The organism is Pseudomonas mendocina, assembly GCA_037482215.1.
Classification (GTDB): Bacteria; Pseudomonadota; Gammaproteobacteria; order Pseudomonadales; family Pseudomonadaceae; genus Aquipseudomonas; species Aquipseudomonas mendocina_E.
This window is the reverse complement of the sequence record CP148074.1, coordinates 1036443-1151785: the sequence shown is the minus strand read 5'-3', so window position 1 is coordinate 1151785 and position 115343 is coordinate 1036443. Positions and strand designations below refer to the sequence as shown.

At 54.6% G+C, this 115343-nt stretch carries 96 protein-coding genes, 3 pseudogenes and 1 other annotated feature (2 of these 100 cut by a window edge); of the genes and pseudogenes, 34 read left to right on the top strand and 65 right to left on the bottom strand.

The window, feature by feature from the left end; all coding sequences use genetic code 11:
• From WG219_05185 to WG219_05170, 4 genes are all read right to left on the bottom strand, one after another.
• On the bottom strand, positions 1-597 hold the beginning of the coding sequence (locus WG219_05185) for a restriction endonuclease subunit S (GenBank protein ID WXL26873.1). The gene continues 747 nt to the left of window position 1, outside the view; 597 of the gene's 1344 nt are visible here — the first part of the coding sequence; its start codon is at positions 595-597; the stop codon falls past the left edge of the window.
• Positions 594-2513 (bottom strand): class I SAM-dependent DNA methyltransferase, encoded by a 1920-nt coding sequence (locus WG219_05180; GenBank protein ID WXL26872.1) that lies wholly within the window; start codon positions 2511-2513, stop codon positions 594-596. The genes WG219_05185 and WG219_05180 overlap by 4 nt, the downstream gene beginning before the upstream one ends.
• Positions 2514-2640: 127 nt before the next feature.
• Positions 2641-2853 (bottom strand): hypothetical protein, encoded by a 213-nt coding sequence (locus WG219_05175; GenBank protein ID WXL26871.1) that lies wholly within the window; start codon positions 2851-2853, stop codon positions 2641-2643.
• A 33-nt stretch (positions 2854-2886) separates the two neighbouring features.
• Entirely contained in the window at positions 2887-3309 is a 423-nt protein-coding gene (locus WG219_05170) for a zinc ribbon domain-containing protein (protein WXL26870.1), read from the bottom strand.
• A gap of 138 nt (positions 3310-3447) precedes the next feature.
• On the opposite strand from WG219_05170, the gene WG219_05165 reads away from it, so the two are divergent.
• The 3 genes from WG219_05165 (at position 3448) to umuC (ending at position 6359) form a co-directional block, all read left to right on the top strand.
• Positions 3448-4323, top strand: a complete 876-nt coding sequence (locus tag WG219_05165) for a WYL domain-containing protein (GenBank protein WXL26869.1) — start codon at positions 3448-3450, stop codon at positions 4321-4323.
• Between the two features lie 331 nt (positions 4324-4654).
• The gene (locus tag WG219_05160; GenBank protein ID WXL26868.1) at positions 4655-5092 is read left to right on the top strand and encodes a S24 family peptidase; all 438 of its coding nucleotides are present in this window, start codon (positions 4655-4657) and stop codon (positions 5090-5092) included.
• The gene (gene umuC / locus WG219_05155; protein ID WXL26867.1) at positions 5085-6359 is read left to right on the top strand and encodes a translesion error-prone DNA polymerase V subunit UmuC; all 1275 of its coding nucleotides are present in this window, start codon (positions 5085-5087) and stop codon (positions 6357-6359) included. The genes WG219_05160 and umuC overlap by 8 nt, the downstream gene beginning before the upstream one ends.
• A gap of 13 nt (positions 6360-6372) precedes the next feature.
• Here umuC and WG219_05150 read toward each other — a convergent pair whose 3' ends face one another.
• Both WG219_05150 and WG219_05145 read right to left on the bottom strand, forming a co-directional pair.
• Positions 6373-7344 carry an inovirus-type Gp2 protein gene (locus tag WG219_05150; GenBank protein ID WXL26866.1) on the bottom strand — a complete coding sequence of 324 codons (972 nt, stop codon included), beginning with the start codon at positions 7342-7344 and terminating at the stop codon, positions 6373-6375.
• 337 nt (positions 7345-7681) lie between these two features.
• A complete protein-coding gene (locus WG219_05145; GenBank protein WXL26865.1) occupies positions 7682-7912 on the bottom strand; it encodes an AlpA family transcriptional regulator in 231 nt (76 codons plus the stop codon).
• A 554-nt stretch (positions 7913-8466) separates the two neighbouring features.
• Between WG219_05145 and WG219_05140 the strand changes: the two genes are divergently transcribed.
• Entirely contained in the window at positions 8467-9318 is an 852-nt protein-coding gene (locus tag WG219_05140; protein WXL26864.1) for a hypothetical protein, read from the top strand.
• Positions 9319-9536: 218 nt separating this feature from the next.
• On the opposite strand, the gene WG219_05135 is transcribed toward WG219_05140, so the two are convergent.
• The 13 genes from WG219_05135 to WG219_05075 all read right to left on the bottom strand — a co-directional run bounded on the left by WG219_05135 (position 9537) and on the right by WG219_05075 (position 18318).
• Positions 9537-10541, bottom strand: coding sequence for a tyrosine-type recombinase/integrase (locus WG219_05135; GenBank protein WXL26863.1), 1005 nt, complete (start codon positions 10539-10541; stop codon positions 9537-9539).
• Positions 10541-11818: a hypothetical protein gene (locus WG219_05130; GenBank protein ID WXL26862.1), complete on the bottom strand. Its 1278-nt coding sequence runs from the start codon at positions 11816-11818 to the stop codon at positions 10541-10543. The genes WG219_05135 and WG219_05130 overlap by 1 nt, the downstream gene beginning before the upstream one ends.
• A 69-nt stretch (positions 11819-11887) precedes the next feature.
• A complete protein-coding gene (locus WG219_05125) occupies positions 11888-13231 on the bottom strand; it encodes a secretin N-terminal domain-containing protein (GenBank protein WXL26861.1) in 1344 nt (447 codons plus the stop codon).
• 4 nt (positions 13232-13235) lie between these two features.
• Positions 13236-14342, bottom strand: a complete 1107-nt coding sequence (locus WG219_05120; GenBank protein ID WXL26860.1) for a zonular occludens toxin domain-containing protein — start codon at positions 14340-14342, stop codon at positions 13236-13238.
• Positions 14343-14350: 8 nt separating this feature from the next.
• On the bottom strand, positions 14351-14722 hold the full coding sequence (locus WG219_05115) for a hypothetical protein (GenBank protein ID WXL26859.1): 372 nt from the start codon (positions 14720-14722) through the stop codon (positions 14351-14353).
• Complete coding sequence (locus tag WG219_05110; protein ID WXL26858.1) at positions 14722-16296, bottom strand: hypothetical protein; 1575 nt, start codon at positions 16294-16296, stop codon at positions 14722-14724. Before WG219_05110 ends, WG219_05115 begins: the two co-directional genes overlap by 1 nt.
• A gap of 18 nt (positions 16297-16314) precedes the next feature.
• The gene (locus WG219_05105; protein ID WXL26857.1) at positions 16315-16617 is read right to left on the bottom strand and encodes a hypothetical protein; all 303 of its coding nucleotides are present in this window, start codon (positions 16615-16617) and stop codon (positions 16315-16317) included.
• A 10-nt stretch (positions 16618-16627) separates the two neighbouring features.
• Positions 16628-16753, bottom strand: a complete 126-nt coding sequence (locus WG219_05100) for a hypothetical protein (GenBank protein ID WXL26856.1) — start codon at positions 16751-16753, stop codon at positions 16628-16630.
• Between the two features lie 124 nt (positions 16754-16877).
• Positions 16878-17066, bottom strand: coding sequence for a hypothetical protein (locus WG219_05095; GenBank protein ID WXL26855.1), 189 nt, complete (start codon positions 17064-17066; stop codon positions 16878-16880).
• An 11-nt stretch (positions 17067-17077) separates the two neighbouring features.
• Positions 17078-17419: a hypothetical protein gene (locus tag WG219_05090; GenBank protein ID WXL26854.1), complete on the bottom strand. Its 342-nt coding sequence runs from the start codon at positions 17417-17419 to the stop codon at positions 17078-17080.
• Positions 17420-17588: 169 nt separating this feature from the next.
• Complete coding sequence (locus WG219_05085) at positions 17589-17807, bottom strand: hypothetical protein (GenBank protein ID WXL26853.1); 219 nt, start codon at positions 17805-17807, stop codon at positions 17589-17591.
• 4 nt (positions 17808-17811) lie between these two features.
• Positions 17812-18105 carry a DUF5447 family protein gene (locus WG219_05080; protein WXL26852.1) on the bottom strand — a complete coding sequence of 98 codons (294 nt, stop codon included), beginning with the start codon at positions 18103-18105 and terminating at the stop codon, positions 17812-17814.
• The gene (locus WG219_05075; protein WXL26851.1) at positions 18106-18318 is read right to left on the bottom strand and encodes a DNA-binding protein; all 213 of its coding nucleotides are present in this window, start codon (positions 18316-18318) and stop codon (positions 18106-18108) included.
• 113 nt (positions 18319-18431) lie between these two features.
• Between WG219_05075 and WG219_05070 the strand changes: the two genes are divergently transcribed.
• The 3 genes from WG219_05070 (at position 18432) to WG219_05060 (ending at position 20519) form a co-directional block, all read left to right on the top strand.
• On the top strand, positions 18432-18716 hold the full coding sequence (locus WG219_05070; protein WXL26850.1) for a DNA-binding protein: 285 nt from the start codon (positions 18432-18434) through the stop codon (positions 18714-18716).
• Positions 18717-18787: 71 nt separating this feature from the next.
• On the top strand, positions 18788-19528 hold the full coding sequence (locus WG219_05065; protein ID WXL26849.1) for a hypothetical protein: 741 nt from the start codon (positions 18788-18790) through the stop codon (positions 19526-19528).
• Positions 19529-19652: 124 nt separating this feature from the next.
• Positions 19653-20519, top strand: a complete 867-nt coding sequence (locus WG219_05060) for a DUF2971 domain-containing protein (protein ID WXL26848.1) — start codon at positions 19653-19655, stop codon at positions 20517-20519.
• 389 nt (positions 20520-20908) lie between these two features.
• On the opposite strand, the gene WG219_05055 is transcribed toward WG219_05060, so the two are convergent.
• Positions 20909-21688: an EAL domain-containing protein gene (locus tag WG219_05055; GenBank protein ID WXL26847.1), complete on the bottom strand. Its 780-nt coding sequence runs from the start codon at positions 21686-21688 to the stop codon at positions 20909-20911.
• 550 nt (positions 21689-22238) lie between these two features.
• On the opposite strand from WG219_05055, the gene WG219_05050 reads away from it, so the two are divergent.
• The gene (locus WG219_05050) at positions 22239-24068 is read left to right on the top strand and encodes a PAS domain S-box protein (GenBank protein ID WXL26846.1); all 1830 of its coding nucleotides are present in this window, start codon (positions 22239-22241) and stop codon (positions 24066-24068) included.
• Between the two features lie 107 nt (positions 24069-24175).
• Here the strand turns inward: WG219_05050 and WG219_05045 are convergent, their stop codons facing one another.
• The 12 genes from WG219_05045 to peaA all read right to left on the bottom strand — a co-directional run bounded on the left by WG219_05045 (position 24176) and on the right by peaA (position 39737).
• Positions 24176-24949 (bottom strand): enoyl-CoA hydratase-related protein, encoded by a 774-nt coding sequence (locus WG219_05045; protein ID WXL26845.1) that lies wholly within the window; start codon positions 24947-24949, stop codon positions 24176-24178.
• Between the two features lie 120 nt (positions 24950-25069).
• On the bottom strand, positions 25070-26197 hold the full coding sequence (locus tag WG219_05040) for an acyl-CoA dehydrogenase family protein (GenBank protein WXL26844.1): 1128 nt from the start codon (positions 26195-26197) through the stop codon (positions 25070-25072).
• 11 nt (positions 26198-26208) lie between these two features.
• Complete coding sequence (locus WG219_05035) at positions 26209-27396, bottom strand: acetyl-CoA C-acyltransferase (protein ID WXL26843.1); 1188 nt, start codon at positions 27394-27396, stop codon at positions 26209-26211.
• Between the two features lie 10 nt (positions 27397-27406).
• A complete protein-coding gene (locus WG219_05030; GenBank protein ID WXL26842.1) occupies positions 27407-28174 on the bottom strand; it encodes a 3-hydroxyacyl-CoA dehydrogenase in 768 nt (255 codons plus the stop codon).
• 19 nt (positions 28175-28193) lie between these two features.
• Positions 28194-29807 (bottom strand): acyl-CoA synthetase, encoded by a 1614-nt coding sequence (locus WG219_05025; GenBank protein WXL26841.1) that lies wholly within the window; start codon positions 29805-29807, stop codon positions 28194-28196.
• Between the two features lie 223 nt (positions 29808-30030).
• On the bottom strand, positions 30031-32169 hold the full coding sequence (locus WG219_05020; GenBank protein ID WXL26840.1) for a methyl-accepting chemotaxis protein: 2139 nt from the start codon (positions 32167-32169) through the stop codon (positions 30031-30033).
• An 81-nt stretch (positions 32170-32250) separates the two neighbouring features.
• Positions 32251-33270 (bottom strand): AraC family transcriptional regulator, encoded by a 1020-nt coding sequence (locus WG219_05015; GenBank protein WXL26839.1) that lies wholly within the window; start codon positions 33268-33270, stop codon positions 32251-32253.
• A 56-nt stretch (positions 33271-33326) separates the two neighbouring features.
• Positions 33327-35027, bottom strand: a complete 1701-nt coding sequence (locus WG219_05010; protein WXL26838.1) for an AMP-binding protein — start codon at positions 35025-35027, stop codon at positions 33327-33329.
• A 214-nt stretch (positions 35028-35241) separates the two neighbouring features.
• Positions 35242-36366 (bottom strand): quinohemoprotein amine dehydrogenase subunit beta, encoded by a 1125-nt coding sequence (gene peaD, locus WG219_05005; GenBank protein ID WXL26837.1) that lies wholly within the window; start codon positions 36364-36366, stop codon positions 35242-35244.
• 33 nt (positions 36367-36399) lie between these two features.
• Positions 36400-36723: a quinohemoprotein amine dehydrogenase subunit gamma gene (gene qhpC, locus WG219_05000; protein WXL26836.1), complete on the bottom strand. Its 324-nt coding sequence runs from the start codon at positions 36721-36723 to the stop codon at positions 36400-36402.
• 1 nt (position 36724) lies between these two features.
• Complete coding sequence (peaB, locus tag WG219_04995; protein ID WXL26835.1) at positions 36725-38155, bottom strand: quinohemoprotein amine dehydrogenase maturation protein; 1431 nt, start codon at positions 38153-38155, stop codon at positions 36725-36727.
• Between the two features lie 73 nt (positions 38156-38228).
• Positions 38229-39737 carry a quinohemoprotein amine dehydrogenase subunit alpha gene (gene peaA / locus WG219_04990; GenBank protein WXL27942.1) on the bottom strand — a complete coding sequence of 503 codons (1509 nt, stop codon included), beginning with the start codon at positions 39735-39737 and terminating at the stop codon, positions 38229-38231.
• Positions 39738-40199: 462 nt separating this feature from the next.
• Here peaA and WG219_04985 point away from each other — a divergent pair, with 462 nt between their 5' ends.
• Positions 40200-41693: an aldehyde dehydrogenase family protein gene (locus tag WG219_04985; GenBank protein ID WXL26834.1), complete on the top strand. Its 1494-nt coding sequence runs from the start codon at positions 40200-40202 to the stop codon at positions 41691-41693.
• Positions 41694-41726: 33 nt separating this feature from the next.
• Here the strand turns inward: WG219_04985 and WG219_04980 are convergent, their stop codons facing one another.
• The 5 genes from WG219_04980 to WG219_04960 all read right to left on the bottom strand — a co-directional run bounded on the left by WG219_04980 (position 41727) and on the right by WG219_04960 (position 50011).
• Entirely contained in the window at positions 41727-43028 is a 1302-nt protein-coding gene (locus tag WG219_04980) for a lycopene cyclase family protein (GenBank protein ID WXL26833.1), read from the bottom strand.
• Entirely contained in the window at positions 43025-43693 is a 669-nt protein-coding gene (locus WG219_04975) for a S8 family serine peptidase (GenBank protein ID WXL27941.1), read from the bottom strand. Before WG219_04975 ends, WG219_04980 begins: the two co-directional genes overlap by 4 nt.
• The gene (locus WG219_04970) at positions 43683-45407 is read right to left on the bottom strand and encodes an ABC transporter ATP-binding protein (protein ID WXL26832.1); all 1725 of its coding nucleotides are present in this window, start codon (positions 45405-45407) and stop codon (positions 43683-43685) included. The genes WG219_04975 and WG219_04970 overlap by 11 nt, the downstream gene beginning before the upstream one ends.
• 61 nt (positions 45408-45468) lie before the next feature.
• Positions 45469-47358 carry a sigma-54-dependent Fis family transcriptional regulator gene (locus tag WG219_04965; protein WXL26831.1) on the bottom strand — a complete coding sequence of 630 codons (1890 nt, stop codon included), beginning with the start codon at positions 47356-47358 and terminating at the stop codon, positions 45469-45471.
• A gap of 370 nt (positions 47359-47728) precedes the next feature.
• Complete coding sequence (locus tag WG219_04960; GenBank protein WXL27940.1) at positions 47729-50011, bottom strand: heavy metal translocating P-type ATPase; 2283 nt, start codon at positions 50009-50011, stop codon at positions 47729-47731.
• 258 nt (positions 50012-50269) lie between these two features.
• Between WG219_04960 and cadR the strand changes: the two genes are divergently transcribed.
• Positions 50270-50722 (top strand): Cd(II)/Pb(II)-responsive transcriptional regulator, encoded by a 453-nt coding sequence (cadR, locus tag WG219_04955; protein ID WXL26830.1) that lies wholly within the window; start codon positions 50270-50272, stop codon positions 50720-50722.
• A 32-nt stretch (positions 50723-50754) separates the two neighbouring features.
• Here cadR and WG219_04950 read toward each other — a convergent pair whose 3' ends face one another.
• Complete coding sequence (locus tag WG219_04950; protein WXL26829.1) at positions 50755-52710, bottom strand: PhoX family phosphatase; 1956 nt, start codon at positions 52708-52710, stop codon at positions 50755-50757.
• Between the two features lie 351 nt (positions 52711-53061).
• Between WG219_04950 and WG219_04945 the strand changes: the two genes are divergently transcribed.
• Both WG219_04945 and WG219_04940 read left to right on the top strand, forming a co-directional pair.
• Positions 53062-53229: a hypothetical protein gene (locus WG219_04945; protein WXL26828.1), complete on the top strand. Its 168-nt coding sequence runs from the start codon at positions 53062-53064 to the stop codon at positions 53227-53229.
• A 284-nt stretch (positions 53230-53513) separates the two neighbouring features.
• Complete coding sequence (locus WG219_04940) at positions 53514-54977, top strand: catalase (GenBank protein ID WXL26827.1); 1464 nt, start codon at positions 53514-53516, stop codon at positions 54975-54977.
• Between the two features lie 67 nt (positions 54978-55044).
• Here the strand turns inward: WG219_04940 and WG219_04935 are convergent, their stop codons facing one another.
• The 11 genes and pseudogenes from WG219_04935 to WG219_04885 form a co-directional block, all read right to left on the bottom strand.
• Entirely contained in the window at positions 55045-56058 is a 1014-nt protein-coding gene (locus WG219_04935) for a DUF4105 domain-containing protein (GenBank protein ID WXL26826.1), read from the bottom strand.
• A complete protein-coding gene (locus WG219_04930; GenBank protein ID WXL26825.1) occupies positions 56055-57917 on the bottom strand; it encodes an alpha/beta fold hydrolase in 1863 nt (620 codons plus the stop codon). The genes WG219_04935 and WG219_04930 overlap by 4 nt, the downstream gene beginning before the upstream one ends.
• A gap of 358 nt (positions 57918-58275) precedes the next feature.
• Positions 58276-59544, bottom strand: coding sequence for a TolC family outer membrane protein (locus WG219_04925; protein ID WXL27939.1), 1269 nt, complete (start codon positions 59542-59544; stop codon positions 58276-58278).
• Positions 59545-59627: 83 nt separating this feature from the next.
• A complete protein-coding gene (locus WG219_04920; protein ID WXL27938.1) occupies positions 59628-60884 on the bottom strand; it encodes an HlyD family type I secretion periplasmic adaptor subunit in 1257 nt (418 codons plus the stop codon).
• A gap of 79 nt (positions 60885-60963) precedes the next feature.
• Entirely contained in the window at positions 60964-62730 is a 1767-nt protein-coding gene (locus tag WG219_04915) for a type I secretion system permease/ATPase (protein ID WXL26824.1), read from the bottom strand.
• A gap of 71 nt (positions 62731-62801) precedes the next feature.
• Positions 62802-64058: a hypothetical protein gene (locus WG219_04910; GenBank protein ID WXL26823.1), complete on the bottom strand. Its 1257-nt coding sequence runs from the start codon at positions 64056-64058 to the stop codon at positions 62802-62804.
• Between the two features lie 443 nt (positions 64059-64501).
• A protein-coding gene (locus WG219_04905; GenBank protein WXL26822.1) for an IS3 family transposase occupies positions 64502-65724 on the bottom strand; the annotation gives its coding sequence in 2 pieces (ribosomal slippage) (positions 64502-65439 and positions 65439-65724; 1224 coding nt in all).
• Positions 65330-65446: a sequence feature (AL1L pseudoknot), on the bottom strand. Its footprint overlaps the gene before it by 117 nt.
• A gap of 238 nt (positions 65725-65962) precedes the next feature.
• Positions 65963-66843: pseudogene (locus WG219_04900) on the bottom strand (IS5 family transposase).
• A gap of 443 nt (positions 66844-67286) precedes the next feature.
• Positions 67287-68489 (bottom strand): 3-oxoadipyl-CoA thiolase, encoded by a 1203-nt coding sequence (gene pcaF / locus WG219_04895; GenBank protein ID WXL26821.1) that lies wholly within the window; start codon positions 68487-68489, stop codon positions 67287-67289.
• 72 nt (positions 68490-68561) lie between these two features.
• Positions 68562-69752, bottom strand: a complete 1191-nt coding sequence (locus WG219_04890) for a CaiB/BaiF CoA-transferase family protein (GenBank protein WXL26820.1) — start codon at positions 69750-69752, stop codon at positions 68562-68564.
• A gap of 23 nt (positions 69753-69775) precedes the next feature.
• A complete protein-coding gene (locus WG219_04885; GenBank protein ID WXL26819.1) occupies positions 69776-71506 on the bottom strand; it encodes an acyl-CoA dehydrogenase family protein in 1731 nt (576 codons plus the stop codon).
• A 113-nt stretch (positions 71507-71619) separates the two neighbouring features.
• Here WG219_04885 and WG219_04880 point away from each other — a divergent pair, with 113 nt between their 5' ends.
• The 4 genes from WG219_04880 to WG219_04865 all read left to right on the top strand — a co-directional run bounded on the left by WG219_04880 (position 71620) and on the right by WG219_04865 (position 77396).
• Positions 71620-72522, top strand: coding sequence for a LysR substrate-binding domain-containing protein (locus WG219_04880; GenBank protein ID WXL26818.1), 903 nt, complete (start codon positions 71620-71622; stop codon positions 72520-72522).
• Between the two features lie 209 nt (positions 72523-72731).
• A complete protein-coding gene (locus WG219_04875; GenBank protein WXL26817.1) occupies positions 72732-74132 on the top strand; it encodes an MFS transporter in 1401 nt (466 codons plus the stop codon).
• A 75-nt stretch (positions 74133-74207) separates the two neighbouring features.
• Positions 74208-76337: a 3-hydroxyacyl-CoA dehydrogenase NAD-binding domain-containing protein gene (locus tag WG219_04870; GenBank protein ID WXL26816.1), complete on the top strand. Its 2130-nt coding sequence runs from the start codon at positions 74208-74210 to the stop codon at positions 76335-76337.
• Between the two features lie 342 nt (positions 76338-76679).
• Positions 76680-77396 (top strand): ZirU family protein, encoded by a 717-nt coding sequence (locus WG219_04865; GenBank protein ID WXL26815.1) that lies wholly within the window; start codon positions 76680-76682, stop codon positions 77394-77396.
• A 580-nt stretch (positions 77397-77976) separates the two neighbouring features.
• Here WG219_04865 and WG219_04860 read toward each other — a convergent pair.
• Positions 77977-79088 (bottom strand): annotated as a pseudogene (locus WG219_04860) (IS3 family transposase).
• A gap of 392 nt (positions 79089-79480) precedes the next feature.
• Here WG219_04860 and WG219_04855 point away from each other — a divergent pair.
• The 3 genes from WG219_04855 to WG219_04845 all read left to right on the top strand — a co-directional run bounded on the left by WG219_04855 (position 79481) and on the right by WG219_04845 (position 85147).
• A complete protein-coding gene (locus WG219_04855; protein WXL26814.1) occupies positions 79481-80113 on the top strand; it encodes a response regulator transcription factor in 633 nt (210 codons plus the stop codon).
• Between the two features lie 43 nt (positions 80114-80156).
• Entirely contained in the window at positions 80157-83804 is a 3648-nt protein-coding gene (locus WG219_04850; protein ID WXL26813.1) for a transporter substrate-binding domain-containing protein, read from the top strand.
• A 95-nt stretch (positions 83805-83899) separates the two neighbouring features.
• Positions 83900-85147 carry an EAL domain-containing response regulator gene (locus WG219_04845; protein WXL26812.1) on the top strand — a complete coding sequence of 416 codons (1248 nt, stop codon included), beginning with the start codon at positions 83900-83902 and terminating at the stop codon, positions 85145-85147.
• A gap of 69 nt (positions 85148-85216) precedes the next feature.
• Here the strand turns inward: WG219_04845 and WG219_04840 are convergent, their stop codons facing one another.
• The 5 genes from WG219_04840 to oscA all read right to left on the bottom strand — a co-directional run bounded on the left by WG219_04840 (position 85217) and on the right by oscA (position 89396).
• Complete coding sequence (locus WG219_04840) at positions 85217-86206, bottom strand: sulfate ABC transporter ATP-binding protein (GenBank protein WXL26811.1); 990 nt, start codon at positions 86204-86206, stop codon at positions 85217-85219.
• Positions 86207-86208: 2 nt separating this feature from the next.
• Positions 86209-87081: a sulfate ABC transporter permease subunit CysW gene (gene cysW / locus WG219_04835; protein WXL26810.1), complete on the bottom strand. Its 873-nt coding sequence runs from the start codon at positions 87079-87081 to the stop codon at positions 86209-86211.
• A gap of 10 nt (positions 87082-87091) precedes the next feature.
• Positions 87092-87910, bottom strand: a complete 819-nt coding sequence (cysT, locus tag WG219_04830; GenBank protein WXL26809.1) for a sulfate ABC transporter permease subunit CysT — start codon at positions 87908-87910, stop codon at positions 87092-87094.
• A gap of 130 nt (positions 87911-88040) precedes the next feature.
• Positions 88041-89039 carry a sulfate ABC transporter substrate-binding protein gene (locus WG219_04825; GenBank protein WXL26808.1) on the bottom strand — a complete coding sequence of 333 codons (999 nt, stop codon included), beginning with the start codon at positions 89037-89039 and terminating at the stop codon, positions 88041-88043.
• A gap of 174 nt (positions 89040-89213) precedes the next feature.
• On the bottom strand, positions 89214-89396 hold the full coding sequence (gene oscA, locus WG219_04820) for a sulfur starvation response protein OscA (GenBank protein WXL26807.1): 183 nt from the start codon (positions 89394-89396) through the stop codon (positions 89214-89216).
• A 253-nt stretch (positions 89397-89649) separates the two neighbouring features.
• Here oscA and WG219_04815 point away from each other — a divergent pair, with 253 nt between their 5' ends.
• From WG219_04815 to cysW (WG219_04795), 5 genes are all read left to right on the top strand, one after another.
• Entirely contained in the window at positions 89650-90231 is a 582-nt protein-coding gene (locus WG219_04815) for an alpha/beta hydrolase (protein WXL26806.1), read from the top strand.
• A gap of 58 nt (positions 90232-90289) precedes the next feature.
• Entirely contained in the window at positions 90290-91237 is a 948-nt protein-coding gene (locus WG219_04810) for a sigma 54-interacting transcriptional regulator (protein ID WXL26805.1), read from the top strand.
• 162 nt (positions 91238-91399) lie between these two features.
• A complete protein-coding gene (gene cysP / locus WG219_04805) occupies positions 91400-92413 on the top strand; it encodes a thiosulfate ABC transporter substrate-binding protein CysP (GenBank protein WXL26804.1) in 1014 nt (337 codons plus the stop codon).
• Positions 92414-92528: 115 nt separating this feature from the next.
• Positions 92529-93377 (top strand): sulfate ABC transporter permease subunit CysT, encoded by an 849-nt coding sequence (gene cysT, locus WG219_04800; GenBank protein ID WXL26803.1) that lies wholly within the window; start codon positions 92529-92531, stop codon positions 93375-93377.
• Positions 93374-94201, top strand: coding sequence for a sulfate ABC transporter permease subunit CysW (gene cysW / locus WG219_04795; protein ID WXL26802.1), 828 nt, complete (start codon positions 93374-93376; stop codon positions 94199-94201). Before cysT (WG219_04800) ends, cysW (WG219_04795) begins: the two co-directional genes overlap by 4 nt.
• A gap of 33 nt (positions 94202-94234) precedes the next feature.
• On the opposite strand, the pseudogene WG219_04790 reads toward cysW (WG219_04795), so the two are convergent.
• Both WG219_04790 and WG219_04785 read right to left on the bottom strand, forming a co-directional pair.
• Positions 94235-94967, bottom strand: a pseudogene (locus tag WG219_04790) (acyl-CoA dehydrogenase family protein).
• A 21-nt stretch (positions 94968-94988) separates the two neighbouring features.
• Positions 94989-95261, bottom strand: coding sequence for a hypothetical protein (locus WG219_04785; protein ID WXL26801.1), 273 nt, complete (start codon positions 95259-95261; stop codon positions 94989-94991).
• Between the two features lie 383 nt (positions 95262-95644).
• On the opposite strand from WG219_04785, the gene WG219_04780 reads away from it, so the two are divergent.
• From WG219_04780 to WG219_04745, 8 genes are all read left to right on the top strand, one after another.
• Positions 95645-96949 (top strand): OprD family porin, encoded by a 1305-nt coding sequence (locus WG219_04780; GenBank protein ID WXL27937.1) that lies wholly within the window; start codon positions 95645-95647, stop codon positions 96947-96949.
• Between the two features lie 302 nt (positions 96950-97251).
• Complete coding sequence (locus WG219_04775; protein WXL26800.1) at positions 97252-97890, top strand: peroxiredoxin; 639 nt, start codon at positions 97252-97254, stop codon at positions 97888-97890.
• 9 nt (positions 97891-97899) lie between these two features.
• Entirely contained in the window at positions 97900-98493 is a 594-nt protein-coding gene (ssuE, locus tag WG219_04770) for an NADPH-dependent FMN reductase (protein WXL26799.1), read from the top strand.
• A gap of 89 nt (positions 98494-98582) precedes the next feature.
• Positions 98583-99548, top strand: coding sequence for a sulfonate ABC transporter substrate-binding protein (locus WG219_04765; protein WXL26798.1), 966 nt, complete (start codon positions 98583-98585; stop codon positions 99546-99548).
• Positions 99549-99609: 61 nt separating this feature from the next.
• A complete protein-coding gene (gene ssuD, locus WG219_04760; protein WXL26797.1) occupies positions 99610-100758 on the top strand; it encodes an FMNH2-dependent alkanesulfonate monooxygenase in 1149 nt (382 codons plus the stop codon).
• Between the two features lie 22 nt (positions 100759-100780).
• Positions 100781-101575: an aliphatic sulfonate ABC transporter permease SsuC gene (gene ssuC, locus WG219_04755; protein WXL26796.1), complete on the top strand. Its 795-nt coding sequence runs from the start codon at positions 100781-100783 to the stop codon at positions 101573-101575.
• Complete coding sequence (gene ssuB, locus WG219_04750) at positions 101572-102372, top strand: aliphatic sulfonates ABC transporter ATP-binding protein (GenBank protein ID WXL26795.1); 801 nt, start codon at positions 101572-101574, stop codon at positions 102370-102372. Before ssuC ends, ssuB begins: the two co-directional genes overlap by 4 nt.
• Before the next feature lie 49 nt (positions 102373-102421).
• Positions 102422-102637 (top strand): TOBE domain-containing protein, encoded by a 216-nt coding sequence (locus WG219_04745; protein WXL26794.1) that lies wholly within the window; start codon positions 102422-102424, stop codon positions 102635-102637.
• Positions 102638-102967: 330 nt separating this feature from the next.
• Here WG219_04745 and putA read toward each other — a convergent pair whose 3' ends face one another.
• From putA to WG219_04705, 8 genes are all read right to left on the bottom strand, one after another.
• Positions 102968-106912, bottom strand: coding sequence for a trifunctional transcriptional regulator/proline dehydrogenase/L-glutamate gamma-semialdehyde dehydrogenase (gene putA / locus WG219_04740; GenBank protein WXL26793.1), 3945 nt, complete (start codon positions 106910-106912; stop codon positions 102968-102970).
• Positions 106913-107310: 398 nt separating this feature from the next.
• Positions 107311-108369: a chemotaxis response regulator protein-glutamate methylesterase gene (locus WG219_04735; protein WXL26792.1), complete on the bottom strand. Its 1059-nt coding sequence runs from the start codon at positions 108367-108369 to the stop codon at positions 107311-107313.
• The gene (locus WG219_04730; protein ID WXL26791.1) at positions 108369-108869 is read right to left on the bottom strand and encodes a chemotaxis protein CheD; all 501 of its coding nucleotides are present in this window, start codon (positions 108867-108869) and stop codon (positions 108369-108371) included. The genes WG219_04735 and WG219_04730 overlap by 1 nt, the downstream gene beginning before the upstream one ends.
• Complete coding sequence (locus tag WG219_04725) at positions 108866-109708, bottom strand: protein-glutamate O-methyltransferase CheR (protein ID WXL26790.1); 843 nt, start codon at positions 109706-109708, stop codon at positions 108866-108868. Before WG219_04725 ends, WG219_04730 begins: the two co-directional genes overlap by 4 nt.
• Positions 109709-109714: 6 nt before the next feature.
• On the bottom strand, positions 109715-110227 hold the full coding sequence (locus WG219_04720; GenBank protein ID WXL26789.1) for a chemotaxis protein CheW: 513 nt from the start codon (positions 110225-110227) through the stop codon (positions 109715-109717).
• A 10-nt stretch (positions 110228-110237) separates the two neighbouring features.
• Complete coding sequence (locus WG219_04715) at positions 110238-111872, bottom strand: methyl-accepting chemotaxis protein (protein ID WXL26788.1); 1635 nt, start codon at positions 111870-111872, stop codon at positions 110238-110240.
• 23 nt (positions 111873-111895) lie between these two features.
• Positions 111896-113992: a chemotaxis protein CheA gene (locus WG219_04710; GenBank protein WXL26787.1), complete on the bottom strand. Its 2097-nt coding sequence runs from the start codon at positions 113990-113992 to the stop codon at positions 111896-111898.
• Positions 113989-114303, bottom strand: a complete 315-nt coding sequence (locus WG219_04705; GenBank protein WXL26786.1) for an STAS domain-containing protein — start codon at positions 114301-114303, stop codon at positions 113989-113991. Before WG219_04705 ends, WG219_04710 begins: the two co-directional genes overlap by 4 nt.
• A 215-nt stretch (positions 114304-114518) precedes the next feature.
• Between WG219_04705 and WG219_04700 the strand changes: the two genes are divergently transcribed.
• Positions 114519-115004 carry an LEA type 2 family protein gene (locus WG219_04700; protein WXL26785.1) on the top strand — a complete coding sequence of 162 codons (486 nt, stop codon included), beginning with the start codon at positions 114519-114521 and terminating at the stop codon, positions 115002-115004.
• An 84-nt stretch (positions 115005-115088) separates the two neighbouring features.
• Positions 115089-115343: the 5' portion of a zinc ribbon domain-containing protein YjdM gene (locus WG219_04695; protein ID WXL26784.1), read on the top strand. The gene runs 87 nt beyond the window's last position; 255 of the gene's 342 nt are visible here — the first part of the coding sequence; it begins with the start codon at positions 115089-115091; the stop codon falls past the right edge of the window.

Genomic DNA, 115343 nt, shown 5'->3' with positions numbered 1-115343 from the left:
CTTTTCAATCAGTGAGTCGATGCGGGCGGTTTCGCGGTCTAGGTTGCTGGCGATTACACGCTGCTCACCGAGTTCAGGAAGCGATACCGGAAAATTGCGCGTGAACTCATCCGGAACTCGCTTCAGGCCACCCGCTCCGGTCATTGCACCGGCACCGAAGGCACGAAAACTAGAGCCTTGAACGATGTAGTTGATGTAGCGGGCATCTGCTACCGCTGGATTCGGACGAAGCACAGTCAACTCGGTGGTGCCAAACCCTGCTGCGCACTGCAGCCCCCGCATCAGAGCCCCCTTCCCATTCTCAAAGCAGGGCGTGACTTTAGCGAAGGCCACATCACCATCCTCAAAATAGGAATAGCCACTTCTCACTTCGACTACCGGACGATTCTGCTCGAGGTTGAGCGAACCATCCTCGCCAATAGCCTCCATCGGCAAGAAGGAAACCTCTTGATCTGGATCTTCCAACAAGTCGCGACGAACAGGAGGGTTCAAGGTGGCGGAATAGCGCATGCGTACCACGCTCCAATGCTCCGGCACCCGCCCCAACCACTCCACCCCGGAGTCCTTGTAGGCCGGATAGGGCTTGTAATGGCTCATGCCGTTACCTCGCCCAACAGCGCGGCAATCTCGACCTCTACAGCCTTGAGATCGGCATCGATCTCGGCCAGTGGGCGCGGCGGTTGGTAGACGTAGAAGTAGCGGTTGAAGTTGATCTCGTAGCCGACGATGCCGACCTGGCCATCCTTCGCGTCCGTCTTGCCGGTGTCGATCCAGGCATCCGGCACATGGGGCAGCACTTCGCGGGCGAAGTAGTCGTCGATGCTTTGGTTAAGCGGTACGTTCTCGAACTCGCGCAGATCGGCGTCGGCCTGTTGGTTGCCCTTGTCGTCCAGCACCGGCTGGGCGCTGGCATCGCGCTCACCGAAGCAGGCCAGCGCGGACTTAAGCGCGCCCTTGCCAAGCTTCTTAATGCCGGCGGCCTTGAGGAAGGCCGGCAGGTTGTCGAACTCGCCCTGCACGCCAGCAAAGGCCTCGGCCTGATCGGCACCCTTGGTGTCGCGGTACGTAGCGAGCTTGTCCGGAGTGACCGAAAAACGCAGACGCAGCGGGCGCTCGACGGTGATGCGGCGGTAGCCGAAGTCGGTGGTGGAAAAAATCTTCGAGTTCGGGCCTTCCTCGAAGGCCTCGTGCAGCTTGGCGATCTCGGCAATCTGTTCGTCCGAGAGGTACTTGCGCTTGCTGCCAAGGCTCTTGCGCATGAGCGCGTGCATGGCGCTGGCATCGATCAGCTGCACCCTGCCCTTGCGCAGCGCGTCCTTGTGGTTGGACAGCACCCAGATATAGGTACCGATACCGGTGTTATAGAACAGGTCGGTGGGCAGGGCGATGATCGCCTCCAACCAGTCGTTCTCCAGAATCCAGCGGCGGATCTCAGACTCGCCGGATCCGGCGCCGCCGTTGAACAGCGGCGAGCCGGACAGCACGATACCGATGCGGCTGCCGCCCAGCTCAACCGGCTTGCGCTTGGACAGCAGGTGCATGAGGAACAGCAGCGAGCCATCACCCACACGCGGCAGGCCAGCACCGAAGCGGCCAGCGAAGCCCTGCTGACTGTGCTCGGCTTGTACCTGCTTCTGCACGTTCTCCCACTTCACCCCGAACGGCGGGTTGGCCAGGCAGTAGTCGAACTGCTCATGGGGTAGATGATCGTCAGACAGGGTGTTGCCGAGTTTGATGTTGCGGGTGTCGTAGCCCTGGATCAGTTTGTCGGCCACAGAGATGGCGTAGGTCTCCGGGTTCAGCTCCTGGGCGTAGGGCACCAGGCGGGCATTGGGGTTCCACTCGTAGACCTGCTCGATGGCCGATGACAGAAATCCGCCCGTGCCGGCGGCGCAGTCGTACACGGTGCGCACCACGCCCTCGCCATTGAGCGCCTGATGATCCGGCGCGAACACCAGGGTGGTGGCCAGGCGCACCACATCGCGCGGGGTAAAGTACTGCCCGGCATCGTCGTTGGAGGACTCGGCAAACTTGCGGATCAGGTGTTCAAAGACCAAGCCCATTTCATGGTTGCTGATCTTGTCCGGATGCAGATCGACTGCTGCAAACTTCTGCGCCACCAGATAGAGCAGGTTGGCCTTTTCCAGCTTCTCCAGCCAACGGTCAAAGGCGAAGTGCTCGAACACCTGGCGGGCGTTGGCGGAGAACTTGGCGATGTAGTCTTCAATGTTGGCGCGGGTGCTGGTGGAGCCGACCGAGCCGAGGGAGAACTGCGAGACGTTGTAGAAGGTGGCGCCGGCTGTGGTCGGCAGGATGAGATCCATATCCACGCCACTGGCCTTCATCGCCTCATACTGGCTGCGCACCTTGTCACGGGTGGGCTCCAGCACACACTCCAGACGACGCAGCACGGTGAACGGCAGGATAATGCGGCCGTACTCGGAGGGTTTGAAGGCTCCGAGCAACAGGTCCGCGATGTTCCAGATAAAGGGGGCCAGGGTTTGCTGGTTCACGCGCACGTTCCTTCCAAAAAGCAGGGAAGGCCATCCCTGCGAAATATATGTGATCAATGCCACACCTTAACCGGTTGGATAACTTCGGGCCAGTATCGGTAAACGGCTAAGGTGCTGATTTTCCAACTTAGTTGGCTGGGGTGCAGTCCTTGGACATGGGCGTCTTGGCCACATCACCTCCCCCAATGCAGATCAGACTGACGCGCATGCCACTCTGCAGCCCTGCGGCGTAGTTGGCATAGGCATCATCAAGCTTGAATTGCGGCTCCATGAACTGATTTACCCCGCCCCGCAGAGTGACGTAGGGGTTGCCGAACAGATCGGTATTGATAGAGTCCACCACGCCAGTGACCTTGAAGGTCTTGCCTTTGAACTACTGGTCCGCCGCGACCGTATTGCGGTCATAGACATGGGCCAGTTGCTGAGCGCTCACTTCTAGCAGTGGCTCAACAGGAGCAACCACTTTCGCCGGTTGGCTCTGACTGGTTGAGCCTGGAGCAGGCTTGCTCGAAGGGCGATCCCCCGAGGCCATCGCAACCAACATAACCGCCAACCAGGCAAAGCCGATTACCCGACTGGTGGTGCTATGCCCTTGCCGCAGCAGGAACCAAACAAAGATGACCGGAAACAGAAAAATACCGACGCCCAGCCAGAAACCGACATTGCGGCTAATGGCTTGGGCGGGCTGTATTTGAACGGCGACAGTCTGCTTAGCAATAGGCGCACCACAATGCGGGCAGGCAGCCGCCTGGTCGCTGGCCATGCGATCGCACTCGCTGCAGTTGATCAATGCCATTTCACTACTCCTTGATTGCACTTCCTGAGCCAGCCTGGATTGGCCGGCTTGTTTGTCAGGATCAAGATATGTAGCGTGGCTTGACGCATCTAGAGTGTGCGTTCGTACAGGTAAAGTTTTCGAGCAAGTGAGGCTGGGATGAAACGCAAACAGGAAATAGAGTCCGTGCGCTGGGATCTGGCGCTGCGCTATCGCCTGATCGAAACGGTGGTGTGGTGGGAAGGACGTTTAACCACTGGGCATCTGATGCAGAGCTTCGGTATCAGCCGCCAGCAGGCGTCGAAGGACATCAATTCCTACATCACCGACTACGCGCCGAAGAACCTGGAATACGACAAGCATTTGAAGGGGTATGTGCCGAGCCTGCACTTCAAACCGCTGTTTATCGATGACAGCGCCAGCGCCTACCTGCACCTGCTCAACGAGAGTCACGACCGTGCACCGTATGTTGAAGGGCTGGCATTGGCCTATGCGCACACTGAGGTACTGGATGTGCCGGATCGCTCAGTGCGCCCGGAGGTGCTGCGCCCACTGCTCAAGGCCTGCCGCGATGGGCTGCGACTGGAGTGCGAGTATGTGTCCTTCACGACGCCGGACGGCGAAACCCGCCTGATCGCGCCGCATACGCTGATCTACACCGGTATGCGCTGGCACGTTCGCGCCTATTGTGAGAAGAATCGAGATTACCGGGACTTTGTGCTCAGCCGCTTTCGTGGTGAGCCCGAGTTAATGGACGACGAAACCGAAAACACCCGTGAGCAGGATCCGGGCTGGAACAGTCAGGTACAGGTCATCATTGAACCGGATTCTCGCCTTAAGCCGGAGCAGCGCGCGATTATCGAAGCCGACTACGGCATGCGTGACGGACAGCTGGTGATCGAGACCCGAGGTGCTCTTGTGCAGTATGTGCTGCAGCGCTATCAGATCGATCCGACCAAGGTGCACGCTAAAGCTACGGCGCAGCAGATCGTCGTAACCAACCTGGATGAGCTGCAGCCCTGGCTGTACCACTGACTAACGACAGGCACGTCTGGCTTTGAATCGATGCGGCCAGGCGAGGCTATCTCTAGTCAGTAGTACCTCCGTAGGCCAGCTTGGCCAGCCCAAGCAGTGCAGGCAGCATCAGCGCCAACGGCAAAAGATCGTTAAGGGTGGGTAGCAAGTTCATAGGAGATCCTCCTGGTCGGTTTCCACCAACCTAGCGAGAACAGCCCGACAGGGCGATCTGTCTACTTTTCGCCTGTAAACAATCCGTGCATACCCCAGACACCGGCGACGAACGCGCCTTGTCTGGATAGCGGAGCGATGACTACTGTATATAAATACAGTTATTGGGCAGCCCGTTATGAGCACCGCACTTATCCTCGGCCCACTGCAGAGCAGCAGCGCACTCCTTCCCCTCTTTGATGCACGCGTTCCGGCTGGCTTTCCCAGCCCGGCGCTTGATCACATGGAGCACAAGCTTTCGCTTGATACCCTGTTGGATCTGCAAGCACCGCACACCTATGTGGTTACCGTGAGCGGTGACAGCATGACAGGGGCAGGCATCTTTGACGGTGACCATCTGATCGTCAGCCGCGCCATCCCAGCAAAACCGGGCCATGTGGTCGTTGCCTGCTTAAACGGCGATGTCCTGGTAAAGCGCCTGGCACAGGAACAGGGCCAGTTCATCCTGCAGTCGGAGAACCCGGCCTACTCTCCGCGTTACATCCTGGAGAACGATGAGCTGACGATCTGGGGCGTCGTCACTCATAGCTTGCGGAATCACCTCACCCATGGCTGAGCCGGTATACGCACTGGTCGACTGCAACAGCTTCTACGCCAGTTGCGAGCGAGTGTTCCGCCCTGACTTGTTGCGCACGCCCATCGTGGTGCTCAGCAACAACGACGGCTGTGTTATTGCTCGCTCTGCCGATGCTAAGCCGTTCGTGAAAATGGGCGCCCTCTTCCACGAGATCAGGGGCGACCTCAAGCGCCACGGTGTCGTCGCCTTCAGCAGCAACTACGCCCTCTATGGCGATATGAGCGAGCGTGTGATGACGATCCTGGAGGGCTGCTTTCCAGGCATCGAGGTCTACAGCATCGACGAAGCCTTTGCCGATATGACCGGTCTACCCGAACCACTGGAGTCGATAGGCCGTCAGGTGCAGGCAGAGATTAAGCAGAAGACTGGTATCCCGGTCGGCATAGGCATCGCCACCACCAAGACACTGGCCAAGCTCGCCAATAACGCCGCCAAGCGCTGGCAGAAGCAAACTGGTGGCGTCGTAGACATCCGCGATCCGGTTCGGCGCGACAAGCTGCTCAAGGCCATGCCAGTAGAGGAAGTCTGGGGCGTTGGTCCCCGGATGCGTGCTCACCTGGAAGGCATGCAAATCAAGACAGCTTGGGACTTGGCACAGATGGATGCCTGGACACTGCGCAAGCGATTCAATGTCGTGGTGGAGAAAACTGTGCGCGAACTGCGCGGGGTAGCGTGCCTGGAGATCGAGAACGAAATCGAAGCCAAGCAAGAGATCTGCAGTAGCCGCTCATTCGGCAAGCGCCTGCGAGAGTTAGCGCCTATCCAAGAGGCCGTCACCAGCTATGCGACGCGCGCTGCTGAAAAGCTCCGCAAGCAGGAGTCGCTCTGCAGACAGGTGCGGGTCAGTCTGCGCACCGGGATGTTCAACCCAACCGAGGCTAAATACGCCAACGGCGTTCTCTGCCAACTGCCCTACCCGACCGATGACAGCAGGCTGATCATCCAGGCAGTTCAAACTGGGCTCAAGCAGGTCTTCAGAGAGGGTTTCAGCTACGCCAAGGCCCAAGTGCTCCTCTTGGATCTGTGTCGTAAGAATGAGTACACCCCTGATCTGTTCGCCCCTGAACAGCCCGTGAAAACCGAGCGACTGATGAGCACTCTGGACGCGATCAACAATCGCTGGGGGCGCGGCACACTGCAGCCAGGACGCATAGCTAAACCAGCCGAGTGGGCTATGCGCAGAGAATTGCTCTCCCCCGCCTATACCACTCGCTGGTCTGAGTTAATGGTCGCAAAGGCCAAGTAGCCTTCGCATTCACTTATCTGCGACGAACACGGTTCAGAGTACCCTTACGCAGGCAGCGTGCCCCTGCAGGCTTCAAGCGCAGGTGCTGATCGTCCTTGACCAAGTACCGCATTGCCTCGTGGGTATTAGGCCGCTTCGACTGATCGCCCCTATGGATCTGGCCTATGCCTAGCTTGTCACCGTACTGTTCCTTGTCATGGTTGCAGCTGTGGGCATAGCCCTGACGACGAGTGATCTCCTCCCACAGCTTGCCGATCCCAGTTGCCTTACAGACATCCCGGCACACTATGTTGCCATTGAAGAAGTAGGCTGCATGGATGTGGTAACCCCTACCGTCATTTCGATCCCCCTGCTCCACGGCGTAGATGTAGCCGATAAGGTGCTTGAAGATCGGATGGCGGTGGTGCTTGGTAATCAGGGCATCCAAGTGATCGAACACTTGCTCGATACGCAGCCTGGTTTGGGACTCAGACCAGTAGTACAGGTTCAACCTGATGATCGTCGTACGCGAGTATCGGCTCATCATCGCATCCGTGTACTCGGTGATGTCCCTATCCTGCTGCTTGGCCAACTCCTGTCGGTCCCACTTCCTACGCCGATACCACTGCTCTCGTGTCAGCTCACGTATACGTTCGGTGAGTACGTTCATGCTCTGTTGATGACTGAGCCAGTACGTACCCGTCTCGCTCATGCAGACAGGACCATTGGGTGAGCGCTGAAGGCCAATGTCGTCACAGGCTTCCCGGAACGCTAACAGGTGCTCGCTGTAGTCGCATGGCACACGATCATCGAATAGGTTGCACATCTGCTGCACGTGGGTGAAGTGACGGGACAGTCTGGTCTGCTCGACACGCTCATAGCCAGACCGTTTGTACGTGATCCGGAATGCAGGTGTATCGCTGTGCTCGATAGCTTGGACGAGCGATTCGATCTGCAGGGCTATATCGGACTGGGAGAGGTGGGTGTTGTGCTTGCGGTTGTTCATAGCTGAGTACCTGGTTGGTTGTTGGTGCATACCAGGTACGTGGTCTGTTTCTTTTTACTGGTCTTCTTTCCCTCTGGTGGTAGTCAGTGGTGATGGGTAGTGATGGTTGCTATTGGATAGATAGAGTAGATAGTTAATCGCTATATCGCTATATCAATAGATGCAGCCCTGAGCGATACAGACCTTCCCGTTCAGGCCGGGCAATGGGGAGCAACATTGCCAAGCCTGTCGAGAGATTTACCGCACCGAGCTTCGGGAGAGTTAGCTGAGATCAGAGAAGCCTCAGCAGCGGCATAAGCGCCATGACCAGCCGTAGCCGGTCATGGCGCTGCTGGTTCTAGCTGGCCATGCTCAGGTGACCGATAGGGCGCGCAGTAGCTCCCTCGGCCTGGTCACGTTCCTCGATCCTGGCCAGGATCCAGTCGTGCACCTCGCTATCGACCCAACCGACGCAGCGGTCGCCCAGCGAGACCGGTTTCGGGAAGGTTCCTTCTCCGATGTATTTGTAGATGGTTGATCGGGCAAGACCGGTCGAGTCGATAACTTCTTTCAGACGGATGATCCTCATGAACGGGGCTCCTCGTATTCGTTCAGAGGATTGGCAGAGCCGGTAAAAAAACACTGAAGGACTGATTCGCAGCCCCAGAGCACCTACAAGCTTTCAACGTACAGCTCTCTGACACCCGAAGCCAGGCAAGAGCTCCAGCCCAGCCTCGTGACTATCCCGCCAGCATTCAGAAACCGCCTCGGCTCACACATGCCCTGTAGGTATCCGGTGTGAGTTCTATATAGCCGTTTTTCCGTCAGGCCAATCTAGCGTCCCATCCTCCTGATCATCTTGTCGACTACCTGAGCGTGGCTAGCGAACCGCGCTTTCAGGATGGTGTCCCGCAGCGCACCATTACACCGCACTACATTAGATTCGAATTGAAAGAATGAGGAAACTGCATAAAACCAGCTGAAACCGAGTAAATACGGGATCAAAAAGAAAATTCTATTCATAGAATCACCATAGATATTGAATAGATGACAAACAGAATTCATATAGAACGTAGTTAGAATATCTGTAGAATCAAGAGAGAATCTGCACCAAGACCGACCTTAGACCTGGATTGAAATGACGTGAAAACTGACAATCGTGCACGCAGCAAGGATGCGGACAGGCTGAGCGAGCTGCTCCTAGAACCTCATCGAAACCATCGCCACGACATCTGGCTGTGGCTGTACCTCGACTACTACAGAGAGGCCAGGCTTGATCTCAAAACCTGCAACGGCCTCACCATGCGTGACGAGATAGCCAGATCCCTGAAGGACCAGAAGCTATTCCAGTCCCGTATCCCTCAAGAGAAAGACCGGCTCCTGCTTCCAAAGGAAAAACTGGAATGGATCACAGAGGATGAACGGCAGTATCGGTGGCTGCTCCGCGAGATCGAGCATATGACTGGCCTGCGCTTGCCTCGCGGGCTAGTCCACCTCACAGGCAGGGACCGCCTCATCGCCATGATCGACCTTTGGGATGTCGATCTTGCTGAGAAGGCATCCGAGGTCGAACTCCTTCACCGGGCCTGGCTCAGGCACAAAGCAAAGGACAGTGAGTTCGAGTGGTTTGCCGATAATAAAGACGGCGAGAAGCGATGTGCCTGCGCCTGGGAGTGGCTCCAGAAGAATTACCTGACGCCATTTTCAAGACAGCCTCCTATCAGCAACCACCAAGAGCTGCTGATGTTCTTCGACCAGGAAGATATAGGCCGCAACGAACGGACGGCCATGATTCGAGAGATCAAGAGGCGATGGAGTCGCAAGCAATTCGACGAGCGCGCCGCCGATAAAAAGCAGGTCAACGTCATGCTCTCGAAAACGGTGATCGCCCAGCTCGATGCGCTAGCTAAAGCGCATGGCATGAAACGCGCTCAAGTCATTGAGAATCTGGTGAGGATGGAAGCTGAAGCCGGCGTATATCTCACCGATGCTTGAATGACGCCCCGCCGACAGAGACAGCAAGATCAACCTCCAGGAAGCACTACAGCATCCTGAGTTCAAATCCGGCAATCCGGTATTCCAAAAGGTATTCCAAGAAAGAATTAAACCGGTATTTTCTTATATATTTCAATAGGATAAAAAATCAATTCAGATTACCCCGGCTCCACCAATATAAAGCCTTGATTTTCAAGGCTTTTTTATTTTTTGAAACGTCAAAGTGTCGAAAAAGTGTCGAAAACGGCAAGCGGCCCGAGGCGGATAGCATCCGCGAGATGATCAGGAGATAGGTGCGCATAGCGCATCGTCATAACCAAGCTGGAATGGCCAAGGATTTTCTGCAAAGTCAGGATATTCCCGCCGTTTTGCATAAAGTGACTGGCAAACGTATGCCTTAAGGCGTGTGTAGCCTGACCTTTGGGCAGATCAATCGACGTACGTTCCAGAGCACGCCTAAAAGAAGTGATACAGCCAGTGAATTGGCCGTGACGCTTCCAGTGTTTTCGCAATAAATCCTCAAGGTCTGGCCTGATCGGCACAGCACGCACCTTGCCACTTTTAGTACCGCTAAAAGTCACAACGCCGGATCGTAAAGAGGCAGGACGCAACCGCTCAGCCTCAGACCACCGCGCCCCCGTAGCAAGGCATATCAGCGTAACCGGCTCAGTGTGTGGGTTATCACAGCCCTGGCGGATTGAATCCAGCAATTCAGTGACCTGTTCAGCAGTGAGCCAAGAGAGTTCACGTTCCTGCAAACGTAAAGGCCGAACCAAAGCCAAAGGATTGTCGTAATCAATATGACCAAGTGACCGCAATTCGTTGTAGACGGAACGCAAATAGCCCAGCTCATTATTAAGCGTCTTTCCAGACGTACCAGACTGGAGACGAACCCGTCGATTATGAGCGTAGACCTCAGGGTCAAGCTTGGCAGCAACAGGGTTACGCAGTGACTTGCAAAGCGCATCGAGCTTGGCCCGACGACGCGCACCATCACGCAACGAATAACCATGAAGCTCAAACCACGAAGCAATCAAAGCAGATAACCGGCGAGTATCAGGAGGCTTTGGCGACCATTCTGGCGTATCGACAAGCTTAGTACGGCAAGTTGATTCAAACCGAAGCGCCTCAGCCTTAGTCTTAAAGATTTTGCGAAAGCGAGACCCCTTTATAGGCTCCACATCCACTTTCCAGCGACCATCTGGCTGTTGCTGAATCGCCATCAGACAGCCCTACCCCAGCGGACATGCCGCTCCTCAAGCAAGGCCTTAACATGCTTGTAAAGGTCATATTCAGACATGCCTTTGGCGGCATAGTGATCACGAATAACGCCCCAGCAGTCCCATTCCTTAAGTGTCGAAAACGCCTTCTTTACGCCCACCCGCTCACGAGCTAGCAGGCTTACGAAGTTTCCCAAGAACAGCTCCACGTTTTTGCCAGAGAAGCCCCGAGACGTTTTGTAATAGCGCTTGTATTCAGTTTCACCCAGCAGCGAATCAACGGGCAGATCGACACGAACATCATCACGGATCAGAGTCCAGATCGGCTCAAAGTAGCCGGGACGGGAAAGCAATTTGAACTGACGCAGACCGTAACGCCAAAGGCCATCTAAATGCCCGGCAAAAGCACCAAAAGAACGTGTGTCGATAGTAGAGCCGGTTTGCAGATCGAAGGAGCCGCTGGCGAATTGCTGGATAACTGAGTGGTGATAGCGCAACTCAACACGCCAGACGTCTTGAGCGGAATTGTAGTTATCAGGATCGTTTTCATCGAAGCTATCACGACGACGCCAAACGCTTTCCCAAAAGTCCAATTTGTCGGTAGCCCTGGCCTGTTCTGTTTTGTTGTAGATACAGAGCTGAACCCCATTCGCAGAGCCAAACATAGACGTTTCACCCCGCCCGTAAACACTGGATTTAGTGGCCCATGAAATTTCATTAATCCCAGAAATCTCACGGTGAGCACGCGCCTTACAGTGCATGCGTGCGACAAGATCAGCAGGAGGCGTCCAGCCTTGAAGATCAAGCGCCAAATGGACAGCACACTGGTTCAGCTCAACATTGGTGAGTAGTTCGCTTGCGTAGAAATCCAAACGAGCTTGCAAGCGCTCAGGCGAAAGCGTGTCGATAGCATGAGGCGAAACCTCAATTTTCAAGTGTGGGCCGATGCTATCCAGCTTGGAGTTGAAGTTTTTGACCAGAAGAATGATGCCTAGATCGGCATTTTGCAGTTTGTATTGATAGCCAGAGTCACGACCAACACGGCCTGAATGCCAGCGTTGACCAGCAAAGTCGACCAAAGCCCCCGGTGTCTCAAAAAGCCCCATCACCTCAGGCTTGATCAAGCCACGATACAACTGGCGCACCGTATCAACGCCACAACGCAACAAACGAACATCAGACAGATCAGTAATTTTTGCAGTGCTGTTATCAAAAAAGAGCCGACCTGTTTTTGATTCATTGAAAAGCTGATCTACACGAACGTGATCTTTAACTTTCATCTGCAAATTTCCCAAATAGTGCCGAATTGAACCGTTTTAATTCTGTTTTTCTGACGTGTTACAGGGACGTCAGAGGGCGTTCTTGCCGCGCAGGGCGAGGCCTCGCGCTGCGCGTGAATCCTCGCCCTGCTGCAAGAACGACAAATCCACCCAAGGTTTCGTGTCATCTGGCACGAGCACTGAATCCTCAAGGGAGTGAATACGGGCCGTTAGCAGCACAACGAGGTTTGTGGTGCGGACACGCTCAGACTCAGAGCGAAACACCCTGCCTAGGTATGGAATATCGGAAAGAATGGGTACCGCCGACACGGACTTGTCCTTCTGCTGGGAGCGCAAACCACCCAGCAACACCCCCTGCCCATCCTTTAACTGAACACGCGTTAGAACCCGGCGTGTGTTGGTGATGATGTCAGCCGCTGTTTTATCGTCAGAGACACTAGAGGCCGACTGGCTAACCTGTAATTCGATAGCATCCGCAGGCGTGATAAAAGGCGTGACCTCAAGGCTTACCCCAACATCCTGACGAACGATTGTCTGGAAAGGATCAGAGGCAGGAGTAGAGCCGCTGGTGGTCTGGCCAGTGATAAAGGGGACGTTCTGGCCGACAACGATAGAGGCCGACTCACGGTTAAGCGTCAGGAGCTGGGGCGTAGAAAGTAGCCGACTGTTACCACTGGTTTTGATGGCCTGCAGAAATGCCGAAATGGTCGGGCCATTAAAGGTGAGGCTAAACCCAAGGTCGGAACGGTCACTAGGCCGAACAGTCATCCCGCCCAAGTTCACCCGATCAGAATCAGCCCCGACATTGAGCCCCATGGCAGTGAAGTCATCATCAGACAGTTCAGCAATAACTGCAGTAATTTCGACCTGACGCCTTGGCTTATCAATTTCCTGCAGGACTTGGCGGATTGCATCCAACTGCTGAGAAGTGCCCGTAACAATCACGGCATTGCTGGTAGGTGATGGCGTGACCATCAGTTGGCTTGAGGTTGATTCAGTGTTTGAAGCACGGGAGTTGAGAACATCACGAACAGACTGTTCAGCAAAATCAGATTGAAGGTGCTGTAGCTGAAAAACACGGGTGATCAGCTCAGGAGACTCAGGGATAGCTTGGGAGCTAATCCGAATAGCGCTATCAGTTAGCGAGAAATGAAAACCGGCAGACTGAACAGCATTTTCGAGCAGTTGCTCAAGCTCCTGAGGGCCGTTGTAAGTGGCGAAGATCGACACCGGAGCCGAGCGGATATCCGAGCCCACAACTACCGACTTATTCAGCTGAACAGCAGCCCACTCCACGAAGTCTTGCAACGTCGCATCGTACAGCTCAACACGCTCAGCAGATTGCACAGAAGCGGCCAATAGCCCGAGCAGTAAAGGAGCCGCCCGCAGGCAGCCGGGAACGCGAACAGACATAAGATCACCTGTAGATAGAGTGATAGTCAGAACCCCGAACAAGCAGGGCTTCACGAGGGCCGCGATCCTTCACCAGTACGTCACGCCCTAACAAATCATCCGATTTGATACGACGCCCATCGGGATCAACGAAAATGTAAAAGTTCTGCCCTGCCAGCTCGCCATAAGTGGCAATCCGGTAGCCCTCAAACTCAGTGGCAAGCTTTTTAAGGTCCTGATCAGCTGGAGAGCTGGCCACAGTAGAAAAAACCGGTTGATACGAGTAATGACGGGATGCAGCAATGCCACAAAAAACAGGCAAGCTGATAGCCAAAGCCACCAGCGCCCCGGCAAAAAAACCATTAATCACACCAAACCGTTTGAAGAAGATTTTTGTAGTGCGCATATAAAACCCCGCGTTGCGCTGGGCAGCAGGAATCACACGACGCCAGTAACCCGGAGGCAGCATCGAGTAAGAGCCTTTGTCATAACCCTTGTCGTATTCCTGCGTGGTGTCGTAGAAGCTGTAAAAGTCATGACCGCGATAAAACCAATCATCGACTTTGGGTGAATTGAATTTGGCGCCGTACTTAACGATGGCCTGATGCATTTTCGGCAAGCGGCCTTTGAAGATGCCCAGAGAGAGAACACGCAGCAGCGGGCCAACAGGAAACGGCAGCTTTATGCGATCCAGGCGGTTGATATAAACAACGTGTTCAGCAATGGACTCACGAATCTGCTTATCAATGACGTTGACGTTCTGGACGCACAACCACAAATCCCAACGGCGCTTACGCAGGAACAGAAAGAACTTGAGCAGGTCAGTACGGCCACCGCTATTCCAGTCACGCGAGTTAAGCCAGACGCCCGCCTCATCGAGAAAGATGCCGCCGAACATCTCTTCGTCGTATTTCTCGCAGCCCATTCCTAAACCGATAAGGTCATCAGCGGAGGGCAAATCAGGAAGACGCACAAGGCGGGAATGCCGGTTATCCGCCTTGCAGAGCTTTTCCATTTTCACGTCGATATTGACGGCAACCCGGCGGCGCTTTTTCAGGTAATCAAGAATCCGCATGACAACCAGCAGCGTCTTACCGGCACCGAGTTTGCCGGTCACGATATAAACGGCCATAGCAGAACTCAGGTATGGATTAGTTTTTCGGAGAGCCTTGTCACCCAATAAAAGGCCAGTGACTTGAGCTTGAGAAAGACCAGCAGCGAGACGCAGAACGACAAGTTACCGGGCAACATCATCCGCCCCACCAGCACAAGGTCAGGTGAAACCAGCGAAGCAATGCGCGACACCACGTAATCAATGCCGGAAGAAAACACAGCGATGGCAGCAGCAATCGCAGCGAAGATAAGGAGGAATATCCCTATCTTACGAAGCAAAGAGGCAATGGCCTGAACAACAGGGCCAACAATGGGCATGATGAAGCCCAAAAGGAACTTAGCGATCCATGCAAAAGCAGTCGGAAACAGCTTTTTAAAGAAGTTAAGTATCCAGCCCATTAGTAACCACTCCTTGCATGCTTAGCGTCTTCCTGACGCAGCCCTGAGTAAGCGATACGCCAAGCACCGATAGCCGTCAGGCACCAGATGACCCATTCAAGAATTGGTTTATAGGGAGCCAAGGCACAAACAGGCAGGCGTAAATTGGCTGAATAGCCCGCAAGCGAAAACGGAATCACGTAATCAGCGCAAGCAACAGGCTGCGGAATGATGGTGTGCAAGAAATCCAGCCCAACAGCTGAACCATCCGCACCGAACCATTGAGCAACTTGGTTCGGGATCTGATTCAGAACGTCTTCTATTTCTTCATTACGTTCTTCATCGGCAAGCTCAACGCTATCAGTCAAGGCATCAGCGATAGCCTCACCTACAGCAGCACCTTCAGCCTCAGCATCAGCAGGCGTGCCATCTGAGTCACCGGAATCATCCTCACCCTCACCATTCAGAACGTCGAGAATGTCACCAAGCAGATCATTAGATTCATCGACCTTCTCACCCAAACCACGTAGTTCATCATTGGTTTGGCTAAGGTCAGTAGGAGGCCCACCACCACCGGCATAATTGGTGTCATCACCAGTGCCTGGAGCCTTAGGATCGTTCTTATCATTACCGTCAGCATTGCCGCCGTTATACGGATGATCAGATGAAGACGGAGGAATTAAGGTAGGAGCTTTAGAGCCGGGAGGATTACCAGTTTCAATGCACTCCAGCTTTCCGTTAGAGAATAAGCACTGACGAGATGATGACTTAGGAAAGCAAACGAAGCTGCCATTCACCTCGCCACAGTTATCACCAGTCTTATAGCACCAAGGAGTACCTTTATAGATATCGCAACCAGCGTTATCAGGTGAAAGACACAGTTCACTGCCGCCGAAATTGAAGCACTTATCCTCACCATTAGTATCAGCTTCGACTTCGACATAAGAGCCTTCTGAAAGATCACTCTCAGAAGCCTCACCCTCAGGCAAACAAGTACCGTCCCCGTAATAGCGAACCGCACATAAAGCAGTACCGGAACCATCGAAGTTCGGTTTGCAGCGAGTATTGCCATCCGGCGCAGTGATATAGCGAGCACCGTCAATAGAAACAACGCTAGGCGTGGTATACAAATTTCCAGCCGCCCGGCCAGAGACACCCGCAACAATAAATTTGCCGTTATGAGAGGAACAGTCTTTTGGTGGCTCAGGTGCTACGCATTCGCCTTTAGAAGCGTCATAAGTTGCGCCGGCAGGGCATGAATCACCAGAACGTGAAACGGATAGAGCATTGCCATTGTAAGGAACTACATACTCAGGAGTAGGTGAACCACAGGTAGTGCCCCCCGAATAACAAATTTCAATATTGCAGTAAAGAGAGGTTGTAGTACCACCAACAGGGGTAAAAGAACCTGCAAACCTGACGCTGGCATTTGGCTGAAATTGGCGTGAAGCCAAAGAAGTACACGCAGCGGAAGCACTTGAAAACCGCGTAGAAGAACCTGTATGAGTCCAATAATAATCAACAGCAAACCCAAACTGCCCCCACCCCAACAGGGTGAGGGCAAGCAATAAGCGAAGGCCAATAGCCGCGCGCATCTATCAGCCTCCCTACCCTTAAGCCCCAGCGGCGCCGAAGACGGAGCGAGCCAGTTTGAACAGGGCCAGAGTGCCGCGAATCACACCGAACAGAATCGCACCAGCCGCCACCAAAGTACCGAAGGCTGTAGCCAGATCAGTGAAAACATCCAGCAGTTCCTGAGGAACCGTGATTGCCGCGTTAGCAGCACCGGCAGTCATACCGGCAGCACCAACAGTGATCACAGCAGCAGTTTTGCCGCCCAGTGCTTTACCGACACTGGCAACGTTCTGAACAGCACGTGCGCCACGAATGGCGACTTCTTTTGCAGATTGATACATGAGAAATACCTCAGCTAGTTGAAGCGTCTATCAATTCCTTCCAGCCAAGCCGGAAGCCGCCCCAGGCGACGCCTAGACCCAGTGCGCCAAGCATCAGCCCAGCCATAACGAGGTATTGCCCCCAAGTGAAAGCCATATCCGTTACCTCTGATGCCCGTGAATCAAACCAAGGGCCATCAGCGTTAATGCCCCTTGAATGAATTGCAGCGCCCAAAGGTCGCCAAGGGTGACGTTTGCTAAATAGGCCTCAATCCCCATGACTAACCCTCGGTTGAACTGCCCTGCTGCTTATCCGCCTCGACACGAATCGGAGCGCAGTCAGGGCATAAGCAAAAATCGGGAGCCATGCGGAAGTCGCTGATACGTTCCTGCTCCTCTTGAGAGAAGTTATGCAGCTGCCCCATCAGACACATGCAGCTGTCACAGAACACACGATCAACGATCAGCATGGCCGTCACCCTTAGGGCTTAACTGGATCAGCCGAGGCCTTGGAAACCGGAGCCGTAGAGGTCGCAGGCTTTGGATTCACGGCTTCAATGTGCAGAGCGAGGTTTTTGCCCTTGTTCTGACCACCACGCGCGACCTCGAAAGTGATACGAACCATCTGGAGCGGATCGAATTGCGAGCCGGCAAAAAAGACTTCATCTGCAACATCATCAGCGATGGGCATGCCGATAACTGACAGGCCGTGTTCAGTTTTACCGTCGGCTTCATCACCGTAGAAAATCTTGGCGTACTTAGCGCCTTCTACTTGGGTCATCTGAGTGCCGATAAACGCAACTTCCATAGTGGAACGAGCCATTTTTGATACCTCACTTAATTGCGCCTTATTGCGCGGTTTTGCCTTTACGCAGGCCGAGCGATCCCGTCAGGTGAACTCACACGTTCACGCTGCTGGTTGTTTCGGCTTACGCGGTTAAATCCGGTTAATGCGTTGAATCTGAGTTAAAACACCAAGGGCCCTGCCCTTGTTATCCCGTTTCGCCACCGCCACCCGCGACTGGCGGAACAAGCGGCGCTGTATCAGTTGCATCAGCGGGGCCAGTCACGGATGCCGGAGGCGAGAGTCTTTCGATAACATCACGCACGGTCTCAAAGGAACCGGGCAAAAACGGCGCACACAATGAATAAGTAATCGTTAAGAAAAAGAAGAAAAGAAACGCGTTGATAGCGAAAGATGGAATTCTCATGCTGTCACCCCACCAAATCGAATGGTTCGTGAATCGGTACAAAAGGCACCGGTTTGCCGATGTTCTGGATGCAGTACCAGTAACGAGGGGGCCGGGAGCTTGGCGTGTGGCTGGGGCACTTGAAGGCCGGAGTTATTTGCCAACGGCAGTTGACCAAGAGCGCCGATGACGGGCGACATTGGTCGCACTGTACGGACGGTGTTTGAACCAGCTTGGCCGCTTCGATCTTTACCCAGCACACCGAGCAGGTGCAGTCCGGCTGATGGGGTTGGCGCAGGTACTGATTCAGGCTTTTCATTCATTCCACCCACTCCCGCTCAGCAAGGTACTGACGCCAAAGAACGCAATTGACCATGCGGCGTTTACCGACACGAAGTGAAGGCAGAACGGATTTTTTGACCCATCCACGAGCAGTGCCGACAGTAACGCCATTGCGTTCGGCCCAAACCTCAGGCAACTCAACATCTGCCAGAGGGGCGACTTGGGGCTGATCTTGGTTTTCTATTTCCATTGTCTGGTTCATTCCGGCACTATTTAGGGTCATTAGGCGCAAGCTGAATTTGCGTAATATTTACTCCTGCGTAAATCTTACTCTGTATTTGCACGGAGTAAAGGTTACGCATAATGAATTTTTTGAATATGGATGAAGTGCGCAATAGAGCGCTTGCATTGATTCGCGAAGTTGGCCCTAAACGCCTGAGTGAAGAAGGCGGGAAAAACTATGAGCGATGGAGAAACATCAGTAGCGGGAAGATACGCATCAGTACTGAGGAGGTAGGAATCCTTGCCCAAGTATTTCCCGAATATGCACTGTGGTTGATCAGCGGAAAAATTGAGCCCGAGAATGGGCATAGAAGCCCTGAATACGACGCAGCAAATTCAAACTTGCCCAAACCAAGCGCGGGATAGCTATAACCAAAGAAGTCGCGTTGAAGTGGTACGCCCAGGCGAAAAAAGGCAAAGAATAATAAGGAAACAGCATGAGAACGGACTGGGATGATGCCCCCGCCTACATAAGAAGAAAGCGCCGGTCACCTCTGAAAACCATTCTGATCATAGGTATAGCTTCAGCTATAGCTTGGGCACTCGCACTTAAATATGGAAACCCCATACAGATCGACCTAAACCATCTCAAACAAGCCATCCGTATAAACGGACAGCCTCTTTTTGGCTCCCCATCCCCCGCCATCCCGCCACAACCGATTCAATCAGAGCCGCGCCAACTAACAGAAGAACAAATTCGCGAAGCTATCAGACAAGCCGAAATGCGACGACTTGAAAAGATTGAAGAAATCGAAAGGCAGCGCGCACAGAGCGGGAACAGAATTAACGACTTCAATGATGGTAACTACAGGCCAAAGCAGCCTGTAAACATCTACACACCGCCACCCAGCCAAACCATAGCGCAGCAGCGCCCCCAGCAAAGACGCAACGAGCCAGTGCAGGAACGCACACTCCAAACGATCAAAAGCTGGGATGGCAGCACGGCATACCGTGCACAGTGGATATCAGTAAATAACTACATCGACAGCTCAAGCGTCTGCGCAAACTACCGGCGCGGGTCTATTGAATACCGAGAATGCAGAAAAGGCGCAAAGCAGCACTACCACGAAGAGTGCAGACGATGGCGCAAACAGTACGATCTTGATCGGCAGGACTACAGCGAGCGAATGAAACTACGCTATTGTTCAGCAGCAAACACCTTTAGCCCGATGGGATAAGCGTTATAAAAGATGGCAGTTCAAAGAGCTACCAAATGCCATGCAGATTTCCCATCAAACAGAACTTAAGAGTTCACAAATACAATTTAAAAAACTCTACTTATATTAGACAGGAGGCTATTTAATGGAACTTCACCACTATACAGATGTTAATGGCCTGGTCGGCATCATTCAGAATAAAAAGCTATGGGCTACAGACATACGTTTTTTAAATGACTCTCAAGAAATGAATGCCGGGATCAATCACATTAAAAAAATCTGTGCTCAACATGCGACAAGCAACCCCAGCGACAATGAAGTTAAAAAAGCCACTAGAGGACTTTACAACGTCATACCAGACTTCATCCAAAACAACCTAACAAAAAGGAACAACTATATCGTCTCCTTCTCGAGAGCCAGAGATAACCTACGACAATGGATGTCTTACTGCCCCAAGAATGCAGGCTACTCAATAGAATTTCACGTAGAAAAAATACTCATAGACGGTGTATTGGAAAAAGAAAAAAAAGTAGTAGCCCGACTAGAAGATGTCAGCTACAACGAAGATAAAATCAGCACAATATTAGAACTTAAAGATTTTCTTAAAGAAATTGAAAAACACTCAAATTCCATAGCAATAAATATAAGTCAACCACTAGCAAAGAAACATCAGCCAATAATGAGCGACCTTACAGATGCCATGCATAGATTAGCTAACGACCTATTTTTCCATACCTGCGCAGTAAAGCCTAAAGAGTTTCACGACGAACAGGAAACAAGACTTATAATTCAATCAGCACTAGCAAAAGACCACATCACTAAATTCAGAACCAAATCCGGAATAATAGTCCCTTATTTTGAATACCCTATAGACCCTGAATCTATAAAAGGAATTACGATTGGGCCAAACTTAAACATGAAACTAGCTCGAGAAGGCCTAGAAGATTTTCTAGAAAAGCACTCTATCGAATGTGAAGTTAATGAAAGTGAATGCTCATTAAGGGTTTTCTGAAAAACTTATTCAGCCAATGAATGAAAAAGATGCGCACAGGGAGTGTCACCAGCACTTTAACTATTTTTTGCGCTTCAGAAGTAATGAGTTAAAGCTGCACAAGTGTCGAAAAAGTGTCGAAATCACTGCCCCTAAACAGTACCGAACTGATCCAGTTAAAAAGCTGAAAACACCGTAACATGCTGAATAGAGCCGAATTGACACCCTTTGAAAACTGGTTCAAATCCCCCCGGCCAAATGCAACACAAAAGCCCTGGCCATGAAAATGACCAGGGCTTTTGTGTTTAAGCGCTATCGACCCGATACCAAATCGTCTAGCTGACTCTAGTACACACCAAACTGCCTCTCCCTGTGGTGTGTGCAGACTTGCATGCTTTGTTAAAGCGACACTAGCAAAGTTGCAACGTCCCAATCTGTGGTTTGGCGAATAAGTAGCCTTGCATATAGCGGATACCGAGCTCTCGTAGTGCATCACGCTCACCGGCGTGCTCAATACCTTCGGCAACTATGCGAATGCCCAGCCGATCGGCGACGAGGACGATGCCGGAGACGATGGCTTGGCGCACTGAATCCTGATGTAGATTACGTGTCAGGGCCATGTCGAGTTTTATTACGTGGGGTTGAAAGTTAGCGAGCAAGTTCAAGCCCGAATAGCCAGCACCAAAATCATCAATTGCGGTGGTGAAACCCTGTCGGCTGTATTCTTTAAATATATTCTTAAGGTGTTCGGTATCATGTATCTGCTCACCTTCAGTGACTTCAAACATAATCCGCTCTAGGGGAAATTGATATTTCCTGGCTGCCTCTAGCGTTGCTCTGATACAGGTTTCCGGCCTGTAAACTGCATTAGGTAAAAAGTTAATACTCAACAGGCAGTCTGGTATGTTTTGCAAGCCTAAACGCGATGCCTGCTCTATCGCTTTAACTCTGCACGCCTGATCAAACCGATAGCGATTGGTGTCATTGACCCTGCCCAAAATATCACCAGCGCTTTCACCATTTATTCCACGTACTAGCGCTTCATAGGCGTATGGACGATTATCGACAACGTCGACAATCGGCTGGAATGCCATGGTGAAATCAAAACCTAAGCCTTCAATATTTCGGCACTCGGAGCAACCCACTTTGGGCGCTTCCTTATTCGAATGGCTTTGTTTTGCGATTAACATGATCTCTCCAACACGCAGGCCACTTAAAAATCATTCTTTATAGTCACTTCGAGGTTCATGCCTCGAAACCGCACTCAGGTCAGCGGAAACTAGCCCACCAGCCACACAGTAAAAATCTATACAATCAGAAAACTTTGTAGCATGTCCCCTGAAGCTCACACCTGTGCGTTCACCTAGAAACAGCCCACGCCCACTCTGTCCCAAAAGCGAGCCACGCATGGGATAGCGTGGCCCAAGCACGCAGTGATTGCGACATCTAACCAGCACCAGCCCTTTCCTGTCCTAGTGAATTCCGATCACGAGAACCTTGGGCAGCGACATGGTAGCGCAGGCAAAGCAATACTGTACAAGAAAATTGTATTGTACAAGTATTTGGTTTCTGATTCATAATGCAAGCACCTTGCTCCATCGGGGACACAGCCCAATAGCAGCGTTGCTAGCCGACTGGCTGGCGGTCGGTCTCATCGACTAAGCGTTGCGACACTGCGGCTGTCTGCCATCGCAGTTCAGCTGATTTGGGCACGGATCGTTCCTCTGCCAGTGACCACAATTGATTCAACTCAAAGAACTCGAAGCACACGACTTAGGGCTAGCCGAGCATTGCCTTGAAACAAGCTCGATTATTGGAAATATCATTATGTTGTTGAAGAAGTCCCAGATTGCGATCAAGTCTTTACAGCAGAGCACTATTGCCATAGTGACAATCGACAACAATAACAATGTTATTGGCTATAACACCGCTGCGCAGAAACTTTGGGGATATACGTCCGAAGAAGTCATGGGGAAAAATGTCAAACTTCTCGTACCTGTCCAGCACCGTGCCCAGCACGACCAATACATAAACAGGCACCGAACAGAAGGCACTGACAGGACTGTAGGCTCAGCCATTGAATTAGAGATTGAACGAAAAGATGGTTCCACCACTTGGATCAACTTAACACTTTCTAAAATCAATGTTGGCAGACATATCTACTACACCGCGTTTGCCCGTGACTGCAGTATTGAGCGTGAAGAGCGCACATTGATTGAGCAGGTTCTTCATCAATCCAACGATGCAGTCATCACGATTGATGAAAGTAACAACATTATTTTCTGCAACACTGCTGCTGTAGAGCTTTGGGGTTACAACAGCCAAGAACTCATCGGCAAGAATGTTCGGATGCTGGTAAGCCCTGAGCATCGCAATAATCATGACACTTACGTAAATCGCAATCGGCAGACAGGCATCAACCACATCATCGGAAAGCCCGTGGAGCTCCCTGTTTACTGCAAAGATGGGGGACTCAAGTGGGGGCTTTTCACCCTGACGCGGGTCACTACGGGCAACAAGGTGTTGTTTACTGCGTTCGTGAAGGATGTCACCGAAGAGGTGTGCCGCAGAGAGGAAGTTGCAATGCTTTCTCTCGTGGCCAATGAAACCAGTAACGCGGTGGTTATTACTGACAATAAGGGGGCCATTGAGTACGTAAACCGTGGGTTCACTCAAATGACCGGCTACTCGCTAGAGGACATTAAAGGTCAAATCCCAGGGCGGCTGCTCCAGGGAGATGGTACGGACTCGGCCACAGTTGCCCGTATCCGCGACTGTTTGGCTCGTGCAGAACCCTTTTACGAAGAGATCCTGAACTACAACCGAAGTGGCAAGCCTTACTGGGTCGCGATGTCGATCAACCCTGTGTTTGATGAGGCGGGCCGAGTGAATAAATTCATATCGGTGCAGGCAGATATCACCGCGACTAAGCAGCAGGCAAAAGACTCACTGGATCGCCTCGATCTGATTAACGAAACCCTGCTGCTGGTTGAATGGAACAGTGACGGCAGCCTCGCTCATTACAATGAAGTGCTAGCGACGCGCGCAGGGTCGCCCAATCAGGTTTTAGCGATTGGCCGGGAGCTGTGGCAACAGGTTGCAGCACACCAATCAACCCGAGTTAACGGGCAGGCCAAAAGGCTGTTGGTGGAGTTTTCAGACCAGGATGGCAATAAGCACGCGTTTGATGCTCGCATCAGCCATTTGATGGATTTCGAAGGTCGTATAACCCGGCATGTGATGATTGGTGTCGATATCACTGACCGCCAGGCAGCCATCAAAGAAACGCAAATCGCGATGGATGAGCTGCTTCGTGTCGGCCAACAGATCGGCAATATTATTGGCAGTATTTCCGGGATATCTAGCCAGACCAACTTGCTTGCCCTGAATGCGGCAATTGAAGCGGCCAGAGCTGGTGATGCGGGCCGGGGCTTTGCAGTGGTTGCATCCGAAGTGCGCAACTTGGCCAGTGACTCATCCGATGCAGCGGCTCAAATAAGCCAGCTTGTTGATGCGACGCGGGAGCGAATCGATCAACTGGCGCACTCACTCAATCGCATTATTGAGTGAGTGCGCTACCAGCCAGACACCTGCAAGCGTATGACGCGGGGAGCAGATTGGCCGGGGTAATCCCCATGGCCTCTCCCCCCGTGACAGAACTAGCCTCAGCTTCGCACTCACTTACGCCCAAAGTCAGGCTTACGTTTTTCAATAAAGGCGCCCATGCCTTCCTTTTGATCTGGGGTAGCGAAGATCGCCTGGAACATTCTGCGCTCGAAGCGTAGCCCTTCGCCTAAGGCCCCCTCGTCCACGCGGTTAACGCATTCTTTGAGCATCATCACTGCGGTGCGTGACTGAGCGGCAATGGCTTGCGCACTTTGCAGCGCCGACTCAAGCAGCGCCTCAGTGGCCACGACACGGGCCACAACCCCTGTGCGGTCTGCTTCTTGGGCATTCATGGTGCGACCGCTGAGCAACATATCCATGGCTTTGGCGCGCCCAACCAGGCGCGTCAGGCGCTGGATGCCCCCGGCCCCTGGGATCACGCCCAATTTAACTTCCGGCAGGCCGAAATTGGCATTCTCCGCTGCGATGATGAAATCGCACATCAACGCCAGCTCAAATCCGCCACCCAATGCGTGACCGGCTACTGCTGCAATAATGGGTTTGCGGCGCTGTGCGACTTTGTCCCAGCGTCCGAGGAAGTCATCCAGGTAGGTGTCCGGGTACTGCAAGCCGGCCATTTCCTTAACATCGGCACCGGCTGCGAAGGCCTTGGTCGAGCCAGTGATCACTACACATCCGATGGATGCATCGCGCTCAAAGCCATCAAGCACCGTATTCAGCTCATCAATCAACTCAGAGTTGATGGCGTTTAAGGCGCTAGGACGATTAAGGGTGACCAGGCCGACCGCGGCGACCTGCTCCACCAGCAGAGTCTGGTAAGTCATGGAGGCTACCTTCTTGGTTCTGACGAGGCCAACGCCTCGTTATCGAGATAAAAAAACTCCCTTACAAACGCCTCAGGTGTCGCTTGTAAGGGAGAAAAGAAAACTCAGGGGGATGAGTAATCAGAGACTGCGTGCAATGACCATCCGCTGCACGTCGCTGGTGCCTTCATAGATCTGGCAAACGCGCACGTCGCGGTAGATACGCTCAACCGGGAAGTCTTTGAGATAGCCATAACCGCCCAAGGTTTGGATGGCGGCTGAACAGACTTTCTCGGCCATTTCTGAAGCGAATAGCTTGGCCATGGACGCTTCGGTCAGGCAGGGCATGCCTGCTTCACGCAAACTGGCGGCGTGGTGCACCATTTGCCGGGCGACAGCAATCTGGGTGGCCATGTCGGCCAGGCGGAACGCGACAGCCTGGTGCTCAATGATCGGCTTGCCGAAGGTCTTGCGCTCGTGGGCATAGTCACGGGCGGCTTCAAACGCTGCGCGGGCCATACCAACGGACTGTGCGGCAATCCCAATGCGTCCGCCTTCCAGATTAGACAGCGCGATGCGGTAGCCCTCACCTTCTTCGCCAAGGCGCAAGGACGCGGGAATCCGCACATCATCCAGCTGAATTTGGCAGGTGTCGGAGGCATGCTGGCCGAGTTTTTCTTCCACACGCACCACCGAGTAACCGGGGGTATCGGTTGGAACGATGAAGGCACTGATCCCCTTTTTACCGGCTTGCGGATCGGTCACGGCAAAGACAATGACCATCCCGGCGTGGCTGCCAGAGGTGATGAACTGCTTGGCGCCGTTGAGGATGTAATGATCGCCATCCCGGCGCGCCCGGGTGCGCAGATCACTGGCGTCAGAACCTGCTTGCGGCTCGGTAAGGGCAAACGCACCGATCATCTCACCGCTGGCCAGCGGCACGAGGAAACGCTGCTTCTGTTCCGTGGTACCGAACTTGAGGATAGGCATGCAGCCCACTGAGTTATGCACACTCATGATCGTCGAGCAGGCACCGTCGCCTGCTGCAATCTCTTCCAGCGCCATGGCGTAGGCCAGGTGGCCAGTGGCAGCACCGCCCCACTCTTCCGGCACCAGCATGCCGAGAAACCCCAACTGGGCCATCTCGCGAATGGCCTCAGCCGGGAAGCGATGTTCCCGATCCCAGCTCTCGGCAAAAGGCTTCAGTCGCTCTTGAGCAAACTGGCGCGCCATATCGCGGATCTGAATTTCGTCTTCTGAAGGGATCATCACCAGCTCCTTTAGCGAATCAGTTCGAGGGCAACAGCTGTGGCCTCACCACCACCGATGCACAGCGACGCCACACCACGCTTCAGCCCATGCTGGTCCAGCGCATTGAGCAGCGTTACCAGCACGCGGGCGCCTGAAGCACCAATCGGGTGGCCCAGTGCACAGGCACCACCGTGGATGTTGAGCTTATCGTGAGGGATGTCCAGATCGCGCATGGCAACCATGGGCACGACCGCAAACGCTTCGTTGACCTCAAACAGGTCGACGTCGCTCAGGTTCCAGCCCGTGCGCGCCATCAGGCGTTGAATCGAACCCACGGGAGCGGTGGTGAACAGGTTCGGCGCATGGGCAAAGGAGGCATGGCCAGCTACGGCGGCCAGTGGTTTGAGACCGCGTTTTTCAGCTTCTTCAAGACGCATCAACAGCAAAGAGGCTGCGCCATCGGAAATAGAGCTGGCATTCGCAGCAGTGACAGTGCCGCCCTCACGGAAAGCAGGCTTGAGGGTCGGAATCTTATCCAGACGCGCCTTAGGCGGCTGCTCGTCCTGGCTCACGGTGATCAGCTCACGACCGGATTTAGCCTGCACCGGCACGATCTCAGCCGTGAAGCGACCTTCAGCCATGGCTTTCTGCGCACGGGTCAGGGACTCGACAGCAAAGGCGTCCTGCTGCTCGCGGGTGAAACCGTAGGTTTGTGCGCAATCTTCAGCAAAGGTGCCCATGAGACGGCCTTTATCGTAGGCATCTTCCAGCCCATCGAGGAACATATGATCCAGCACTTTGCCGTGGCCCATGCGGTAACCAGGACGCGCACGATCCAGCAGGTAAGGCGCGTTGGACATGCTTTCCATACCGCCCGCCAGAACCACATCGGCACTGCCTGAACGCAACAGGTCATGGGCCAGCATCACGGCTTTCATGCCCGAGCCGCACATCTTGTTCACGGTGGAGCACACCACACTCTGCGGCAGACCTGCACCCAACGCAGACTGGCGGGCCGGCGCTTGACCTTGCCCCGCTTGGAGTACGCAACCCATGATGACTTCATCAATGGCGTCGCCAGCAATGCCAGCGCGTTCCAGTACGGCACGGTTGGCAGCAGCACCCAGTTGCGCAGCGGTCATGTCTTTAAAGTCACCTTGGAAACCGCCCATGGCAGTTCGTGCGGCACTGACGATAACGATGGTGTTCTTGTCCATGGCTCTCTCCTTACTTAGCAGCCATTCGGATAGCGCCGTCGAGACGGATCACTTCACCGTTAAGCATGGTGTTCTCAACAATATGGCGTACCAGCGAGGCGTATTCAGCCGGGCGTCCCAGGCGTGGAGGGAATGGCACAGCAGCCCCCAACGAGTCGCGTACTTCCTGTGGCATGCCCGCCATCATCGGCGTCTCGAAGATGCCTGGAGCGATACACATGACACGGATGCCAGTGCGCGCCAGTTCACGGGCGATCGGCAGCGTCATACCGACCACGCCGCTTTTTGAAGCGGAGTAGGCAGCCTGACCAATCTGGCCATCAAAGGCCGCCACTGAAGCGGTATTGATGATCACGCCCCGCTCGCCTTCAGCATTCGGCTCACCCTGAGACATGGCCTCCGCAGCCAAGCGCAGCATGTTGAAGCTACCAATCAGGTTGATGTTGATGGTGCGGGCAAAACTGTCCAGACCATGTACGCCATTACGGCCGATAACTTTCTCAGCAGGTGCAACACCGGCGCAATTGACCAGCCCATGCAGGCCGCCGAACACCTCGACGGCAGTGTTTACAGCAGCACGGGCTTCATCTTCACGGGTGATATCAGCCTTAACGAAGCGTGCATTGGCGCCAAGCTCTTCGGCGCGGGCAGCACCGGCCTCAGCATTGATATCCACCAACACCACTTTGCCACCCTGCGCCAGCAGCTCACGGGCAGTGGCCAGACCAAGACCCGAACTGCCGCCGGTTACCAGGAATACTGAGTTTTCTATACGCACGATGTTTCTTCCTTACCAATCAGTTAGCAGCCTGAGCCTTTGCGATCTCCTGATTACGCAGGAGGAAGCGCTGGATCTTGCCACTCGGTGTTTTAGGCAGTTCCGCGACGAATTCAATCTCGCGCGGGTAGGCATGGGCAGACAGTCTTTTGCGCACAAACTGCTGAAGTTCTTCAGCCAGCGCTGCATCAGCGGCGTGCCCTGCATGCAGGACAACAAACGCTTTGACCAGCTCGGTACGCTCAGGATCAGGTTTACCAATCACTGCGGACTCAATCACTGCCGGGTGCTCAATCAGGGCGCTTTCAACATCAAACGGGCCTACGCGATAGCCTGAGGTGGTGATCACATCATCCGCGCGGCCTACAAAGCTGATACTGCCATCTTCGTTCAGCTCCACCGTGTCGCCACTCAGGTAGTAGTTACCCTGGAAGGCTTTGGTGGCCATGCCCTGATAGCCTGGGAACCAGAACAGCGGAGACTGGGACATATCCACAGACAGGATGCCGGGGCGGCCCGCTGGCAATTCATTCAGTTGCTCATCCAGCACCACCACACGATGCCCAGGCATGGCAAAGCCAGCAGCGCCGAGGCGAACCGGATGCGCGAGTGCGTGGTGGTTGCACAGCACCATGCCCAGCTCAGTTTGGCCGTAGTGGTCATGGATGGTGCAGCCCAGTTTCTCAGCAAACCAACGAATCACTTCCGGCGTCAGAGGTTCACCCGCACTGCTGACAGCACGCAGGCAACCTTTGATAGAGGCTTCAACCTCATTTCTAGCAGCCAATAACAAACGATAAGCCGTAGGCGAGCCTGCCAGGTTGTTGATGCCGTATTCGCGGATGATGCGGCAGGTGCTTTCCACGGTGAAACCACCCTCGTAGAAAGTAGTCGCATGACCCATGGCCAACGGCCCGGTGACCGCGTAGTAGAGGCCATACGCCCAACCCGGATCAGCCAGGTTCCAGAATTTATCCTCTGGGCGCAAATCCACCGCATCACGCATGTAGCTGACGAACGCAGTAATGGCTTTCAACGGCACAGCCAGCGGCTTGGCCAGCCCAGTGGTGCCGGAGGTGAACATCAACATGAACGGATCGGAAGCCTTGCGCATGACTGGCTCAAAGCTCTCAGACTGAGCCTCCAGCGCGTCCCAAAAGTCATAACCAACGGTCAGCACCGGCGGTACGCCTTGAACTTCATCAAACTTAGGCCGGTTAACAACGTCAGTGACGACCAGTTTTGAACCAGCGGTCTGCACACGGTGTTCAATGGCTTTGGGGCCAAATGCAGTGAACAGCGGCTGGTAAACAGCCCCTGCACGCCAGGTTCCTAGAATAGTGATTAGCAACTCAGGCGTGCGCGGCAACATACCCGACACACAATCACCTGGGCCTACACCTTGCGCCTTCAGCCAGTTAGCAAAGCGTGCCGATGCGGCCTTCAGTTGAGCAAAAGTCCAGGTCGCCCGATCCCCCTTGGCACCTTCCCAAATCAGCGCAACACGGTCTGTATCGGCATAGCGGTCACAGCACTCAACGCAGGCGTTGATGGCATCGAGATTGCCAGCCAGCGTATTAGATACAGCACTGGCGTAGTCGAACTCTTTGGCAGCGGAAAAGTAATCACGCATGGGTATGGCCTCCCATCTTGTTTTTGTTGGATAGCCACGATAGTCGCGCTGTAGAGGCTGGCCGACAATGTCGAAAGCCATCAACCTCTGTGAGCGGATTTGACAAAGAAGCTGTACATGGCAGCCCCTGAGGCGTGTTCAGGTGCCATAAAGCACAAAACCCATCGCACTCCTGCGATGGGTTTTGCTTAAATCAAGCAACAGCCCCCAGCGGGGCACTGCATCACACGCGGAACTGATCCATCAGACCCTGCTGGTGGTTAGCCAGACGGTTCAGTGCCTGACTGACCTGTGCCGACTCCTGGGCCTGGCCTGAGAGGCTTTCAGTGACATCGCGTATTGCAGACACATTGCGGTTGATCTCTTCAGCCACCGAGCTTTGCTCCTCGGCAGCCGAAGCAATCTGCAAGTTCATATCCGTGATAACGGTAACCGCCTCGCCAATGCGCTGAAGGGCCGCAACGGCTTGCTCAACTTGCTCCACACTGCCTTGAGCCTGACGGTGGCTGCTGTGCATGGAGCCGACCACTTCGCGCGTGCCGTGCTGCAAGCCCTCAATCACCTGGCGGATTTCCTCTACCGAGTCTTGAGTACGCTTGGCAAGGTTACGGACTTCATCTGCCACGACTGCGAAGCCACGCCCGGCCTCACCTGCACGGGCAGCCTCAATGGCGGCGTTAAGTGCCAACAGGTTGGTCTGCTCAGCAATGGCGCGAATCACTTCCAACACCGAGCCAATTTGTTCACTGCTGGTGGCCAACGCCTGCACTTCTTCCATTGCAGCGCTCATCTCACTGGCCAGCTGCTCGATGGTGCTGGTGGTGCGGCTGATTACACTCAGCCCTTCGCGAGTCGCATGGTCAGCGCCACGCGCCGCCTCCGCAGCTTGTGCAGCACTGCGGGCCACATCGTGCGCCGTTGCACTCATTTCATGGGAGGCCGTAGCCACCTGATCCACTTCCCGGTATTGCTGCTGCATACCTGAACTGGTCTGGCTGGCAATCGCCGCCGACTGATCCGCAGTACCACGCGCATCCTGAACAGAGCGTTTTACGTCAGCAATAGTCGGCTGCAACTTATCGAGGAAGCGGTTGAACCAGCCCGTTAGCTCGCCCAACTCATCCTTACGGGAGTAGTTAAGCCGCCGAGTCAAATCGCCCTCGCCGGTGGCAATATCTTTGAGCATGTTAGCCACACCCAAAATTGGGCGAGTGACGCCACGGGCAGTCAGCCACACCAGCAGTAACCCCAAAACAGCTAGCGCAAGACCAATCAGGACTTCCAGAACAGTCCCTTGGGTATTGCGTGTGTCCATCTCCTGCTGAAGGTCAAGCGCAGGCTTGAGTAGCACATCCATAGGCACTTCCAGCAAAACAGCCCAAGGCTGTGACTCCGGGATAGGTTGCAGCGGTGCCAATACCTGCAATGTGTTATTCACCACTTGTTCATGGGCCTGCCCCTTGCGTTGCAACTCAAGTAGCGCCTCGCCCTGTGCTTGAACACTGGCTAGCCCTTTGCCGAGCTGCTCAGCGTCCTTGCTGTAACCTGCAAGCAAACCACCATGGGTAATAATGCTGATGGCCCCTTGTCCGTCAAACAAGCCCTCACTGCCGCTGCTAGCCAATTGCTGCAGACTGCGCAGGCTAATATCGATGCCCACGATACCGATCACCTGACCATTCTCCTTTAGAGGGAAGGTCAACGTGGTGATGAGCATCTTCTCGCCCGAGGCATCATCAAAGTAAGGGTTCAGCAGACACGGTTTTCCGGTTTCATGGGGGCAGTTAAACCATGTGCTAAATGGGGTGCCGTCGAGCATCACTGTGGGATCTTTAATCAGCTCCTCACTCGGCGCCAAAGGCGTGAATTGCCCATTATTTTGTGCCCAGTATGCTGAGAAGCGGCCGCTCTCATTACTGCCGAGGTCGGTGCGGCCTACGAAGGCAGCATCATTGCCATCAAGGGCGTTGGTATCGAACACAACGTAAAGCCCGAGCAGCAGTGGATTGGCTTGCAGGGCTTCCTTAACCTGCTGGTTCAAGCTTGCACGCAGGGCTTCGTCATCCATACCCAAATTAAGGGCTTGGTCGCGCTGATGAAGAACCTGGCGGCTGAAGTTGACACCATCTTTATAGGCGGTAATGAAATGGCGCTGAATGGTCAGTGCTTGAACTTTGCCCTCACCGCTCATGCGTTCTCGTGCAGATGCTTCAAGCACCTCAGCACTATTGGCCTTAACCAGTTCGGTAGAAGCCCCCATTCGGTAAAGCGAAACACTGATCAACACAGCAACGATTGCAAGCAAACAGAGCCCGGCCAGCAGAGTAATCTTCCACTGGATAGAAAGTCGGTTGAGAAGCATGGATGTCTGTCCTGTGTACTTCGGTCGGCGTTCGGGCACGTACATTGCGTACCCTTTTGTGAGTTATCGGCGCAATCCCGCCTAAGTTGAGTCGGGATGCATCAATGTTCGGTATTGCCCCGGAGTTGAACCGGTCCATTTTTTGAAAGCCTTATAGAAGGCACTGGTATCGGCGAAACCAAGCTCGAAGGCCAACTCGGTAAAGTTGCCCTCACCATTGTCCAAACGAGCAATGGCCAGATCGCGACGTACCGTGTCTTTAAGGCTTTGATAGGACTGCCCTTCCAGGGACAGCTTGCGGCGAAGCGTTGAGGAAGCCATGTAAAAATGGCTCGCTAGTGCCTCCAGAGTCGGCCAACGCTCAGGCCGTATACTACGCAAATAACTACGAACACGTGCAGCTAAACTTTGTGGATCGCGGTAGCGAACCAAGATATTGGCCGGTAAGCCAGCCAGGAAACGCTTTAGATCACGTGGCGTTCTGCGTATCGGCATATCCAGACAATCAGCATTAAATAACAACCTGCTGTGCGGGCGCGAAAAGCGCAGGTTAGTGCTGAACATCACCCGGTAATCTTCAATATAACCAGGCTCTGCACAGCGTAAATCCACCCCAAGCACCGGAATACGCCTGCGGGCCAACCAGCACATCAAACCGTGAATCATCAGCCACAGCGTAAAGTAACTAAACGCACGGGATGACTGACCTGACGGCTCTTCGATGGCGATTTCAGCGATACCACCATGCTGCTTCAGACAGGGCGAAAAATCGTCAAACAGCAGATCAAGAAACCCCAGCGCCACAGTAAGCGCATCACCCAAAGTTGGTTCTTTGATGGCTGCCCGCGTCATGTAAGCGAAACTTCCGCATTTCATGCGACGGCTGTTCATTCCGAAGAACTCGTCGTCCATCACCCGTGCGGTCGTTAACCATAAATGGCCATAGAGCTGCGATGGCACCCTCCCATAGGGCTTGTTCAACAGTTCAGTGGTTATGCCTGCATCGTTGAGCACCGCTAAATCATCAAAGCCCCGCTGGCGGAACTCCAGCAGGGCCTCGTTTAGCAAGTGGATCGAAATGGTTCCTTTCTCTGTGGACATGCCTGATCTGAACTTCTAATAGCTTGCCGACAAAGGAGTATTACAGGAGTGCTGCATTAGCCAATAGCGGCCACCTTTCCTGCCTCTGGCGGCGCCAACTCTTGAATACTGATTTCCCGCATGACGAACTTCTGGATTTTCCCGGTTACCGTCATCGGGAAGTCCTCAACAAAACGGAAATAACGCGGCACTTTAAAATGGGCAATTCGCTCTTTGGCCCACGCACGCAGCTCGTCTTCGGTCACGCTGTGGCCAGGGTGGAACTTGACCCAAGCGACGATTTCCTCACCGAACTTAGTGCACGGAATACCAATGACCTGTACATCCGCAACAGCCGGATGGGTGAAGAAAAACTCCTCAAGCTCACGCGGGTAAACGTTCTCACCACCCCGGATGATCATGTCTTTACTGCGCCCTACGATACAGACATATCCGTTCTCATCCATAGAGGCCAGATCACCTGTGTGCATCCAGCGCCCAGCATCAATCGCTTCGGCTGTGGCTTGGGGATTATTCCAGTACCCCAACATCACGCTGTAGCCACGGGTGCAGAGTTCACCGATGGTGCCACGGGGAACGATTTTACCTTCGGCATCGACGATCTTACTTTCCAGCTGTGGCTGGGTGCGTCCGACCGTGGTAACGCGCAGCTCCAGGTCATCATCCGGCCCGGTTTGCAGTGAAACGGGGCTGGTCTCCGTCATGCCGTAGGCGATCTGTACTTCGCTCATGTGCATTTCGCTAATGACGCGGCGCATCACTTCGATGGGGCACGTTGCTCCGGCCATGATGCCTGTACGCAGGCTGGACAGATCAAACTCACCGCGCTGCGGGTGATCCAACTCAGCAATGAACATGGTCGGCACACCATACAGTGCCGTGGCTTTTTCTTGAGCGACCACACGCAGGGTGGTCAGCGGGTCAAACGCGTCGCTTGGGTAAATCATGGTGGAACCATGGGTCATACAGCCCAGGTTGCCCATCACCATGCCAAAGCAGTGATACAACGGCACCGGGATCACCATTCGGTCCTGTTCAGTCAGGCGGAGGCTTTCACCGACCATGTAACCGTTGTTAAGAATGTTGTAGTGGCTCAGTGTCGCCCCTTTTGGGAAACCTGTAGTGCCAGAGGTGTACTGAATATTAATGGCATCGTCGAATTGCAAACCGGCTTGGCACTCAGCCAGTTCAGCTGGGCTGACTTCGTCAGCACGCGCTTGCAGGCTAGCCCAAGACAGAAAACCCGCCGGGGGGTTAGCAGCCAGACTGACAACACCACGCAATTCTGGCAGAAGATCGCTGGCTATCTGCCCTGGTACGGCGTCGCTCAGCTCGGGTACCAGACCTTGGAGCATGGCGTGATAGTCAGAGGTTTTGAACGCATCAGCACAAATAACCCAACTGCAACCTGATTGGCGCAGGGCGTATTCCAGCTCACTCGTGCGGTAAGCAGGGTTGATATTGACCAGAATTGCACCGATCTTCGCGCTGGCAAATTGGGTAATACACCACTCAGCGCAGTTAGGTGCCCAAATACCCAGACGATCACCACGCTTTATACCGACAGCCATTAGCGCACGCGCATGACGTTCAACTGCTTCGGCTAGGGTCTGCCAGCTATAGCGCAGGCTTTGGTGGCATACAACGAGTGCCTCGCGCTCTGGAAACCGGGCAACGGTGGCGTCAAAGGCTTCGCCTATGGTCATGGCAAGCAGGCTCTTATCCTGCTGCCCTCGTGTATAGCTGTGGTGATTCATTGCTTTCCCTTCTTGTCTTTGTTTTGGGATCAACGCTTATCAGCAGGCCTCAACATTAGGCAGAGAGGCCAGATAGATCGGGGCAGTTAACGGCACGCTCAAATGCCTCCCCTCTTAGATAACGATAAGCATGCGATGGTTCGCAGGCTTATCGTTTTACCTGCTCGAAAGGACCGACAGGGATGCTGGGCATCGCCTGCCGGCCAGTCAGGTCTTAGCGAACAAACACTTGGGTGGTGGTGATGGCCATGTCACCGCCTGGCAGCTCGATGTTTTTGATCTTTTCCAGGTTCTCAGGATCATAAACAGCGATGTCGTTGAAGGTACCGGCCAGATACAGCTTGCTGCCTTTGGTGTTAAAGGCGATGCAATAGTACGAGTGATCAAGGTTGGCAGCCTTCAGCAGCTTCTTCTCCTTGATGTCGTACTTGGTCAGGCGGTTCAGTACGCCAAACATCTGGTTCGGGTCCTTCGGCGAACGTAAGCCGGAGAAGTACAGCTCGATCAACGGCGCAAAGTCTTCAACGATTGTCTTGCCAGTCTTCAGGTCGATGCTCAAGAAACCATAGAGGTACTCAGCAGTGGCAAGGTCTTGCTTCTCGTCTTGGAACTTCGCAGCGGTGTAGAGCATGGAGAAGTCATTGCGCGAAGTCTGGTGAGGCCAGAAATACAGAACATCAGGCGCGCTGTAGTTCGGGCGTTTCCAGTTACGCAGCGGCAGAGCAACTTCGTACTTACCGGTTTTCACGTCCATCTTGTAGATGTCAGCGCCAGCGGCGTACAGGCTGCCGTCATCCGCGGTGCGCATCAGGTACACCTGGCGCGGCATCGGGAAGCTGCGGATTGGCTTGGCGTCCAACCCACCATCAGTGCTGAACACATCCAGACGCGGCTGCTGGACCACATAGTGGTCGCTCATTTGCTGAGTTGGGTTGACCGTTGCGTAGATCTCTTTGCCATCCGGGCTGACAGCAAAAGAGAACATGGAGCGGACTTTCTCACTCGGGCTTTGCGACAGCTTGGCGTGGAAAACCGTTTCACAGTTGTCCAGGTTCACACCGTACAGATCTGCATAGTGGTTGTTCAGCAGATAGGCAGTCTTCTTATCCGGCCCCATCATGGCTGTGCCTGGACCAAAAGCGTCAGGCAGTTTGCAGGTTTTGTACAGCGTGTCGTTAGTCAACTCCACAACATGCAGGTTGTTTGGGTAGTTGGTGGCGATCATGTATTCCTGACCGGCCTTCAACGCTGGGCCTGCATCAGCGGCTGCCCAGGCGTGCGCGCCTAGAGCGAGTCCTGCGACAGCTGTCGCGAAGCTGGCGATGGTTTTGAGTTTCATTGTTATACCCCTCTTATTCTTGTCGGTCGCCAGTCATTTATCTTTCGGGAATACGCTTTCAAGGTTGCGCCAATCATCTTTGGTGTTCATGGCCTCAGCGTTCCAGTTCTGATGGGTGCTCATCATGTCCGGCACCTGAGCAGGCCACCAGCAAGGGTCAGAGCAACCATAAAGGTCGGCTTCCATCGGTTGGCACAAGGACGTCACACCGCCAAAGGCGTCAACTTCCCAGCCCGGGTCGGTGGTAGCAGTACAACCTGCTACGGCACTCATCGCCATGACTTCTTCGATACGGTCTTCGGCTGCAGCCTTGTCGAGCATTTGTGCTTTGTTATTGAGCGGCTTCAGATGTTTCATATCAGTGCTCCTTCCGCGGAGTGATGTAACTGCTGATAAAGGCCGGATTGGCGGCCATGATGCGGCTGTAGACTTCAATGCCGAAGTCGACCCAGTCGCGCATCAGTTCGCAGTAGTGATAAGTCGGGTGTGTCGGGTCGCCGTAGCGGGCATAACTCTCGTGATAGCAGCCGCCGGAGCACAGATTACGGATGCGACAGGTGTCACAACCGGTGTTGGTGCGATCCAGCCGCTGAGACAGAAAGTCATTCAGCTCAACTTGTTTGACCCCGGTATGCACATTGCCGAACGTCGGCATGCTGGAACCTGTAAAGCGGTGGCAAAGGTTCAATTCACCTTTGTGATCAACCGCCAGCATTTTCAGGCCAGCACCACAGGGCAGCGCTTTTTTGTGCCCCTCGTGAATATCGGTAATCAACTGGTGCAGGTTGGAGAAACCGATATTCCGGTGCTCCAGCGCTGCTTCCAGATAACGACGCCCCAGCGCTTTCATATTGGCGAAGACTTCAACCAGCTCTTCACCGGTGAGGTTGTAATCCGCCATATCCCCGGAGGTCACCGGAGCAAAACCCACCTCAGCAAAACCCAGTTCGTTGAACAGGTGATTCCAGATGGTTTCTACGTCGGTAATGCCACGGGTCAATGTCACTCGCGCGCCCACTGGGCGGCTGCGATAACGTGACAGCAGCAGATCAACCTTGCGCCGAACCACATCATAAGTACCCTGGCCGCCCACGGTAATGCGGTTGCGATCGTGGACGGTTTTTGGACCGTCGATACTCACCGACAAACCGAAACGGTGTGCGTTGAGGTAATCAATGATTTCCTCAGTGAGCAGCGTAGCGTTGGTGGTCATGATGAATTCCACCTGCTTGCCTTCTTCAGCAAAGCGACGCTCGCAATAGTCGACCATATGCTCGATCAGCGGACGGTTGGACAGCGGCTCACCGCCAAAGAACACTACGCTGTAGCGCTCTTCATCCGGGGATTCTCTGAGCAACATCTCGACCGAGTTCTCGGCCGTTTCGATGCCCATCCGCTTACCTTCTGAAGGCTTGTCCAAGTCTTCTTTGTAGCAATAGGTGCAGCTCAGGTTACAGCCGGTGTTCACGTTCAAAACGACCGTGTTCAGGGCTGTGCGCTCAACCTTCTTCAAACCGATTTCCGGCGTCAGTGGCGAGCCATCTGAGACGACTTCCAGCGCGATCAGCTCACGTAGGGTCTCATTCACGTCCTGCCCGGCAAAACGGCCGGACAGACGCTGTACCAGATCCTCAGACGAGCAACTCTCCTGACGCAGGGCATCAATGATCCCCCCTGTCACCTCATCGGTGGCGAACAGCGAGCTACTCGGGATATGGAACAGCATGCGGTCAGCATCGACCCGCACTTCATGCAGGTTACGCTCGACCAAATTCAAGATTGCGCCCATGGCGACCTCCCGGAATAAATCCCAATCCTCGTTCAAATCCGGGCGGGTTTGACCCCGCCCAGGCAGACTTCGGTTATGGAATGGGTGGGTTATTCCAGCGCTGGACTGTCACGATCAAGTGGCCTTCGCCTCGCTGACCGGTCTCTTCCAGCTCAGCAACCACTTTCAAGTTGCCGGCGTTGTTGGTCATCATTTTGCGCTCAGGGTTTGGCCCTGCATCGCCAGGAATGAAGACACCGTCTTTCTGCATTTGACCGGCGAACTTCACGTCCTCGTCTTCTTTAGCGCGCTCATCGAACGGCTCTACCGACCATTTAGCAGGCAGGTAGCCAATGCGATACGGCTCGCCAGCAGCGTTTTTGCCCCAAGCCTCAGCCTCGAAACGGCCTTGTACTTTAGGCGTTGCACCACCGTTGTCACCCACACGGGCAATGGAGAACTCAGGCACCACTTTCACTTCAGCGATGTCTTTGTACACAGCCAGTTCGATGCCTTTGAGAGCACCTACAGACACGTCACGGATACCCGCGGCTGCATCTGCTGCGGCTTTAACTTTGACGCGCATTTGCTGGGCGGAAGACTCAACAACCTTCACCACCTCAACGCCCGCGCCGAAGTCCGGCGTGCCTTTGAGGCCGTTACCCACCATGGTCAACTCAGTTTCAGCACCTGCTTTGATGTAGGAGGGCTGAACCGAAAGCAGTTTGGCATTGCCTTCTTTGACCGCGCTGAAGTCCAGGCCACGCTCATCATGCTCGGCTTCGAACATGCGGCCTTTCATTTCACCGTTTACGGCAGCGAAGATCTGACGCATGCGCTGGTCGCCAATCTTGACGTTACCGCGCCACTCATAGCCGTTGTACAGGATGGCGGAACCTTCGCCATTGAACGGCGTGCCGTCGGCATACTGGCCCTTAACGGTGACGTCGAAGTTATCGCCCTTATCGTGCTTCACGGTCATCACGCCGCGAACATCACCTTTGCTCAGCATGTGGCCGCTAAAGCTCCACTGCCCCGGCAGTGCATCAGCTGTTGGCTTGGCCTTCTGCCAATCGGACCAAGCTTTGTCGTCCATCGGGAAGCGCTTGGCCAGATCAGGCACCATGTCTTTCAGGGCGATTTCCAGCCAGTCACGGTCACGGGACAGGGATTGATATTCCAGTGACGGCCAATGGCCGAGGTGGAAGTGGACCAGATGTTCCCACTCTTTAGCAGGACGGCGCTGCAACGCTACACGGGCACCGGAGTGGCAGCGGCCACACATTTGCGCCAGTTGCTCATCGAAGTTTTCGACGGTATTCAAACGACGCTCAAGGGCGTAACGCACGCCTTCAGTTTCGCTTGGAGCCAGACCTTGTTTGTCGGCCAGGTATTTCACCACGGCGCGACGCTCGTCGTCGGAGATCTTAAGGCCATGCATGATCTGCATGCGCGCGACGGTCATAAACCAGCCTTCAGGGGTTTTGCGCTGATGGCTGATACGGCTATAGGAATCGTTGCCTTCGCTAATATGGCAACCCATGCACTTCGACTTGAGAAGAGCTGGGCCCTCCTCGGTTGCATAAGCCTGGCCGAACATCATGGACGCAACGGCGATTGCCAGTGTGCCCACGTTCTGCCGGAGTCGAGTCGTCTTCAAGGTCAGACCTCCACGGTATTGTTCTTATGATTTGCACCCCACAATCGGCAGGTGCCCTTTAACGTCAAATACACATTACGTGCCACACTGAGCAAAACCCTTTATTTGCAAGGATTTACGGCAAATAGCGGCGTTTTCAAAGCCTCAAAACCAAGCCTTAAGCGTCTAAATTCGCGACACAGTGTTACAGCTTGAGACACCTGTGCTTTGTAGCCCACAACGCTCAATCAATACAGTGTTCCAGCGTCTGTCTCACACTGTCTCAATCTGCAACATCCAACGCGCCTGACAAGCACTAAAAAATAAACAAATATCCTTATTTATCAATAAGTTAATATTCATCGCCAGCATTGGCATGGTGGTTGCGACAGGGCGGAACAACGTCAATAAGAAGAGGTTCTACCCATGTCCGTCGACCATTCCGTCCTGCCCCAGACCCAGGCCTTCCTCAACCGCAAGTTACAAATGCTGATAGGCGCAGAATGGCAGGACGCAAACAGCGGCAACACCATGAGTTTCCGCAACCCGGCCACTGGCGAAGTGATCGGCCAGGTTCCCTCTGCTAATGCTGAAGACGTCGACCGCGCCGTAAAAGCTGCCCGCCAAGCCTTTGATGACTCAGCCTGGAGCCGTATGCGCCCACGTGAGCGCCAAAACCTGCTGTGGCGCCTGGCGGACCTGATGGAGCGTGATGCTCAAGAACTCGCCGAGCTTGAATGCCTGAATAACGGTAAAAGCGCCGTTGTCGCCAAAGTGATGGACGTGCAACTGGCCATCGACTTCCTGCGTTATATGGCAGGTTGGGCAACCAAGATCGAAGGCAGCACTATTGAAGCCTCGGTACCGCTGATGCCGGGCGAAGAGTTCCACGGTTTTATCCGCCGTGAAGCGGTGGGTGTAGTCGGTGCCATTGTTGCCTGGAACTTCCCGCTGCTGCTGGCTTGCTGGAAACTCGGCCCGGCTCTGGCCACTGGCTGCACCGTTGTGCTCAAGCCTGCTGACGAAACACCGCTGAGCGCCCTGAAATTGGCCGAACTGGTCCTGGAGGCGGGCTATCCGAGCGGCGTGTTTAACGTGGTGACAGGCACCGGCCTTGAAGCGGGCGTTGCTCTGACCCGTCATCCAGGTGTGGATAAACTGACCTTCACCGGCTCCACTGAAGTCGGTAAACAAATCGGTAAAGCGGCCATGGATAACATGACCCGCGTAACGCTGGAGCTGGGCGGCAAGTCTCCGACCATCGTAATGCCCGACGCTAACCTTGCCGAAGCGGCTGCCGGTGCTGCCACCGCCATCTTCTTCAACCAAGGCCAGGTTTGCTGCGCAGGCTCGCGCCTGTACGTGCACCGCAAGCACTTCGATAACGTTATCGCCGACATCGCCGGTATCGCTAACGGCATGAAACTGGGCAACGGCCTGGACCCAAGCGTGCAAATGGGTCCGCTGATTTCTGCCAAACAACAAGAGCGCGTTGCCGGTTACATCAACTTGGGCCGCGAACTGGGCGCGACCATCGCCTGTGGTGGTGAGAGCTTCGGCCCTGGCTACTTCGTCAAGCCGACCGTTATCGTCGACGTCGACCAGAAGCATCGCTTGGTGCAAGAAGAAATCTTTGGCCCGGTTCTGGTTGCCATGCCGTTCGATACCATCGACGAAGTGGTGCATATGGCCAATGACAACCCATACGGCTTAGGCGCGAGCATTTGGTCCAACGATCTGGGCGCCGTGCACCGCATGATTCCACGCATCAAGTCCGGCTCGGTATGGGTGAACTGCCACAGCGCCCTCGACCCAGCACTGCCGTTCGGCGGTTACAAGCTCTCCGGTGTTGGCCGCGAAATGGGGGCAGCTGCCATTGAGCACTACACCGAGCTGAAATCGGTCCTGATCAAGCTCTGAAGCTGATCGACTCGTGCAGACTTACCGGCCCGCTCAGGGCCGGTAACCTTGTTGTAACAGCCAGCCCTGAATCATCTGCTTCTGTGCTGGCTGTAACAGCTCCAGCGCCTTCTCAAGCTGCCCCGCCTGCACACTGCGCACGATAGGCGCCAACGCCACGCCATTGATGTGCCAAATGCCTAACGGCTGATCAGCCGTGATCACCACTTCAGCTTCATCAATCAAACCGTCATTAAGCACCGGCATACGTGCCACCCGCAGTTGCTCGAAATCAGCCGCTGCATGCATGGGTTCTGCATCGGGCCAGCTCCGTCGCGCCTGCCAAAAGCCATGCTCAGGCCAACGCTGTTCCATGGCATAGAAATCCCGACCGGTACGGGCAAAGCGCATAAACAGGTGTTCAACTCGCTGATGATGAAAGCGACTGGCAAGCTCTGCCCTTCCAGGGTGCTGGAGCAGCGTGTTAATCACTGCCGGAGCCTGCAACGCCGAAGACAATGACTGGAACACGCCATTGCCCGAGAGTGGATCGACCGCCATGGCTGCATCGCCCACACGAATCCAGTTTTCGCCCACCACCTGTTGCGCCAGAATCGCGGTGCTACTGCGGGCATACACCGGCGCCTGCGTATTGACTGAGTCGCCAAATAATTCAGCCGCCAGCGCCGAGGATTGGCGTCGTGCGGCACAGTACACATCCAGTGCATCCCGCGACGGCAGCTCGGCAGCACCAGCATCCAAGGTGATCTGCCAATAACAGCGGCCATCATCCAGCGCGGCCATCCACGCCCAACCATCCTCCAGACTCTCCACGGCTGAGCCCGGACGCCCAGCCCGGCCCTGCCACGTACTGAGTAAGCTGACGGTTTCCGGGCCGCGGACACGCCCCTTACTCAGAGGCGCCTGACGTCCACGCGCCTCCACCAGAAAGTCAGCCAGCAGCGATTCGCCACTATCCAGCACAACCCGGTGGCGGCCGGCTTCTTGAACGAGCTGGCGCACTCGCCCTTCGCTGAACGCTACGCCGCCCTCAGCCAGATCCCGACGTAATGCAGCATCGAATAACGGTCGATCCAGCAGTTGCTCGGTGTTGGCAATTTGATCCAAGCCATTCCAAAGCACCCGCCGTGGCGTTGGCGCAGCAGCGCTGGCCAGTGCCTGATTCAGCCCCACTTGGCGCAGCCCCTCAAGCACGCGGGCGGAGATGCCCTCCACCGCAGCAAAACGGCGCCACTCACCCACCACACGGACTTGATAGCCCAAACGCCTCAGCCCCAGTGCCACTGCACAGCCCGCCGGCCCCGCACCTAATACCGCAATGATCGGATCGCTCATCGACGTCGCTCCTGACCGGTATAGGCAGCCCCGCGGCTGAGCCAGTCAAACACGCTCTGCCGGTCTGCATCAGGGTGTTCTTGCAGATAACCAACAATGAGTCCGCTGAGCGTCGCGCAAGCCAAACTGGCCCCGGCCAGCCCTGAACCTCTGCTGACGTGTGCACCGAAATCTGCCTGAGCACTGTTAAGCCAAGACCACTGCCCGGGATTGCAACGCGCATCCCCGGTGATACGAATGACGCCAGGGTAGCTGGCCGGATAAACAGGCTCGCCCTGGGCTGGGCTGGAAGCACACAGCAGCACGCCAGCAGACTGCAACTCGGCGCATGCCTCACGCAGCACTGGCCGATCACTGCGCAGCCCCAGGCTCATGTTGATTAGGCTGACGTTCTGCTCCAACAACCAGTACAGAGCGGCTGCAATCTGTAACGGACTGGTCTGCCACTGCCCGGCGAACACCTGCGCGCTGAACACGCTGACCGTTTCACTTTGGGCGCACAGGGCATCCAACACCCCACAACCATGCCCCAGCGCATCAGGCAGTGGCTCGCCCTGACGCAATTCATCGCCTTCCAGCCAGAAACGCCGCGCCTGGGTAATGCGTGGGGCTTGGTGTGGAGCAAAGCCGCTGTCGATAAAACCGATACGCAACTCAGTGTTCATGGCGATTGTCGGACTCATGCAACTGACCTTGTTCCAGACGCAAACTCAAATCCGCCTCGCGCAGGGTCGATGGACGGTGGCTGATCAGGATCCGTGTGCGCCCGGCAAACAGCTGGTCGATGGCAGCGATGACTTCTTGTTCGGTCGCCTCATCCACCGCCGACGTGGCCTCATCAAGCACCAGTATGCGCGGGTCTTGCAGCAAGGCTCGGGCAATGGCAATGCGCTGTTTCTGCCCGCCTGAAAGCTGTTGACCGCGTTCCCCAATCGGGCTGTCGAGGCCCAATGGCAGGCGCTCGATCAAATCATCCAAACGCGCCAAATGCGCCACGCGCTGTAACTCTTCACGCGTGGCCGTTGGGGCACTGTAGGCCAGGTTTTCTGCGAGGGTGCCGCGAAACAGTACCGTCTCCTGACTGACCACAGCGATGCTGCGGCGCAGCTCGAATAAATCCAATTCGCGCAGATCGCAGCCATCGAGTGTGATTCGGCCCTGATCGGGATCATAAAAACGCTGCAGCAAGTCAATCAACGTCGACTTACCCACCCCGGAAGCACCGCTAAATGCGACCTTGAGGCCCGCAGGAATCACAGCGCTAGCTCCCTGTAACACCGCGCCGCTGCGCTGCTCGTGGGCAAAACACACATCCTCAAGGCGCAGTTCGCCTCGACCTTCAGGCAACGGCTTAGGCACAACAGGTGCAGACACGGACACCGGCTCTTGCTGCAGCTCCATCACCCGGCCGAGGCTGACCGTCATACGCTGCAAGGCAACATACAAGCCCAACAGACTCTGGACAGGCCCAACTGCCATGCCCAAATAGGTCGAAAAAGCGATCAAAGCTCCCAGTTGCCAGGTGCCCTGAATCACCCAATAGCCGCCAATCAAGAACGCGCAGGCTCGCGACAGCGAAGTCAGTGTGCCGGGTACGGCATGGGTTACAAACTCCGTGACCTGCACCCTCAAGAGCTGGCTCATGTAGCCCTGCCCCAACGACTCCAGGCGGCCCGATTCACGCCGTTGAGCACCTGCGGCCTGTATGAACTTCATTGCGGGCAACGTCTCGACCAGGAACGATGACATATCCGCCGAGCGCTCCCGCAGGCTGCGAACCTCCCGTTCGACCTTGCGCCGCATCCAGCGCAGCCAGAGCACCTCAATGGGAACCAGCACCAGCAACAGCAGGGATAACTGCCAAGACAGCATCAACATCAGCACCACCGCCCCCAGCAGACCAATGATGCTGGACACGGCAGAGAACATGGAGTCCACCGCAAAACGCTGGATTTCCGCCACATCGCCGTCCAACCGGGACATGATGTCGCCGATGCGCTTGCGCCCGTAGAACGCCGGAGAGAGCTTTTGCAGATGGCGATACAGATCATCACGCAAGGCAAACAGAATGCGCCCAGACAAGCGCGTGTGCAGGTAGCGATTCAGGCCCGACAGCAAGGTGCTGAAAATCCCCACCGCGATCATGCCCACCGCCACCTTGACCAGCAGCGGGAAATCCTTGGCCAGCAGGCCATCGTCGATCAAGGTCTTGGTCAACCACGGTTGCGCCAGCACCAGCAAAGAGGCGCACAAAGACAGCCCCAATAAGGCAGCAATTGCACGCCAGTGGGGGCGCACAAAGCTGAATAACCAGCCTAGGGCGCGGTTCAATAACTCAGGATCGGGGGTTTCAATCAGCTTGATCAGAAATCGGCGCATGGACTACCAGCAACAACAAGGGCGATTAACGTGCAAAGCGCAATGAAGGGCTTAACGCCCTTCATTTACCCATTTGCTTGAGCTTGCGGTACAACGTGGCGCGGCTGATGCCCAGCGCGTCTGCCGCTGCAGAAACATTGCCCTGATGACGTTCCAGGCTTGCGCGGATCAATTCCATTTCATTCTCGCGGATGCTGCCCGCCTGACGGCAACTGCCCGTCAGCTCATCAATCAGGCTGTCAGTGAGATGGTCCAGCGTGAGTACAGTCTCACCTTCTTCGCGCATAGCCAACGCTGCCCGCAGCACCATCTCCAGCTGGCGAATGTTGCCCGGCCAGTCATAGCTCATCAGCAGTTCGGAAAGGGATTTATCCAAGGTCACATTCACCGCACCATGCTTGTGCAGCACCCGCGTCACCATCTGCTCCAGGTCATCACGCTCACGCAACGCTGGCAGGCGCAAGCTGACGCCATTGATACGGTAATAGAGGTCTTCCCGGAACTGTTTTTCCATCACCAGACGTTTGAGGTCTTGGTGAGTCGCGCAGATCAGTGCCACATCAATATCCTGCTCCTCGCCCGCCCCCAACGGTGATACACGGCGCTCTTGCAGCACCCGCAGCAGTCGTGCCTGCAAGGCCATCGGCATGTCACCGATTTCGTCGAGAAACAGCGTGCCGCCATGGGCCTGCATCAGTCGGCCGACCATCCCACCACGGCGCGAACCGGTAAATGCACCCTCGCGATAGCCAAACAACTCAGACTCAATAAGCCCCTCAGGAATAGCCGCACAGTTAACCGCAACGAACGGTTTATCCGCACGACTGCCCGCCTGATGCAGAGCACGCGCTACGACCTCTTTACCTGTACCAGTCTCCCCCAGCAGCAACACGGGCAAGTCATTGGCTAAACCTTGGCACGCCATACGCAAGGAACGGGCAAAACGGCTGTCATGCGCGGCAAGCTCCTCCAGTGCCTGCAACTTAGCGCCTGTGGCACTCCTAGGCGCCGGAGGCACCTTGCTCACACTGGTATGCCGAGGCACCTGCAAACTGCGGAAAAAGAACTCACCTTTTGAGGTTTGCACACTGATGATGCCGCCTTGCAGCAGGCGCGTAATAAGTTGTGGCGTACGCTCGCCAATCAGATCGCTGGCCCGGCGCCCGATCAGCGCCTCTCGCCGCAACTGGAACAGATCGCAAGCCCGCTCGTTGGCGGCCAGCACCTCACCTTCAAGGCTCAGCGCCAGCAGACCATGCCAAGCACTGCCGAGGTACTGAGGACGATTATGGAAAGCCAGCACCAAGTGCTCAGGGTGATACAGACCGAACAGACGGCTCTCGATGTTGCCAGCGGCCAGCATGAGGGTTGTCAGGTTGTCTTGCGGCTGAGCCATGACGCCTTCGCGGGTCAGATCAAGCACGCCAACTACACGCCCGTGCGGGTCACGCAACGGAACAGAGGTGCATGAGAACGGGCTAAGCCGGTCGAGGTAATGCTCACCGCAATTGATAAGGGTCGGCTTTCCTTCAAGAATCGCCGTGCCCAACGCGTTGGTGCCGCGCTGCGCCTCACTCCAACAGCTACCGGGACGTAAATCACGCAAACCGAGCTGCCTGAGAGGGTCGGCCTGGCCCTCAATAACCAGCACATTGGCCTGGGCATCGCCCAAAATCACCACCCCGCCCTGCCCCTGCTGGGACACCAGATACTCCATCTCCGGCATCGCTGCATCAATCAGCAGGCGATTGCTGTCGAGCAAAATCTTCAGGTCAAGCGACAGATCCTCACGCTCGCCTTCCAGGCAATCGAGGCCGTAACCAAGACTACGCCGCCAAGAGGCATCAATTTCTTCGCGCACAACGCCTGGGGGCAGCTCGCCCTCGTTGACCAAGCGCAAACGCGCCTGACGCGATTGGTGAAAATGACTGTTAGGGATTTTCTGTGCCATTACTCACTCCAGAGGGGCGGCCGTCCACCTTTGAATGTCGAAACCTCAGCTGCTGCTCGTACAGCCTTCAGCCTATCTCGAGCCGCGTGACGTCATTACATTGTTATTAAGATGACGCGAGGTGATGGGAACAGGTTGATTCATTTTTACGTTTACGTAAAGGTAAATAAAAATAAGGATGTAACGATGATCTCTCATTTACCCAATAGCCATCGCTTACTGCAATAGGCCACCAACAGTGGTCACTATATTCCTGATGCCACATCCACTCCCTTCACAGTCATTACTTCAGCCCAAGCTGGCTGATTGAGCTCACCTGTCCCCATTTAGCAAACCTGCAGGATACTCACCCTGCAGGGTTGACACGCTATCAACTGCGCAACAACCTCAGCCCGTTAAACACCACCAGCAGGCTGACACCCATGTCAGCGAATACAGCCATCCACATGGTGGCGTCTCCGGTCAGGGTCATGCCCAGGAAGACAGCCTTGATGCCCAGTGCCAGAACGATGTTCTGCTTAAGCACGTTGGCGGTCTTGCGGGACAGGCGCACAAAAGCCGGGATTTTGCGCAGATCGTCGTTCATCAGCGCCACGTCGGCGGTCTCGATGGCGGTGTCAGTACCGGCTGCGCCCATGGCGAAACCAATCTGGGCTTTGGCCAGCGCCGGGGCATCATTGATGCCGTCACCGACCATGCCCACCACCAGTCCTTTGCTCTGACTTTCGTTGACCCAGGCCAACTTGTCTTCCGGCAGCAGGTCGCCACGAGCATCGTCCACACCCACCTGAGCGGCAATCGCTGCAGCAGTGTGCACGTTATCACCGGTCAACATGGTGGTACTGACGCCCAGCTCATGCAGCTCAGCAATGGCCTGAAGACTGGTATCGCGCACCGTGTCGGCAACGGCCAGCAGCATTAGCGGACGCTGCGCATCACACAAGGCCACCACGCTTTTGCCCTGACGCTCCAGTTCATTAATAGACGCTTCCAGCTCGGGAGAGCACAAGCCCAGCTCCTCCACCAGTCGATGGTTGCCCATGTACAATTGCACGCCGTCAATTTCACCTTTAGTACCACGGCCAGCCAGGGCTTCGAAAGCATTGACCTCCAGCAGCGCCACGGTATTTTCTTCAGCCTGTTTGGCCAGTGCTCGGGACACTGGGTGATCGGAGCGAGCGGCCAGGCTTGCGGCCCAACTACCATGCAGTGCTTCGCTACCTTGGACCAGGTTGATGGCATCGGTCTGCACAGGCTTGCCATGAGTGATGGTGCCGGTTTTATCCAGCGCAAGCGCACTCAGGTGCCGACCATTTTCAAGGTACACACCGCCCTTAATCAGAATGCCTTTACGAGCTGCAGCGGCCAGACCACTGACGATGGTCACTGGAGTCGAGATCACCAACGCGCATGGGCACGCCACCACCAACAGCACCAGTGCCCGGTAGACCCAGTCATGCCACGCGCCCGCCATAAACAACGGCGGAACAATCGCCACCAGCAACGCAAAGATGAATACCGCCGGGGTATAGATGCGCGAAAACTGGTCAACAAAACGTTGAGTCGGTGCCTTGGAACCTTGTGCCTCCTCTACGGCATGGATGATCCGCGCCAGGGTGGTATCACGGGCTGCTGCCAATACGCGGAATGACAGTGCCCCCGCCTCATTGATGGTCCCAGCAAACACTTGGTCACCTTGGCGTTTCTCAACCGGCAGGCTTTCACCGGTGATCGGGGCCTGGTTAACAGTCGAAGTACCCTCCACGACTTCACCATCCAGGCCGATACGCTCGCCGGGACGCACGCGCACCACGCTGCCTACGGCAATGGCCTGTACGTCGATCTCCTGCCAGCTGCCATCTGCCTGCTGCACCGTCGCCTTGGCCGGTGTCAGGTCCATCAGGCCACGAATAGCATTGCGCGCACGGTCCAGCGAGCGCGCTTCGATCAACTCGGCAATCGTAAACAGCACCATGACCATCGCTGCCTCAGGCCACTGGCCGATCAGGACAGCGCCCGTCACGGCAATGCTCATGAGGGCATTGATGTTCAAATTGCGGTTTTTAAGGGCAATCCAGCCCTTTTTGTAGGTGGTGAGACCACACAGCAAAATAGCCGCTACGGCGAAAACAGCGGACAACCATTCTGGGCTGATTGCAGCGAACTCGACCACCTCAGAGGCAATGGCGGCAACGCCTGCCACAAGCAGTGGCCACAGAGATTTGCGAGGCAGCTCTGGAGTGGCTTCAGCTTTGGGCTGATCGTTCTGCTCTACAACCGGGGTAAAACCAAGCCCGCCCAGAGCGGTCAGGATGCTCTGCAAAGCCTCACTGCCGTGGCTGACGGTCAACACCCGTTGCAACAGATTGAACTGCATGCCGCCGACACCCGGCACCTTGCCCAAGGCATCGCGGATCAGACGCTCTTCAGTCGGGCAGTCCATCTGCTCAATGCGAATACGGGTGCTGGCTCCGGCATCCAGGGGCTCGGCTTGCATACCCAGCCCAGCAATAGCGGCCGTGATTGAGGTGGTGTCAGACAAGCTATGATCCACACTGAGTTCACGCTGAATCAGATTGAACTGGAGTGCATGAACGCCCTCCATATTTTCAAGCTTCTTCTGAATCAGGTTTTGCTCTGTGGGACAATCCATGGATTCGATGCGAAAGCGGCTCTGTGTGGTGCCCTTCAGCGCCTCAAACGCCTGATTCCCGGGTTGTTCCTGAGTATGCTCGTGATCACTCCCGTGGTCATGTTTGTGATCAAGGTTGTGGTCACTATGACCCTCTAGCTTGTGTGTATGTCCTACATCACTGCTCATATCAGACGCTCCCTTCAAGTCCATGAGCGCAGTGAACACCCTGAAGTAACTATAGAGTCAAGGCTCAGAACGCACTCAAGGAGAAACGGGATGAAAATTGGGGAACTGGCGAAAAAAGCGGGCTGCCAAGTGGAAACAATCCGCTATTACGAGCGAATCGGGCTTCTGCCCAAACCCTCTCGCACAGAAGCTAACTACCGCGACTACACCACCGAACAGCTGGAGCAGATCATCTTCATCCGCAATTGCCGCTCACTGGACATGAGCCTGGAGGAAATCCAGCAGCTGCAAGCCTTGCGTAACCTGCCTGATGAAAGTTGTATCGGCATCAATAGCCTGGTCGATACCCATATCCAACACGTGGAGGCCAGAATCAATAGCCTGCAAGCCCTGCACCAGCAGTTATGCGAGCTGCGTGAACGCTGCACTGCCCCCACGGATGCCGAAGGCTGCGGCATTGTCCGTCAGTTGAGCAGCGCAGCTCTGGAAAAAGTAGACGCATCCGAAGAACACAGCCACGTCGGCCACAGCCACTCCCATTAGTCCAGCGAAATGGAAGCGGCTGGCAGGATGGATCAAGTGCCGATAATGCCGCCGTCGTTCTTAGTAATTATCACCGTGGTCGAACGCGGGCGGGTTTTGCCGTCACTGGCCGGGTAGCTGATGCCAGGGTGCTGCACGTTAATCCACATCGTGCGGTTGTCCGGACTACGCGTCAGGCCGGTAATTTCGCAGCCACGAGGTCCGACCAAAAAGCGGCGAACCTCGCGGGTTGAGGGATCGGCACAGAGCAGCTGATTGCAGCCCATGGCTTGCATTTCTGGCACTTCGTCATCGAAGTCAGTTTGAATCCAGATACGACCGAATTCATCGATGTTCAAGCCATCGGGCGATGAGAAAATATCGCCATTGATGGTGCCGATCAGGTTCGCAGGAACCGGCTTGCCTTGGGCATCCTTTGCCCCCATCTGCTCACCTGCCAGCAGGAACAACTCCCACTTGAACTGTGTAGCGCCCGGTTTGGCGCCTTGTTCACTGAAGCGAATGATTTGCCCGTGCAGGTTATGTGGGCGGGGGTTGGCTTTGTCCACCGGCTTTTTGTTCCCGCGACCATCGTTATTGGTCAGCGTCACGTAGACATCGCGGGTTTGCGGATGGACAGCGACCCACTCTGGTCGGTCCATTGGTGTCGCGCCTGCCAAATCAGCCGCCGCACGGGTATTCAGCAGCACCTCTGCCTGCGAGGAAAAACCATTGTCAGCGATCAAGCCATTCTGGCCATGCACCAGCGCTAACCACTGCCCTGTGCCGTCAGCATCAAAACGGGCCACGTACAACACACCGTCATCCAACAAATTACGATTGGCTTTCGGATTGGCCGCATCAAAACGTTTAGAGGGGACGAACTTATAGATGTACTCGTCTTTCGAATCATCACCTGAGTAGAACGCCAGGCTGCCATCTTCTAACTGCATGTGGGCCACAGATTCATGGCAAAAACGCCCCATGGCCGTACGTTTAATAGGCTTAGAACTGGGGTCAAACGGGTCGATTTCGACGATCCAGCCAAAGCGATGCGGTTCGTTTACATAACCGCCGTGCGCCTGCTTAGGATCAGGCGTGGCGTTGAACCGTGGGTCAGCCGTCTCCCATGCATAGTTTTTACTCGTGCCAGAAGACGCCATGCCGTAACGCTTGTGAGAAATCCGCTTGGCATAATCCGCCGTATCGCGGTTGATGAAGTAATTGTGCCAATTCTCTTCACAGGTCAGGTAAGTGCCCCATGGCGTGAAACCACTGCCGCAGTTATTAAGCGTGCCGAACACCTGCTCACCGGTTTCATCCGCGGCAGTCTTCATCTGGTCGTGCCCGGCCAGCGGCCCAGCAATACGCATGGGCGTCAGAGTGCTGATGCGACGGTTATAACGGGAGTCCATGACACGCTGCCATTGTCCGCTGGCATCTTTCCTAACCTCAATAATCGACACGCCATGTGCCGCCTGCTCCTTGCGTACCTCAGACAAGGGGCGAGGTTTCGACTGATCAATCTGGTTGGACGGGTGCAACGGCGGATTGATGTATTCGTGGTTCATCACCAACAGGCCGTGGTCTTGCCTCCCTTCGAACGGAAAAAACTCCATACCATCGTGGTTATCCCCAGCCTGGCGCTCCTGCACCTGCCAATCATCACTGGCATCAGGCTTCCACTGTGGCGCCCCAGCCTCAACCGGGTCGCCCCACGAGAAAAACGGTACCGCGCTGTAGCCCTCTGGTACCACAACTGTGTCGAACGCCGGATCAACCTGCACCGGCACACCTTTAAAGCCCAGCAGTGTGCTGGCGAAGGCATCACGGCTGATCCCCATACTGCCACCGAAAAAAACCAACGCCGCCAGCCCCACACCACCCTTGAGTAGGCTTCGACGCGCAGGATTAGTCAGGCTGTTGAAGTGGGGATTGCGGGAGGGATTTATCGATACGTTATCGTGCGCTTCCATGGCGTCGTGGAAGTCCTGCGGGGTGAGCTTCATCGCGGTTATGGCCTCAACAGGTGCAGCTCTGCGTATCCATTCCCCCATACAGGGAGGCAGGCTGCATATTCTCTTTTGTCAGTCACGCTTGCAGAACTGCTCGCATGTGGCGTGCTCCAGCGTTGTATCGCAACGCAATGCAACGTTTTAACGAGATTTAATGACAGACAGGTTAAGGCCCAGCAAAATCCACACGATTGATGCAGTTATTCGCCATTCGTGCACGGCGTTGACATGCCTCAATCTGGCCCACAGTGAAACATGTTCCTCTACAGTTAAAGGCACTACGCTTTATCGCTGTACGGGTGTGATCACTCTTAGCAGCTGCAGTTACTCTGAGAGGAAATACAGGTGAGAGAACTCGAAATTATGATCGGACTGCTCCTGGCGGGATTCATCCTGCTTTTAGGAGGCTATGCCAAGCGGGACGATAATAAAGGGCTTTGCATGATTAGCGCTGGCATCCTGATCGTATTCTCAACCATCGGTTACAAGCTCTATTTGGAATTGGGCATTTGACCGTCACCTGCGCTGCCGAAGCGCGATAACGACGGCAGCGCAGTAAAGATTCACTCATACCTTCCCGCCGCCTACCCGGCGATAAAGTCAGTGTTTTCCATTACAGATTATTCTTATCGGCAGTGGTCATAACCACCAAAAACAAAAAAAACACGAAAATCCACCAGCCCCACTCATCTGAAACATCGTCCCTAAATTAGAAAACTTAAGCCTTTGGCACTAGGCTGGGACGTGGAACCATAACCACAAGCCCTACAAGGGCTCTGATGAGTGAGGATGTGCCAATGAGTGACAAACCCAAGCTGACAACAGTGGCGGGCGCGCCAGTTCCTGATAACCAGGACTCGATGACGGCAGGCAAGCGCGGCCCCATGTTGTTGCAGGACGTCTGGTTTCTGGAAAAACTTGCACACTTTGACCGTGAAGTAATCCCCGAGCGACGCATGCATGCTAAAGGCTCTGGCGCCTTTGGTGAGTTCACGGTTACCAAAGACATCAGCCAATACACCAAAGCCAAACTGTTCTCTCAGGTCGGTAAAAAAACCGACATGTTCGTACGTTTCTCCACGGTGGCAGGCGAGCGCGGTGCAGCTGACGCCGAGCGTGATATTCGTGGTTTTTCCATGCGTTTTTACACCGAGGAAGGCAACTGGGACTTGGTGGGTAACAACACCCCCGTATTCTTCTTCCGCGACCCGCTGAAATTCCCGGATTTGAACCACGCGGTTAAACGCGATCCTAAAACCAATATGCGCAGTGCCAACAACAACTGGGACTTCTGGACCAGCCTGCCGGAAGCACTGCACCAGGTCACCATCGTAATGAGTGATCGCGGTATCCCAGACGGCTACCGCCACATGCATGGCTTCGGTTCACATACGTTCAGCTTCATCAGCTCAGACAACAAACGTTACTGGGTTAAATTCCATTTCCATACTCAGCAAGGCATCAAAAACCTCACCAACGAGGAAGCTGAGAAGATAATTGCCAAGGACCGTGAAAGCTCCCAGCGCGACCTGTTTGAAGCGATTGAGCGTGGCGACCATCCGAAGTGGACCATGTATGTTCAGATCATGCCGGAAGAGGATGCGGATAAAGTCCCTTACCACCCATTCGATCTGACCAAGGTATGGCCAAAAGGCGATTACCCGCTGATCGAAGTCGGTGAGTTCGTACTCAACCGCAACCCGGAAAACTACTTCCAGGACGTCGAGCAAGTGGCCTTTACACCGGCCAACGTGGTGCCTGGGATTAGTTTCTCGCCAGACCGCATGCTGCAAGGGCGCCTGTTCAGCTACGGCGACGCCGCACGCTATCGATTGGGCGTGAATCATCATCAAATTCCGGTCAACCAACCACGCTGCCCAGTGCATAGCTACCACCGTGACGGTGCCATGCGCGTGGACGGCAACCACGGAGGCCGCCTGCACTATGAACCCAACAGCTACGGCGAATGGCAGGAGCAGCCTGACTTCAAAGAGCCTCCACTGAAGATCGACCCGCTGGCTGATCGCTTCAACTTCCGTGAGGATGATGATGATTATTACAGCCAGCCGGGCGCGCTGTTCCGCCTAATGTCGCCGGCGCAGCAGCAGGTGTTGTTCGATAACACTGCGGCGGAAGTTGGCGGTGCTGAGGAGGCCATCCAGCTACGTCACATCGTCAACTGCTACAAGGCTGATCCAGCCTATGGCAAAGGTGTTGCCAAAGCGCTCGGTATCGACTGGTCGAAAGTCAAAGTCCAGTAATGCAAAACCGGGAGGTGCTTTCGCACTTCCCGGTTTCTATACCTGCCTTACGTCATTAAGCTCTGCCTCATTGTCCCTCAGTCCATCCGGGTACACCTTGGCGAATCAGGCGAGAGAACTCCGCTGACTGATCAGCCGCCTTAGCCCGGTCTGTGATGCGTCCTGCCTCACGTAACTGCTCCAGTGAAAACCCTGGTTGCAAACCACCCAACTCCTCGACGTACTCGGGCAAGTAACCGGTCAACAAAAGGCGATAGTCGAACTTAAGGCCTTCCACAATGTTCTGCAGCATGTGATAGACGATGGTAGTGCAGTTGGCTGTTACGGTGTTGTAGAAGCGCGGCACCTCAACAAGTTCATTGGCCTTTTCGACATACTGCAGCAGCAGTTCACGCATCGCCTCTACAGGCATATTGAGGCTATACAGATAAACATCCTCGCCCCGAACATTGGTTCGCACACGCACCGCATCACGCTCGTCGGTCGCCACAATGCTTAGTTCAAACTCTTTGAAAAAACCGCCTACCTCCGAGTATTCCTCCCACTTTTCTTTACGAATTTCTACAGAAAACAGTAAATGCTGACCCTCCTCAAACCCGAACGAGACCAGTACATGAGCGATGGCGGGCATCCCCCAGTAGGAAGTGATCAAATCAATTGATTTCAGCTTATCCAGGTCGTAACGGCGACTTTCCCAACGTACGTCATAGTCTTCATCACTACGCCAGTTGAAGTTGCGCACGTTTTCAAGCAGCAATTGATTGCCCTCAACGCGACCATGAGTCATTTGCGCGACATCATCTGCCCATACACGCTGGTTGGACGGTTGCAGGCTGTGCCACCAGATCAGCAACACGCCCATAAGCAGCCCAAAGGCCAACGTCCCCCACAGCAACGGCCGCGCCCACAGCAGCCACAGCACACCAATGCCGCAGGCACTCCACAGACCAATCATTACCCAGCTGGCAAAAGCTGGCAGGGGCAAGCGGTAATTCAGCGCAACGGCGCCCCAAAGCAGAGACAACAGAACGATCAGGCTCAACAGCCCACGTGGTAGGAAATAAGTGAAAACAAGATTCATCGCTCGGCAATCTCCTTCAGGTGTTCATGAAGTATGCGTCGGATTTCAAGAATCGCTTCAGGCGTTTCCTGAACACTGTGCCAAGAAGGGATCACCTTTTCAGATTCCGCCCCGTCCAAATGCGAACTGCTGTAGGGCACAACTCCGTCGTTACTACGCAACAAGGGCACTTCCGGCGTGTAGTTACCGATAATGCTGTGATAGTGGACCTTCGGCGAAATCGGTAAATCGGCCGTGGCGCGGATGAACGGATCAAGGTTGCTGAGGTTGTCGATACTGTTAAACCCACGGTTCAGCGCAACCGGCGATGCGGAGTTAGGGTCAACTAACACCTGCGCAATTTCGGCAAAGCGATCGAGCACTGAAAATGGCAATTTGACCAAGCCCGAGGCCCAGCGTGACACGCGTTTTTCCGCAAAGGGCGTACCCCGATGTGGAGCAGCAGCAAAGATCGCCCGGCTTACTTGAGGCATCGGTTCAAACTGTAGATAGGGGCCAATCTTTGCCTGAGCTTTCTCACTGCGTGTCTTATCAAGAGCGTATTTGGCTAAAAAACCATTCCACATCTGATTCCCCGAAGACGAAACGAGCAAGCGAGAAAGGACGCCCCCCATGCTGTGCCCTATCAGCACCACGTCGTGACTCGCTTTTGCATTTCCGGATGGATCGAAGTGCTCCAGTGTTTTCTGAATCGCACTGCGCACCGCCCGGTTATTGAAGGCAATAGGGTGATTGGTGGGGTAATAGACCTGCCAGATCTGGTAATGGTTGCGTAATTGCTCATCACCGAGTACTTCATTGGCAACATTGATCCAAGCCTCTGGGCTACTGGCGAGGCCATGAAGCATGATGATGATTCGACGGTTAGGGTCATAGGGCTGAAGCATATGCACGTGGGGTGTTTCGAGAACTTCGCCGCGCCCGATTAGAGTCAACAACGACTGCCGGGCAAAGCCGGAACGTGCCAGCCACAGGCCGTAGCCCGAGGTGTAATTTGCAGCCAAGGGGACCGCATGCCCTGCCACTTTAAAATGCGACGTGCGATAGGGGTCGTAACCTGTCAGGATCGCCGTTTTGCTCTTCAGCACAGCGTCCAGAGTTCGGCCGGGGAAACGGATGACAGACGTCAGCGCCGGAAACGGGGTTTCACTCCAGGGCTGCTTGTCGCTGTGGCTGTTGATCACGCGGTCCCGCGTCACTGCTACCAGCTCAGCACCAAGGCCGTCGCGTCGATATTGGTTACGCAAACCGGCAAATGACAAAGCTGAAGCAGGGATCAACTCTTTAGGTAACTGTCGCCCTTCTGCCAGACGCACACCTTTCATGGTGCCGCGGATAGTCCATTCACCCAGCTGAATCCGAAAGCGACCATCCCCAGTTTCACTTTGTGGAGGCCGCCCTTTATACAAAACAAACAATTGAGTCAGCGCTTCCTGGGACGCGAAGTTGTAATAGTCCCGGACTTGGGTTTGTCGATCCTCAAGCGCGCGCTGTTCCGTGGATCGCTCGGTAAAAAACAGGTAGGCAAAGGCATAGCGTGCGCTTTGCAAGTAGGCGTTGATGCGAACCTCAGCCGGCATAGTGCGTCCAGCTTTTAGGCCTTCCAACAGCCATAATTCAGACAGCGCCGCCAGGCGCACTTCATCAACCACGCCGCCGTTCTGATCAAGTGCGGCACGGCATTGGCTCAAGTTTTTCCGGCACTGCTTATCGCTAATACCAACCACCTGCAGGCTAGTACGTGCCGAAGTACTGAGCTCACCGGTGCTGAGCACATCCCCACGACGTTGATTGAGGTAGTCGTCATTTTGGATGGTATTGACCTTCACCCCGGCGCAACCTACCAGGGTCAAGCTCATAAGCATGTACAAATAGATTCGGGCGTTCTTAATGAAAGCGTGAGACACAGTAATTCTCGGAGCTGAGTTAGACACGCTGGCACCCCAAAAGCGCCAGAGCCACAGACAGAAACGCCTGAGCCACATCGAAAGCAAACGAGAATGGTAACGCAAACCAGCGACTTACTTGACGAGCAATCACGCAGCGCGACAACTAGAGCTCGTAGGTGCCAACTGAAACGCAGCAATTACGAGTCACAGTCAGGTTAACGGTATTCATTTAGAGCACTGAATCTAGGACCTAACCTACGAACCCTGCCTGAGCCGTAGACCTGATGATATTTATTGTTAGCCCAACCTGCTGCGGAAATTCGCGACTTTAACCTGACGCCCCAAAACTCATCGCAATCTGCTCCAGACTCTGCTCACTGAGCAGACCTGCATAAAAATGCAGACGCGCCCAAGCAGTCAGGTAGTCGTAACGCGCCTTGGACAATTCGCTCAGTGCGTTGTACAGCGACTGCTCGGCATTCAGTAGATCGAGATTAACCCGCACACCTGCGGCAATACTCTTGCGGGTTGCCGTCACCAGTGTCTTGGCCGACTCAACAGACAACTTATAGGCTTTGATTTTGGCGGCACTGCTGGTGCTCAGGTTGTACATCTTGCGGACTTGGTTGAGCACTTCCTGCACCTTGTCATCCAAGTCGAACCGGGTCTTCTGCATTTGATGCCGAGCCTGGCGCGTCGCAGCCAAGGTTTCGCCACCGGAGAACAGTGGGACATTGACCTGTATGCCAACGCTGTCAGTTTCGTAGCGCTGGTTATAGGTGTTTTCAGACCCTGATTTAGTTGTCCCGGTGCTGGCATACAGGCCCAGTCGGGGAAGGAAGCCCGCACGGTTCTGCTCCAGTTCGAAACCTGCTACATCGATAGAATGGCGCATGGCCGCCAGTTCCGGGTTTTCCGCCATGGCCAGGTCGCGCCAGGCGGTGTAGTTGGCTGGCGTCAACGGAAGCATTTGAAAATCTTCTGCCAGCGGTGTCAGATCGGATATCTCAAGCGGCACTCCAATCAACCGTTCCAGGTCTCGCAGGGCACTGTCCTGACTATCCCGCGCCTCAATTTCTTGAGCCTGAGCCAGATGAAAACGAGCCTGGGTTTCAAGGGTGTCAGTGCGCGTGCCGTTACCCGTCTCAAACTGGCGCTGGTTGAGTTTGAACTGCTCCTGATAGGCACGCATCTGTGCCTGAGCCAACTCAATCTGATCCTTGGCCAACAACGCCCCGGTGTATGCCTCCAGCACACTGACCAGCAGAGCCTGACTCTGACTGCGGAACTGCTCATCTGCCAACAATGCTTGCGCTACGCCTTTGCGATAGCGGCTGTAAGCTTCGTAGTCGAACAATGGTTGTTGCAAACTCAGTGTGGAGGCATAGCTGTCATATTTGCGACTTTCTTTATAGTCCGCTCCGTTTGGATTGGCCTGGGTGACATCTGACCAGCTACGCCCGCGGTTGTAGCTGTATACCAGCCTAGGCAGCAGCGCAGCACGACCCAACGCCCGGTTTTGCTGACCGGCTTTGTGCGCTTCGATGACGCTCTGATAAGCCGGATCGTTTTCCAACGCCAGGTGATAACTGTCCATCAGCCCCAGTGCAAACACGTGCTCGTGCAGCAGCGCAAGCACGCCCCCTAAAGCACTTATCAGCCACTTTCTTGTGCCCATGCTCAGCTCTCCGTCAGCGCAACGTGAGCGCGGTCGAACAGAGGCTTGAACAGGTAGTTGAGCAATGAGCGCTCCCCCGTGCGGATGAAGATTTCCACCGGCATGCCGGGGCGAATCTGCTCACCGTTGAGCTTGCTCATGCCCTGTGCATCCACCTGCGCACGCAAAGCGTAGTAAGGCTGCCGATTCTGCTCATCCACCAGACGGTCAGCACTGACCATGGTCACAGCACCACTAACCCTTGGTGTTTTGCTTTGGTTGAAGGCAGTAAAGAGCATCTCCACTGGCAGCCCGCTGTGCACCTTGTCGATCAGGTTCACTGCCAGTTGCCCTTCAACCTCAAGGCTGTCGCTATTGGGTACGACGTACATCAGCAACTCGCCCGGATTGATTACCCCCCCCTCAGTGAACACCCGCATACCGGCCACATAGCCACTGACCGGTGCACGCACATCCGTCAGCTGCAAAGCGTAACGGGCTGACGCCAGTTGCTCGCGCAGACTGCTGGCATTGACTTGCGCATCAGCCAACTGACCGCTCACTTCCTTGCGGTAATCTTCCTGACGCTGACTGATGCGCATCTGTGCCTCAGCTATGCCCTGCAGCAACTGCCCCATTCGGCCACTGCTCTCAGAGAGCTGCGCATTAACCTGGGCCAGCTGCCGCTCCTGCTCCAGCATCTGGTTACGCGGTAAATACCCCTCCTCCGCCAACTCGCGCGAGCCGCTGAGCTGGCTGTTCAACAACCGCTGCTGCTCGCGCAGGCTGCTTTCAGTCAGACGCAGCCCCTGCAGTTGTGCCCGCATACCGGAGACGTTGGCTTTCAGACCGGCCAGTTCATCCCACAATGAGGCCAGACGACTGCGCAACAGGTGCTGCTGTAACGTCAGAAGCTCTCCCAGAACCACACCTGGCACTTCGTCCTGAAGCCCCTCAGGAATTTCCAGTTGTGAGACACCATCAAACTCGGCCCGCAGCCGGGCTTGAGTAAACCTAGCATTGATGTACTGCTTGGTCAGTGAGTCGACACTGGCCTGCGCTTGAACCGGATCCATGCGGATGAGCGTTTCCCCCGCCTCGACACGCTGCCCGTCATGCACCAGGATGTTTTTTACAACCCCGCCTGTAGGATGCTGAACGGATTTACGCTGCCCAGATATGATCACCGTAGCGGACACCGATACGCCCTGATCCAAAGGCGCCAGGGTAGCCCACAGCAAGGCCCCGCCAAAGCCCAACAGCACCAGCAGCCAGCCCATTCTGGCGTACGCATTTTCGTCACGTTTTACCGGCCGGTTCGCGGCCACGACATCCTTGTCCAAACACCTAACTCCTGTGTTAATGCGGCGCGTTGTTGACCTTCAATGCGCCATAACCTGCCACTCGATAATCAGCTGTAGGCTTGGCAGCGGCAGCTCCCTGTGGATTTTTCAAGGCTTGCAATACCTGATCCCGCTCACCATAGAGATTCAACTGTCCGCCACTGAGCGCCAGCAAACGATCCGCACACACCAGTACTCCAGCACGGTGCGTAATCAGAAGAACCGTACAGCCGTTGCTCTTTAACGCCTGGATTGCGGCGACCAGCGCCTGCTCACCACTCTCGTCGAGGTTGGAGTTAGGCTCGTCCAACACCACGAGTTTTGGCGAGCCGTAAATCGCACGCGCTAGGGCCACTCGCTGGCGCTGCCCTCCAGAAAGCCCAGCGCCGCCCACACCAAGCAAGGTGTCGTAGCCTTCAGGCAAACGCAAAATCAGCTCATGCACTCCGGCCATCTGGGCAGCCCTCACCACCTTTTCAGGGTCAACAGTGCCGAAGCGTGCAATGTTTTCAGCCACAGAACCGGCGAACAGTTCGATGTCCTGCGGCAAGTAGCCCAGATAAGGGCCTAGTTGCTCGCGGTCGTATTGATCGATATCCGCACCATCCAGACGGACCGTGCCACTCCGCGCGGGCCAGATGCCCAGAACAGCCCGAGCGAGGGTCGACTTACCGGAGCCAGACGCACCAATAACCCCTACAACGGAACCTGCGGGAATGGCCAGCGAAAGGCCTCGCAAGGAACGCACATCACTGCCCGGCGCACTGACATCAACTGAATCCAACAGTACTTGTCCCTGTGGCGCAGGCAATGGCATACGCTGCTTGCGCACAGGCGCAATTTCCAGCAACAAAGTCAGACGGCGGTATGCGTTGCGGGCGCCACCCAGCGCCTTCCAGACGCCAATGAGTTGATCGATCGGCCCCAGCGCGCGACCCAGCAAAATGGAACCGGCAATCATCATCCCCGGCGTGATCCGCCCCTCGATCGCCAGCCAAGCCCCCAGCCCCAGCACCAGAGACTGCAACGCCATGCGCAGGTATTTGCTGAGCGTACTGATACGTGCCGAACGCTCACTGGCAATACTCTGCTGATCCAGAAAAGCTTGATGCAGACGCTGCCAACGCGAGCGCATGCTACCGAGCATGCCCATGGCCTCAATGACTTCTGCGTTGCGCAGGTTATTGCTGGCCATCTGATTGGCCTTGATCGATAACTCGCCCGCCATAGCCAACGGCTTGCCGGTGCTCAGTTCGTTAACCCAAGCCAATGCAATCAATGCCAGGGCTCCGACCAGGGCAAACAGTCCTAGCCACGGGTCGAACAGGAAGATCACCAGAATATAAATCGGAAACCAGGGCGCATCGAAAAACGCGAATAAGGACTGGCCGGTAATGAATTGACGCAACGTCGTTAGATCATGCAACGGCTGACTTGCCTCCTGCCCGGCAGCCCTTAGATTTCGTTCAAATGCAGCGGTAAATACGCGCCCATGCAGCTGACGGTCAAAGTGTTCGCTGATGCGAACCATCACAAACGAGCGCACAGCCTCCAATAACCCCATGAAGACAAAAACGCCCAACATCATCAGCGTCAGCATCAACAGGGTCATTTCATTACTTGAGGACAGCACTCGGTCATAGATTTGCAGCATGTACAGCGACGGCACCAGCATCAGCAGGTTGATGACACCGGAAAACGCCGCAACGCTGCGAACAGCGCTGCGACTGACGACCAATGCCTGTTTTATTTCATTGCGCGGAGGGGATTCGGGTTTTCCCATGTTGGCCAACATTTCTCTCAGGTCATGCATGTCACGTGGATAGCACATCCTTGTGCCGAACGCCCTATCCGTCAGGCAGCCAGCGCGTGATCCTGAGCAGGAGCAGCCGCGCCGATCAGCTGCACATCCGCTGCATCTGCCGGTGCCGCCGAATCCTCGGGTCCAAACAAGGCTACGGAAACCACTTTTGCAGCCCCGTCCAGTGCACTTTCAGCGGTTTTACCGGCAATGCCGAGGAGTATGCCGATGTCGTGATCCAGATCAGTGACCACTTCAACCTGACCTTGCGGCCCCACCCCGAGCACATCAACACTGGCCGTAGCTTGTGTGTAGAGTTTGTTATCGAAGTGCAGGTCCAGCTGCGGCAGAGAAACATTCAGATCGCCAATCACTGGGAGCTTGCCAAGGATGTCTCCCAGCACCGGCAGATCAGCAATTGGCTTATCGTTCCAGGTCAACAGATTCACTGTGGAATAGGTGCCGGCCTCCAAAGTGCTCCCAACAGAAGCGACGCCCACGTTGTAGCTCGGGCCAGCGATCCCGTAAAACTTAGCAGTGAAGCCCTCCTTATCAATGGTGCCGACCACTCCAAGCCCCCCCAGATTGAGAGGCGCCAGCGTCGGGACCAGAGCAGTTGTAGCCGGAAACAGCGCCAGTGCAGCCGTTACCAGGGGTGTAATAGGTGTCTCACCGCCAAAGGTAATACCCTGATCGGTGTAAGTAATATTGATGGGTAACTGGCCGATTGAACCCCGGGTATCGGGAATCTCGCCCTGACTGGTATTACCGCCTAAGAGAGAGCCAAGCAGATTCACACCGAGCAAACCATCACTGTTACCTAGGCTCAGGGTCGTGCCCTCGTTAGCGACCTTGTACAGTGTTTGCAACAAACCTAGCGTGTCCGTACTCAATTGCTGAGCGTTGTCGAACGTAGCGCCCGCCCCTTGCCAGGCATCGACCACCAGTTTCTGGAAGTCAGTCAGCTCGATGCGGCCGTTAGCCAAATCACTGGCAATTTCCTGAACATCAGAGGCTACAGTGGTGGCCGTACCAACCGCTGAAGTCACCGTACTCACAGCTCCGCCGACAAGAGACTCAGTTGTATTTACGGCATAGTCGATCACACCTGCGACCGTGTTCTGCACCGTTTCAACCGATGATTTCACCGAGGCGACGGCCTCATTCAACTCCTGCTGACCTGCCTGAACTGTGGCAGTAACTGCGGTTGTCGCAACATCTGCAACAGCAGAAACGGTCGCCTGAGTAACGTCCTGAACACGATCAACGACAAATGCAACCGGGCTTGTTAACGCTTTGAAAATTCCCATTTGATCACTCCTTGAAATTCCATAAATCGCGCGTCCGGCGCCATCCGCCCATGCAGAAAGAGCCGACCACGGACTTCCAGCAGGTTGCAACACATCAGATTACGGAACCTAAGTTCCAAGAAAACTTTTTATTGCGCCTAAACAATAGATATTGATCAGCCAAGCAACTAGATAATGCACAAGCCACTTCAGCATAAGAAACTGATCCGGACAAACGGCTAATGAAATATATATTTATCAATATCAAAAAATAAGAGTTGTATGCATATACGCAACACAGAATAACCTTCACTGCCACCTCGCAATAAACTGAGCAACGAGACGAACATTCACCCGACCAATAATAACAAAACAAAAATAGATAACTTATACGCCCGGAGTCTTGGTGCACGTTTAAGAAATAATGAATCGCCCCGGGTTTCGTGGAGGCCGTTTCGTTTAAGTCAGGCCGCCATGGCCTGACTTGCTTGTTGCTGGTGGAAGTTTGCCTCAGCCTCCGCAGGCGGGATATACCCGATTGAGCTCAACAGCCGCTGGTGGTTGTACCAGTGCACCCATTTCAAGGTCGCCATCTCAACAGCTTCACGACTCTTCCATGACTGCCGGTAAATCAGTTCAGCCTTGTACAGCCCGTTGATAGTCTCGGCCAAGGCGTTGTCGTAGCTGTCGCCCTTGCTGCCAACCGAAGGCTCAATGCCGGCCTCTGCCAGCCGCTCGGTATAGCGGATCGAGACGTACTGACTGCCACGGTCGCTATGGTGAATCAGGCCACCCATACGATGTGGTTGTCGGGCGTACAGCGCTTGCTCCAGGGCATCCAGCACGAAGTCGGTCTTCATGCTGGTACTGACTCGCCAGCCGACGATGCGCCGTGCAAAGACGTCAATCACGAACGCCACGTACAGCCAGCCTTGCCAGGTCGAGACATAGGTGAAATCCGACACCCACAGCTGGTTCGGGCGCTCAGCATGGAACTGGCGTTGGACACGATCCAGCGGACACAGCGACTTGTCGCCGGCCACCGTCGTCCGTACAACCTGGCCACGCCTAATTCCCTGCAACCCAGCTCGCCGCATTAGCCGCTCCACCGTACATCTGGCGACCTTGAGGCCCTCTCGCAGTAACTGCTTCCAAACCTTCACCGCGCCATAGCACTGCATGTTGGTATCCCACACGCGCTGGATCTCCAAGCTCAACGCCTCATCGCGCTGAGCACGGCAACAACGCAGTGCCGGATTGCGCAGTTGGGCCGCATGTCTGCGGTAACCGGACGGGGCGATCTGCAAGACACGGCAGATCGACTCGACCCCGAGACGGTCACGGTACTGATCGACAAAAGCCCTCAGGACTTGGTGCGGCGGTCGAGCTCCGCCTGGGCAAAATACGCACTGGCCAGACGCAGAATTTCATTGGCCTTGCGCAATTCCCGGTTCTCCCGCTCCAACGCCTTGATGCGTTCGCGCTCTTCGGTGGTCGGGCCTGGACGCTGGCCTGCGTCGGTCTGATGGCGGCGAATCCAGCCATGCAACGTTTGCGCTGCACAGCCAATCTTCGGCGCGATGGCTTCAATGGCGGCCCACTCGGAGGGGTAGTCGTTCAGGTGTTCCAGAACCATGCGCACGGCACGTTCACGGACTTCAGGGGAGTAGGTCGTAGTCTTTTTCATGGCCTCATCTTCTCAAGAGTTGAGGCCTCCACGAAACCCGGGGCGATTCATAACGAATCAAGGCTAAGGCATAGACAATACCATATAGCCAAACCAGTATTTATCTATAAATACTATTTTATATAAGTGATTTTCAATGTTGCCTTAAGGATGGTCTGGAGTAGTCCATTTTTCTAGTCAACTACAAACCTCGCAGATTTTGAACGCGGCGAGCATCCCGCAGCGGCCGCTGTCCGCGTTACGGGAGCACCTCTCCTGCACTTGCCAGTAAATGCCGTCGCGCCATCCACAGATTTGATATCGCAAACAACGTCACCAAGCCTCGGATGCGCACCTTGGTATAGCCCAAGGGTGCTCAACCTTGGCGCGCACTTGTGCTTTGCCTTTCTCGGCTTTGAGCTTGGCTTTGCACAAAACACTGCGTTTGCTCAACTTCTTATACGTGCTACGGCGGCTGCAAATTGCCAAACGACGTCCCACCCTTCATGTTCTGGGCGTTTTTCCACGCCGGTGTAACTGGCGTCCGCGCACACGACGTTTTCCTCGCCGTGCAGCAGTCTGTCGACCTAGTAACGTCTGCCACGTTGGCAGCAGTACCCTCCACGCTATGCACCAAGCCCGATTCGTCGTCTACACCGATATGAGCCTTCATACCGAAGTAATACTGGTTGCCCATCTTGGTCTGGTGCATTTCCGGGTCACGTTTGCCGTCCTGATTCTTGGTCGAACTCGGCGCATGGATCAGCGTGGCATCGACGATAGTGCCCTGGCGCAGCGATAGACCACCACCACCCAAGTCGCCGTTGATCACGCCAAGAATCCCAGCAGCCAGTTCGTGTTTTTCAAGGAGGCGACGGAAGTTGTGGATGGTGGTCTCGTACAGCGTTTCTTCCCTCGCACAATCGCTATAGCGAACCAGTTTTGCATCAGATGGATGCATAGCATCGCCATAAGCGGATACGCCGGACGCCCGCCTTCTCCCTTTGAATAGGGTGAGTCAATTAAAGCAACCAAGCCCTTCCTCGGCACCACCTGATCCACCTCGATCAGGAACAACTCCTTACGCGTCAGTTTGCGCTTACCTGCGTATTCGAGGTCGGCGAAAGTCATCTGCTTAATCGGGAAACTCAGTGGATAGAATCCGGATGTTTTGTCAAATTCTGAAACTTTTCTTCAGAGTTTCCCTACCTAGTCGATTAGGGGGCGGAGCTCTTGGGTGGTCTATTACTCTGGCGTTGGCCGTCTGAGTAGTGCTCCCGCGCTCCTACTGCAACTGACTGGCCTGAGACCAGCAGGGTTTCACCTACGATGAGGAGACCGGCTGCCTCGGAGCGGCTATAGCCCCGAGCAAGTGCCAAGCTGGTTTGAGCCCAAGTGCGAAGGTACGTCGTTGCTTGCTCTTCGAACACCTCTGCATAGCGATCATCTGTCTAAAAAATTTCCGGAATTAGTAGATCACTACGGGGTGTGCCGCACATGAGTATGGCATTGGGAGTATTGGTCGAACTTGCCAACAATTGAGGCTCATAATCAACTAGAGGTTGTAGAGTAGTAATCTATCCTTAGATCATCTCAATAATCACTGCAATACCTTGCCCTACACCGATACACATGGTGCATAGTGCGTATTGCTTGCTCTGCCGCTCTAGTTCATACAAAGCTGTTGTAATGAGGCGTGCGCCACTCATGCCCAGCGGGTGTCCCAGGGCGATTGCTCCGCCATTGGGGTTTACCCGTGGGTCGTCATCTTTAAGGCCAAGTTCGCGAAGTACGGCCAGGCTCTGGGCTGCAAATGCTTCATTCAGCTCAATGACATCCATCTGTTCCAGTGTCAGTCCCGCCTGCTTCAGAACCTTGTGTACTGCGGGTACAGGACCGATTCCCATGAGCCGCGGTTCAACCCCCGCTGTTGCGCAGGCTACGATCCGGCCACGTTTTTTCAGGCCGTAGCGTTTGACTGAGTCAGAACTGGCCAGCAGCAGGGCGCAAGCACCATCGTTGACACCGGAGGCGTTGCCCGCTGTCACTGTTCCGCCCTGACGGAACGGAGTAGGCAATCGCTTCAGCTGCTCCAGCGTAGTCGGACGAGGGTGTTCGTCGACCCGCACATCAATGTCAGGCCCTTTGCGTTGGGCTATAACGACCTGAACAATTTCTTCAGCCAGCTTGCCAGTGGCAATTGCCGCAGCGACTTTTTCCTGGCTGCGTAATGCGAAAGCATCCTGATCGGCCCGCGCTACGCCATAGTGTTCAGCTACGTTCTCCGCCGTTTCCGGCATTGAATCAATTCCGTACTGGGCTCGCATCAGGGGATTTACGAATCGCCAGCCGATGGTGGTATCGAAGATTTCCGCTTGCCGCGAAAACGCATGTTCGGCTTTACCCATCACAAATGGGGCTCTGGACATTGACTCCACGCCGCCAGCAATCATTAGCTCTGCTTCTGCGCAGCGTATGGCCCGTGCTGCCATCGCTACCGCATCCATACCGGAACCACACAGACGGTTAACCGTTGTGCCACCAACGCTGATTGGTAAACCGGCCAGCAAACCGGACATTCTCCCGACATTGCGGTTGTCCTCCCCGGCCTGGTTGGCACAGCCATAAATCACATCATCGACAGCATTCCAGTCTAGTGAAGGTTGGCGCTGCATCAGTGCCTTGATTGGCACGGCTCCCAAATCATCGGTGCGGACTTGGCTGAGCGCTCCTGCGTAACGACCGATTGGGGTTCTTACCGCATCAATAATCCATGCATCGTTCATATCGGCCTCGTTCACCCCATTACAATCTCAGCAATGTGGTGCGGTTGTAGCAATAAAAGTCATTAAGTGGGGCTAGGCAGGTTTGATGACACCGGTATCCGTCAGCGTTTTCAGGGCTGATTCGGTGTAGCCGTTGGCCCGCAGAACTTCATAGGTGTGTTCACCCAGCGACGGTGGAAGCGAACGATAAACAGCGGGTGTTCGTGACAGTTTTACCGGCGAGGCAATGCCTCGATAACCGTCCATCTTCAAGAGCATCTTGCGATGTTCTGTGTGGGGATGATCAATCACTGACTTCACACTTGCCACCGCACCGCAGGGAACACCCTTACCGATCAGGCTGCTGGCAAGTTCCTGAGCCTCATGTTTACGCAGATGCAGCTCAAGCTGCGTCTTCAGCTCGGCGCGATTGACTGAGCGCTGGCTGTTGCTGGAAAAGCGCTCATCATGGGGCAGTTCCGGTGCGCCAAGGTGGTCACATAGAATCGCAAACTGACGGTCATTGCCCACTGCCAGATAGATCGGCTCGTTCCCTGTTGCATAGCTGTCATAAGGCGCGATGTTGGGGTGCGCATTGCCCGTCAGCACTGGCTCTTTGCCTGAAGCGAGGTAATTCGGCACATGCGGATGGAGCAGGGAGACACCGCAATCGTAAAGGGTGATGTCGATAAACTGCCCGCGGCCGCTGCGCTGCCTTTCATTCAGGGCCAGCAGAATTCCAGTCACTGCGTTCAGCCCCGTGACCATATCCACAATCGGCAAGCCTACCCGCATCGCTCCGGTGGTTTTGTCGCCATTGACGCTCATAAGACCGGCAATCGCTTGAATTGCCGCGTCGTAACCTGGCAAGCCACCAAGCGGTCCGTCCAGGCCGAAGCCGGAAATCGCACAGTGAATCAGTTTTGGAAAGCGGACACTCAGCACGTCTTCGTAACCAAGCCCCCAGCGCTCTAACGTACCGGGCTTGAAGTTCTCCACCAGTACGTCGGCGTCTGCAAGCAGGTGCAGGAGGATGTCCTTTCCCTGATCCGTGGAGAGATCGATAGAGATACCTTTCTTATTGCGATTCACGCCCCGGAAATAGGCAGCTGTGTCGCCTTCAAAAGGAGGCCCCCAGGCCCGTGTTTCATCACCTGCAGGTGGTTCCAGTTTGATAACTTCCGCACCGTGATCCGCGAGTGCCTGGGTACAGTATGGCCCACCCAGTACGCGGCTCAGATCCAGAACTTTTATGCCTGCAAGGGCGCCTGCCTGATTTGTCATTGTGAGTCCATTCCTTATCCGGTTCAGGCAGGAAGCAACATGAGTGCTTCGCTTAGTGAAATGTTCTGCTCGTTAGCAACTTGAGCAAGGATTGCCAGTTGTTCGGACGTGTACCCAGGCACCAGGGGATCACGGGGGAGTAGCTTGTGTTGCAGAATCAGATGGACCAGTGCAAGGCGGCGGTGGTCGGGTGCCTGCACCGCCTCCCATGCCATGAAGATCGCGGAAGTGATGTTGTAAAGCGCACTGCCAGCCCGTCGAACGTCTTCATTGAACTGGTTTTCGACCATGTACTTCATGCCAGCCACTGCTCGTACAAGAACCGCTTGTAGACGTGCTTGGGTTTCAGCAGGTAAACGGCCTCCGCATTCATCCAACAACCCTTGCAAGTAGTGATTCAGAGGATCTAGTGCGGATTCCCGTGTGTGTGCACGGGCGATATCCAAGGCCACGATGTTGCTGGTGCCTTCCCAGATGGAGCCAAGGTGGGAGTCACGCACTAGGCGGGCATCGCTCCATTCTTCGATGTAGCCCACACCACCGCGCACTTCCATTGCGTCACCGGTGACCTTGCGGGCGTCACGGCAGGCCCTAAATTTGATCATCGGGGTGAGGATGCGAACACATTTTTGTGCCTGTTCATCGCCTTTGTCGGCTTTGGTCAGCAGAGTCGCTATGTGCATAAACATGGAGCGGGCCTGCTCGGTAGGCAGCATCATTTTCAACAGTTGGCGCTGCATCAGCGGCATATCGACCAAGTGCTTACCGAACGCTTTGCGGTTACGGGCGATAAATAGCGCCTCGGTAAGGGCGCGGCGCATCATCCCGGCGGAGCGCACGCCGTTGGAAAGGCGTGACATGTTGATCATGTCGGCCATTTGCTGAAAGCCGCGTCCTTGCTCACCTATCAGGTAGGCTGTTGCACCTTGTAGGCTGATCTCGCCGCTGGCCATTGAGCGGGTTCCCAGCTTGTCTTTCAGGCGCACGATCCGGTAGTCGTTGTGTGTGCCGTCTTCACGGTGCTTGGGCAGCAGGAACAAGCTGACGCCCTTGAGACCGGCTGGTGAGCCCTCCACCCGAGCTAGTACCATCGCTAGGTCGGCATCCGGGTTTGAGCAGAACCACTTATCGCCATACAGCTTCCACTGGCCATCTTCGTTGCGGGCCAGGGTGGTAATGGCGGAAACATCGGAGCCGGCATCCTGTTCGGTCATGAACATGGCGCCCTGAAACAGCTCATCGAAGTCACGACTGGTCAGTGAGGGCAGATAGCGAGCAACCAGCTCTGGATCACCGTACTTGCGCAGGGTGCGGGTCAGCGAGTCAGTCATGCTCACTGGGCAGCACAGGCCAAACTCAGCCTGTACGAACAGATAGGTCAGTGCGTACTTCACCAGCGGAACCGGACCGTTCGGGATATGGCTCATGGAGGACAGGCCCAGCTCTGCGTAGGCCACTTTCTCCAGGGCAATGTAGTCCGGATGTTTAAGAATTGTCTGTATATCCGCGCCAGCCCGGCTGCGATAAGACAGTGCGGGCGGGTTCTTGTCCGCTGACAGGGCGAGCGCATCTAGTTCACTCCCGGCCCTGGCGCCAAGATTGGTCAGAACGGATCGCCATTGGTCCAGTTCATTAGCACTTAGATAGACGGACAAGAGACGTTCGAGAGCCATGTCAGCCTGATATAGGTTAAGACCGTAGCTGTCTGGGATGTTGGAGGGTGTTTCGAGCGAAACGGCGCTTATATCGGTCATTGTGGTGCTCCTGATTGCTCACATGTGACCGGATGCTAGGTTTGCTACCGATAAGCTTCCAATACAATTAAATGGGCTTACGATAAGAAATTCTGATCAAAGGAATGCGGGAAATGGACTTTAAACAGCTTCGTTATTTCATTGCCGTCGCCGAAGAACTGCATTTTGGTCGCGCTGCCGCACGACTTTTCATCTCGCAACCTGCTTTGAGTTTCGACATCAAGAAGCTGGAAGAGCAGCTGGGTGTGCAGCTCCTGATCCGCAACAACAAATCGGTCAAGCTGACCAGTGCTGGCGAAACCCTGCTGAGCGAAAGTCGTACATTGCTGGTTCAGCTTGAGCAGGTAAAGCGCCTGACCCTGAGATCTTCACAGGGACTCAGTGGCAGGCTGCGTATCGGTTTTGTGAACTCGATGCTGCACCGTGGGCTCCCAGAGGCCATTGCGTGTTTCCAGCAAGAGAACCCAGGCATAGAGGTGGTGCTGGTAGAGATGAACACCGCTGAGCAGGCCCATGCTTTGCAACGGGGGCAGATTGACCTGGGGCTGGTTCACTGGGGGAGGATCTCACCGGGCATTGCTTCGGAGTTGCTGATGACGGACCCGTTCATTGCTTGCCTGCCGGAAAGTCACCCGCTGGCAGGGAGCTGCCGTCTGACACTTTCAGAGTTGAACAACGATGGTTTCATCATGTTCCCCCGTGCGTCATCTCCGCATTATCACGATCTGATCGTAGCGCTTTGTGTCAGTTCAGGGTTCAGTCCGATCATTCGTCATGAGGCCCGTCTTTGGCAGACGATTATCACCATGGTGGGGCTGGGCATGGGAGTGGCCCTGGTGCCGCAGACACTCGCTGATGCTTGGCCTGCAGATGTCCGCTATGTGGAAATTGAGCGCCCTGATGTCAGATCCGAGACGCATGCGATCTATATGGATGGCGCAGCCTCGCAAGCCGCGAAGGACTTTCTGGGCACCTTACGGCAATGCCTGCCTGGTGAGTCGAAAGTTACAGACTGATCTGAAATATTTATGGTCGTTTATATGATTGTTCACGCTGTATCAATTGATTAAAGAGTATTTCTAACAGGATGGGTATTTGCTTATTGAACGATAAAATTTAAAGATTATTTATTTCTAAAACTCCTATCTAGACTCGTTCAACCCTGATGCTGTGCAGTGTTTTAAATGCACGGTCGTGCTAATGAAAACAATAACGAGTCTAGCGTATGAACAGAGCAGCGGAATCTGATTACAAAATACAATCAGCTAAAGCACGAAAGGCTGGTATTGCCTCATTCATCGGTACCACCATCGAGTGGTATGACTTTTATATATATGGTTTTGCAGCTGCATTGGTTTTTGGGAAGATATTTTTCCCTTCAGATCTAGACCCTGGTGTAGCAACTCTTCTGGCATTTTTAACGCTCTGGTCGGGCTTTATCGCCCGGCCTCTGGGGGGGCTTATTTTCGGTCACCTCGGTGACAAAATCGGGCGTAAAACCACACTGGTGATTACCCTGGTCATGATGGGGGTTGCGACAACCGGTATTGGCCTGCTGCCGGCCTACGACTCAATCGGCTACTGGGCGCCGGTTCTTCTGGTATTTCTACGGATAATCCAAGGAGTCGCCGTAGGCGGCGAATGGGGCGGGGCGGTTTTAATTGCCAGCGAGCAGGCGCCTAAAGGTAAAGGTATTCTCTATTCGGCGTTTGCTCAGCAGGGGTCACCAACGGGCAATTTGTTGGCCACACTGGTTTTCTTTGCATTGAGTTCAATCCCCACACCGGAGTTTGTAAGTTGGGGGTGGCGAGTTCCATTTTTACTGTCTGCTGCTCTGGTTATTGTCGGCATGGTTATCCGTTTGAGACTGGAAGAAACGGATGACATGAAAAAGCTGATCAAGGAAAAAAAGACAGTAAAAATGCCGGTCATCGAAGTGCTTCGCGATCACTGGAGACTTGTATTGATCGGGGCTTTGGTACTGCCCGTAATTCATGTTACTTATTTCAAGACAACGTTCGCAGTATCGTGGGCTACAAAAGCGCTTGGATATTCGCAGGATACTTTTTTAAGCATCATCATTATTGCGCTTATTGTTCAGTTTATTTCACAGCCGATCGGTGCCTGGCTGACATCTAAAATAGACATGCGCAAAGCCGTTCTGATCATGCTTATCCCTGAGCTGGTCTTTATGCCGCTCATGTTTTTTAGCATTGAAACCAAAATCTACTGGATTGCCGCTCTCGGCATGGCCTTGGCAACTATCCCTCATGCCATGTTCTACGGCGCTGTTGGCGGCATTCTTGCCCGTGCATTCCCTACCCGGATTCGCTACACAGGCCTGTCACTTGCCTACCAGCTCTGTTCGCTGCTGATTGGTGGCGGCACACCGGTGTTGGCGCAGTGGATTCTTAATTCAACCGGTGAAATTTTCTGGGTGGCAATAACTGCGGGTAGCTACGCAGTTGTTTCATTGGTTTGCACTTTGCTGCTGTTGCAGAAAACCGGGCACCGGGCCAGTGAGTTGTCCACAGCTGAGCAGGCTGATGCGCACGATATCACCGGTGGTACTGCGGTTGAATCTGCTGAGAGTCCCACGCCTGCAAGCAGTCCTCGCCTGGCCTGAGCGGCCTGATCAAAAGGGTGTTGGTGCTTCACCGACACCCGCTTCCTGTAAAAACACGGTACACCGGTGATTAAAATGAGCGTTCACGATCACGCAGCTGCTTCTGCATATTCTCCTGCCCGCGTTGACGTTACTCTGGATGGCGCTATCGCTGTTCTGGAGATTGTTAATCCTCCCGTTAATGCCCTTAGTGCGGTCGTTAAGCAAGGGATAGCGGATGCGCTGGATACAGTTGAGCGCAATACTGCTGTTGAGGCCATCATCCTGCACGGTGCGGGCAAACACTTTTGCGGTGGGGCCGATATTCGCGAGTTTGGGCAGGTTGTAGGGCCCAACCTGAGCGAACTCTGTAATCGTCTGGAGAACAGCAGAAAACCGGTGATTGCAGCCATCAAAGGATCTTGCTTGGGAGGAGGGCTTGAACTGGCTTTAGCCTCCCATTTCAGGGTTGCCACTGCCTCGGCCAAACTGGGGCTGCCAGAGGTCAACCTGGGCTTACTGCCCGGAGCAGGCGGAACCCAGCGTTTGCCACGCTTGGTCGGTGCAGGCGTTGCACTGGAGTTGATGCTGAGTGGACGTCCTGTCACGGCAGATCAGCCATTGGCGTCCGGTCTTGTGGATAAGGTTTGCAGTAACGAGGAGCTTCTCCAGTCAGCACTTATATATGCGCAGCAACTCGTCAGTAGCGGACAGCCGGTGCGTAAAACGCGCGATGCCCAGGCATTGGCTGATGCTGCAACGGCCCGCGTTGAGATTGAACAGGTCAGGCAGACCAAACTGAAAAACAAGGGGCTTTTTTCCCCGGAGAAAATTGTTGAAGCCGTTCAGGCAGCGCTGGATTTGCCTTTCGATGAAGGTTTGAAAACAGAGCGTGAATTGTTCAATAAATGCATTGAGAGTCCTCAGCGCTCCGCATTAGTTCATGCGTTTTTAGCAGAGAAAGCTTCTAGCAAAGTTCCTGAGGCCAGCCAGGCGAGCCCAGCGGCGCTGAAAAAAATTGCAGTCATAGGTGCTGGTACGATGGGGGTTGGTATCAGCGTCGCGCTTCTGGATGCCGGGTATGACGTGCTGTTGATGGAGCGTGGACAGACTTTCCTTGAGCGAGGTAGAAATGCCATCGCCAATACGTATCAAAAACTACAGGATCGCCAGCGCATCAGCGGGTCAGAAAAGGACATACGCCTGTCCCGACTAAGCTGCCACATAGATTTCGCCGTGCTTGCTGATACCGACATGGTCATCGAGGCCGTCTTTGAGGACATGGCGGTAAAGAAAGCGCTGCTTGCCCAACTTGATCAGTTCTGTCGGGCGGACACTATTCTCGTCACCAATACGTCCTATCTGGACATTAACGAGATGTCTCAGGGGCTTTCCAACCCTGGGCGCGTAATTGGCATTCACTTTTTCTCGCCGGCCAACATCATGAAGCTGGTTGAGGTGGTCGTGCCGGAGAATGCTAACAGCCGAACCGTAGCGACGGCATTTAGCCTAGCTAAATCCCTGAAGAAAACCCCCGTGCGTGCAGGGATGTGTGATGGTTTTATCGGCAACCGTATGCTGGCGGTGTACCGCGAGGCTGCTGAGTTGATGATGCTGGATGGCGCCAGCCCCTATCAGATCGACGAGGCCATCCGTGAATTCGGTTTCCCAATGGGGCCGTTTCAGGTGGTTGATCTTGCCGGAGGGGACATCAGTTGGGCTACGCGTAAGCGTAAGGCGCCATTACGAGATCCGCGACTGCGTTATGTCAGTGTGGCCGACAAACTGTGTGAGCAGGGCTGGTTTGGTCAAAAGACCGGAATGGGTTACTACGTGTATGAGAAAGGTGCCAAGGCAGGGCGAGTTAACCCAGAGCTAGATGGAATACTCAGAGAGGTGCGCGCTGAAGCTGGCATTCTGCCTAAAGCATTTAGTAACCGAGAAATTATTGAGCGCTACCTCGCGGCCATGATTAATGAGGGTGCTAATGTTGTGCAAGAGGGTATTGCTCTGCGGCCATCGGATGTGGACGTGACTTTGCTCAATGGCTATGGATTCCCTCGTTATAAAGGTGGGCCAATGTGGTATGCCGACAGAGAGGGAGTGGATCAAATATTGGCTGGCATTTCGCAGTACGCAACAACAGATCCCCTATTCTGGCGACCGTCGCCTCTGTTGATTGAGTTGGTTAGCAATCAAGGCTTCTTCTCAAACCTAAATTGGTGATTGCCAAGGGTTCTCTAGTGAGTACACAAGTTTCACTGAGCTGCTGGTGATTTTTGGTTATTAGCTTCAAGTTAAGCGGGGTCAAAAAATTTATTTAAACAAATCAGCATGTGAGCACTGCGACGATTTTATTATTTTCAGAATTTCCTTACATTGCGATCGGAAAAAACCTCTACGGAATCATTCTTCGACCTATCAAAATGACCAAGATTTCATTGAGGTCGCCGATAAATTTATTTGGCTGTCTTGACGAACTCATTTTTTAAATAGGGTGATTTGTCTGCAGCCGATTAGGCTGATTGTTCAGATCAGGATATATAAATGATTCTGAGGATGGATAACATGAAATTTTTTACATTTAAAAATTACCGTAAGCTAATTACTCTAGCTGCCGGAATGTCTTTTACTGCTTGCGCATTGGCTGAGATTACTTCTAGTCCGACCTCCACAGTTAAGGGTGCAGCACCAGTTGTTACCAACCCAGCTATCATCAGCTTTATTGATAGTGACAGCAATGGCATCGTAAATACAGGCGATGCACTGCATATTAGCTGGAACCTCTCAACCGATGTAAGCGACACTGATGGCGACGAGGTGGTTGAGGCTACATATCAATGGTTTGCAGGTTCCACTCCAATCGGCACTGGTACTGAGTTGATAATAAACTCCGAACACTTGGGAAAAAGTATTACTGTTAAGGCTGTAGCTAAAACTGATCCCAGCACAACAGACCCCTACCAGTCGCTGGAGACACTGGCCGTATTGGACGGATCAGTACCAGGAGCAGGTCAAGGTGGTACTGAGATTCCTGTGACTGCTGAGGGTGCTCCACTGAGTGTGGTTATTGACGGGCTTGTTGATGGTGCACCGAAAGTTGGTCAGGCTTTGTCGGCAAGCGTTATCTGTGAGGGCGCTTGTACCGGCTTGACTTACCAATGGCAGATAGAGTCGGCAATTGGAAGTGGTTCATTCATAAACATTTCCGGGGCTTCTAATCAGTCTTATACCCCAGTTAAAGGGGATCAAAAACGCCAGATACAGGTGTTAGTAGATCAATAAAATTTAATCATTATTATTTATCCTTTCCGGTAATCACGACTTTGGTTACCGGTTTTACTGGATGAAATTTATTCATGGGCCTGATATTTTCATCTATCAACTTCAGAATTATTCATATTGAAACCAATATATTTTAAATAGCTCACCGATGTGAGCAGCGTCATTACCGGACTATTTACCCATTAAAATTGAATGATATTTGATTTTGGCATATATAAAATTTTGCAGATATTATTTTATCTGTGACGGAGCAGATTAGACACATACTATTTGATGAAATAAATAAGTTCGGTTTTAGTTTTTTGAGGTAGAGTTATGACCTGGCGTGAATTTATTTTAACTACCTGCGCTTGGATACTGGCCTTTATGACAGGTTGGATGAGTTACTTTGATAATTTTGAATTTAATTCGCGCATGGATGTTAACACTGCAAATACACATATACCAAACAATAAATAGATAAATAATCGATACCGCATTATATAAATTACCTTGAAAGGGCCAATCTTTAATTTTGCATGCCTTTCAAGCTATTTCTATTTTAATATATTTCTTTTAAGTATAAACCCCACCAAATTTCTTAGGAACTTTCCAGACTCTGTAAATGTTTCCTCTCAAACTCTACCTGTGACAGCTGGTTGTTGAAACCGTGTAAGCATTATGGGCTGTAAAACATCCCGATGTACTCGAACACATCAGCGCGTGCGCCCTACCTAGTGCTATAGATTGTTCGCCTGATCCGTTCACGCTTCAGCAACTGGAAAAAGCTTTCCGCTACTGCATTGTAATGGCAGTTGCCGCGCCGACTCAGGCTGCCAAGCAAGTTGATGGCTTTCAGGAAGCCTTGCCAATCGCTGCATCTGAACTGGCTCCCCTGATCTGAGTAAATCATCACCTCCTGCTTTGGCTTACGACACCGAGCTGCCATCAGCAGCCTATCAATTGTCATGTCGCTGGTTATCTGCGGTTTCACTGACCAAACGATTACCTGCCACGAGAAAAGAATGAGCACCATCTCCAAATACAGCAAGCACTCATAGGTGCGGATGTAGGTAATGTCCGTTACCCAGACCTTATTAGGTTGGATGACATTGAATCGGCGCTCCAGATGATTCGGTGAAGCGCTGGCGGCTTACCACCATAGTAGCCTGGCCGACGACAATACCAAGTCAGTGATCACAGCCCTTCCACGCGCATTCGTCAAGCAACACGATGTTTGCCGCATGCTTCTCCCTGCTCACGCAGATCGTCGTGGATTTTGCGGGAGCCGTTCACACCGCTGCTCTCTAGCCACCCTGCTTGATCAGTCCAAGCAGGCACTGATTATCCTTGGCTCGTACCGATTTCGGTTCTGCCAACCACGCGCCGTAACCGAGGGTATGTACTTCCAGCATCAGGCACAGGCGGCGAACCGAATAGTCAGCGGATAGCTAGTTGAACCTACAGCCGCCTTTTTAGGATGTCTCGCTCTCCGGTCACGCGCTTAAGTTCGGCAAGACGACGCAGCTCAGCTTGTTAATCGTCCTTTTGTGCACGCTGCTATTGGGGAATGCTGTAGCGTTTAACCTAGGCATACAGGCTATGAGCTGACATGCCCAAACAAGCAGCTACTTCCGCCACTGACAGGCCTCATTCGGTCAACTGTTTGACTGCTTCGATTTTGAACTCTTCGGGATAACGCGGGTTGGTCATGGCTTCTCCTAATGAGCCGCATTATGAGGCCTGAAGGCGTTTACGAAACCAGGGACAATTTAATTAATAAAAATTACCGAAAATACAGATTGAAAAACCAAAATCTAACAAAAATACACCTAATAAAAAACGACCAAAAATCTTAGATCAAAAACTGATGATCTTCAAAAAAACATTGACCTTTTTCGCATAAAATATTTTTTATTAGAAACACTTCTCAAAACCCCCAACTACAAGGCTAAACATTTTGTAAGAATTTTCCTATACTGCATGTTACAGGCATCTGATTTTTTGAAAAATCGAAATATAAACCATCCACCAAAACCTATTATCTAGGAAATTAAATAAAAACTAAAACTCCATTAATAAAGACTGGATTGAGAAATATCAAAATGGCACGAATACTTATTGCAGATGACCATACCGTTGTCCGCATGGCAGTACGTATGATCTTAGAAAACGCCGGCCATGAAGTAGTCGGCGAGGCCAGTTGCGGAGTTGATGTTGTCGCTCTGGCAAGAAATCTCAAGCCTCAACTTATTATACTTGACATAGACCTTCCGCAAATTGACGGAATAACGGTATTACAGCGACTATGCTCGGGTGATAACAACTTCAAAGTTTTAGTATTTTCAGGAATGGGCGCTGATCAATACTCAGTACGCTGCGCACGAGAAGGTGCTGCCGGTTTCATCAGCAAGAGTGGCGACATGGAAGGTCTCCTTACAGCAGTATCTATTGTCTTGTCTGGCTATACAATCTTCCCGACCAACCACCTACCGAACTTAAACTCTAATACTACGAATAATTTTGATAACGAAACAGAAGCCATAAAACAGCTTTCAACACGTGAATTAACTGTCCTAAGATACCTTGCCAGAGGCCAGCGAATAAGAGACATTGCTAAAACACTGCTATTGAGTGAAAAAACAATCAGCACATACAAAACACGACTCATAACAAAGTTGCAAGTGGATAATCTTGCAGAGCTAATTGATATTGCAAAACGCAACTCGATTATTTAACAGCCTCATTATAAAGTGCCCTATTCACTTGATCGGAAACATAATGAAACACATACTGTCGCTTCTGGCAGCCATCTTAAGTTTATGTACCCTACCCTGTTTAGCTGTACAGGCACTCGAGAACCATAATCTTGAGCTTAGAGGTAGCGGACTTAGAGCCTTAGAAAAAGTCCCGCTGAACGACGCAGATTGGAGTTGGCTTAGGAACAAAGGACATTTGGTTCTAGGAGTATCGACACCTGACCACCGCCCCTTCGATATCACCACCAGTGGCAAGCACTATGAGGGCGTTACTGCCGATTATGCAGACCTCCTGAGCCAATCTCTGGACATACCCTTCCAAATTGTTGTGTTCCCCAACAGAGAGAAAGCCCGAAGAGCACTGGTAGAGGGTTCGATTGACCTCCTTGCCAGCGCCAACGCTTTTGATGTCCAAAACAATAGTTTAGACCTCACAGCCAACTACGCCCTAGACCAAAGTGCACTATATAGGCGACTTAACGAAAAACGCAATTTTCCTGAATACTTTAAAGGCGTAAAGATAGCCACACCAAACGATTACCTTCAACCTGATACAATTCGTGAATATTTCCCTAATGCTCTAATTGAAACATATAAATCCAGACATGAAGCACTTGCGGCACTTGCATTTGGCAAAGCCGACCTCTATCTGGGTGACTCTTATTCAGCAAACCTAATTATTAACGAGCAATACTTCAACTATGTAACCATTGAGCGACTATTGCAAACCTCCTCAGGTGGAACAAGCTTTGCACTACGCAAAGAGAATAAAAAATTAAAAAGAATTATAGACTCCGCACTTAAATCGATAAGCAGTCACAATAACCGTGAAATACTACGTCGTTGGGGAGGAGGATCGGGCTCATCAATAACTAAACCCATTGACTTATCTACAAATGAAGTTAATTGGCTAAGACGTAATCCTGAAGTAAAAGTTGCCGTAGGTATTGATCAGGCACCTATAGCATTTATCGACCAAGATGATAACTTTAGCGGCGTCATGTCCGATATATTAAAAATTGTAACTTTGCGAACAGGACTGAAGTTTACAGCAAGGTCATATAACAAAGGCAGTGATATCGCAACTGCCTTGAAAAACAACGACGCCAAGCTTGCTGTACTATCCCCCAGCGTAAGCCGAGAAGCCACAATGCGTTTTACAAATCCATTTGCTGTAATGCCATTCAGCATTGTGGTAGCAGACAGTAATAATGATATAAATGATCTGCGTAGCTTAAATGGATATAAAGTTGCCGTCCCCAGTGGCCATATTTTGCTCGAACTCCTTAAGTCAACACGTGCGAATATAGGGCTAATCGAAACTAACAACTTTGTTGAGACACTGGAATATGTCAAAAGTGGAAGAGCGGATGTTGCCATCGCCCCATTGATGGTATCTCGATACTACCTGCTACACAGCAAGGACTCCGGGCTGAAAATATCGGGGATTATTGGTCCAGATAAAGCTGTCTTCTCTTTTGCCATGCCACGTGCAGACACCGAGCTCGAATCCATTCTCAACAAGATACTGCGCGATCTCCCCCCAGATGAGCTGAACGTCATCAATACACGTTGGCGGGCCAACTCTGCAACACGCGAATCGAGCTGGATAGATTACCAAACGCTGATTCTGCAAATAGCAGCTATGGTAGGCGTTCTTATTTCTGCCGCATTTGTTTGGAACCTCAAGCTGCGCCGACAAGTCCGCCAGCGTCAAGACGCCGAACATGCATTGAGCGATCAGTTACAGTTCATGCGTACACTGATTGACGGTACCCCACTGCCAATCTACGTACGCGATCAACGAGGTCATCTCCTTACGTGTAACGAGTCTTACACATCGGCTTTGCACCTGAGCAAAGACGACGTCATAGGCAAGACTGCGATTGAAGAAGGAGTCGTAGCGCAGGAAGATGCAGAGCACTTTCATGCGGACTATATGCAGGCCATACGAACCGGTGAAGCGATCGTCAAAGACCGTACCGTTATCCTTGATAACCAGACATTACACATCTATCACTGGATTCAACCATACCGGGATCGTCATGGTGAAGTACAAGGCGTAATTTGTGGTTGGCTTGATATCAGTGAGCGACATCAGTTAATTAGTGACCTGCAAGCCGCGAAGAAACAAGCCGATGACGCCAGCCGCGCCAAAACAACCTTCCTCGCCACAATGAGCCACGAAATTCGTACTCCAATGAGTGCGGTCATTGGCATGCTTGAGTTGGCTTTGAAGAAACGAGCAACCGAAGGCGTATTCGACCAATCTACGATTGAAGTTGCCTATAATTCAGCAAAAGGGCTGCTGGAACTGATTGGCGACATTCTTGATATTGTACGAATCGAGTCAGGTCGCCTAAATCTTGCGCCCCGGCGAACAAACCTACGTGAACTTGCCGAATCCGTCGTTCGCGTATTTGATGGGCTTGCCAGACAAAAAGGTCTGGCATTAACGCTGGACTTCGACTTCGAATTTGGCGCTAAAACGGATGTGCTCGTCGACCCTGTGCGCATCAAGCAAGTCATCTCTAACCTGATCAGCAACGCCATTAAATTTACAGATTCAGGCCAAGTACAGCTTAAAATCAAAGGTACACCACTTCCAGAGGACCGAATCAAACTGAACGTTGTTGTCGCCGATACTGGTATTGGTATTTCCGAAGAAGATCAAGTATGCCTATTCAAACCATTCGCCCAAGCGAGTCAGCGCGTAGGCCAGATCCGTGGAGGAACTGGATTAGGCCTCACAATAAGTCGTTCATTGTGCGAAATGATGGGCGGCTCACTGAATCTAACTAGTGAGCCAGATATCGGTACCGTCGTTACATTTGATCTGGCGCTAAGTTGCCTGCCAGAGATAGACGTGTCACCAGCTTACACCGTAGACGAAAACGGCGAGGTTCCCGCCCCCCTAAACGTCCTGATCGTTGATGACCATCCGGCAAATCTACTCCTTCTAGCTCAACAGCTTGAGTTTCTGGGGCATCGCGTAACCAAAGCCAACAACGGAGTAGACGCTCTCGAACACTGGCAGAAGCAGATCTATGACCTCATCATTACCGATTGCAATATGCCTCTTATGAGCGGCTACGCTCTGACTGAAGCTGTTCGACTAGATGAATCGCGGCGAAAACTGACCCCATGCCATATCTTCGGATATACCGCCAATGCCCAACCCGAGGAGCAGGAACGCTGTTTGCGCGCTGGCATGAACAAATGCCTGTTCAAACCAATCAGCCTTGAAGAGCTTAGCCTATGCACCAGTGGCGTCACACCCCAAAAACCATCTCCCGCCAAGGAGGAAGGCCCCCCAACTGCAGAGGTATTTAATATCTCCTCAACGTATCAGCTTACTCGCGGAGATAAGGTTCTTGCGTTTGAGTTACTGGATGAACTGGTTCGCAGTAATCGAAGCGACATGGACGATTTGTTACGGCTTACTGAAAATTTCAATTTGACGGAGATTGCCAGCCTAGCCCATAGAATACGCGGTGCTGCTCGTATTGTTCAGGCGGAGCAGCTTATTGAAGCGTGTAGCACGCTTGAAAAGATTGTGAAATCACAGGATATAACCCCTGAGACACTAAATGCAGCGGTACTAGCATTGCAGAAAGCAGTATATGACGTTGAACAAGCCATAACTACCTTAGAGCGTTCTCCTGGTTGAGTATCCCTCTAGGCTCTTTATGGCGGACGCATCGGTATTTCCTTACAACACACACAATATGTACCGACATACTGCGCTCTTGATCTCTCTTTAAGATGGAACGTACTCCATTTAAAGAGGCAAACAGCATGCAGGCGCTTACAGTACTGGTACTCGAAGATCATGCCTTTCAAAGGGCGCTGACCGTCAATGCGCTCAAGCATGCTGGTGTAAATCGAATCATTGAAGCATCCGACGGACATGAAGCAATCAGCAAGCTCACTGAAATGGGAGGAGCAGACGTTGCCATATGTGATTTGCACATGCCTGGCATCGATGGCCCCCGCTTCATATCTCAAGCCTTTCAATTGGGTTTGATTGCAGGTGTAGTTATCAGCAGTGATGTTGAACAGCCATTGCGCAGCAGTGTTGCAAGCATGATCGGTTATTTGGGACTGAATTTTCTAGGAGACTTGGGAAAACCACTTCAATCTGAGCAGCTCTACTCTTTACTATCGAACTTCAAAAAGAATGAACTGCACCAGCCTGTCCCCCTCCCAGAACTTCTTGAATTGCCAAGTCTCGATGACGCAATCAACGCACTGAGTAACAGTGAATTTTACGCCTACTACCAGCCCAAACTTAACATCCAAACAGGCGAAGTCCAGGGAGCAGAAGTATTAGCCCGTTGGCACCATACTAGGTTTGGTGTTATGTCACCCCGTCAATTCATGCCTCTAATCGAATCAGGTGATCTATTTAATTCCTTGTTTAACCAGTTGTTCAAACAAGGCTGCAAAATGCAGCATCAACTGCAATTACGAGGCAGACAAATGGAGCTTGCCTACAATCTTCACCCATCACAGTTAGCTTCCCGAGCTTTAGTCGATAACATCAAAGAAATGCTGTCAGAATACCAGCTACCTGCTAGCAGCTTGATGTTCGAAGTTACCGAAAGCGGTTTACTTTCGGCACCAGCCACAAGCTACGAGAATCTAGTAAGTTTACGGCTTTTAGGCTGTGGTTTAGCAATGGATGACTTCGGAACAGGCTACTCATCGCTTCGGAGATTATGTGAGCTACCATTCAACCAGCTCAAACTTGATGCATCATTTGTTCAAAGCACGCCTAAACAACCACGATGCAAGTCGATTATTCAGTCTGCAATAAATCTTGCTAATGCATTGGATATTTCATTAGTAATTGAGGGCGTTGAAACTGAAAAACAGCACGACGAGCTATCCGGAATGGGCTGCACACTAGCACAGGGTTATTATTATGCTCGACCAATGACGCCTGATGCACTCATCAACTTTCTAAGCCTGCCAAACATGAAAGACTCTCCCCCTCTAGTCCACAAATAATATTGAAGCGAACGGACTGATCCCCCCCAGTGAAAAGGCCGGCAGCGCCGACCTTTGCTCACTCCCAAATCACACTGCAGCCTGCCTATAGTGCGACTTCGGCTTGAAGTAGAGCGTTTCACCGCGACTGAGGTTGTCCAGTGTCAGGTGATCCTTGGCCACTTCAGCTTCGATCGGCTCACTCTGCCCTTCGACTTTCAATGTGACACGGGTGATCGCCCCTAGCGGACGGATGTCCCGCACCTCTCCCGCCTGATGACCCTCTTCGGCCTGGCGGGACAGATGAATCTCGTGCGGGCGGAACAACACGTGCTGTTCGTTGCCGACGACGAGGCGGTTAGCATCACCCAGGAAGTGATAGACAAAATCACTGGCCGGGTTTTCATACACCTCGCCTGGCGAGCCAATCTGCTCAACCACGCCTTTGTTCATCACCACGATGCGGTCGGCCACTTCCATCGCTTCTTCCTGGTCGTGAGTTACGAACACGGAGGTCAGGTGCACCTCTTCATGCAGACGCGCCAACCAGCGACGCAGCTCTTTACGCACCTTGGCGTCTAGTGCACCGAACGGCTCATCAAGCAGCAGCACTTTAGGCTCCACAGCCAGGGCGCGAGCCAGCGCGATACGTTGACGCTGACCACCGGAAAGTTGCTCCGGGTAGCGATCTGCCAGCCAATCCAGCTGCACGAGCTCCAGCAGGTCGTGAACCTTTTTCTTGATCACGTTCTCGTTCGGCCGCTCGCCCTTGGGCTTCATGCGCAGACCAAAGGCGACGTTGTCGAACACAGTCATATGACGGAACAGCGCGTAGTGCTGGAACACAAAGCCGACGTTGCGATCGCGCACGTCGTGGTTCGACACATCTTCGCCGTGGAACTGAATGCTGCCGGTGTCAGGGGTTTCTAAACCGGCAATAATGCGTAGCAAGGTGGTTTTCCCGCAGCCCGAAGGCCCCAGCAGGGCAACCAGCTCACCACTTTTGATGTTCAGGTTAATGTTGTTCAGCGCTTTGAATGCATTGAAATTCTTGCTGACGTTGGTGATTTCAATCGACATGATTATTCGTCCTCTGCCTTGTGGCGCAGGCGGTTAATGCGTGACTCGCTCCACTGCTTAAGCAGCAGGATAAACAGCGCCAGAAGCAACAACAGGCTGGCAACGCTGAACGCGGCGACGTGATTGTATTCGTTATAGAGAATCTCTACATGCAAAGGCAGCGTATTGGTGTAACCGCGAATGTGCCCGGATACCACTGATACAGCCCCAAACTCGCCCATGGCTCGCGCTGTACACAGCACCACACCATAGATAAGGCCCCATTTTATATTGGGCAAAGTCACATGCCAGAACATTTGCCAGCCGTTTGCCCCCAGCAGACGCGCCGCCTCCTCTTCCTGCGTGCCCTGCTCCTGCATCAGCGGGATCAGCTCACGCGCCACAAACGGCACCGTGACAAATACAGTTGCCAAGACAATGCCCGGCAAAGCGAAGATGATCTGAATATCGTGCTCGCGCAGCCAACCACCAAAGAAGCCCTGAGCACCGAACAGCAGTACATAGATCAGGCCAGCAATCACCGGCGAGACCGAGAACGGCAGGTCGATCAGTGTGACCAGAATGCTCTTGCCACGAAAATCGTACTTGCTCACACACCAGGCCGCAGCGACGCCGAATACCAGATTCAGCGGTACCGAAATCCCCACCGCCAACAGCGTCAACTTCAGGGCCGAGAGTGCGTCCGGTTCAAAAATCGCGGTAAAAAAGGTGCCGAAGCCCTGTTTTAGCGCCTCACTGATCACCACCAACAAGGGCAGCAGCAGAAAGAGGATAAAGACCAGCCAGGCCCCGCCGATCAACAGGCGACGCCCCCAAGCATGGCCGCGGCGAGCAGCGTTGACCGAGGCCGAGGCTGTCACGGATACAGAAGACATAGCGACCTCCTCAGGACTTGGCGATTTTGCGCTGCAACAGGTTGATCAGCAGCAGCAGGATGAATGACACCACCAGCATCAGCACGCCAATAGCGGTGGCGCCGTGATAGTCGTATTGATCGAGCTTGACCATGATCACTAATGGCAGGATTTCCGTCTTCATCGGCATGTTGCCAGCAATAAAGATCACTGATCCGTACTCCCCCACACCACGGGCAAACGCTAGGGAAAATCCGGTCAGCCACGCAGGCAACAAAGCTGGCAGAAGTACATAACGGAACACCTGAAATGGCTTAGCCCCCAAGCAAGCCGCTGCCTCTTCCACTTCGCGGGGAATATCTGCCAACACGGGCTGTATGGTCCGCACAACAAACGGCAAAGTCACAAAGGTAAGAGCCAGGGTGATACCGAGTGGGGTGTAGGCAATTTTGAGACCGACCGCTGTGGCGAGTTGCCCAACCATGCCGTTCGGTGCGTACAGCGCCGTCAGTGCAATACCCGCAACGGCGGTGGGCAGTGCAAAGGGCAGATCAATCATCGCCTCGATGACCTTGCGGCCGGGGAAGGTGTAGCGCACCAGCGCCCAAGCCAGCAGCGTACCGATAACACCATTGATCGCCGCCGCCGCAAAGGCTGTGGCAAAGCTTAGCTTGAGGGCAGCCCATACACGCGGTGATGAAATAATGGCCCAGAACTGATCCCAGGTTAGCTGGGCAGCGTGGACGAACATGGCTCCAAGGGGAATCAACACCAACAGGCTGAGGTACACCAGCGTGTAACCCAGCGTCAGCCCGAAGCCGGGTATGACGGGGGAAGTGCGACGAGACATTGCCTGTCCTTACTGTTTGTACGGCTAGACACACAATTCAGCCCTAGAACACATGCTCAATTGAGGTGAAGTGCAGCAGGGCTGATGGAGGGATGGGCGGTGGATTTCAAACCGCCCAAGCTGAAATGGATCAATGTGCCTGATAGATCTGGTCGAAAACGCCACCATCGTTGAAGAACTTAGGCTGAGCGCTTTTCCAGCCGCCAAAATCCTTATCAATGGTGACCAGCTTCAGAGCAGGGAATTGCTTGGAGAATTCCGCAGCGACCTTTTCATTTCGCGGACGGTAAAAGTTCTTCGCAGCAATGCGCTGGCCTTCTTCGCTATACAGGTAGTTCAGGTAGGCTTCAGCCACCTGGCGGGTGCCTTTCTTCTCAACGTTAGCATCCACCACGGCAACCGGCGGCTCAGCCAGAATCGACAGGGATGGAGCAACGATCTCGAAGTTCTCACCCCCCTGCTCTTTCAGGGCCAGAAACGCTTCGTTTTCCCAAGCCAGCAGCACATCACCAATTTGGTTGTTTACAAAGGTTATGGTCGAGCCACGAGCCCCCGTGTCCAAAACCGGAACTTGTTTGTAGAGTTTCTCTACATATTCTTTGGCTTTCTCTTCGCTTCCGTATTTCTGTTGGGCGTAGGCCCAAGCGGCAAGGAAGTTCCAACGCGCGCCGCCGGAAGTTTTCGGATTCGGTGTGATGACCTCAACGCCCGGTTTGGTCAGATCATCCCAATCTTTGATGTTTTTTGGGTTGCCCTTGCGCACCAGGAACACGATGGTTGAGGTGTACGGCGTGCTGGACTGCGGCAGGCGCTCCTGCCAGTTTTCCGGGATCAGCTTGCCAATATTGTGCAGCTCGTCGATATCACCGGCCAGGGCCAGCGTCACCACGTCAGCACGTAAACCATCAATGACTGCACGGGCCTGCTTACCCGAACCGCCATGGGACTGCTGAATAGTGACCGCTTCGTGGCCTTCAGCTTGCCAGTGTTTATTGAAAGCTTCGTTGAACTCGACATACAGCTCGCGGGTCGGGTCATAAGAGACGTTGAGCAGCGTTTCTGCAGCGGCTGCGGGGCCGGCGATCAGGGCGCTGGCAAGGGCAGCAAGGGCAAAGCGGCGAATTGACATGGTGTAGCTCCTAAGTATTCGTATTCGATTCTGTTTGAGTTATGCAAAACAAAGGTTGGCAATCAAAAACACATTCGCGAGTGGCAGCTACAACAGTGGTTAGGCTTCAATTTCTGCACTGACTTCATCTCTATGCTTCCCCGCGTTGGATCGTGCTCAGCCCCTGACACCGGCTCAGGAATTCTTGTTACTCGGAGCCTGAAGGCGGAACTTCTCTTTGCGCTCAATCTGTACGACCTGGCCGTTGTGTACGGTGATCTCAACCGAGCCGAATTTGAGGCCGTTCAGAGCAGCTTGAATCTCACGCAGGATGCTGGTGTCGTCCTGACCTTCAAAATTACGCACGGTTGCAGTCATTTTCTTTCTCCTGTTTGTTCTGATCCCATTCCACTGGTGAGAACGGTTCGTGGCCGCTAGGTGTGGAGCGATAGTAGTGATCAGTTCATATTCTTAAAAATACCGTTTAAGAACATTTATATTCCCACAGGAAATATAAGAGGACGAACAAGAGACCACCCAAAATAGAATAAGCAAATAAGTTCTTATTCTTTTTGATATCTGAAAAGTCTTCCTACACTGCAATCAATCGTTATGTGCAGGAGAGCCAGACATGCGTAATGACACAACCCGCTACCTGATCATTCCAGGCTGGCAAGGGTCTTCAGATGATCATTGGCAAAGCCACTGGCAACGCGTTCTGCCTAATGGCGCTCGAGTTGAACAGCAGGACTGGTTGACACCCAATCGTGAAGATTGGGTCGCCGAGTTGAACCGCAATATTGCAAACGACCCACGCCCAACGATCCTGATCGCCCACAGCCTGGGATGCGTAACAGTGGCCCATTGGGCTGCAAGTGCGCCGATTGAACTGCTGCAACGTGTGCGTGGCGCATTGTTAGTGGCACCTGCTGATGTCGAGCGCGCTAACTGCCCGGCGGCTCTGCAAAACTTTGCGCCGATTCCAACCCAGCACCTGCCATTCCCCAGCCAGTTGGTTGGGTCTGATAACGACAGTGCCGCCAGTGCCGCACGCGCGATTGAATTGGCGCGTCAGTGGGGCAGCGATATCGCCATCCTCAGCGGTGCAGGCCATATCAATGTTAAATCCGGCCACGAGCGCTGGGAGCAAGGCTTTGCCTACCTATATAGGCTGCAACACAGAACCGAGCAGCTGCACCGCCTGCGCGCCTGAGCACAGGTATTTGAACCCGTTTACACAGCCTAAGGACTAGGCTGCGCAGGAGCCTTTGATGAGCCCGAACACCCTCAGCGAACAAGCCTTATTGACCTTCGCTGACGCTGATAAAAGCCCTCTGAGCATCCGCGCTAAAGCGCTGGTGTTTATTGACCCACGTTCCAGGGAGCTGCGTGACAAGGTCGATCAGTTGGCAACACAACCACTGCCATTATTAATTGAAGGCGAGACAGGCACGGGTAAAGAACTCTTGGCACGTCATATTCACCGGGCCAGCGAACGCCCCGGACTGTTTGTCGCCATCAGCTGCAGCGGGCTCAGCCCTCAATATGCCCAGGCCGAACTGTTCGGCTACAGCGCCGGCGCCCACCATGGCAATTCCAGCAGCCGCGCCGGCTGGTTTGGCTCGGCCAACAACGGCACCCTATATCTTGATGAAATCGGTGATCTGAGCCCCGAGTTACAGCAGGAATTGCTAACCGCTCTGGAAACAGGAGAAACCTGGCGAGTTGGTGCCAAGCAACCCACACCTGCGGATGTACGCCTGCTGGCGGCCACCAGCGTCAATCTGGAACAAGCCGTATCCGCAGGCAAATTCAACGAACGCTTGTACCGCTACCTGACCGACGGCCGCCTGACTTTGCCGCCTCTGCGCGAGCGTGTCGGTGACATTTTGCCGTTAGCTGAATACTTCCTCGGCATTTATGCACAGCGCCTGAATGTACCGCTGCCAGAAATCAGTGATGAGGCACAAAGACGTCTTGAACGGCACAGCTGGCCTGGCAACACACGGGAGCTGGAAAACGCCATTCACTTCGCCCTGCTGGTCAGCAGCGGGCCTGAGCTGCTCAGTGAACACCTTAATTTGGTTGAACAACGCCCAACTGTGGACGCCATCGAAGCCAACATAGCCAGCTTGATTAGCCATGCCAGTGCCGCCGAATTGATTGACCTTAGGAAACGTCTCGCAACCCAACTCGAACAGATCACAGACCTGCCTTGACTGACGGGAATGACCACTTATTCGATCAAGCAATATTCATAGCACTAAAAAGTATTTATTAAGCATATCCAAACTGTGCAGTATCGCCGCCCAGCTCGGCCGAACGGCCGCCAATAAATTTAAATGCCTGCCAACAGGCCCGTGACGAGGAAAGTCAGTCTCATGCTCAAGAAAATTTTGCTGGCCACGGCCATCACTTCCAGCCTGCTGAGCAGCGCTGCCACTCTGGCTCAGGACAAACCGATCCTGAACGCGTCTTACGATATTGCCCGTGAGCTGTTCGGGGAGATCAACCCTAAATTCCAAGCTCACTGGAAAGAGACCACAGGTAAAGACCTGAAAATCGACCAGTCTTTCGCCGGTTCATCCCGTCAGGCTCAGGACATCATTCAAGGTAAGAAAGTCGATATCGTCACGTTCAACCAAGTGACTGACGTAGACATCCTGGCCAAACGTGGCTTGGTGCGTAAAGACTGGGCTCAGCAGTTCCCCAATAACAGCTCGCCTTACTACAGCACCACTGCTTTCCTGGTGCGCAAAGGCAACCCGAAAAACATCAAAGGCTGGGAAGACCTGGCCCGCCCTGATGTGAAACTGGTATTCCCTAACCCGAAAACCTCCGGTAACGCCCGCTACAGCTACCTGGGTGCCTGGCTGCACGCCAACGAAGCGTTTAATGGCGACGAAGCCAAAATCAAAGAGTTCGTCGGTAAAGTTCTGCGCAACGTTGAAAACTTCCCAACTGGCGGCCGCGCAGCCACTGTTGCTTTCGCACAAAACGGCCAGGGCGACGTGCTGCTGTCGTTCGAATCGGAAGTGGTCAACATTGCTAATGGTGAAGAATTCAAATCCGGCGAATTTGAAATTGTAGTGCCGCCGGTCAGCGTTCTGGCCGAGTTCCCGGTTGCTCTGGTCGACAAAGTGGTCGACGAGAAAGGCACTCGCGACGTCTCTAAGGCTTACCTGGACTTCCAATACAGCAAAGAGATTCAGCAACTGCTGACCCAGTACAACTACCGCGTGCACAACCCGGAAGTCGTGGCTGCGACGGCTGATCAGTTCCCGAAAATTCGCCTGATCAACCCAACGGATGTTCTGGGCAGCTGGGACGATATTACTGCCAAGCACTTTGACGCCAATGGTATCCTTGACCAACTGTTGGCCGAGGGTCGTTAAGGTTCAGCATCAAGCGGCCCATCTGGTCGTTTAATGTGAAAACCTGGACTCAACTGGCTTGAGTCAACAACAGGCCGCCGTCTATACGGCGGCCTGTGTATTTAGGGCTATAGGCGTGTCTAAAACTCCACGTTTCTTTTTGCAGAATCCATTACTGCCGGGCTTTGGCCTGAGCTTTGGCTTCAGCATCTTTTATATCTCGTTGATCATTCTGTTCCCGATCTCTGCGCTGTTGCTGTACGTCAGCGACATGAGCTGGGCGCAATACTGGCAAGCGATCAGTGATCCGCGCGTGGTACAGAGTTACAAGGTCACCATCAGCGGCGCGTTCTACTCCACCATCGCTGCCGTACTGATTGGCCTGCTGCTGGCTTGGATCATCACCCGCTACGATTTCCCCGGCCGCCGATTAATCGACTCACTGGTTGATCTGCCCTTCGCCCTGCCCACCTCAGTGGCAGGCCTGACCCTGGCCGCACTGCTGGCCCCTGGTGGCTGGCTGGGACAATGGCTAGCCCCGTTTGGCTGGAAGGTTGCCTACGCCTATCCCGGCATCCTCATCGCCATGGTGTTTACCAGCCTGCCGTTTGTGGTGCGCACGGTGCAGCCGGTGCTGCAAGACTTGGGCAGCGACTATGAAGAAGCCGCACGCACACTGGGCGCAAGCCGCATGCAGACCTTCTTCCATGTGGTGCTACCGACACTGACTCCGGCGCTGGTCACCGGTGCTTCGCAATCGTTCGTGCGAAGCCTCGGCGAGTTTGGCGCGGTGATCATGATTGCGGGCAACATTCCGTTTAAGACCGAAGTCTCGTCGCTGATGATTTTCGTGCGACTGCAAGAGTTCAACCACACCGCCGCGGCAGCCATTGCCTCGGTGATTCTGCTGGCCTCACTGCTGCTGTTATTCAGCCTGCAAGTGGTTCAGGGCCGCCTGTTTAAATGGCAACGGCAAGGCAAATGAAAAAACCACAACACTGGCACCAATGGCTACTGATCACACTCGGTCTGACCCTGGTCACGCTGATGCTGATCTTGCCCCTGGCTCTGATTTTCACCAAAGCGCTGTCCGGCGGACTGGACCTGCTGTGGAGCAATCTGAATGAAGATTACATGCTCCATGCCATCGGCCTGACCTTGCTGGTCGCAGTCCTCACCGTACCAATCAACATGTGCTTCGGCATCATGCTGGCCTGGTGCGTCACTCATTACGACTTCCGTGGGCGCAAACTGCTGACCACGGTCATCGACATCCCCTATGCCGTTTCACCCGTGGTGGCAGGCCTCTGCTACTTAGTGGTGTACGGTCTGGAGCATGCATTAGGGCGCTGGTTCTACGATAACGGCCTGCAACTGATGTTTGCATGGCCGGGCATTGTGATGGTCACCGTGTTTGTCACCGCCCCTTATGTGGCACGGATTCTCATTCCAGTGATGCAGAGCCAAGGCCAGGACGAAGAAACGGCGGCCCTGTGCTTAGGAGCCAATGGTTGGCAGATTTTCTGGAACATCACCCTGCCCAAGATCAAATGGGCACTGCTGTATGGCGTGGTGGTAACCAACGCCCGGGCAGTGGGTGAGTTCGGCGCGGTATCGGTGGTATCTGGCACCATCCTCAACCAGACCCTGACCCTGCCACTGCTGGTGGATCAGCTCAACAATGACTACAAACCTGCAGCCGCCTTCACTGCTGCGGGTCTGCTGGCCTGTATGGCCCTGATCACACTGCTGCTGAAGACCTTTATGGAGTGGCGTCAGCGCAACCTGATGAAACGCGCCGAAGCCTGATCGACTTAGGCACGGGCCTGTGATGCAGGCCCGTTAGCCGTAAGGCGACGGTTCCGGCGCCTTACCATTGACCAGCCAATTGCCCAGATCACGCACTTTATAATCCAGCGGATCATGCAGGCTATGCACCCGCACATTGCGCCAGAACCGGTCAAAACCGTGTTTCGAGCTGGTCGCACTGGCGCCCATATTTTCGAAAATCTTCGATGTAATCTCCAACGCAGCACGGGCTGAAACCACCTTCGCCTCGCTGATTGCCAGTGCGACCTCGGCGCGCTCATTCAAGGTCAGTACAGGCTTCTCCCAAGCGCTCTGCAAACGCTGGGCGGCATGCTCAGCCAACAGACAAGCCGAGCGATAGTGGAGCCACAACTCACCGTAACGTTGCTGAACAAACGGATCATCACTGGCCAAGGCCACACCAGACGCGGGCCAGCCCCGGCTCTGCTCTCGGGTGTAGCGCTGCGAGGCATCCAGCATTGCCGCCAGATAACGCAGGATCCGGTAGATTTCCGGCCAGCTCCCCTTGACCGCCGAACCGTTGCGGCACGGCCAGATTCAACAGGCTGCTGTCACGTAGCAGTTGCCGCTCGGCACGGGCGCTGCCGCACTGGCGTTCTCGCTGCACAACGTTCAGCGCCAGCTTACGGGCGAGCCTTTCCACCCGCTCACTGCGATCCGTGAAATCTTTTGGAAATAGCCTCGGTTCAAGTACAGCCTTCACGCCTGAGTGGCTATGGGGGTTGGCACGAAGTTCAGCGTTCATGACCCAATCCAACCGTTGAGCTCAATAGCCTTGTGCACATGGGTGCCCCCCTCCAGTAACGGCAGCAACTGTCCACTTTAAGAAGCCATACCAGCTCAGACTAATGTCGAGTTGGGTAAATGCCGGATCAAGGCTACCGTTGTTTTGAAGAAGAGTTATCTGATTAGAGGGTTTCTGATGGCCTATGCCAATCGGACGGACAAACTCAGTGGCATAAACATTTAGTGCCTGTGTCCCAGAGATAAAGCCCATGGCCATCATCAAATACAAGAAAAATCTCAGGCGCTTGGGCATGGCAGACCTCGTCGTTGACGTGTCAGCCAGCAGCGGGACCTGATCACGTAAAACTTCAACCAATACAAAAGTGAAGTCCGGTGATCCGGTAAGGACGAAGCTAAACGATCTAAAAATAATCTAATAAATAATTTTTAGAACTTAGCTTATATGACTTATAAAAAAGGATTTTTATTCCAACTAGCTATTACAACGTAATAATAAATTCTTTTTCGTACTGTTGAATTGTCCTTAGAGTTCGTTCAATCCGCCAGGTTCAGCCACTTGGCAGGCTGCCCTAACTCTCAGACTGAAGTGACTGTTTTCACAGCCCTCTACAGCAGCTACCTATAACAGTAAAAAACGACCTGTAATCATTTGGAGCCCGTAATGAAAAAACCGCTCTGGCCGCAGCAGTCACACTTGCTGCAATCGCCAACCAGGCCACCGCAGCATTCATTGAAGACAGCAAGGCGACACTGAACCTTCGCAACTTCTACTACGATCGCAACGACAAAAATACGGACGATAACCGCTCAGAAGCACGGGAATGGGGTCAAGCGTTCCAACTCAACTATATTTCGGGTTTCACCGAAGGCACTGTGGGCTTCGGTGTAGACGCGCTCGGTCAGTTGGGTGTTCGTCTTGATGGGGGCGGCCGTGCAGGTAAGGCAGGTACCGATCGTACTCCAGGGCAATTGTTCCCACTGGAAAGCAATGGTAGTGCCGTCGACAACTTCAGCAAGCTGGGCGTAACCGGTAAAGTACGTTTCTCCAAAACCGAAGCCCGCATCGGCACCCTGCAACCCAAGCTGCCAGTGGTGACCTTCAACGACGGCCGCCTGACTCCGCAAACCTTTGAAGGTGGTCAAATCACCTCCAACGAAATCGAAGGGCTGACTCTGGTCGGTGGCCAGCTCGAACACGCCGTTGCTCGTGCATCATCGGACGAAACATCTCTACGCATTGGTGGCGCCAAGGGCGCTGCTGACTCCAACAAGTTCTACTTCGCCGGTGGCGATTACAAGATCACCGACGACCTGACAGCGCAGTACTACTACGGCAACCTGGAAGACTTCTACAAACAGCACTTCCTCGGTCTGATCCACAACTGGAAACTGCCTACTGGCTCACTGAAGACCGATCTGCGCTACTTCAACAGCTCCTCTGACGGCAAAAACGGCAGCGCCAGCGGCCGTGCTGAGGGCTACGTGAGTAATGGTTACTGGTCCGCAGGTGACAGCAAGTCAGGTGAGGTTGATAACCGCACTTGGAGCGCCCTGTTCACCTACAGCCTGAGCGGCCACGCAGTGAGCGCTGGCTACCAACAAGTGTCCGGCGACAGCGCCTTCCCATTCCTTAACCAAGGTGACGGAGCAAGCGCTTACCTGATCACCGATCGTCAGATTGGTAAATTCCTCAGCGCCGGAGAGCGCACATGGCTGGCTGAATACAGCTATGACTTCGCTGAAGTGGGTGTGCCTGGCCTGAAAACCACCATCACTTATCTGTCCGGTGACAACATCGACTCTGCCACCGGCGACAAGAAAGAATGGGAGCGCGACTTCCGCCTGGACTACACCCTGCAAGAAGGTACCTTCAAAGGCCTGGGCTTCTCCTGGCGTAATGCTTCGCTGCGCGGCAACACAAGCACCAACGACCAGGACGAAAACCGCCTGATCGTCAGCTACAGCCTGCCTCTGCTCTAACTCGCCCGCGAACGAGCACTCAGCAACAGAACCGGCCTGATTTCAGGCCGGTTTTTTATTGTGCAGATTTCTATTTAAACGAGTCTCGCTACCCACTCCTGCGGACTGGGCTTATCGCCCACTGTGAGTCCACCACCGCGCCTCTAAAGCCCTGTTCCTCACGTTTAAGCGACTGTTTCGTTGAGGCACGCACTCGCCGCAACAAAACTAATAGTTATAAATAAATTGTTATTTATTCTTTTTAAAATCTAAAAACCCACCGCATAGTGAACACCACTTAACGCTTTCACAGGAGACCGAGCATGTCTATCCGCCTTGGCGATATCGCCCCTGACTTTGAACAAGACTCCAGCGAGGGTCGCATCCGTTTCCACGAATGGCTGGGCAACAGCTGGGGCATTCTGTTCTCCCATCCGGCTGACTTCACCCCGGTGTGCACCACCGAGCTGGGCTTTACCGCCAAGCTGAAAGACGAATTCGCCAAGCGCGGCGTGAAGGCCATCGCCCTGTCAGTTGACCCGGTTGATTCGCACCTGAAGTGGATCGACGACATCAACGAAACCCAGAACACACGCGTCAACTTCCCGATTCTGGCGGATGCTGACCGTAAGGTTTCCGACCTGTATGACCTGATCCACCCGAATGCCAATGACACCCTGACCGTTCGCTCGCTGTTCATCATCGACCCGAACAAAAAGGTGCGCCTGACCATCACCTACCCGGCAAGCACTGGCCGTAACTTCAACGAGATTCTGCGGGTGATTGATTCCCTGCAACTGACCGACAACTACAAGGTCGCCACTCCGGCCAACTGGGTGGATGGTGATGAGGTGGTGATCGTGCCGTCGCTCAAGGATGAAGAGGAAATCAAACAACGCTTCCCCAAAGGTTACCGAGCCGTGAAACCTTACTTGCGCCTGACCCCGCAACCGAATCGTTAAGGAGTCAGCATGCTGGTTGTAACCCTGGGAGGCAGCCCGAGCCTGAAGTCCCGCAGCAATATCCTGATTGAACGTGCAACCCAGTGGTTGAACCAACAGGGTGTTGAAGTGGTGAGCTATCAGGTACGGGACTTCCCGGCCGAGGATTTGCTCTTCGCCAACTTCAACAGCCCGGCGGTAAAACTGTTGAACGAACATGTGGCCCGCGCAGACGGCATCATCGTCGCGACACCGGTTTACAAGGCGTCCTTTTCCGGCGCCTTGAAGACCCTGCTCGACCTGCTGCCCGAGCGGGCTCTGAACCACAAACCGGTGCTGCCGATTGCCACAGGCGGTAGCAGCGCCCACATGCTGGCGGTGGACTACGCATTGAAGCCAGTCCTCGCCGCACTGAAAGCACAGGAAATGCTGCACGCAGTATTTGCCGATGACAGCCAGATCGCTTACGGCGAGAACGGCAATCCGGCGCAACTGGCAGAGGTACTGGAGCAACGCCTGGAAGATGCCTTACAGCACTTTCACCACGCTTTAGCCCGCCGCCCGACAACCATTGATCCCAACGTGCTGAATGATCGGTTGATCAACTCGCGTTGGAGTATTTGAAGTTTCCCGACACACAAAAAAACACCTTACTCGCCCGCTAACGGGCAAGCAGGTCGCCAACATAAAAACTCAACGTAAAGGAGAGCGCCATGCGCACTGTCACTTTGCGTCGGAGTCTGGCCGCCCTGTTTGCCGCGGCTGTCACTTTCGGCGCTATTACTCTGGCTCAAGCCGAGAACCTGCGGATTGGTTATCAGAAATACGGCACCCTGGTGCTGCTTAAAGCCAAGGGCAGCCTGGAAAAGCGCCTGGCCGACCAAGGCGTAAACGTTACCTGGACTGAATTCCCTGGCGGCCCTCAGTTGCTGGAAGGCCTCAACGTAGGCTCGGTGGATTTTGGCGTGACCGGCGAAACGCCGCCTGTATTTGCTCAGGCAGCCGGTGCTGATCTGCTCTATGTAGCCTACGAGCCGCCAGCGCCGACCAGTGAAGCGATTTTGGTGCCGAAGGATTCGACACTGAAATCTGTTGCCGACCTTAAAGGCAAAAAAGTCGCCCTTAACAAAGGCTCTAACGTGCATTACCTGCTGGTCCGTGCACTGGAAGATGCCGGCCTGAAGTACAGCGATATCCAGCCTATTTACCTGCCACCGGCCGATGCCCGCGCCGCATTTGAGCGCGGCAGCGTAGACGCCTGGGTGATCTGGGACCCGTTCCAGGCAGCCGCCGAAGAACAACTGCAAGCCCGTACCCTGCGTAACGGCGAAGGCCTTGTGGATAACCACCAGTTCTATCTGGCGACCCGCCCTTACGCTGAGAAGAACCCGCAAATTGTCAGCGCGTTGATCGAAGAAATCCGCACTATCGGCGAAGACTCGAAAAAAGACCCGGATGCCGTCACCGCCCAAGTCGCCCCGCTGCTTGGTCTGCCAGCGAGCATCACCTCCGTTGCGGTTAAGCGCCAAGGCTATGGGGCTCAGTTCCTAACCCCAGAAGTGGTCGCCGCACAGCAAAAGATCGCCGACACCTTCGCCCAGCTGAAGCTGATCCCGAAACCGCTGGTTGTGAAAGACGTGATCTGGACCCCGCCCGCCAAGGTGGCCCAGGCGCAGTAGGCCGTTGGCCTGCCGCCACATAACGGCGGCAGGCAGCACTTTTTCCTAAGGAGACAACTCCATGAGCTTGAATGTTTTTTGGTTCCTTCCCACCCACGGTGACGGCAAATACCTGGGCACCAGTGAAGGCGCACGCGCTGTCGATCACGGTTACCTGCAGCAAATTGCCCAAGCCGCCGACCGCCTCGGTTTTGGCGGTGTCCTGATTCCGACTGGACGCTCCTGCGAAGACTCCTGGCTGGTGGCCGCCTCGCTGATTCCAGTAACCCAGCGCCTGAAGTTTCTGGTCGCGCTGCGCCCCGGCATCATTTCGCCGACTGTCGCCGCACGCCAGGCCGCGACGCTGGATCGTCTGTCCGGTGGCCGCGCCCTGTTCAATCTGGTCACCGGTGGTGATCCAGACGAGTTGGCCGGTGATGGACTGAACCTGTCCCACGCTGAACGTTACGAAGCCTCTGTCGAATTCACCCGCATCTGGCGCCGAGTGCTGGAAGGTGAAACCGTGGATTACGACGGCAAACACATTCAGGTCAAAGGCGCCAAGCTGCTCTACCCGCCACTGCAACAACCGCGTCCACCGTTGTATTTCGGCGGCTCCTCCGAAGCGGCACAAGACCTCGCTGCCGAGCAGGTTGAGCTGTACCTGACCTGGGGCGAACCACCAGCAGCAGTGGCCGAGAAGATTGCCCAAGTCCGTGAAAAAGCCGCCAAACACGGCCGCCAAGTGCGCTTCGGTATCCGCCTGCACGTCATCGTGCGTGAAACCAACGAAGAAGCCTGGGCCGCCGCCGACCGTCTGATCAGCCATCTGGATGACGACACCATCGCCCGCGCCCAAGCATCCCTGGCCCGCTTTGATTCCGTTGGCCAACAGCGTATGGCCGCCCTGCACGGCGGCAAAAAAGACAATCTGGAAGTTTTCCCCAACCTCTGGGCCGGTGTTGGCTTGGTGCGTGGTGGTGCCGGTACGGCGCTGGTAGGCGATGGCCCGACTGTCGCGGCGCGGGTGAAGGAATATGCCGATCTGGGCATCGACACCTTCATCTTCTCCGGCTATCCGCATCTGGAGGAGTCCTACCGGGTGGCTGAACTGCTGTTCCCCCACCTGGATGTAAATCGCCCGGAGCTGCCGCAGAACATCGGCTACGTCAGCCCGTTCGGCGAAATGATCTCCAGCGACATCGTCCCTAAAACCGCCTCGGCCAGTTAAGCAGTCAGGAGTTGAGGTCAGTATGAGCAATTCAACCCTTCATTCAGTGGCCCTGCGCCTGGCACCGTGGGCATTGCCCGTGGTGCTGTTGGCAGCATGGCAGCTGTCAGTGGCCAGCGGACTGTTGTCCACCCGTATTCTTCCTGCGCCCAGCGCGGTGATCAGCGCGGGCTGGAATCTCATCAGCAGCGGCGAAATCTGGACTCACCTGGCCATCAGCGGCTGGCGTGCGGGCGTCGGTTTTGTCATCGGCGGTGGCATTGGCTTGCTGCTGGGCTTTATCACCGGCCTGTCGACCTGGGGCGAACGCCTGCTCGACAGTTCAGTGCAAATGATCCGTAACGTGCCCCATCTGGCCCTGATTCCGCTAGTGATCCTGTGGTTCGGCATTGATGAGAGCGCCAAGATTTTCCTGGTTGCCCTCGGCACCCTGTTCCCGATCTACCTGAACACCTATCACGGTATCCGCAACGTCGACCCGGCGCTGGTGGAAATGGCCCGCAGCTATGGACTGTCCGGCTTCAGCCTGTTCAGCCAGGTGATTCTGCCCGGCGCCCTGCCTTCGATTCTGGTGGGCGTGCGTTTCGCCCTCGGCTTTATGTGGCTGACCCTGATCGTGGCGGAAACCATCTCGGCCAGCTCCGGTATCGGTTACCTAGCGATGAACGCCCGTGAGTTCCTGCAAACCGATGTGGTGGTGTTGGCCATTCTGCTATACGCCGTACTCGGCAAACTGGCTGATGTTGCCGCCCGTGGTCTGGAGCGCGTATGGCTGCGCTGGCACCCGGCTTATCAAGTGAAGGGGAAACAGCAATGACCGCCCTGCTCACTTTAAAACAAGGCATTCCGCTGGCGATCAACGGCATCCATAAAGCCTTTGGCGAGCGTGAAGTGCTGAAGAACATCGAGCTGCACATTCCAGCCGGGCAATTCGTTGCCGTGGTCGGGCGCAGCGGTTGCGGTAAGAGCACCCTGCTGCGCCTGCTGGCTGGCCTGGATGAGCCCACTCGAGGCGAGCTACTGGCAGGCCCCGCGCCACTGGCAGCATCGCGCGATGACATTCGCCTGATGTTCCAAGACTCGCGTCTGCTGCCGTGGAAACGGGTGATCGACAACGTCGGCCTGGGCCTTAAAGGCAACTGGCGACCACAGGCTGAAGAAGCCCTGGCAGCAGTTGGCTTGGCAGACCGCGCCAATGAATGGCCAGCCTCGCTTTCCGGCGGGCAAAAGCAGCGTGTGGCCTTGGCCCGCGCCCTGATCCATAAACCGCGCCTGCTGCTGCTTGATGAGCCGCTAGGGGCGCTGGATGCCCTGACCCGCATCGAAATGCAGCAACTGATCGAACGGCTGTGGCAACAGCATGGTTTTACCGTGCTGCTGGTCACCCACGACGTGAGCGAAGCCGTTGCCGTCGCTGACCGGGTCATCCTGATCGAAGACGGCGAAATCAGACTGGATCTTGAAGTTGCCCTGCCGCGACCACGGCAACGTGCATCAGCACGCCTGGCCGCTTACGAAGAACAAGTACTGAACCGTGTTCTGTCCCTGCCTGAATTGCCGCCAGAACCTGAACCCACTTCACCTTTGCCCACGCAACTGCGTTGGGCGCTTTAACCCGGCAGCAACCGCTGCACACCCACTGAAAATTGAAAGGAGTTACACCATGACCATTAAAGCCATCAACGTACGTAACCAGTTCAAAGGCACCATCAAAGACATCGTGCTGGGCGACGTGCTCTCTGAAATCGACGTACAAACTGCCTCAGGCATCGTAACCTCAGTCATCACCACTCGCTCCGTGCGCGAGCTGGAACTGGCGGTGGGTAGCGAAGTGATTGCCTTCGTGAAATCCACTGAGGTTTCAATTGCCAAGCTGTAAGCCTGAGGTGACACAGGTCGACGCCCTGTCGGCCTGCGAAAGGCTGGCACCGCGAATGGAACGGAGCGGGTAGCTCCGTTCCGGCAGCGGCAGGTAAGCCAGTGCGTTGCATTAAAAATGCGCAGATAGAAAAGCATGACGTGGCGGGCGGGTAACCCATACTGCATTACGGCATGCAGACCTGTTCAGCAGAACAGATCAGGGGGTGGCGGTAAGCCAGTAGCAGGTATTCAGACTGCGTGTTACAGCATGGACCACATGCCTGTCGTAGACCTTTCAGCGCTGCCACAAGTTTAACAAAAACCTGTGACAGCACCGAGACAAAAGCCCTTAACCGATGGTCATCAGGCTGGCGTTACCACCAGCGGCTGCGGTGTTTACACTCAGTGCGTGCTCAATCAGCAGACGCTCCAGCGGAATATCCGTTTCACCCTTGTTCAGACCATGCACTGCAATGATTGCGCCTGGACGCTTGGCCGCCAGTTGGCAGACCTCACGCAGCTGGTCGGAATCACCGTGGTGCAGCACCGCTTCAAACGCCACCTCAGTATCGGCCCACTGGCTGACCAGGGTGATCCGATCCTGCACGGGTTTCGGCAGTTTTGCGTACAGCTCACGGGTGACAGTCGACTCCTGCCAGACCACTTCACAACCCACAGCCAACGCAGCCGCCAATTGCACCAGCAGATCGCTGCGCTCATCGGCCAAGCCCAATACGCGCTCACGCGGCATCAGGCTGTAGGTATTGCGCTCACCGGTCGGGCCTTGCAGTTCCTGGACTACACCGCTCAGGGCCAGCTCATCAAACTGCTTAAGCGTCGCGGTCAATGCAGGCTCGTGTTGCTCGCTCCAGCTCAGCAATGCCTGGATTACTTCACCGTGGGCCTGCGGACGTTCACGCTCAACATTGCTGCCTTGAGTGATTTGTTTGCTGGCTGCGTCTTGCGGACGGGTCGACAACAGACGGTACATGTACAGCGGGCCACCGGCTTTAGGACCCGTACCCGACAGGCCTTCACCACCAAACGGTTGTACACCCACCACAGCACCAACGATGTTGCGGTTAACGTACAGGTTGCCGACTTTGGCGGTGTCCACCACCTGGGCGATGGTCTCGTCGATGCGGGTGTGCACGCCAAGGGTCAGGCCATAACCGCTGTCGTTGATTTGCTTGAGCAGGCCGTCCAGATCAGCGCGGTTATAGCGAACCACGTGCAGCACCGGACCGAAGACTTCACGCTCCAGCTCATCGAAGCTATCCAGCTCGATCAGGGTCGGCACAACGAAGGTGCCGTTCTTGATTTGGTCACCTTTAACGCGGGCCAGCTGATGCACCTTACGGCCTTTAGCGCGCATCTTCTCGATATGACGGTCGATGTTGCCTTTGGCTTCTTCGTCGATAACCGGGCCAATGTCTGTGTTCAGACGCTCTGGATTGCCCAGGGTGTATTCGGCCATGGCGCCCTTGAGCATGGTGATCACGCGATCAGCCACGTCGTCCTGCACACACAGCACGCGCAGGGCTGAGCAACGCTGACCGGCGCTGTCGAAGGCAGAGGCAACCACATCAACCACCACCTGCTCGGTGAGAGCCGAAGAATCGACGATCATAGCGTTGAGACCGCCGGTTTCAGCAATCAGCGGCAGCGTGCGGCCCTGGGCGTCGAGACGACCAGCCAGACCACGCTGGATGATGCCCGCCACTTCGGTAGAACCGGTGAACATCACGCCACGCACACGCTCGTTGCCGGTCAGGCCAGCACCAACAGTTTCACCATTACCCGGCAGCAGCTGCACCGCACCGGCCGGTACACCGGCTTCAAGCATGATGCGGATAGCTTGGGCGGCGATCAGCGGGGTTTGTTCGGCAGGCTTGGCCAGCACGGTATTACCGGCAGCCAGAGCCGCAGCGATCTGGCCACTGAAAATGGCCAGCGGGAAGTTCCACGGGCTAATGCAGACAACCGGGCCCAGCGGGCGATGGGTGTCATTGCTGAAGTGATTACGCGCCTGAGCCGCGTAGTAACGCAGGAAGTCCACGGCCTCACGCACCTCGGCGATGGCGTTGGCAAAGGTTTTGCCCGCTTCACGCACCAGCACGCCCATCAGTTGCTGCATCTCAGCTTCCATCAGGTCGGCAGCACGTTCCAGCACGGCTGCACGCTCAGCAGGCAGCGTGGATTGCCAAATCTGACCGCTGGAAACGGAGCACAGCACAGCGTTCTCAACGTCCTTAGCGGTTGCTTCGTGCACATAGCCAACGATGTCGCGGTGGTCGGCTGGGTTGCGCACCGGCAGGGCTTCGCCCGGCTCAGAGACGTCGCAGCCGAGCATTGGGCCAGCCTTATAAACCTGATTGGCGCTACTCAGCAGGGCCGAGGACAGCGAGCCCAGACGGTGTTCGTTAGACAGGTCGATACCTTCGGAGTTAACCCGTGCATCGCCATACAGCTCTCGCGGCAGTGGGATACGCGGATGCGGCAGGCCGACCTGGCCTTCCTGCGCGGCCATCTGCTCAACCTGCACAACCGGGTCTTCAACCAAGTCTTTGAGGGAGATGCTCTGGTCAGCAATACGGTTGACGAAGCTGGTGTTCGCGCCGTTTTCCAACAGGCGGCGAACCAGATAAGCCAGCAGGGTTTCGTGGCTACCCACCGGTGCGTAGATACGGCAAGGACGGTTGAACTTACCGTCAGCTACCTTACCAACGACCTGCTCGTACAGCGGTTCGCCCATGCCATGCAGGCACTGGAATTCGTACTGGCCCGGATAGTAGTTCTGCCCGGCAATCTGATAGATGGCCGACAGGCTGTGGGCGTTGTGGGTGGCGAATTGCGGGTAAATCGCTTCCGGCACCGCCAGCAGCTTGCGGGCGCAGGCGATGTAGGACACGTCGGTGTACGGCTTGCGGGTGTAGACCGGGTAGCCTTCCAGACCCTCAACCTGAGCGCGTTTGATTTCGCTGTCCCAGTACGCGCCTTTCACCAAACGAATCATCAAACGGTGACGGCTGCGCTTGGCCAGGTCGATCACATAGTCGATCACATACGGGCAGCGCTTCTGATACGCCTGAATCACGAAACCGATGCCGTTCCAGCCTGCCAGTTCCGGGGCAAAGCACAGGCGCTCAAGCAGGTCGAGGGAGATTTCCAGACGATCCGCTTCTTCAGCGTCGATGTTGATACCGATGTCGTACTGCTTGGCCAGCTGAGTCAGCTTGAGCAGGATCGGGTACAGCTCATCCATCACGCGGTCATACTGGGCACGGCTGTAACGCGGATGCAGGGCGGACAGCTTGATCGAGATGCCTGGGCCTTCGTAAATGCCGCGACCGTGGGAGGCCTTGCCGATGGCGTGGATCGCCTGCTCGTAGGAGGCCAGGTATTTCTGTGCATCTTCCTCGGTCAGCGCGGCCTCGCCGAGCATGTCGTAGGAGTAGCGGAAGCCTTTGCTTTCCAGCGTGGTAGCGTTGGCCAAGGCTTCAGCGATGGTTTCGCCAGTGACGAACTGCTCACCCATCAGGCGCATGGCCATGTCCACACCCTTACGGATCAGCGGCTCACCGCCTTTGCCGATGATGCGGTTGAGGGAGGTCATCATGCCGCTTTCGTTATGGGTCGACACCAGCTTGCCAGTGATCAGCAGACCCCAAGAGGCGGCGTTAACAAACATCGACGGGCTGTTGCCCAGATGCTGGCCCCAGTTGCCATTGCTGATCTTGTCGCGGATCAGGGCATCGCGGGTGGCTTTGTCCGGGATACGCAACAGGGCTTCGGCCAGGCACATCAGCGCCACACCTTCCTGCGAAGACAGGGAGAACTCTTGCAGCAGGCCTTGAACCAGGCCCTGACGGCCACCGGCGCTCTTCTGATTGCGCAGTTTCTCAGCGATGCCCAAGGCCATTTTGTTGGCAGCTTCGGCGGTTTCCTGCGGCAGGCGGGCCTGCTCTAACAGCATCGCCAGCGCTTCTGGCTCAGGGCGGCGGTATGCCGAGGTGATGGCGGCACGCAGAACAGACTGCGGCAGGATGCTTTCAGCAAAGTCGAGGAATACTTGCAGACCTTGTTCGCTCAGGGCCTCCAATGGCTCTTCACCAGCAGCAGCGGCAAGCCCCGTCATCTCAGCAGGGGTCAACCCGGACTCCAGCTGCTCCAGATACGTGAAGATCGCCTGCTTGATCAACCAATGCGGTGTGCGGTCGATCGACTGAGCGGCCAGTTTGAGGCGCTCACGGGTTGCTTCATCCAGCTTTACGCCAAGGGTAGTGGTAGCCATTGGTCCATCCTGTTCTGGGTCGTGCTCTAAAAAGTGGCGAGAGATTAACTCCCAATAGCGGCAAGGTGCAACTAGGTGCAACCCCATGATATCCAGACAAAACGTACTACTTTGGTCGAACAACAACCTGCTCAACGGGTCTGGGACGGGGCTCAGGGGATTATGCGTAGCAACCAGGTGCAACCCTTTTAACGTTCACCCACTCAGCCCCACTAGAACCTCACTCCCAGATTGCTCGACGACCGGTTGTCTGGCCGCACACTGTCATTCAGCAAAGCACATGAAGTGGCCATCTGCCTGTGATCCGACAGGCTGCTGGCGAGAAAAACCGGCCGTCGATTCAACAGCGCAACCCCAGCCAGAAACGGGTTGGACCGCTGGGCGTTTTCGTACTAAACCTAAGCCCAGCTCAACAGCACAGAAGGAATGTCGTGCAATGCCACGACCTGCTCAACCGCCCCTAATTTGATCGCCTCTTTGGGCATACCGAAGACCACGCAACTGGCTTCATCCTGGGCGAATGTCCTGGCTCCGGCCTGCTGCAACTCCTTAAGGCCCAGGGCCCCATCAGCGCCCATACCGGTCAACAGGAAGGCCATGACATTGCTGCCTGCCGTAACCGCGGCCGAGCGAAACATCACATCAACCGAAGGCCGATGCCGACTGATCAGCGGTCCATCTTTGACTTCCGCGCGCAACTGCTCGCCGTCACGCTTGATCAACAGGTGCCGCCCCCCGGGTGCAACGAGTGCCAATCCCGGCCGCAGCAGATCACCCGTGACTGCTTCGCGCACTTCAATGCTGCATATGGCATTAAGACGCTCTGCAAAGCTGCTGGTGAACTTCTCTGGCATGTGCTGAACAATGGCAATCGGCGGGGCATTCGCAGGCAACTGGCCGAGGATATATTCAAGTGCTTGAGTGCCCCCGGTTGAGGCTCCCATCAACACAATCCGCTCAGTGCTCAACTTGCCCTGACACACCAGCGGTTTCATCAGGCGTTGCAGGTCTGCTGCATCCGTCAGAGGCCGAGCCTGAGTGAATACCGGGCTGCCCACCTTGGCCTTGGCCGCCGTACGGATGGCACTGACCAGTTGTTGTGCACTGTCTTGCAGAAAACTGCGCAGGCCGATACCCGGTTTACCGATCACCTCCACGGCCCCGGCCGCCAGCGCCTGCACACTGGTGGCTGATCCCTGCGCTGTCAGCGTTGAACAGATCACCACCGGGGTGGGTCGGGAGGCCATGATCTGTCGCAGAAAGGTCAGCCCATCCATGCGCGGCATTTCCATGTCCAGCAAGATGACATCCGGCCAGTCGCTGTTCATTTTCTGCATGGCTAGCAGCGGGTCCAGTGCCGTCCCGATAACCTGGATATCCGGGTACGGCGCCAACAGTTGCTGCATGGTTTCACGCATAACAGCCGAGTCATCGACAATCATCAGCCTGATCGCCATCAGCGCTTCACCTCAGCCACGTTAGTCTTCACCGCAGCCCCACGCCGCACCCAGACGTTGCCACTGGCCAACTCGAAACGTACATAACGGTAACCGTGGCCTCCCAAGTCCCGCGCCAATACAGGCAAGTTACGCGATGCCAGCAGGCGCTCAGCAAAGACAACATTCTGCGCAGCCACATCCAGCCCTGGCAGCGAGGGGCGCCCACTGAAGCTCCTAGCCCCACCGAATAATTTGTAGACCGCCTGCTCGGCGCTCAAGCCTTGTCGCTGAGCCTGCTGAATCAACCAGCGCCAGGCCTGATCACCATAACGCCCATCCACTCTTCCATCCGGATTGCAGCCCGATGCTGCCGGAAGCTGGAAGTGGCACATGCCACCCACGCTTAATCCTGGATACCACATGACAATGGCCACACATGGGCCAAGCAAGGTTTCCACCGCCACATCCCCGCCGCCAAAATACAGCTGGCCAGGGTTAAGAAACACGCGCTCAGTCATGGGCCCAACCTGCGGTAAATCGAGGTGCTGACTTGCTGCAACGGCAAGCGGTGCTCGTACAACGCTTCTGAGTGCCCCACCAGCAACCACCCTCCAGGCTTAAGCCGCTCGACCACATGTTCAAGCACGCGCTGCTTGGTTTTAGGATCAAAGTAGATCAGCACATTGCGCAGCAAAATCAGGTCAAACGGCCCCACCCCCGGCACCTTCTGATTAAGGTTCAGCTGGACAAACCCAACCTGCCGACGCAGCTCCGCCGCCACAAGAAACTGCCCCTGATACGCGCCCTGCCCCTTGAGGCAATAGCGCTTAAGGTAATGCAGCGGGATGTTCTTACTGCGCGCCAACGGGTACAGCCCTCGCCGGCCGCAATCCAATACATGGCGGCTGATATCACTGGCCAGCACACGCCATAAAAGCGGGTGGCGTGCCTCGTGCAGCACCATGGCCAGGGTATAAGCCTCCTCCCCGGTCGAGCAGGCTGCACTCCATACGTTGAAGTCCGTCTGTTTAACGTATTGCGGCAAAATCACCTGGCGCAGAAATTCAAAGTGCTGGGGCTCTCGAAAGAAATAGGTTTCGTGGGTGGTGATCAGATCAATCGCGATCTCCAGCTCTTCCGCCCCCTGAGGTGACAGCAAGAACTGATGGTATTCCCGGTAGCTGCCAATGCCCAGAGCGCGTAAACGCTTGCCCAAGCGTCCGCGAACCAATGGCTGTTTGACAGGCAGCAGCTGGATACCAATGCGCTCATAGAACAGCACCTGCAACTGGCGAAACTCATCCTCACTCAGGGTGATTTGCTGGCTAAAACCCGCATCCTCCAGGACATCGGGCATGATGATTTACGCCCCATGCAACGAAGCGTGGCCGACTAACGCAGCCAGCTCGCCCAGTGACAGCACACGCGCCGCATCCAAGACCACAATAAACTGCTCATCATGGCGCAGAATGCCGGCGATAAAATCGGAACGTACCTTCGCCCCGAAACTCGGTTTGTGCTCCAACTGATCAGGCCGCACCTCCAGCACATCATTAACGGCATCCACCATCACGCCGATTAACTGCAACTGCTCTTCCTGCATCACCTCAACGATCACAATGCACGTGCGCCGTGCGACCACCATTCGCTCACGCCCCAAGCGCAGCGAGAGATCCAACACCGGCACCACGGCTCCCCTGAGGTTGATCACCCCGCGCAGAAAGTCAGGCATCAGGGGGATTTCGGTCAGCCCGTTAAACTCAATAATTTCCCGCACCTGTTCGATAGACAAGGCAAAGCGCTCCTGCCCAAGCATCATCGTCAGGTACTGTTCGGGGGCTTGCGGCTCCTGGGTATCGCCAGGCAATTCACTCATGGCTTACGTCCTAGAAGCGGGTAAATGTCGATTCATCAATTGGCTCATCGAGCACTTGCCGCAAGTCGTTGCGTTGTAACAGCGCACCGCTGCGACTAACGTTCACACCTGCGCTGCTATAGTTCTGCCGCACAATGCGATTACTGATTTGGAAGAACTGGATCATCTCCTGCAGCTGCATCGCTTGATTGCTCATCTGCTCGGCTGTTGAAGACAACTCCTCAGAGGCCGATGCATTAACTTGAGTGATTTGCGCCAGTTGCCCCACCGCCATATTGATCTGCTCAAGCCCTGCATTCTGCTCCCGCGATGCCGCTGAGATTTCCTGCACCAAATCAGCCGTTTTACCAATCGAAGGCACCAACTGCTCCAGCAGTTTTCCAGCACGCTCGGCCAAGCCAACACTGTCGGTGGCCACCGCCCCGATCTCCTGCGCGGCTACTTGGCTGCGCTCAGCCAGCTTGCGCACTTCAGCCGCTACCACCGCAAAACCTTTGCCGTGGTCTCCGGCGCGTGCAGCTTCGATGGCAGCATTCAGCGCCAGCAGATTGGTCTGGTACGCGATGTCATCAATGATGCTGATTTCATTGGCGATCTGACGCATGGCCGTGACCATTTCAGCCACCGCCGCCCCGCCCTCCACTGCATCCTTGGACGACTGGCTGGCAATGCGATCCGTGGTGGTGGCGTTCTCACTGTTCTGAGCCACCATGGCGGAAATCTGCTCCACTGAAGAGCTGGTCTCCTCCACGCTGGCGGCCTGTTCTGAGGCGTTCTGGCTGAGCGCCTGGGATGAAGCCGCCACCTGCTCCGAGGCGGATGCCAAGGCGTCTGAGGTCATGCGCACATCGGCCATGATGGTGCGCAGTTTCAGCACCATCTGCTGCAAGCTAAACAGCATGCTGGTCTGATCGCCGCGACGCAGCTGCATGTCTTGGGTCAAATCGCCTGCCGCGACCCGTTGCAACGACTCCATAGCAATGTAGGGTTCACCGCCCAGTTGCCGGATCAAACTTCGGGTGATCATAAACCCAAGAATGGCAGCAACCAGCACACTCAGCAGCATGGCGCCAATGGAGAACGACATCAGCCATTCGTATCGAGCCTCGGTGCGCTCGTACTCACTCTTAGCCACCTGAAGTTGCACATCCACCAACTGATTGAAGCGCTCTGATACCGGGTCAATGGTCTGGTACAACTCTCCCCGGATGAACCCCAGTAAAGCAGCCTCATCTTTGTTGTCGAAAATCTGTTCTAACCTGGTGGTCGCTTCACGTGCCTTAGCCAGCAGAGGCCGGGCCTCATCTACCAACTGTTGCTCGTTGCCTACCAAGCTGGTGGAGGTGTAGTGCTGCCAGCTCTGATCGATAACAGCCTCAGCGTCTGCAAGCCTGCGCATGCCCGACTCCCAACTAAGGGCACCGATATGCACCTTGTGGCTGGTATCAACGATGTTGACGGCATAATTATCGGCGATCATTTTCAAGTCACGCAGTGGCACCACGCGGTCACTGTAGACCGTGTGCAGGCCATTATTCGCAGCCCGCATACCCATTATTCCAAGCACGCCAATCAAGACCATAAACAGGATCAAAACCCCTGCCAGCAGGATCAGGCGTGTCGCCACTTTCATATTGTCGAACATAGCGCTCTCCTGTTTTCCGCGTGTTACCGGGCGCGGTCAGTTGGCTGTGCTAGCCCATCCGCCATTGCGTTGGCTCGTTTGATCAACTGAGCCACATCCAATATCAAAGCCACGCTGCCATTCCCCAGAATAGTTGAGCCACTGAGAAAGGCGTTTTGAGCGAAGAGCTGCCCCAGCGGCTTAATCACCGCCTGCAACTCTCCGACCAGTTGATCCACCACAATGCCGGCGCGATTACTGCCGTACTGCACCACCAACAGGCTCTCGCGCACACCCTCAGGCGCAGGCTTGCCAAATAAGCTGCGCAGCCGCACAAAAGGCAGCCCCTCACCACGTAAATCCAGTAGATCGTGCCCCCTGACCTGCGTGCTGAGATCCACACACTCGACGACCTGATCCAACGGCAGGACAAAGGCTTCCCCAGCCACCTGCACCTGAAACCCCGCGATAATCGCCAGCGTCAGGGGCAACCGCACCTTCACCGTCGTCCCTTGCCTGGGCTGACTGGAAACCTCCACGTCCCCCCGCAGCTTCTCAATATTGGTGCGCACCACATCCATGCCTACACCGCGCCCAGATAGGTTGCTAACGGCATCAGCGGTGGATAAACCAGCATGAAATATCAGCTCGAAGACGTCTTGATCCGTCACGGCCTGATCAGGCTCAAGCAGGCCTTTCTCAAGCGCCCGCGCAAAAATACGTTCGCGATCCAGACCGCGGCCATCATCGCTGACCTCGATCACCACACTGCCGGATTCCTGATAGGCGTTCAGACGCAAGAGGCTTCGAGCGGGTTTGCCAGCAGCTAAGCGTTCGCTCACCGGCTCCACGCCATGATCAATAGCGTTGCGCACCAAATGCATAAGCGGATCGGTGAGTTTTTCCACCATGGACTTATCCAGCTCAGTCTCTGCACCGGTGATCTGCAACGCTATGTTCTTACCCATTTCCCGGCTTAAATCGCGCACAACCCGTGGGAAACGCTGAAACACTTCACCAATCGCGACCATGCGCAGTGCCAACGACACATCACGGATGTCCTCCACCAATGCACTGACCACTTCAGCAGCTTCGTACCGGGCCTGATCCCCCCCGAGCCGAGCCGGTCGGGCGGCAGCCTCTGCAATGACCAACTCCCCCACCAGATTGATCAGCTCATCCAGCTTGCTGACCTCCACCTTGATAAACCGCTGCTCGGCGCTACCCAGCCCCGGCTTAATTTGATCAACCGAGGCAATCACGTCAGGCACCATGGCCACTACAGGTACAACAGGCGGCACCCGCACTTGAGCTGCCTCGTCAGCGTTTAATGCACCGCTGGCGATGAGGACGTTCAGCAGATAATCCGCATCCTCCGGCAGGCTCTCGATCAGCTCGCGATACGCCTGTAATGGGCTGTGCGGCGGCACGATGCGTAACTGACAGTGTTCACGGATGAACTCGAACACACCCTCTACGGCCTCTAAACCCGCCTCGGTCTCAAACTCGATCTCGTAACCCAAGTAGTTCTGCTGGGGATCAAAATCAGCCCCCTGTGGAATTGATTTAGTCAGGGTATGCACATGGACGATGCGCCCCAATTCACCCAGGTAGCGGATGAAATGAATGGGCTCCAAGCCCTTACGCAACACATCTGGCGATGGGCGCAGTGAAATATGCCAGCGGGGTTGTTCATCGGAGCCAGCCGGGGAATGCGCAGCAGGTGGCGCGGGTAACAGCTCAACGGTTGGATTGATCAGATACTGATTCAGCTGATTCAGCAGGCGCTCCCGGGTCACCGGGTCAGGGTCATTGTGCTCGCGGCGCTGCTCGACCTCATTGACCATACTGGCGATGTAATCGCCCCCGGCCAGCAACAGCGGCAACAGATGCACATCGAGCGGCACATCCCCGCCACGCACTTGCTCCAAAACACTCTCAAGGGTGTGGCAAAAGCTGACCAGATTATCCAGCGCAAACAGCCCTGCCGAGCCCTTGATTGTGTGTACCGCCCGGAACACAGCGTTGATGTGCTCCGTGTCATAGCCATGGTTTTCCAGCTGAAGTAAGGCCGCGTCCATTTCGGCCAACAGCTCCCTGGCCTCCTGAACCACCACTGAACGAGCCTGATCAAGATTCATGCAGCCACATCCGTCAGAGCCAACTCATCACTCAGGTTAAGCAGCTGTAAGACCTGCGAAATAGCCAGCGAAAAACCTATCCATTGCAACGGAACTCCTTTACATACAGCCTCACGCTGAACATGCAAAAGCACTTGCAGCGCGCTGCTGTCAAAGTCGAGCACATCCATCAAGTTCAGACGCAGACTGGCGTTATCAGCGAGTAATGCCATTAGTTGATCACGCAACGTATCGGCACAGTCCAGCGTCAACTCACCGGAGATTTCGAAAGTGGGCACGTCTGCATCGTCCCGTTTGTGGATAACAACCATGTCAGCCACCTCCCCCTGCACGGACATGCAATGTTTAGTTATGTGAAAACTATAGGTCAGCCTTGCGCTGTCAGCGAATCAGCACCTTGGCGTGAGGCAGTCAGTACAGGTGCTCTGCCAGGGTCTTAGAGACCAAGTCGTTGCCCACTGCCGGGCAACATTGGCATCCTCGTGCGGTCTTCTATGCTTACTGCACATTCAAACGGAACCTGAACATGCCTTTTCTGCAACCCCGCTCACTGCTCACCCTATGCCTGATTACCTTGATGAGCCTGCTCAGTGCCTGCAGCACGCTGACACCCAGCGACCCGCCGCGCATCCAACTGGTCAATGTTGAACCCTTGCCAGGAGAAGGGCTGGAAATGCGCTTTGCCATCACCCTGCGGGTGCAGAACCCGAACGACCGAGCAATCAGCTTCAACGGTATAGCCCTGGACTTAAAGGTGAACAACCAGCCACTGCTTAGTGGTGTCAGTGACCAGAGCGGCGAAGTGCCACGCTACGGTGAAACCCTGGTGAGAATCCCTCTTACCCTTTCAGCCTATTCGGCATTGCGCCAAGCATGGGCGGTGAGCAATAACCCGAACCTGCAAAAAGGCTTGCCCTATGAGCTCAGTGGCAAGCTGGGTGGAGGCCTGCTCGGCACTGTCAGATTCAAAGAAAAAGGGCTAATGGACTGGCCGCAAACCCCAGCTCGCTAGGCTTGTGAGCGGGTTACGGGCTAAATGAGACAAAACCTTATATAATATGCGGCCTTTTTCAACGGAACACACAAGGACACAACAGTGAGCACTTTGCCACCCTGCCCCAAATGCAACTCCGAATACACCTACGAAGACGGCACTCAGCTGGTCTGCCCGGAGTGCGCGCACGAGTGGTCGGCCACTGAAACCGCCGACGCTGGCGATGACGTCAAAGTTATCAAAGATTCTGTCGGCAACGTCCTGCAAGATGGTGACACCATCACCGTGATCAAAGACCTCAAAGTCAAAGGTTCGTCCCTCGTAGTCAAAGTTGGCACGAAGGTTAAAGGCATTCGT

Excerpts from the sequence above, each read along its gene's own strand:
- putA (WXL26793.1), bottom strand. The coding sequence starts at position 106,912 with ATGGCTACCACTACCCTTGGCGTAAAGCTGGATGAAGCAACCCGTGAG.
- WG219_04735 (WXL26792.1), bottom strand. The coding sequence starts at position 108,369 with ATGGCGATCAGGCTGATGATTGTCGATGACTCGGCTGTTATGCGTGAA.
- WG219_05070 (WXL26850.1), top strand. The coding sequence starts at position 18,432 with ATGAATTTTTTGAATATGGATGAAGTGCGCAATAGAGCGCTTGCATTG.
- WG219_05060 (WXL26848.1), top strand. The coding sequence starts at position 19,653 with ATGGAACTTCACCACTATACAGATGTTAATGGCCTGGTCGGCATCATT.
- WG219_05095 (WXL26855.1), bottom strand. The coding sequence starts at position 17,066 with ATGCTGATCGTTGATCGTGTGTTCTGTGACAGCTGCATGTGTCTGATG.
- oscA (WXL26807.1), bottom strand. The coding sequence starts at position 89,396 with ATGACTGCAACCGTGCGTAATTTTGAAGGTCAGGACGACACCAGCATC.
- pcaF (WXL26821.1), bottom strand. The coding sequence starts at position 68,489 with ATGAACGATGCATGGATTATTGATGCGGTAAGAACCCCAATCGGTCGT.
- WG219_05075 (WXL26851.1), bottom strand. The coding sequence starts at position 18,318 with ATGGAAATAGAAAACCAAGATCAGCCCCAAGTCGCCCCTCTGGCAGAT.
- WG219_04865 (WXL26815.1), top strand. The coding sequence starts at position 76,680 with ATGAAATTTTTTACATTTAAAAATTACCGTAAGCTAATTACTCTAGCT.
- WG219_04840 (WXL26811.1), bottom strand. The coding sequence starts at position 86,206 with ATGTCGATTGAAATCACCAACGTCAGCAAGAATTTCAATGCATTCAAA.
- WG219_04850 (WXL26813.1), top strand. The coding sequence starts at position 80,157 with ATGAAACACATACTGTCGCTTCTGGCAGCCATCTTAAGTTTATGTACC.
- ssuC (WXL26796.1), top strand. The coding sequence starts at position 100,781 with ATGAGCAATTCAACCCTTCATTCAGTGGCCCTGCGCCTGGCACCGTGG.
- WG219_04810 (WXL26805.1), top strand. The coding sequence starts at position 90,290 with ATGAGCCCGAACACCCTCAGCGAACAAGCCTTATTGACCTTCGCTGAC.
- WG219_05110 (WXL26858.1), bottom strand. The coding sequence starts at position 16,296 with ATGCGCGCGGCTATTGGCCTTCGCTTATTGCTTGCCCTCACCCTGTTG.
- WG219_05130 (WXL26862.1), bottom strand. The coding sequence starts at position 11,818 with ATGAAAGTTAAAGATCACGTTCGTGTAGATCAGCTTTTCAATGAATCA.
- ssuB (WXL26795.1), top strand. The coding sequence starts at position 101,572 with ATGACCGCCCTGCTCACTTTAAAACAAGGCATTCCGCTGGCGATCAAC.
- WG219_04950 (WXL26829.1), bottom strand. The coding sequence starts at position 52,710 with ATGAAGCTCACCCCGCAGGACTTCCACGACGCCATGGAAGCGCACGAT.
- WG219_05120 (WXL26860.1), bottom strand. The coding sequence starts at position 14,342 with ATGGCCGTTTATATCGTGACCGGCAAACTCGGTGCCGGTAAGACGCTG.
- WG219_05170 (WXL26870.1), bottom strand. The coding sequence starts at position 3,309 with ATGGCATTGATCAACTGCAGCGAGTGCGATCGCATGGCCAGCGACCAG.
- WG219_04970 (WXL26832.1), bottom strand. The coding sequence starts at position 45,407 with ATGCGCCGATTTCTGATCAAGCTGATTGAAACCCCCGATCCTGAGTTA.
- WG219_04845 (WXL26812.1), top strand. The coding sequence starts at position 83,900 with ATGGAACGTACTCCATTTAAAGAGGCAAACAGCATGCAGGCGCTTACA.
- WG219_05020 (WXL26840.1), bottom strand. The coding sequence starts at position 32,169 with ATGCTTCTCAACCGACTTTCTATCCAGTGGAAGATTACTCTGCTGGCC.
- WG219_04985 (WXL26834.1), top strand. The coding sequence starts at position 40,200 with ATGTCCGTCGACCATTCCGTCCTGCCCCAGACCCAGGCCTTCCTCAAC.
- cysT (WXL26809.1), bottom strand. The coding sequence starts at position 87,910 with ATGTCTCGTCGCACTTCCCCCGTCATACCCGGCTTCGGGCTGACGCTG.
- WG219_04965 (WXL26831.1), bottom strand. The coding sequence starts at position 47,358 with ATGGCACAGAAAATCCCTAACAGTCATTTTCACCAATCGCGTCAGGCG.
- WG219_04715 (WXL26788.1), bottom strand. The coding sequence starts at position 111,872 with ATGTTCGACAATATGAAAGTGGCGACACGCCTGATCCTGCTGGCAGGG.
- WG219_05055 (WXL26847.1), bottom strand. The coding sequence starts at position 21,688 with ATGTTAATCGCAAAACAAAGCCATTCGAATAAGGAAGCGCCCAAAGTG.
- WG219_04980 (WXL26833.1), bottom strand. The coding sequence starts at position 43,028 with ATGAGCGATCCGATCATTGCGGTATTAGGTGCGGGGCCGGCGGGCTGT.
- WG219_04890 (WXL26820.1), bottom strand. The coding sequence starts at position 69,752 with ATGACAAATCAGGCAGGCGCCCTTGCAGGCATAAAAGTTCTGGATCTG.
- WG219_04940 (WXL26827.1), top strand. The coding sequence starts at position 53,514 with ATGAGTGACAAACCCAAGCTGACAACAGTGGCGGGCGCGCCAGTTCCT.
- WG219_04925 (WXL27939.1), bottom strand. The coding sequence starts at position 59,544 with ATGGACAGTTATCACCTGGCGTTGGAAAACGATCCGGCTTATCAGAGC.
- WG219_05085 (WXL26853.1), bottom strand. The coding sequence starts at position 17,807 with ATGAGAATTCCATCTTTCGCTATCAACGCGTTTCTTTTCTTCTTTTTC.
- cysW (WXL26810.1), bottom strand. The coding sequence starts at position 87,081 with ATGTCTTCTGTATCCGTGACAGCCTCGGCCTCGGTCAACGCTGCTCGC.
- WG219_04825 (WXL26808.1), bottom strand. The coding sequence starts at position 89,039 with ATGTCAATTCGCCGCTTTGCCCTTGCTGCCCTTGCCAGCGCCCTGATC.
- cysP (WXL26804.1), top strand. The coding sequence starts at position 91,400 with ATGCTCAAGAAAATTTTGCTGGCCACGGCCATCACTTCCAGCCTGCTG.
- peaB (WXL26835.1), bottom strand. The coding sequence starts at position 38,155 with ATGGGCGCAATCTTGAATTTGGTCGAGCGTAACCTGCATGAAGTGCGG.
- WG219_04915 (WXL26824.1), bottom strand. The coding sequence starts at position 62,730 with ATGGGAAAACCCGAATCCCCTCCGCGCAATGAAATAAAACAGGCATTG.
- WG219_05045 (WXL26845.1), bottom strand. The coding sequence starts at position 24,949 with ATGACTTACCAGACTCTGCTGGTGGAGCAGGTCGCCGCGGTCGGCCTG.
- WG219_04745 (WXL26794.1), top strand. The coding sequence starts at position 102,422 with ATGACCATTAAAGCCATCAACGTACGTAACCAGTTCAAAGGCACCATC.
- WG219_04870 (WXL26816.1), top strand. The coding sequence starts at position 74,208 with ATGAGCGTTCACGATCACGCAGCTGCTTCTGCATATTCTCCTGCCCGC.
- WG219_05025 (WXL26841.1), bottom strand. The coding sequence starts at position 29,807 with ATGCGTGATTACTTTTCCGCTGCCAAAGAGTTCGACTACGCCAGTGCT.
- WG219_05015 (WXL26839.1), bottom strand. The coding sequence starts at position 33,270 with ATGTCCACAGAGAAAGGAACCATTTCGATCCACTTGCTAAACGAGGCC.
- WG219_04730 (WXL26791.1), bottom strand. The coding sequence starts at position 108,869 with ATGACTGAGCGCGTGTTTCTTAACCCTGGCCAGCTGTATTTTGGCGGC.
- WG219_04930 (WXL26825.1), bottom strand. The coding sequence starts at position 57,917 with ATGAGCTTGACCCTGGTAGGTTGCGCCGGGGTGAAGGTCAATACCATC.
- WG219_05065 (WXL26849.1), top strand. The coding sequence starts at position 18,788 with ATGAGAACGGACTGGGATGATGCCCCCGCCTACATAAGAAGAAAGCGC.
- cysW (WXL26802.1), top strand. The coding sequence starts at position 93,374 with ATGAAAAAACCACAACACTGGCACCAATGGCTACTGATCACACTCGGT.
- WG219_05165 (WXL26869.1), top strand. The coding sequence starts at position 3,448 with ATGAAACGCAAACAGGAAATAGAGTCCGTGCGCTGGGATCTGGCGCTG.
- WG219_05150 (WXL26866.1), bottom strand. The coding sequence starts at position 7,344 with ATGAACAACCGCAAGCACAACACCCACCTCTCCCAGTCCGATATAGCC.
- peaD (WXL26837.1), bottom strand. The coding sequence starts at position 36,366 with ATGAAACTCAAAACCATCGCCAGCTTCGCGACAGCTGTCGCAGGACTC.
- WG219_04855 (WXL26814.1), top strand. The coding sequence starts at position 79,481 with ATGGCACGAATACTTATTGCAGATGACCATACCGTTGTCCGCATGGCA.
- umuC (WXL26867.1), top strand. The coding sequence starts at position 5,085 with ATGGCTGAGCCGGTATACGCACTGGTCGACTGCAACAGCTTCTACGCC.
- WG219_04815 (WXL26806.1), top strand. The coding sequence starts at position 89,650 with ATGCGTAATGACACAACCCGCTACCTGATCATTCCAGGCTGGCAAGGG.
- WG219_04725 (WXL26790.1), bottom strand. The coding sequence starts at position 109,708 with ATGCCCGATGTCCTGGAGGATGCGGGTTTTAGCCAGCAAATCACCCTG.
- WG219_04910 (WXL26823.1), bottom strand. The coding sequence starts at position 64,058 with ATGGGAATTTTCAAAGCGTTAACAAGCCCGGTTGCATTTGTCGTTGAT.
- WG219_05115 (WXL26859.1), bottom strand. The coding sequence starts at position 14,722 with ATGGGCTGGATACTTAACTTCTTTAAAAAGCTGTTTCCGACTGCTTTT.
- WG219_04785 (WXL26801.1), bottom strand. The coding sequence starts at position 95,261 with ATGCCCAAGCGCCTGAGATTTTTCTTGTATTTGATGATGGCCATGGGC.
- WG219_04705 (WXL26786.1), bottom strand. The coding sequence starts at position 114,303 with ATGGTTGTTATCCACAAACGGGACGATGCAGACGTGCCCACTTTCGAA.
- WG219_04875 (WXL26817.1), top strand. The coding sequence starts at position 72,732 with ATGAACAGAGCAGCGGAATCTGATTACAAAATACAATCAGCTAAAGCA.
- WG219_05160 (WXL26868.1), top strand. The coding sequence starts at position 4,655 with ATGAGCACCGCACTTATCCTCGGCCCACTGCAGAGCAGCAGCGCACTC.
- WG219_04920 (WXL27938.1), bottom strand. The coding sequence starts at position 60,884 with ATGGGCTGGCTGCTGGTGCTGTTGGGCTTTGGCGGGGCCTTGCTGTGG.
- WG219_05135 (WXL26863.1), bottom strand. The coding sequence starts at position 10,541 with ATGGCGATTCAGCAACAGCCAGATGGTCGCTGGAAAGTGGATGTGGAG.
- WG219_04710 (WXL26787.1), bottom strand. The coding sequence starts at position 113,992 with ATGAATCTTGATCAGGCTCGTTCAGTGGTGGTTCAGGAGGCCAGGGAG.
- peaA (WXL27942.1), bottom strand. The coding sequence starts at position 39,737 with ATGATGTTCGGCCAGGCTTATGCAACCGAGGAGGGCCCAGCTCTTCTC.
- WG219_04775 (WXL26800.1), top strand. The coding sequence starts at position 97,252 with ATGTCTATCCGCCTTGGCGATATCGCCCCTGACTTTGAACAAGACTCC.
- WG219_05145 (WXL26865.1), bottom strand. The coding sequence starts at position 7,912 with ATGAGGATCATCCGTCTGAAAGAAGTTATCGACTCGACCGGTCTTGCC.
- WG219_05125 (WXL26861.1), bottom strand. The coding sequence starts at position 13,231 with ATGTCTGTTCGCGTTCCCGGCTGCCTGCGGGCGGCTCCTTTACTGCTC.
- WG219_04765 (WXL26798.1), top strand. The coding sequence starts at position 98,583 with ATGCGCACTGTCACTTTGCGTCGGAGTCTGGCCGCCCTGTTTGCCGCG.
- WG219_05035 (WXL26843.1), bottom strand. The coding sequence starts at position 27,396 with ATGGACAAGAACACCATCGTTATCGTCAGTGCCGCACGAACTGCCATG.
- WG219_04880 (WXL26818.1), top strand. The coding sequence starts at position 71,620 with ATGGACTTTAAACAGCTTCGTTATTTCATTGCCGTCGCCGAAGAACTG.
- WG219_05090 (WXL26854.1), bottom strand. The coding sequence starts at position 17,419 with ATGGCTCGTTCCACTATGGAAGTTGCGTTTATCGGCACTCAGATGACC.
- WG219_05040 (WXL26844.1), bottom strand. The coding sequence starts at position 26,197 with ATGATCCCTTCAGAAGACGAAATTCAGATCCGCGATATGGCGCGCCAG.
- WG219_05105 (WXL26857.1), bottom strand. The coding sequence starts at position 16,617 with ATGTATCAATCTGCAAAAGAAGTCGCCATTCGTGGCGCACGTGCTGTT.
- WG219_05100 (WXL26856.1), bottom strand. The coding sequence starts at position 16,753 with ATGGCTTTCACTTGGGGGCAATACCTCGTTATGGCTGGGCTGATGCTT.
- qhpC (WXL26836.1), bottom strand. The coding sequence starts at position 36,723 with ATGAAACATCTGAAGCCGCTCAATAACAAAGCACAAATGCTCGACAAG.
- WG219_05080 (WXL26852.1), bottom strand. The coding sequence starts at position 18,105 with ATGAAAAGCCTGAATCAGTACCTGCGCCAACCCCATCAGCCGGACTGC.
- ssuD (WXL26797.1), top strand. The coding sequence starts at position 99,610 with ATGAGCTTGAATGTTTTTTGGTTCCTTCCCACCCACGGTGACGGCAAA.
- cadR (WXL26830.1), top strand. The coding sequence starts at position 50,270 with ATGAAAATTGGGGAACTGGCGAAAAAAGCGGGCTGCCAAGTGGAAACA.
- WG219_04960 (WXL27940.1), bottom strand. The coding sequence starts at position 50,011 with ATGGATTGTCCCACAGAGCAAAACCTGATTCAGAAGAAGCTTGAAAAT.
- WG219_04720 (WXL26789.1), bottom strand. The coding sequence starts at position 110,227 with ATGAGTGAATTGCCTGGCGATACCCAGGAGCCGCAAGCCCCCGAACAG.
- ssuE (WXL26799.1), top strand. The coding sequence starts at position 97,900 with ATGCTGGTTGTAACCCTGGGAGGCAGCCCGAGCCTGAAGTCCCGCAGC.
- WG219_04975 (WXL27941.1), bottom strand. The coding sequence starts at position 43,693 with ATGAACACTGAGTTGCGTATCGGTTTTATCGACAGCGGCTTTGCTCCA.
- WG219_05010 (WXL26838.1), bottom strand. The coding sequence starts at position 35,027 with ATGAATCACCACAGCTATACACGAGGGCAGCAGGATAAGAGCCTGCTT.
- WG219_04935 (WXL26826.1), bottom strand. The coding sequence starts at position 56,058 with ATGAATCTTGTTTTCACTTATTTCCTACCACGTGGGCTGTTGAGCCTG.
- WG219_04885 (WXL26819.1), bottom strand. The coding sequence starts at position 71,506 with ATGACCGATATAAGCGCCGTTTCGCTCGAAACACCCTCCAACATCCCA.
- WG219_04700 (WXL26785.1), top strand. The coding sequence starts at position 114,519 with ATGCCTTTTCTGCAACCCCGCTCACTGCTCACCCTATGCCTGATTACC.